Raw genomic sequence first — 112,707 nt, forward strand, 5'->3', positions numbered from 1 at the left:
TGGATGGCAAAACGGCAACAGATGATCCCATCCGACGCCCTGCCGCGCCCGGATGACCGGCTCAACCTCTTCGAGACCGCGCGCAAGCTGTTTGTCTGGGACAATTACGACGAGATCGGCATCGACCACTTCGCCACCAAGCAGGATGGTCTGTCCATCGCCGCCCGCAACGGCAAACTGCGGCGGAATTTTCAAGGCTATACCGATGACACGTCCGATGTGCTGGTCGGTCTTGGTGCCTCCTCGATCTCCAGGTTTCCGCAGGGCTATGCCCAGAACGCCCCCGCCACGTCGGCCTATACCAAGGCGATCCGCGCCCATGAGTTTTCGACAGTACGCGGCCACAGCTTTACCGAAGACGACAAGCTGCGTGCGCGGATGATCGAAATGCTCATGTGCGATTTCCGCATCGATACCGCCGAACTGGTACGTGACCACGACACGACCGAAGCAGAGGTGACCGCGATGTTCAGGCGCGCCAATGCGGAATTCGAGGACATGCTGGTCATCGACGAAAAAGGCCTGTTCGTCCCGCCTGATGCCCGTCCCTTGACGCGGATCATCGCGCGGAGCTTCGACGCCTATGACCTGTCCTCAGCGGGACACAGCTCGGCAATCTAACTCGCCAGATCGAACGCCGCCGCCATCAATGTCTTGGTATACTCCGTCTGCGGATTGGTGAACACGTCTGACGCCGACCCGTATTCCACCACATCCCCGGCCTTCATCACGATCACCTTGTGCGACATCGCCCGCACCACCTTGAGGTCGTGGCTGATGAAGAGATAGGCCAGATCGTATTTCCGTTGCAGGTCCCGCAGCAGGTTCACGATCTGCACCTGTACCGTCATGTCCAGCGCAGACGTAGGTTCGTCCAGCACCACCAGTTTCGGGCGCAGCACCATGGCCCGCGCAATCGCGATGCGCTGCCTCTGACCGCCGGAAAACTCGTGCGGGTAGCGGTGCATCGTCGCTGGATCTAGACCCACCTCGGTCATCACCTCGGTCACCAGTTCGCGGCTCGACCGGCCGTCCGGCGATCCGTGTACACCCAAACCCTCGGCGATGATCTGTTCGCAGGTCATGCGCGGACTGAGGCTTCCATAGGGGTCCTGGAACACGATCTGCATCTGGCTGCGCAACCGCCGCAATTCGCGGGTTGGCCAATCGCGCACGTTCTGCCCGCGATAGGTGATGCCGCCTTCCGACTGGATCAGCCGCATGATCGCCAGCGCCAGTGTCGTCTTGCCTGACCCGGATTCGCCCACGATACCCACGGTTTCACCCGCCCGGACGGCGATGGTCGCGTCATTGACCGCCTTCACATAGCCGACGGTGCGTTTCAGAAACCCTTTCTGGATCGGGAACCAGATCTTGAGGTTGTCTGTCCGCGCGATTTCTTCCGCACCTTCCTTGACCGGATCGGGTGACCCGGTGGATTCGGCACTCAGAAGCATCTGCGTATAGGGGTGCTGCGGGTTGGCGAAAATCTCGCGCGTCGGCCCGGTCTCGACGATCTCGCCATCCTTCATCACGCAGACCCGGTCCGCGATCTTGCGCACGATGGCAAGGTCATGAGTGATGAACAGCAGGCTCATGTCTTCGGCCTGTTTCAGGTCGGCCAACAATTTCAGGATCTGCGCCTGAATGGTGACGTCCAGTGCCGTCGTCGGCTCGTCCGCAATGAGCAGTTCCGGCCCGTTCGCCAGCGCCATCGCGATCATCACGCGCTGCCGTTGGCCGCCTGACAACTGGTGCGGATAGGCGCCCAGTCGGCTTTCAGGGTCACGAATACCCACCTTGTTGAGCAGTTCGATGATCCGGTCCCGCGCGGCGGAACCTGTCAGACCCTGGTGCAGCGCGATGGATTCCGCCAACTGCTTTTCCAGCGTGTGCAGCGGGTTGAGCGACGTCATCGGCTCCTGAAAGATAAAGCTGATGTCATTGCCCCGGATGCGCCGCAACTGCGCGTCGTCCGCGCCGACCATCTCTTCGCCATTGTAAAGCACCGACCCCGCAACCCGCGCGGAATCGCCCAACAGCGATACGGTGGACAGCGCAGTGACCGACTTGCCCGACCCGGATTCCCCCACCAATGCAACTGTCTCGCCGCGTTCGATGTGAAAGGACACGCCCCGCACCGCGGCCACGGTTTCACCGTCCTGCCGGAATCCGACACTCAGGTTGCTGACCTCGAGGATCTTGCTCATGTAAATGTCTTTCTCGGGTCAAACGCGTCGCGCACGCCTTCGAAGATGAACACCAGCAGCGACAGCATCAGCGCGAACACGAAGAACGCGGTAAAGCCCAGCCATGGTGCTTGCAGGTTCTGCTTGGCCTGAAGCGTCAACTCGCCCAGCGATGGCGCCGATGATGGCAGGCCGAAACCAAGGAAGTCCAGACCGGCCAAAGTTGAGATTGTCCCTGTCACGATGAAGGGCAACATGGTCAGCGTCGCCACCATCGCGTTGGGCAGCATGTGTCTGAACATGATCGTCGTATTGCTGACGCCCAGTGCCTTGGCGGCGCGGACATATTCAAGGTTCCGCGCCCGCAGGAATTCCGCCCGCACCACGCCCACCAAAGCGGTCCAGCCGAACAGCACTGTGAGAAACACAAGCAGCCAGAAACTGCGCCCCAATATCGCGAAGAGGATGATGATGATGTAAAGCGACGGGGTCGAGGACCAGATCTCTATGATCCGCTGGAAGATGAGATCCAGCCAGCCGCCGAAATAGCCTTGCAATGCACCCGCCACAACACCAACGACGCTGGCCAGCACGGTCACGATCAGGGTGAAAAAGATCGACAGACGGAACCCGTAGATCACCCGCGCCATCACATCGCGCTTGGTGTCGTCCGTGCCCAGCCAATTCTGCTCGCTCGGGGGCAAGGGAGCGGCACCTGGACGGTCTACCGGGGTCTGGAAGTCATACGGGATCACGGGCCAGATCGACCAGCCCTTGTAGAAATCCCCATCCAGAACCGTGCCCGCATCGACCTGTTCGATCAGACCTTCGGGATCGTCGAAACAGGCATCGAGCCCGCCGGTGCGGATCAGACATTTCACCTCTGGGTCGCGATACGCGGCCTCGGTTCTGAAATCGCCGCCGAAATCGGTCTCGGCGTAGAAGTTGAAGATCGGGGTGTAGAACTCGCCGCGATACTGCACGAGGATCGGTTTGTCGTTGGCGATGAACTCGGCAAAGAGCGACATGCCGAACAGCACGCAGAAAATGATCAGCGACCAGAACGCGCGGCGGTTCCGCTTGAAGTTGTTCCACCGTCGCTGGTTCAGGGGCGACAGGGTGAAGCGGCTGCGCACCGGCGCGACAGGCACAGCCGGGCTGGGTTCGGTCACGATATCGCGGTCACCCGGTTCGGGATTGGCGGCCATGCGTCAGCCCTCCCGCTTTTCGAAGTCGATGCGCGGATCGACCAGAACATACATCAGGTCCGACAGGATGCCGACCACCAGCCCGATCAGACCGAACACGAAGAGTGTGCCAAAGATCACCGGATAATCCCGCGCCACCGCTGCCTCAAAGCCAAGTCGGCCCAGACCGTCCAGCGAAAAGATCGTCTCGATGATGAGCGAGCCGGAAAAGAACACTCCGATGAACACCGCCGGAAAGCCTGCGATCACGATCAGCATCGCGTTGCGGAACACATGGCCATAAAGCACCTGGCGTTCCGCCAGCCCCTTGGCCCGTGCGGTGATCACGTACTGCTTCTTGATCTCGTCCAGAAAGCTGTTCTTGGTCAGCAGCGTCAGCGTTGCAAAGGCCGAGATGGTCGAGGCCAGAACCGGCAGGAAGATGTGCCAGAAATAATCCGCAATCTTGGCAAAGAACGGCAGCTGATCCCAATTGTCCGAGGTCAGCCCCCTGAGCGGGAATATCTGGAAATACGACCCGCCTGCAAAGAGCACCAGCAACAGGATCGCGAACAGGAAACCCGGGATCGCATAGGCCACGATGATGGCCGCGGACGTATAGGTGTCGAACGGTGTGCCGTCCTTGACCGCCTTGCGGATACCCAGCGGGATCGACACGATATAGGCGATGATCGTTGACCACAGGCCCAATGAGATCGACACCGGCATCTTTTCCAGCACCAGTTCCATCACGCCGATCGACCGGAAATAGCTTTCTCCGAAATCCAGCCGCAGATAGTTCCACATCATCATGCCAAAGCGTTCGACCGCGCCGATCGCCTCTTTCTCGCAGGCTGGATCATCCAGATTCGGCTCGCCGACATAGCCCTCCTCGCAGACGATCCGGGCAAAGCCGAACTCGATCTCCAGCGTTTCGATGAATTCCTTGGGCAGCCCGCGCGCGCCGATATAGTCGCTGTCGGAGCCGAATGTTTCCTCGACATTCTGGTTCCCACCGCCATCACCCGAGAACCCGGCGAACACGTCGCCCTCGCCCTGGATACGGGCCAGCGCCTGCTCGATCGGTCCACCGGGGACGAATTGCGTCAGGGCAAAATTGATGACCATGATCCCGAACAGGGTCGGAATGATCAGCAACAACCGTCGAAGAATATAAGCTCCCAAGGGTCAGTTACCTCAGCGCGCCAGCAGCCCGGAGGGCCTCGTATTTCTCTTCGTTGAACCACCAGAAATCCAGAACGCCCAAGCCCAGCAAGGGCAGGTCTTCGGGACGTTCGAACATGTCGAAATAGGCGATCCAGTATTCAGGCACGTACCCGGCATGGGCGACGATCCGTTCGTACCGAAGCGCGCGGTCCAGCGCTGTCAGCGCGGTGATTTCGTCCTCGCGCGTCTCCGCGTTAAGCGCGGCTTCGATGATCGCATCCACCACAGGGCTGCGCAGCGCCGACGGGTTCCAGGATGACACTTCCGCCGTCTCGGACCCGAAAAGCTGTTTCAGCCCTGTGCCGACGGTCGAGAAGGTCTGAACCGACGTCTGGATCATGTCATAATCCTTGTCGAGGAACCGCTGCTGCCCCTGTGCGGAATCCACCGCGTTTGCATTCACTTCGATGCCCCAGTTCCGCAGCGTGTTCACATAGGTCTCGATGGTGGCTTGCCGCGTGTCGTCCCATGTGGACAACACGAGGAAATCGAGCGTCATCTGCTGACCGTTGGCATCGACCATGCGGCCCTGATCGTCGACCGTCCAGCCTTCATCGGCAAGAATACGCATGGCCGCACGCTGGTTCCTGCGGTCGGACGGATCGTCCTTGTTCGAACTGTGCGGCATGACCGCCGGTTCGGTCAGCATGTCTTGCGGAACCACGTCGCCCAGCGACTGCAGGAACGCCAGTTCGGCCCCTTGCGGCACGCCTTTGGCTTCCCACTCCTGACCTTCGGCAAAGGAATTGCGCTGCGTGGTCAGGTCGAATTCCAGCGACTCGCGCGTCCATTCGAAATTGAAGGCCAGCGACAGCGCGTGGCGCACATTGCGGTTGTCGACCGGTGCGCGCAGCGTGTTGAAGACAACCCCGGAGTTGAGCGGCGCGGTCTTGTCGGGCAATTCCTCGCGGACGGCATGGCCTTCGTTGATCGCCGGGAAATCATAGCCCGTGGCCCAGCGTTTGCTCGATCCTTCGGACCGGAACGTATATTCGCCCGCCTTGAACGCCTCGAACTCAGCCGTGGCATCCGCGAAGTACTCGATGCGGATGCGGTCGAAATTGTGCCGGCCCACGTTCACCGGATGATCCCAGCCCCAGTAGTTGGGGTTGCGTTCGTAGACCACGTAGCGGTTGAACTCATAATCTCCGACCTGGTACGGCCCGGTCCCCATGGGCGACAGCACCGAGGGTTCATCCAGCCGCTCGCCGGTTTCCTGATACCAGTCCTCGGACAGCACGATCATGCCCCCCACCTGGCTGATCAGCGACCGGCGCGAGATGTCATCGACGAACTTGTACCGCAGCGTGAGGTCATCGATCACCTCGACGCCTTCGATCCGTTCGCTGACCGACCGCGAGAATGACCGGATGCCCTGTTCGAGGAACAGGTTGAACGTGAAGGCTGCATCCTGCGCGCGCACTGGCGCGCCGTTCCGGAACACCACGTCATCGCGCATGTGGAATACGCACCATTCCTTGGATTTCGGGTACTCGATCTCGCGCGCGATCAGGCAATACTGGTCGGTCAGCGAATCCGCCGGAACGGCCGTTCCGAACGCGTCACCCGCCAGAAGCGACTCTCCGACCACGTCCGAATTGGTCTGCGGATTGCCGCGCCAGGCCCAGCGGTTGAACCCGTCGAACGTGCCGCGTGCGCTCAGGGTGATCTGCCCGCCCTTGGGCGCATCGGGGTTCACGTAGTTGAAATGCGAGAAATCCGGCGGATAGAGCAGGTCACCAAAATAGGAATAGCCATGGGACCGGATGATCTCGTCATCCCCGCCATGACTTGCCGCGAAGGACAGAGTGCCCGAGGCACCCGCACCTGCCGCGACGGCGCTGCCACCCAGCAATTTCAGCGTTTGACGACGATTCATGTCTGCAAAGGAGGGCCGGACGCGTCTGTGGGGCATGTTCATGTCTCCGTGGCTCGAGTGTGCATCTCTGCATCCCTATGTAAGCTAAAGAACGAACTCGCCCACATTCAAGGTGAGAATGCGGGAGCCTCGGCCAAATGCCGAGGAAAAAACGTGATTGTGAAAAAGAAAGGCCGCCACCCGAGGGCAGCGGCCTGATCCGTCAGAGCATGATCCGTGGATCAGTCCGAGAATGTCGCGAGGTATGCGATGAGGTTTGCGCGATCTTCGGAGTCGGACAATCCGGCAAAGCCCATCGACGTGCCGGGGGCCCAGCCGCGCGGGTTCTCGATGAAGCGGTAGAGGTTTTCCACGGTCCACACGTCGGCCACTTCGCTCAGCGCCCCCGAGTAGTTGAAACCCTCTGCGATGCCGACGTCACGACCCACGACGTTATAGAGATACGGTCCGGCGCGGTTTTCGCCAGCTTCCAGCACGTGGCACGCGCGGCACTTGCCCCACTGGCGCTCGCCCGCCGATGCGTCTGCTGTTTCGAGAAGCGTGTCGAAGTTGACTTCGGCGACAGCCTCTTCGGTCTCGGCCTCGTCCTCACCCGTCTCGATCACATAGACCGCAACAGCTTCACCATGGTCGCCGCCGACGTGATAAAGAGTCTCGGCTGCCCATTTGCCCAGAAGGAAGATCAGAAGCGCGCCACATAAGCTGCCGACGATCTTGGTGAAGGTCATTGTATCCAACATTGTGTGCGTACCCGTCCGCTAGTGTTTCCTGCATGTCGCGCGGGTATCTATTGCTTCCCCTTCCGCAAGGCAAGGTGTAGAAGCCGCGACCAAACGCCCGGTGGGCCAGAATTGTCGGAGTCCGCATGACCAACGCCATCGCTTTCCAGGGGGAATTGGGTGCCTATTCCCACGAGGCCTGCCGCGACGCGCGCCCTGATATGACGCCTCTGCCCTGCCGCACCTTCGAGGACGTGATCGCTGCGGTTCAGACCGGCAAGGCCGATATGGCCATGCTCCCGGTTGAAAACACGATCTATGGCCGGGTCGCCGACATTCACCGCCTGTTGCCCAAAAGCGGGCTCAAGATCGTCGATGAAGCCTTCGTGCGCGTGCACATCAACCTGCTCGCCGTGCCGGGTGCCAGGCTTGAAGACGTGACCGAGGCGCATTCACATCTGGTGCTGCTGCCGCAATGCGCGACCTTCCTGACCAGGCATGGAATCCGTGGGCGGGTGAATGCCGACAACGCGCGTGCAGCCCGCGAAATCGCCGAACGCGGCGAGAAACACGCAGCCGCCCTTGCCAGCGAGCTGGCAGGAGAGATTTACGGCCTGAACGTGCTGGCCCGCCATATCGAGGACACCGACAGCAACACGACCCGTTTCCTGCTGATGGCCCGTGAGGGCGACACCACGCGGCGTGGCGATCACGGCATGATGACCACCTTCGTCTTCCAGGTCCGCAACATTCCGGCGGCGCTCTACAAGGCGATGGGCGGTTTCGCGACGAATGGCGTGAACATGACCAAGCTGGAGTCGTACATGGTTGACGGATCGTTTACCGCGACGCAGTTCTATGCCGATATCGAAGGCCACCCCGATGATCCTGCCGTGGATCGCGCGCTGGAAGAGCTGGATTACTTCACCGACATGCTGAACATCCTCGGCACCTATCCCCGCGACCCCCGCCGCGACTGAAGCGCGCGCCTCAACCTGCCTTCTGTCGCGCTTCCCGATGCCAGACATACAGGCCTGCCGAAGCGATCACGAGGCTGCCGACGATTGTCCAGAAATCCGGAATCTCGGAGAAAAAGATCACGCCCCAAAAGGCTGCAAACGCAAGCCCGGCATAGGAATACGGGGCCAGCATCGCGGCTTCGCCGATTGAAAACGCCCGTATCAGCGCAAGCTGACCTATGGTGCCTGCGACAGCCACGATCACCATCAGTGCAACATCCGTTGCATTTGGGGTCTGCCATTGAAACGGCACGAGAATGCTCAGCAACACGGTGCCAACGAACCCGGTGTAGAAGAGCGATGTCCAGACATCCTCATCCGCACCGACGCGACGGGTGAGCAAGGCATAGGCCGAATAGCAGACGGCAGCGCCAAGCGGGAAAAGCGCCGCCGCACTGAAAACGTCGCTGCCGGGCCGAATGATGATCAGAGCCCCGATCATCGCTGCGACAATGCCGGCAACCCGCCGCACCCCAAGTTTTTCGCCAAGAAACAGCGCAGCACCCAGAGTGACGAGCATGGGATTCGTGGACATCAAGGCGGCTGCATCCGACAGCGGGATCAAGCTCAGGCCGGTAAAGAAACATGCCGTTGCGCTCATCAGCAGAATGGAGCGCAGGAACTGGAAGCCCGGGTATTTCGTGCGCACCACGGTTGTGAGCCTTGGCAGCACCAGCACGAACACCAGAAGCATCTGCCCGGCATATCTCGCCCACAATGCGGGAAGCACCCCGACGTTCGGAGCCAGCGCCTTGACCGTCGCGTCCATGATCGAAAAGCAGAAGATCGCGGTGATCATGAGAAGGATGGCACGGTTTTGTTCTGTCATGCTGCGCTTCAATTTAATCCAATGCGAAGCATGTCACTCTGCGCCTGTCCGGATTGCCAAGGATCGTTTCGCTTAGCACATACAGGCTTGCACACAAGCTCGGGCGCGTGAAGCAGGTGATAACACTGCCCGTGGCTTCACCAATTCTTGACGGTTTGCAAACTTTGACGCGCCATTAACCGGGTTTGCAAAGTCAGGTCCGGATCGGACCTATTGTTTCGCCGCGAAACATTCAGATCAACAACCCAGCTGCCCCCTCGAGCCGCAGCAGCGCCACCTTGGTCTCGATCCCGCCATCGCCGGAATAGCCACCCAGCCCGTTTGACCCAAGCACCCGGTGGCAGGGGATCAGGATCGGGAGCGGGTTGCCCCCGCAGGCCTGCCCGATCGCCTGCGCCGTAACGCCCAGCACTGTTGCAAGATCGCCATAGGTCCGGGTCTCGCCAAACGGAATGGCCGACATCGCGGCGCAGACGGTGCGCTGAAAGTTGGAGCAGGTCAGCCGGATCGGCACCGTGAAATCCTGCCGCGTCCCGGCGAAATATTCCGACAGTTGCACCGCCGCCTGCCGCAGAACCGGCGTGCCATCCTGCCGCCCGTCCCGCCATTTCAGCGCAGTCACCCCCACAGCATCCGACACAAGCGTCAGCGGGCCGAAGGGCGAATGTACGGACTGTTCGAAGCGGCTCATGGCTTCAGGCCCAACCGGATCGGCCCCTTGGCCTCCACCGGGTCGACGGCGTTGCCTTTCTGCGTTGCCACCAACGGCAATGTCGCCGCGACGCGCCGCACCTCGGGCATCAAGGGGCGCCAGTCGTCAGACAGCCTGCGTGCGGCTTCAGAGGGGCAAAAGGTCTTGCCGACCCCGCGCTGATGCGCGAGGTCGAGCAGGACATCTGCGATGACGTTATCCGAGGGCGTCATCGCACCGCTGGCAGGTGCCGGGATGCTGGTGCGTGCCCACATCCGGCAGGATCTTCCAGCAGCGCTGGCACTTCTCGCCTTCGGCTTTTTCGAACACCACGCCAACACCCGCAACCTCGGGAAGGCGGAACGCCTCTGCCGGGGCCGGATCGCCGGTCAGGCTGATCGCGGAAGTGATGCAGAGATCGTCAAAACTGACCGATTTCAGCGCCTCCAGCATCTCGGCATCGTCGATATGCACCACCGGTGCCGCTTCGAGAGAGGCCCCGATCACCTTGTCGGTGCGCTGCACCTCCAAAGCCGCAGTCACCGCACGGCGAGCGCGGCGTACCTTGGCCCATTTCGCGGCCAGCGCCTCGTCTTTCCACGATGCGGGCGTTTCCGGGATGTCCTGCAGATGGATCGAGCTGTCCTCGCCGGGGAAGCGGTCGAGCCAGACATCCTCCATCGTGAAGACCAGCACCGGGGCCAGCCACGTGGTCAGGCGGTGGAACAGAAGGTCCATCACCGTCCGCGCGGCACGGCGGCGTGCTGTGTCGCCGTCACAATACAAAACGTCCTTGCGCACGTCGAAATAGAAGGCCGACAGCTCCACGGTGCAGAAGTTGAACAATTGCTGGAACACCCCCTGGAAGTCGTAGGCGGTGTAGCCGTCACGCACCATCTCGTCGAGTTCGGCCAGACGGTGCAGCACATACCGCTCCAACTCGGGCATGTCCGCAGGTTCAACCCGGTCCGATTCCTCGAAATGCGACAGTGCACCCAGCAGGAACCGCATCGTGTTGCGCAGGCGACGGTAGCTGTCGGCGACGCCCTTGAGGATCTCCGGCCCGATGCGGAGGTCGGCGGTGTAATCGGCCTGTGCCACCCAGAGGCGCAGGATGTCCGCGCCGTACTGCTTGGTCACGTCCTCGGGGGCGACGGTGTTGCCCAGCGATTTGGACATCTTGTTGCCCTTCTCGTCGAGCGTGAAGCCGTGGGTCAGCACGCCGCGATAGGGCGCACGGCCCTGCGTGCCGCAGGACTGCAGCATCGACGAATGGAACCAGCCCCGGTGCTGGTCGGTGCCCTCGAGATAAAGATCGGCCAGACCGTCTTCGGACCCGTCCTCGCGGTCGCGCAGCACGAAAGCGTGGGTCGAGCCTGAATCGAACCACACGTCGAGGATGTCGAACACCTGGTCCCATTCGCTGGGATCATAGTCGTTTCCAAGGAACCGCTCTTTCGCGCCGGGCTTGTACCACGCATCGGCGCCCTCGGCTTCGAACGCCTCCAGCACCCGCGCGTTCACGGTCTCATCCCGCAGCAGGTAATCGCTGTCCGTGGGCATGGCACCTTTCTTGACGAAACACGTCAAGGGCACACCCCATGCGCGCTGACGCGAGAGCACCCAGTCGGGCCGCGCTTCGATCATCGAATAGAGCCTGTTGCGTCCGGTCTGCGGCGTCCATGTCACCAGTTGGTCGATGGAGGTCAGCGCGCGCTGCCGGATCGTCGTGCCATAGGTGTCCTGCCCGTCGCCCACGGGCCGGTCGATGGCGGCGAACCATTGCGGTGTGTTGCGGTAGATCACCGGCGCCTTGGAGCGCCAGCTGTGCGGATAGCTGTGCTTGATCTTGCCGCGCGCCAGCAGGCCACCGGTCTCGATCAGCTTGTTGATCACGGCGGTGTTGGCGTTGCCCTCCTTGCCCTTGCGGTCAAGGATGTAGGTGCCGCCAAAGAAGGGCAGATCGGCGCGGAAGCCGCCATCGTCCATCACGTTATACGTGATGACCTGCTCCAGCATGCCGAGATCGCGGTAAAGCTCGTATTCCTCCATCCCGTGCGACGGCGCGCAATGGACAAAGCCGGTGCCTTCGTCTTCGGTCACGAAATCGGCGGCGCGGAAATCGCGCGGGTCGTCCCATTCGCCGTTCCCGCCGTCTGCACCGGCCAGCGGATGTGCCAGCGCCATCGCGGCAAGCTGATGCGAGGTCACGTCACACAGGCGGCGATACATGCCATCGTCCAGTCGCGCCCGGCGCATCACCTCGCCAGCCAGCTTGTCGGCAAGGATATAGCGGTCGCCAATGCGCGCCCAGCATTCCTCGGGGCGGCCAGTGATCTCGTAGAGGCCGTAGGAGATGTCATCACCGAACACGACCGCCTTGTTCGACGGGATGGTCCAGGGCGTTGTCGTCCAGATCACCACGTAGGCACCCATGAAGGTGCCGCGCATCTTTTCCAGCGTGCGGATCACGTCGGCGCCCGCGTCGACGTTTTCCTCTTCGCCGGCACGGTCCATGTCAGGCATGTCGAAATCGGTGACGCGGAACTTGACCCAGATCGTGTGGCTTTCCTTGTCGTGATACTCGACCTCGGCCTCGGCCAGCGCGGTCTTTTCCACGGGCGACCACATGACAGGCTTGGACCCCTGGTACAGCGTTCCGGTCATCAGGAATTTCTGGAACTCCTCCGCGATGATCCGCTCGGCGCGAAAGTCCATCGTCAGATAGGGTTTGTCCCATGTGCCGGTGATGCCAAGGCGCTTGAACTCGTCGCGCTGGATATCGATCCAGCCTTCGGCGAACTTGCGGCATTCCTGACGGAAATCGACAACATCGACCTCGTCCTTGTTCTTGCCCTTGGCGCGGTACTGTTCCTCGATCTTCCATTCGATGGGCAGGCCGTGGCAATCCCAGCCGGGGATGTAGCGCGCATCGCGCCCCATCATCTGCTGGGACCGGACCACCATGTCCTTGAGGATCTTGTTGAGCGCGTGACCGATATGCAGGTGGCCGTTGGCGTAGGGCGGGCCGTCATGGAGCGTAAACGGCTTGCGGCCCTCTGCCTTGTCGCGAAGCCGGTCGTAAACGCCCATCTTGGCCCATTTTTCCAGCCATGCCGGTTCGCGGGTGGGCAGGCCCGCGCGCATCGGGAAATCGGTTTCGGGCAGGTTCAGCGTGTCTTTGTAATCAGGTGTTTCGGCGCACATTTGGAGCGTCCTCGGGGTTCGGATCAGGGGGATGTGAGAGGAGCGGCGCGGGTGTCCATACGCCTTGTCCCGGCGGCTCGTATCGTTAGAGCGCCGGGCATGTAATTCGAAGGATGATCGCGATGCGGTGCGTCATGCGGCGCGTTATAGGAGCGACGGGCTGCGACGTCCAGAGGTCTGAACCATGGCAAAATTTCGCCCCGTGACAGATCGGGGTTCTGCAAGTTTCCGCCGGTTGGCACATTGTCCGGACAGAATGCAGGAACTTGCCGAAGCGACACCGCTCATCCGGCTGCATCATGCCAGAAAACCCAGTTTTCGCAACGCATCCGTGCGGTCGCGCATTTCTTCTGCATCATGCCATGGCGTCGGGACTTTGGTGTTTGCCGTGTCCGACTGTCCCGGCCCGCAAAAAAGAGGAGAAGACCATGATCTACGAAAGCACTGACTATCGCAATCCGAACGACCCCGCCCGCCGAGGTCATAAGCCGATGCCGGGCGACCCCCTTGACCCATTGGACATACCGGGCGGAGGTGGCTCTGCCAAAGGCCCTTTGATCGGTCTTGGTGTGATCCTTGCTGTCATCGTACTGATGGTTGCTCTTGCTTACGGGGCTGATCCGGAGGAGGCCGCGCCCGGTGTGGACAGTGGTACCACCCAATCCATTCCCAGTGATGGCACGTCCGGTGGCATCCCGGTCGAACCGGCACCTGCACCGCAGCTTGGTGAATGAGCGGGCAGATGATGCCTCTTGACCGGCTTGTGCACCCCGTTCCAGCCCCGGAGCGGGGTGCGATGGTTCACACGTTGAACAGCGTTCCCACGAAATACGCGATGGCGGCGGCGGTTCCGCCGATCAGCAGCGTTTCCAGACCGGATCGCCACCACGGTGCCAGTGACCAGCGCGATTTATACGCGCCGATGCCAAAGAACGTGGCCAGCGTCAGGATGGTCGAGATGCGGAACGCGTCCTCCAACCCCAAGAGGAAGGGCAAAAGCGGGATCATGCCTGCGGCAAGAAACGCCGCGAAGGTGGCCCATGCCGCCCGGAGCGGGTGCGGATCGACCGAGGCCAGACCGTATTCGCCCTCGAGCATCATCTGCACCCATTGTTCGCGGTTTTGCGAGATTTGATCGACCGCGCCGTCAAGCGCCTCGCCCGACAGGCCCTTGCGGCGCAGGATTTCGCGCAGCTCGCGCTTTTCGCCCTCGGGGTATTTGCGGATATGGCGCTCCTCGATCTGGCGGAGCCGGCTGGCGTCATCCAGTTCGGCCTTGGTCCCGGAATAGTTTCCGGCGGCCATGGAAAACCCGTCTGCCAGCACGTTTGCGATGCCAAGCGCGATGATGACCCAAGGCGACAGCCCCGCGCCCGCGACGCCAGCAACAATGGCGAAGGTCGTCACCGATCCGTCGATGGCCCCGTAGACGGTGTCGCGCAAATAACCGCGCCCGGCGGGGGCGTTGATGCGGGCTTCGACTTCAGCCTGGCTGTGGCCGTGATCGCCTGGGTGTTGGTCCATAATTGTCAGCATGTGGCACGCGGGGCCAAGCTGCAATGGGGTTGATCAAATTCTGGATCAGCGCGTCTTGGTGGCGAACAGTCCGGACAGCGCGGTCTTGACGATGGAACGGACCGACGGACGTTTGCCAGAGGCAAAGGGCAGTGGGCGGCAGACCTCGATCGCTGCGACACCTACGCGGGCGGTCAGCGCGCCATTGACGAGCCCCTCGCCAAAGCGCCGCGACAGCTTGCCGATGATGCTGCCACCAAGGATCGGCTCCAGCATGTCGTCGCCCACGGCAACGGCGCCGGTGGCCACCAGATGCGACAGCACAGCGCGGGTCAGACGCCAGCTTCCCAAGGTGCCGGAACGGCCGCCGTAGATCTCAGCAATGCGTCGGATCATGCGGATGTTCGCCCCAAGGGCCGCCACCACATCGGCCAGTGCAAGCGGCACAAGGGCGGTGACTGTCGCGACCTGCCGTGCGGCAGCCTCGACCTCGCGCCGTGCGGCGGCGTCCAGAGTGCCAAGCAGCTCGTGATCCGCCAGCGCGATCAGGGCGGAGGCGTCGAACATGTCCGCCTCGCGGTCCTTCAGGCGGTCACGTCCCCATTTCGTGTCATCGCGGGCCGCGTAGAGGTCGGTCAGATCCTTCACCACTCTGCGGGCGGCGGTAAGGTCCTCACCGGCAAGCGCTGCATCGGCGGCGTGCTGGATGCGGTCGATCCGGCCCAGACGGGCGAAGGCCGACAGCTCCTTGACCACGATCATCAGGACAACCAGCAGGAACGCCGCGAACAGCGCCGCAACCGCGTAGCCGAGGTAGAGATTCTGGCTCACCAGACCGGTCACGAAATTCCAGGCGGCGACAGAGGCGACCGTGGTGATCAACAGCACCAGCAACGACCAGAACCACCGCGCGAGCCGCGACACGGGGCGCGCGGCAAGGGCGGCTGCGGTCATCATCGCCTGTCCCTGCGGCGCCGGTTCCAGCGTATCGGGCACCGGGGGTGCCTCGGCCGGGGTGGGGGCGGGGGCGTCATCGTCCAGATCGAACAGGACCGGGCCTTTGGACTTGGTCATGGCTGTGTCCTTTGCCACTGGTAGCGGATGTCGGGCAGGCCTTCGTCATTGCCCGCGCCATCGGTGCGGTCCGTCTGGGCGAAGCCGTGCCGTTCGTAAAACGCTTGCGCGCGGGTGTTGGCCTGAAAGGTCCAGAGCGTCAGGTGATCGTGGTGCTGCATCGCATCGGCCAGAAGGCGCGTTCCGATGCCCTGACCACGCGCGTCGGGGGCGATGTAGAGTGCGTGAATGTCGTCCTTGTCGCGCGCCAGAAAGCCGGTGATTGTTTCGCACTCGGAAACAGTGACCCAGCCTCTCTGCACCATCATGTCGGCATGGGCGATGTCCTCGGCGCGGGTGTGAATGCGCGGCATCCACGGGGTCTCGTCGATCCACGCCGACAGGATCGCGCCGACGCGGCCCGCATCGAGCGGAGTGGCACGGCGCAACACGGTCACAACCGATCTCCGATCAGGAACTGTGCCGCGCGATCAAGCCGGATGTGCGGCGGGCCTTCACCGGGTTTCAGGCTGAGCTGCGCAGGAGCAAAGCGCATGATCTGGTAGTCCTGATCGAGCCATTTTTCCGCACCGTCGCGGGCTGGGCCAAGCAGATGTGTCGGGTCCTGCGGCAACTCTCCGGGATAGAACGCCGCTTGTTTGCCGCTGTCGAGAAGCGTGCCGCGCACGCAGGCCAATTCGCTGCCCTGATGCGGGCGCATCTCCTCGACCGTGGCGCGCAAGGATGCAATGGACATGGCGCTGGTCTTGGCCCCGGCAAATTGCGCGCGGTCGCGGGCCTCGCGGGTCAGCGATTCCATGATCGCGGTCAGGCGGGCGTGCTGCGTGTGGTGCAAATGGTCGGCCTTGGTGGCGGCAAAGAGGATCTTCTCGACCCGTTTGCCCAGCAGAAGCTGGCTCAGAAAGGCGTTCTGACCTGGGCGAAAGGCGCCCAGGATGTCCGACATCGCCTGCCGCATGTCCTCGACCGCCTGCGGGCCGGCATGGATCGCCCCCAGCGCATCGACCAGCACGACCTGGCGGTCGATCTTGGCAAAGTGGTCGCGGAAGAAGGGTTTGACGACTTGGGATTTGTAGGCCTCGAAGCGGCGCTCCATCTCGCGGACCAGCGATTTTCGCGGCGGATTTCCTGTCGGTGGAAGAGGCGCGAAGGTGAGGACCGGACTGCCCGCGAGATCGCCGGGCAAAAGGAATCGCCCGGGTGTGCAATCCGAAAACCCGGCCTGCCGGGCGGCGGTCAGATAGGCGGTAAAGCGTGCGGCAAGTTTCTGCGCGCGCGGCTCTTCGAGCTGTGCGGTCGCGTCTTCGGCGCGGGCGATCTGAAGGTAATCCTGCGCGGCCTCGCGGTTTTCGATCCGCTTAAGGGTTTCTTCAGACCATTGGGCATAGCTTTTGTCGAGCAAGCCAAGATCAAGCAACCACTCACCGGGATAATCAACGATGTCGAGATGTATGGTCCGCGGCCCCTGAAACCCCGACAAAAGCCCCGCCGGGCGCACCTTGAGCGAGAGGCGCAATTCGCTGATCGTGCGCGTGCTGTCGGGCCAGTGCGGAACGCGGGCGGTCAGGTCGCCCAGATGCGCTTCGTAGTCGAAACGCGGCAGCGTGTCGTCAGGCTGCGGCTGCAGATAGGCCGACAGAATGCGCCCTTCGCCCTGCGCCAGAAGGCCGGGCATGCGTCCGCGATCCATCAGGTTGGCCACCAGCGAGGTGATGAACACCGTCTTGCCGGACCGCGCCAGCCCCGTCACGCCAAGCCGGATCACGGGCTCAAAAAACGCGCCCGACAGGGTATGGGTGACGTTCTCGAAGCCACGGGTCAGAGTGTCGGCAATGGTGGAAATGACCAAGAGGGGCCTCGTTTCATTGTGTTGACCCCACAGATAAAGGCGGGGGGCCGCAGATACCAGTGCAGCGCAAGGGGGATTGTTCCACGCAAATCGTCAGGCTAAGCGGGGCGCATGCCCAGATATGCCCTCAAAGTCGAATACGATGGCGCGCCTTTTGCCGGTTGGCAAAGGCAGGCCGATCAGCCGTCGGTTCAGGGCGCGATCGAAGCAGCCTTGGCGCGGTTGGAACCGGGCGCGCATACGATTGCAGCTGCAGGACGCACGGATGCTGGCGTTCACGCGCGTGGGCAGGTCTGTCATTGCGACCTGAGCAAGGATTGGTCGCCGTTCCGGCTGTCCGAGGCGTTGAACTATCACCTGAAGCCCTTGCCTGTGGCAATCGTGGACGCGGCATTGGTCGCAGGCGACTGGCACGCGCGGTTTTCGGCGACCGAACGGCGGTACCTCTTCCGTCTGGTGTCACGCCGCGCGCCGTTGACGCTGGAGGCGGGGCAGGTCTGGCAGGTGAAGCACGATCTGGATCTGGCGCCGATGCAGGACGCGGCGCGGTATCTGATAGGGTTGCACGATTTCACCACGTTTCGGTCCACCATGTGTCAGGCGACCTCTCCGGTAAAGACCCTGGACGCGCTGGATATCACGCAGGTCGAGACCGATTGGGGCATGGAACATCAGTTCCGCCTGCGCGCGCGGTCCTTCCTGCACAACCAGGTGCGCAGTTTCGTCGGCACGCTGGAGCGGGTGGGAGCAGGTGCTTGGAACCCGGAAGATGTGCAAGATGCGCTTGAGGCGCGGGATCGGGCGGCGTGCGGGCCGGTCAGTCCGCCGCAGGGGTTGTACCTGACCGGTGTCGGTTATCCGGACGATCCGTTTGTGGCATGAGAGGGATTGCGCTGCGCGGGGCGCATCGCGGGTGCGCAGATTTTTGCAAAAATCTGCTTGGGGCTCTGCCCCAAACCCCGAGATATTTCCGAACCGGAGAAGAACAGGACTTGTTTTGACATCGGTTATGGCAGATGAAATCCGCATGACAAAGTTGATCGACATCCGACGAGACATCTGATCTTGCCTTTCCGCCCCCGGATTGTGGGCGATCCGTCACCTTTTGTCCGAATTCATCATCCTTTCCGTTGACTTGGCCCGCGCTGCTTGGCACGGCTTGGGCTTCCTGAAATGAGGTTTGCCATGATCCCCTCTGTCCTGCCCACCTATTCCCGCGCGCCGCTTCAATTCGTGAAGGGCGAAGGCACCTGGCTGATCGAGGCGGATGGGCGACGCTTTCTCGATCTGGGCGCAGGTATCGCGGTGAACGCGCTGGGCCATGCCCATCCGGCGCTGGTGCAGGCGCTGACCGATCAGGCGCAGAAGCTGTGGCACGTGTCGAACCTTTACGAGATCCCGCAGCAGCAGGCGCTGGCCGACAAGCTGGTCGCGGCGAGTTTCGCGGACACGGTGTTCTTTACCAATTCGGGGACTGAATCCTGCGAATTGGCGGTCAAGATGGCGCGCAAGTACTGGTACGACAAAGGTCATCCCGAGAAGACGACGATCCTGGCCTTCGAAGGCTCTTTCCATGGCCGGTCGTCGGCGGGAATCGCGGCTGCCGGATCGGAAAAGATGACCAAGGGCTTTGCGCCCCTTCTGCCGGGGTTCAGGCATGTCGGCTGGGGCGATCACGACGCGATGCATGCGGCGATCGACGACAGCGTCGGCGCGATTCTGATCGAACCGGTACAGGGAGAGGGCGGGATTCGACCGCTGCCCGACCAGTGCCTTAAGGGGCTGCGCGCGCTGTGCGACGAGAAAGGCATTCTGCTGATCCTCGACGAGGTGCAATGCGGCGTTGCGCGGACGGGGCGATTGTTTGCGCATGAATGGGCGGGAGTGACGCCCGACATCATGATGGTGGCCAAGGGCATCGGCGGGGGCTTTCCGCTGGGCGCGGTGCTCGCCACGGAAGAGGCGGCGTCTGGCATGACGGCGGGCACGCATGGGTCGACCTATGGCGGCAACCCGCTCGGCTGCGCTGTGGGCTGCGCGGTGATGGACATCGTCAGCGCGCCTGAGTTCCTTGAGACCGTGAACGCACGGGCCGGATTCCTGCGTCAAAAGCTCGAAGGTCTGGTCGCGTCGCACCCTGACGTGTTCGAAGGCGTGCGCGGGCTTGGGCTGATGCTTGGGTTGAAGTGCAAGCTGGCCCCGATCGATCTGGTCAAGGCTGGCTATGGCTGCGGCGTCATCACGGTGCCTGCGGCGGATAACGTCGTGCGCCTTCTGCCGCCATTGAACATCAGCGAAGACGAGATTTCCGAGGCGGTGAACCGGCTCGATTTCGCCGCGGACGCGGTTCTCGAGACGCAGGGCTGAGGCAGGACATGAAGCATTTTCTGGATATTCACAAAACCGACGCGGATGATCTGCGGGCGGTGATCGACCAGGGCATCGCCATGAAGGACGCGCGCAACGGGCGTCCCAAGGGCGCGCTGGATGACGAGCAGCCGCTGGCCGGGCGGATGGTGGCGCTGATCTTCGAAAAGCCGTCGACGCGGACGCGGGTGTCGTTTGACGTGGGTGTGCGCCAGATGGGCGGGCAGACCATGGTGCTGTCGGGGTCTGACATGCAACTGGGGCATGGGGAAACCATTGCCGACACCGCGCGGGTGATGAGCCGTTATGTCGACCTGATCTTGATCCGCACCTTCGACGAGGCGGTTCTGGAAGAGATGGCGGAAAACGCCACCGTTCCGGTGATCAACGGGCTGACCGACCGCTCCCATCCCTGCCAGATCATGGCGGACGTGATGACCTACGAGGAACATCGCGGGCCGATCCGGGGCAAGAAGGTTGTCTGGTGCGGGGACGGCAACAATGTCTGCGCGTCCTTCCTGCATGCCGCGGCGCAGTTCGGGTTCGATTTCACCTTCACCGGGCCGGTGCAGCTTGATCCCGAGATGGAGTTTGTGGGCCTTGCCCGGAACGCGGGCGTTTCCGTCGCCATCGAGCGCGATCCGTTCAAGGCGGTCGAGGGTGCTGACCTTGTTGTCGCGGACACCTGGGTGTCGATGCATGACGCGCAATCCGCCAAGGAGCGGCGGCACAACATGCTGCGGCCCTACCAGGTGAATGTCGACCTGATGCGCCAGGCCAAGCCAGACGCGCTGTTCATGCATTGCCTGCCTGCGCATCGCGGCGAAGAGGTGACGTCCGAGGTGATGGACGGCCCGCAATCGGTGATCTTTGACGAGGCGGAAAACCGGCTGCACGCGCAAAAGGCGATCATGCGCTATTGTCTCGGGGTGTGACCCGCGGCCATCAGGATTGGTGCGTGACTTGCGGGCAGCTTTGCCCGTAAGCATGTGCGTATGAAACACATCCCCAAAACAAACACCGACGATGCGCTGATCCAGGAGTACCTGAACAAGGGTGGCACCGTCAGCGTGGGCAAGACCAAGCCCCTGCCAAGCGCGTTGGGTCTGAGCAACAACCTGTGGAACAACAAGGCCACCAAGAAAGACAAGCCTGCCCCCGACAAGACCTGACCTTCGCGCTTGGTGGACAGTTTCGGCGTTGGCGGAACCGGAAAGAGGAGGCTGCGCTTTGGTGATTTATGGATTGAGCACCTGTTCGGAGTGCCGCAAGGCACAGAAAGCGCTGGCGGCTGAGGGTCGGACCGTCAGCCTGCGCGACATTCGGTCAGAGCCGCTGAGCGAGGCCGAATTGGCCGAGTTCATTGCGGAGTTCGGCGACCGTCTGGTGGATCGTTCGACCAATGATTACCGGGCTTTGAGCGATTGGCTGAAGGCCTCCGAGGTCGACGCGCAGATCGCGGCGCAGCCCAAGGTGATGGCCCGCCCGGTCATCCGGGATGGGGACAGGCTCTACTTGGGATGGGATGCTGCTGTTCAGGCTGCCGTATCGGAAGGCCCGGCGGGCTGACGTCAGTCCGGCACGTTATCCACGCCCGAGCTGCCCCAGGGGTGGCAGCGGCCGATGCGGCGCAGTGTGAGCCAGCCGCCCTTGATCCCGCCATGTTTGCGCAGCGCTTCGAGCGCGTAGGCAGAGCAGGTCGGGTGGTAGCGGCAATTGTTGCCGACCCAAGGGGAGAAGATCAGGCGGTAGGCGCGGACGGGCAGGGCGAGTGTCCAGGCAAGCAGCGTCATGTCTGTGCGTGGATCTTGCGCAGCGCGTAGATCAGATCGCTTTTGAGCGCCTGGAACTCGCGGTCAATGGTCGCGCCGGGGCGACCGATCAGCACGTAATCCCAACCGGGCTTGGCACCGGGCAAGAGCGCCTCGGCCACGACGGCACGCAGACGCCGTTTGGCACGGTTGCGTGCCACGGCATTGCCGATCTTCTTGGAGCAGGTATAGCCGACCCGGATCGTGGGATCGCCGTCATCGCGGTGCCGGGCTTGCAGCAGCATGCCATCGGTGCCCCGCCGCAGGGCGCGGGCAGCGCGCAGGAAATCGGCGCGGTGGCGCAGCACGGTCATCGGGGGACATGGCAACACCGCCGGATGCGTGTTTCCCCTTGTCTCCAAGGAGGACTCCGGCGGTGTCATGTCAGATTGCCTGCTGTGTCGCGGGCGCTTACGCGCTCAGCGACTTGCGGCCACGTGCGCGGCGCGCGTTGAGGATCTTGCGGCCTGCCTTGGTAGCCATGCGCGCACGGAAACCGTGGCGGCGCTTGCGAACGAGGTTCGAGGGTTGAAAGGTGCGTTTCATCGCGTCCTGCTCCGTCTTGTCGGTCCGGGGGCGCGGATTCGTCCGCCGGGGTTATTCGAAGCCCGTGCTATAGGCAGGTGACTTTGGGTTGTCAAACGCTGTGTCGGGGATTTCCGCGTTTTCCTGTCGCTTGCATGAAGTTGGCGGTGACGTGTTGCCGCTTCGGACGAATGCCTTGAGATATCTGGAGTCCGCAGGCATGCGGTTCCGGCCACACCCCGGCACGGTTTCCTGAAACAATGCCACACGGCGGCGTGTGGTGCTGTCACAGACTGCAATATTGCCCGTCGTCCGAGCGGTGAAATGTTTCAATCCATGCGCTCAGGGCATCGATTCTCACGCAAAGCCACGGTGTCGATCAAGCAGCCGTGAGCCGGGTGTTGCTGCGCGGCTGCAAGGGGCATCTTTCGCTCAAGCAAACCGCAACCTTTGAAGAGGCGGCCCACGCGGGCCTGTATGACATGAGCGATATGACAGACACCCAAGACACCTCCGCATGGAAGCGCCACGCGCCGTTGATCACCATTGTCGCTGTTGCCATCATCGGCGCCGTGACGTTGCGGGATTACCTGAGTTTCGAGACACTTGCGGCCAACCGCGAGTCGTTGGAAGCGTTCCGTGATGCCAACTACCTTGTGACGGCGGGGCTGTTCATGCTGGCCTACGTGGTGATCGTCGGATTTTCCCTGCCCGGTGCGACCATTGCCACGCTGACGGGCGGGTTCCTGTTCGGAGTGTTTCCCGGCGCGCTGTTCAACGTGCTGGCGGCCACCATCGGTGCAACCGTGATCTTTCTCGCGGCGCGCCACGGGCTGGGCGAAAAGCTGGCGGCCAAGATGGATACCAGCGAGGGGGCGGTCCGCAAGATCAAGGACGGGATCGACGAGAACCAGTGGTCGATGCTGTTCCTGATCCGGCTGGTGCCCGCGGTGCCGTTCTTCGTGGCCAACCTGGTGCCTGCGCTCGTGGGTGTGCCGCTGTACCGGTTCTTCGTCTCGACCTTCCTGGGCATCATTCCGGGTGGCGTGGTCTACACGTCCGTGGGTGCCGGTCTGGGCGAGGTCTTTGCCCGGGGCGAGACACCCAACCTCGGGATCATCTTCGAGCCGCATATCCTGCTGCCGATCCTCGGATTGTGCGTGCTGGCCATGCTGCCCGTCATCCTGAAGGCCGTGCGCGGCAAGAAGGGGCTCTGATCATGGAAAAGATCAAGACGGATGTTCTGGTGATCGGTGCCGGTTCGGGTGGGTTGTCGGTGGCTGCAGGGGCGTCGCAGATGGGGGCCAGCGTTGTCCTTCTTGAAGCGCACAAGATGGGGGGCGACTGCCTGAACTATGGCTGCGTGCCGTCAAAGGCGCTGATCGCGTCGGGCAAGGTGGCATATGCGATGTCCCATGCGGACCGCTACGGCATCGCGTCTGTCACCCCTCAGGTGGACTACGCCGCCGCCAAGGATCATGTGGCCGATGTCATCAGTCAGATCGAACCGATGGACAGCCAGGACCGGTTCGAAGGGATGGGCGTGCGGGTGATCCGTGAACACGGGCGTTTCGTGTCCCCGACCGAGGTGGAGGCCGGCGCGTATCGCATCACTGCGCGACGGGTGGTGATCGCCACTGGCTCGTCGCCCTTTGTGCCGCCGATCCCCGGTCTGGAAAAACTGCCCTACATCACCAACGAAACGCTTTGGGAGCTGCGCGAAAAGCCCGAGCATCTGCTGGTCATCGGCGGTGGCCCCATCGGCATGGAGATGGCGCAGGCGCATCTGCGGCTTGGCTCCAAGGTCACCGTGATCGAAGGCGCCGTTGCGCTGGGCAAGGACGACCCGGAAATGGCCGCGATCGTGATTGATGCACTGCGCGAAGAAGGGCTCGAGATCGCCGAAGGCTCGAACGCCAAGGAAGTGCGCGGAACGTCCGGTGCCATCGAGGTCGAGACCGAGGACGGGCGCGTGTTCAAAGGATCGCATATCCTTGTCGCGGTGGGGCGCAAGGCGAACACTGCTGGCCTTGATCTTGACACGGCGGGGATCAAGACGACCCGCTCCGGGATCGAAGTTGACGATACGCTTCGCACGTCGAACAAGCGCGTCTATGCGATTGGTGATGTCGCGGGTGGCCTGCAATTCACCCATGTCGCGGGCTATCATGCCGGTGTGATCATCCGGTCGATGCTGTTCGGCCTGCCGTCAAAGGCTACGACGCGGCACATTCCCTGGGCGACCTACACACAGCCGGAACTGGCGCAGGTCGGCCTGACCGAGGCGCAGGCGAAAAAGGAACACGGAACCAAGCTCGAAGTTGTGCGTTTCCACTTTCATCACAACGATCGTGCCATTGCAGAACGCAAGACTCGCGGTCTGATCAAGGTTATGGTGGTCAAGGGTCGTCCGGTGGGCGCATCCATTGCCGGCGAACAGGCGGGCGAATTGATCAACCTGTGGGCATTGGTGATCGCCAACAAGATGAAGATGAGCCAGATTGCCAACATGGTCGCGCCATACCCCACCATCGGAGAGCTTAACAAGCGGGCAGCGGGTGCTTACTTTTCGCCGCGACTGTTCGAGAGTGATACCGTTAAGAAAGTTGTCGGATTTGTTCAGAAGTGGCTGCCGTGACATGACGCATCCGGGAGAGCAGCCGTGCTGAATTCGCTGTCCGGCCGTTTCCTGATCCTGACCATCATCTTCGTGATGCTGGCGGAAGTGATGATCTTTGTGCCGTCGGTCGCACGGTACCGCGAGGACTTTCTACTCAACCGGCTGGAGCGGGCGCAGATCGCGTCGCTGGCACTTTTGGCGGATGACATGATCGACACCGAGCTCGAGGCAGAGCTGTTGCTGAACGCGGGTGTCTTCAACGTGGTGCTGCGCCGTGACGAGTTGCGGCAACTCGTGCTGTCCTCCCCCATGCCAAGTGAGGTGGCCCAGACCTTCGATCTGCGCGAGGCGACAGCGCTCACCCTGATCAAGGACGCGATGGCGCGGCTGATCAACCCCGAGGACGAGACGATCCGCGTGATCGGCAACCCGTTCCGCGACGGCGGTCTGCTGATCGAGATCACGCTGGATACCCGCGAGTTGCGCATGGCGATGATTGATTACGGCTTGCGCATCCTCGTGCTCTCGGCGGTGATCTCGATTGTGACCGCCAGCCTTCTGTTCCTTGCGGTCAGGGTCTTGCTGGTCAAGCCGATCAAGGGTGTCGTGGGGCATATGCAAAGCTATGCCAAGGCTCCCGAGGACGCGCGGCGGATCATCCAGCCCTCGGCCCGCGTGACCGAATTGCGCGATGCCGAAAAGGCGTTGCAATCGCTGCAGACCCAACTGACCCAGGCGCTCAAGCAAAAGGAACGGCTGGCGCAGTTGGGCGGCGCCGTGGCCCGTGTGAGCCACGATCTGCGCAACATCCTGACCTCGGCGCAGCTGTTCACAGATCGCATCGAGATGAGCGAAGACCCGGCGGTCAAGCGGATGGCCCCCAAGCTGGTCAACTCGATCACCCGTGCCGTTTCGCTTTGTGAAAGCACGCTGGCGTTCGGGCGCGCCGAAGAGCCCGCGCCGACGCTGACGCTGTTCAACCTCGCGCAACTGGTTTCGGACGTGCTGGACAGCGAACGTCTGGCCATCGGCGATTTCGACCTGAGCCTGAGCGTGGATGTGCCCGGCAACCTGATGGTGCGCGCCGATCCCGAACAGCTCTACCGCGTGGTATCGAACCTGGTGCGCAATGCCCGGCAGGCGATCACCGGCACCGGGCAACCGGGCGAGATCAATGTTGCAGCCAAGATCTGCGATGAAGCGTGGTGTATCGACATCACCGATACCGGGCCCGGTTTGCCCCCCAAAGCGGTCGAACACCTGTTCCAGCCGTTTCAGGGCGGCGCGCGCAAGGGTGGATCGGGGCTTGGGCTGGCCATCGCCGAGGAACTGGTGCGCGGCCATGGCGGAACCCTCACGCTGGTCAATACCGACGAGACAGGTACAGCGTTCCGCATCCGGCTGCCTATGGGTGGTCTGGGTTAGAGGGCCGGAGACAGGCCCGCCGACAAGGCGCGAAACTTTCTTGGAATTTGCGCTTGCATCGCCCCTGCGCTGGGTCTATCCCACGCCTCGTGGACCGATAGCTCAGCTGGATAGAGTACTTGACTACGAATCAAGGGGTCGGGGGTTCGAATCCTCCTCGGTCCGCCACTTCCCCCTCGAAATAGCGTTTCAAGGTTACGTCAAAGTTACACGGCACGCGCTTCGTGCCTGTGTCACTCGGTAACCGCAACGCCCCGCGCCGACGATCTGACCGCTATGGTCAGGCCGCGTTTCGGGGTTTGGCAAAGCTTGGGGACTGGACGATACCCGCGTCGAACAATTGCGCGATCTCTGTGCTGGAACAGCCCGCAACATTCGACAGGATCTCTTCGGTGTGCTGCCCCAAGGTCGGGGCCGGGCGTGCGTCAACGCGCTCTGCTGCTCCGAAAGATGCCGGATGGGACGGCACGCTGAAGCGTCCGATCCCCGGCTGCATGACCTCGGAGAAAATCGGGTTTTCGGTGCTCAGGTCCGGGTCCAGTTCAACCGCTTCACGCACGCTGCGGAACTCCGACCATGTGAGGCCTGCATCGTTGAACGCGGCCTCGAAATCGGGAACGCGGCGTTGGGCGAACCATGGCTTCAGGATCGCGGTGATGTCGTCGCGGAACCGCCAGCGGTTGCCTTCCTCGGCAAGTGACACGCCGAGTCGCTGTTCCAGCGCAGTCATCGCCTCGACCGTGCCTGTCGCCTTGCAGATGCCGCGCCATTGGCGGTCGGTCAGGCCGATCACCATCACGCGGCGGCCATCGGCGCAGACGAAATCCTGACCATAGGCACCGTAGAGCGCGTTGCCGGATTTGCCGCGATTCTCGGTGTTCAGGGTCACGTCGCCGATCATCCCAAGATGGCCCAGCGTGGCGGCGGCCACGTCCTTGAGGGCGATCTCGACCTCTTGCCCGCCATGCCCACGCAGCCGGTGACGTTCGGCAGCCAGAAGCGCCGACACACACATGTTTCCCGCGATCAGATCCCAGGCAGGAAGCGCATGCGCCACAGGTGCGTCGCTGTCCGCAGGGCCGGTCATGTGCGGGATGCCCAAAGCGGGATTGACCGTGTAATCCACCTGCGGTCGCCCGTGCCGGTCGCCAGTGAGCGTGACCATGACAAGATCCGGGCGATGCTGGCTGAGGGTTTCGTGATCCATCCAGCCGCGCACCCGCAGGTTCGTCAGGAAGAGACCTGCATCTTCGCCCGGCGCGGTGATGATCCGTGTGATCAATTCGCGCCCCTGCGGGGATTTCATGTCCAGGGCAATGGATTTCTTGCCCTTGTTCATGCCCGCCCAGAACAGGCTTTCGCCATTCGGCGCCAGCGGCCAGCGCCCGGCATCCAGCCCGCCGCCAAGACGGTCAAAGCGGATCACCTCGGCCCCCATCTGCGCCAGCGTCATGCCCGCAAGGGGTACGGCGACAAACGCCGAGCCTTCGACAACGCGCATTCCCTTGAGCACGCTCATCACGCGTCCGCCCAGATGGCCGTGGCCTGCATGCATTGATGCCCGTCCTGCCCGGTCCAGAGGCTCAGCACCGCATCCTCGGCGGCAAAGGCGATCTCGCAGGGCGCGCCCGCGAACATCGGATGAACGCCGCGGAAATCGAAATACTTGGGTGTCCGTCCGCGTTCGCGAACGGCGGCGCGCATCAGCAGCGTGGCCTGCAAAGGGCCGTGCACGACAAGGCCGGGATATTTCTCGACTTCCCTGGTATAGGGCAGGTCGTAATGGATGCGGTGCGCGTTGAAGGTCACGGCGGAATAGCGGAACAGCAGTGCCTCGGTCGTGTCGATCTGTTCCACCGCCTGCGCCGGCAGCGGCTTTTTGCTGGGCGGCGTGTAGGTTTTGGGGATTTCGAGATAGACGATGTCCTGCCGCTCTTCGATGGCCAGTCCTGCGGGACCGTAGATCGCGTGATCGACCGTCACGAACACCATGGGGCCGCTGGAGCCATCTTTCTCGGTCACCGACCGGATTGACGACCGGCGTTCAAGCGGGTCGCCGATCTTCAATGCGGGTCCGTAGAACTTGAGAGCACCGCCCGCCCACATGCGCCGATCCAGCCGAACCGGAGGCAAAAGATCGGTTTCGCGCGGGTGCCCGTCTTTGCCCAGCTTGTCGTTCGGGGTGGAGAGCGGGAAGGCGCACCAGTGCCAGAGCGGCGGCAGGGGATCGCCATGTCCGGGCATCTTGCCCAAGCCGACAGTGGCATGAAGCTGCCGAGCCAGTTCCGGTGTCACACACCCGACGTCACGGGTGACACGCCCGGTCCAGGCATCGAGATTGAGCATGTCCATGGTCTTCCTCCCCAGAGAGCATTTTTTCTGAATACCCAAAATCTCTAAAAAATCAAATGATTTTAAATACTTATGGGAATACCACGGTATACCGAACCGTGCCTTTCGCGGGTGCGGCATTTGACTGCAAAGGATATTCCGGGCTTTTCTGCACGTGCAGCGTATTGCAAAATTTCGTCGGTTAGCCCGCCTGACGACACCGACAGGGGCGGTTCGCCGCAGTACAACACCGCTTTATTGTTGCCCTCTGTCAGGATAACCTCGGTGAATGAACACAAGCCGGATCGTTGGAGACCCATCGCGCAGGCATCTTGCGAAGGCACCGACATGAGCGGTGAGGATGCAACCGAGTTTTCCCTAGAGCCTGCGGATGACGGTGGCACGGTTCATCTGTTTGGGGCGTTGACGGTCCGGACAGTGACTGCCGCGCGGGAGAAGTTGCAGGCGCTCGATCCGGAGACCGTCACATGTATCGACCTGTCATCTCTGACGCGGCTCGACACGGCAGGGGCCTGGGCGCTTGTCACGCTGAAACCCGGCGATGGGTCGGAGCGCGGTTTCGAGATCACCGGGGCGAGCGACAAGGCCCAAAGCCTGCTGCGCTCTGTCGAAAAGGCGCTGCCGGAACCGGAAACGCCGCCGCCCCAAGACACCTCGCTCGTTGCCTGGCTCGAACGGTTCGGGCGCAAGGTCCATGCCGGAGGGCTATTCCTTCAGGCTTTGACCGGGTTCCTCGGTATCTTCCTGCACCGGTTTGCGCGCTCGCTGCTGCATCCGAGCAAATTCCGCCTGACTTCGCTTGTGCATCACTGCGAAGAGGTCGGCTACAAGGCAGTGCCGATTGTCGCGCTCATGTCCTTCCTGATCGGCGTTGTCCTTGCCTTTCAGGGCGCGACGCAGCTGAGGCAGTTCGGGGCCGAGGTGTTTGTCGTCGACCTGATCGCCATTTCCATCCTGCGGGAACTGGGCATCCTGCTGACCGCGATCATCGTCGCGGGGCGCACGGCATCGGCCTTTACCGCCGCCATCGGGTCGATGAAGATGCGCGAGGAAATCGACGCGATGCGGACGCTCGGGCTCGATCCCGGGTTAAACCTGTTTGTGCCGCGCATCCTCGCGCTGCTGATCATGCTGCCCATTCTTGGATTGATCGCCAATGTCGCGGGCCTGTTCGGGGGGGCGCTGATGGCGTGGATCGACCTCGACATCTCGCCCGCGATGTTCATGACGCGTCTGATCGAGGGCACCTCGGTCGATCACGTCTTTGTCGGCCTCGTCAAGGCGCCGGTCTTTGCGCTGATCATCGGCGTCGTCGGCTGCCATGCCGGGATGCAGGTGCAGGGCAATGCAGAGTCGCTGGGGCGCATGACGTCGAACGCGGTGGTGACGGCGATATTCGCAGTGATCGTGGCGGATGCCGTGTTCTCGATCTTCTTTGCGCGGATCGGCATATGACAGACCGCGAAATCGTCATCCGGTTGCGCGGCATTCGCAACCAGTTCGGAAGCCAGGTGGTCCATGATGACCTGGACCTCGACGTGTATCGCGGCGAAATCCTCGGCGTCGTCGGCGGATCCGGCAGCGGCAAATCCGTCTTGCTGCGCACCATTGTCGGGTTGCAGACACCGAACGAAGGTTCGGTCGAGGTGCTGGACACCGACCTGCTGTCAGCAGACGACGACACACGCCAGACGCTGGAGAACCGCTGGGGCGTCATGTTCCAGGACGGTGCGCTCTTCTCGTCGCTGACCGTCCGAGAGAATGTCGAGGTGCCGATGCGCGGGATCAAGGGGCTCGACCCCCAGATCCGCCGCGATCTGGCCGACCTCAAGATCTCGATGGTCGGGTTGCAATACAGTGCAGGAGACAAGTATCCGTCCGAACTGTCCGGCGGGATGCGCAAACGGGCAGGTCTGGCACGGGCGCTGGCGCTTGACCCCGACATCGTGTTTCTGGATGAACCGACCGCCGGCCTTGATCCGATCGGAGCGACGGGTTTTGACGAGTTGATCCGCAACCTGAGCCAATCCATGGGCCTGACCGTGTTCCTCGTGACGCATGATCTGGACACGTTGCACGCGACCTGTGACAGAATCGCGGTTCTTGCGGAACGAAAAGTGCTGGTGACCGGTACCATGAAGGATATGCTTGAGGTCGATCATCCTTGGGTGCACGAGTATTTCCACGGGCCCCGCGCCCGCGCTGCTGCATCCGAAGGATCGGCCAAAGCCGACCGGAAAGGCGACTGACTTGGAAACCAAGGCGAAATTTGTCCTGATCGGCGCGTTCACCCTGGCGGGGCTGCTGGGCATCCTCGGGTTTTTCCTGTGGTTCGCGCAGGTCGAGCTGGACCGCCAGTTCGACTACTACGACATCCGTTTCTCGTCCGTGGCGGGTCTGGGTGACGCATCCGATGTGCGCTTCAGCGGTTTGCCGGTGGGGCAGGTCGTCGACGTCCGGCTGTCACCCGACCGCGACGGCTCCATACTTGTCCGTGTCGAGGTCGATGCGACAACGCCGGTGCGCACCGACAGTGTCGCCACGATCGAACCGCAGGGCGTGACCGGGGTGTCCTTCGTGAACATCGGTCCAGGAACACCGAGCGCCGACCTGCTGCAGTCAACCGCAGAGACTCAGGTGCCCGAGATCCCGGCGGGCCGTTCCACCCTCCAGAGCCTGACCGAAGACGCACCCCGCCTGTTGGAAGAGGCGCTGCAGCTTGTTTCCGATCTGGGCCAGCTCCTTGGGACGGAAAACCGCGAGCGGATCACCAGCATCATCGCCAATGTCGAAGCGGCCTCCGCCGATTTCACCGCGACGCTCGAAGGCTTCTCCAACGTGTCCGCCACGGTCGACGACTTTGCTGCACAGATCAACAGGTTCAACGAAACGCTGAACACTCTGACCGGCGATCTGACGAATGTGCTTCAAACCGCGGACACCACACTGGCTTCCATTGGGGAACTGTCGGAACAGGGCAAAACCGTTCTCGACAGCGGCACGCAGACCCTCGACAGCGCCCGATCCGCGATTGCACGGACCGAAGACTACGTGGCAACCGAACTCAGCCAGACCACCGCCGAATTGCGGGCCACGGCAACCGTCCTTCAGGACGAGGTCAGTACGCTGGCCAATGACGCCCGCGCGCTGATGGCGACCTTGAACACCACCGGCGAAACCGCAACCGCACGGCTGCAACAGGCGCAGTCGACGCTGGAGGCGACCGACGCGCTGATTGCGCAGCTTGACGGAACGGCCGTGGCGTTGGGCGAAACCGCCGGCACGATCGACACGCTGATCCGCGACGAAGGCACGCCTCTGTTGGCCGAGACCCGCGCGATGGTCGCCGAAGCCGATCAGGCCATCGCCTCCGTCGCCACCATCGCCAACGAGGATCTGCCGGTGATCATCGCCGACATCCGCCAGACCGCCGAGACCTTTCGCACGGTTGCGACCGAAGTGGGCGGCAACCTGACCGCGTCCAGCCAGTCCGCCGAAGCGGTGCTTGAAACCGCGCGCGTGACGCTCGAGGATGCGCGGGTGACCTTTTCAAACGCCAATGAAACCCTGAGCGCCATCAATGGCGCGCTGGACACCGGGGATCGCGCGCTGGGCGCGGCAGAGCGGGCTTTCACGGGCGCGGACCGCGTGATCAACGAGGATCTGGACGGGATCATCTCGGGGCTGGAGCAAACGCTGGCCAGCCTAGATGGCGCGATTGCGCAGGTGTCCGAGGATCTGCCCGGCATGTCGGATGATCTGCGCGCCGCCAGTCAGGCCGCCTCCGACACCTTCGCCGAGCTGCGCAGCCTGACCGATGCCGCAGCGCCCTCGATCCGCGAGTTTACAACCACCGCTTTGCCGCTCTATTCGCGGCTGGCACAGGAAAGCCGCGCGCTGATTGGCAACCTCGATCGTTTGACCGATCAGATCCAGCGCGACCCGACGCGGTTCTTCCTTGACCAAGAAACACCGGAGTTCAGACGATGATCACATGGCAGGCTTTGCGCAGGGCAATGGGGGCAACGGCTTTGGCGCTGCTGTCGGGTTGTGCCGCGATTTCGGCGGTGAGCGATGCCGCCACCCCGCTGGATGTGTTCGAACTGCGCGCACCGGGTAGCATCCCGGCTCTCGCCGGGCGGGCCAGGGCGCAGGACGTGATCGTCGAAATGCCCACCACCAGCGGGGCCTTGTCCACCGACCGGATCCTGATCCGCCCCAACCCCGTGCAGGCGCAATACCTGCCCGATGTGCGATGGAGCGAACCGACACCGCAGATGGTGCAGACCCTGATGCTCCGTTCCATCGAAGCGACGGGCGCGGTGCGCTATGTCGGGCGCACCCCTCTGGGTGCGAGTGGCGATTTTGCCATAGTGACCGAAGTGATCGACTTTCAGGCCGAGGTGACACCGGATGGCGAGACCGCAAATGTCCAGATCACGCTGCTGGTCCGGGTCGTGCGCGAACGCGACGCCAGCATCGTCGCCACCCGCAGCTTGACCGGCAGCGCGGTTGCGCCGTCGACGGAAACACTGACCGTGATCGACGCGTTCAACGCCGCCTCGGATCAGGTTTTTGCCGAGTTCGCGAGCTGGGTCCAAACCGCGCTCTAGCGCGGTCAGCTCAGCCGCTTGCCCGGTGACAGGAAATTGGGGTCGGCCTTCACCTCGATCAGCTTGACGCCCTGACGCGACCGCGCCTCTGCCAGTGCCGTGACAAAACTGTCACGGTCCGGTGCCTTGATCGCAATGGCGCCGAAGGATCGGGCGAAGTCGCAGAAATCGGGGTTGGTCAGCGTGGTGCCGGACACCCGGTCCGGGTACTCGCGCTCCTGGTGCGCGCGGATCGTGCCGTAGCGGGCATTGTCGATGATGATGACGGTCAGGTTCAGATCGTGATGTACGGCGGTGGCCATTTCCTGACAGGTCATCATGAAACATCCGTCACCGGCGATGGCAAAAATCTCGCGTTCAGGTTCACAGATCGCGGCACCGATGGCGGCGGGCAGGCCGTAGCCCATGGAGCCCGAAGTGGGCGCAAGCTGTGATCCCGGCGCGCGGTACTTGTAGAACCGGTGCAGCCAGCCTGCGTAATTGCCGGCACCATTGCACAGGATCGCGTCGTCCGGCAGCACTTCGGCCAGATGCGCGAAATAGGGGGCCAGCGGGTCGTCGGGGACGGATGCCGGGTCGCTGAACGAAACGTACGACTGGTGCAGGTCCTTGGTACGGTCGGCAAACCGGTCGGGCGCGATTGCCTCCCAGTCCGCGACGGCGGTGCAGAAGCTTTCGGTGTCGGAAACCAGCGCGATCTCGGGCTCGTACACGCGGCCGATCTCTTCGGGTTCGGGGAACACATGCACCAGCGATTGCTCGGGCACCGGAGGCGAAAGCAGCGTGTAGCCCGCAGTGGTCATTTCCCCCAGACGCGGGCCGACGGCGATCAGAAGATCGGTCTCTGCCATGATGTCCTTGAGGTAGGACGGTGTGCCGACACCGTAATGACCCACGTAATTCGGGTGGCGGTTGTCGATCAGGCTTTGGCAGCGAAGCGACACGGACACCGGCAGGCCTTGCGTTTCCGCAAAGCGCTGCAATGCCGCGATCCCGGTCTTTGTCCAGGTGCCGCCACCCGCCATGACCAGCGGACGATTTGCCTTGGCGATCCGGGCTTTCAGGGAGTCCATTGTTTTACCAGACGGTAAAAAACGCGGCGTCTCGATCCGGGCAGGAGCCGTGGGCTGCGCGATCTGGTCGTAAAGCATGTCTTCGGGCAGGGCGAGCACCACCGGGCCGGGGCGTCCGGACATCGCGGTGCGGAACGCGCGGCTGACATATTCCTGAAGCCGCGACGCATCGTCGATCTGCGCCACCCATTTGGCCATCTGGCCGAACATGCGCCGGTAATCGATTTCCTGGAACGCCTCGCGCTCGACCATGTCACGGGCGACCTGGCCCAGAAACAGGATCATCGGGGTCGAGTCCTGATAAGCGACGTGCACACCGGCACTCGCGTTGGTGGCACCGGGACCGCGCGTGGCAAAGCAGATGCCGGGGCGTCCGGTCAGCTTGCCATAGGCGTCGGCGGCCATCGCGGCACCACCCTCCTGACGGCAGGTGACGAAACGGATGTCGGCCTCGCGCCCATAGAACGCGTCCAGCACCGGCAGGTAGCTTTCACCGGGCACGCCAAAGGCCGCCTTTGTGCCTTGGGCGACCAGCAGATCGACAAGGTGATCGGCTGCGCGGATTTGGGTGTTGGAACGTTTCATGGGATGAAAGGCCTTTGGTTGGTTTGGCCAAACGCTAAAGCGGTTCGCGGGGCAGGGCAAACAGATGGTCGCTGGACGCCCGTTCAGTGTCGGACCTGATCCGCCACGGGTCGGGCAGCGCTGGCATTCTGCCTTGTATGGATATTCTGAAAAAAACCGCCGCGCTGTCGGAGACCGTGCTTGCGGCGCTGACCGATGTGCCCTTTCCGAGCATCGACGCGGATCGCCCCGTTGACCTTCTGACGCGCTGTCCCGCCAGCGGTGTTACGCCACTTCATGAAAGCTTTGCCCTCGCGCAGCGTGCCGGTGTCGGGCAGGTCCACATCAAGGATGAACGCCGCCGCATGGGGCTTGGCAGCTTCAAGGCGCTGGGCGCGGCCTATGTCATTGCGCGTGATGCCGAGGCGGGTCTGGCGCAGGGACGCACCTATGTTACCGCCAGCGCGGGCAATCACGGTCTGTCCGTCGCCGCTGGCGCGCTGGCCTTTGGGGCGCGCGCGGTGGTGTACCTTGCCGACACGGTGCCCGAGGGCTTTGCCGACCGGCTGCGCGGCTTCGGGGCCGAGGTTGTCCGGCAGGGTGCAATTTACGAAGAGGCGATGGCCGGGGCTGCGCAGGCTGCCAAGGACAACGATTGGGCTTTGCTGTCGGACAGTTCTTGGCCGGATTATTTCGACCGGCCCCACACCCTGATGGAGGGCTATCTGGTTCTGATGCAGGAAGCCGTGGCGCAGATGCCGGAAACGCCCACGCATATCTTCCTGCAAGCCGGGGTTGGCGGATTGGCCGCCGCCTGCGCCGCCCATGCGCGTCTGGCATGGGGGGATGCGACCCGGATCGTGGTGGTCGAGCCGGATGCGGCGCCTGCGCTTTTCGCGTCGATCAAGGCGGGAACCCCACAGGTCACGACAGGTCCGGAGTCTAAGATGGGGCGGCTCGATTGCAAGGAACCGTCGCTGATCGCCCTGAAAGGTCTGGCGCGGGATGCGGATGATTTCATGCTCATCAGCGAGGACGACGGGGCGACGGGAAGCGCGGCCTGTGCCGATGCGGGTTATCCGACGACGCCTTCGGGCGGGGCGGGGTTCGCCGGGCTGTTGGCGGCTCGGGCAGACCCGGACGTGCTGGGTCTGACGCCGGCATCGCGCGTGCTGGTGATCCTGAGCGAGCAGGCATCATGACACGCCCGCCGCGTGGTTTTCCTGTCGCGGAGTTCCGGCAACGGACACAGGCCGCGCAGGTGCTGATGGCAGAGCATGGTCTGGCTGCGCTGTTGCTGACGACAGAGCCGGAGATCCGCTATTACACAGGCTTCCTGACCCGGTTCTGGGAAAGCCCGACGCGGCCATGGTTCGTGATCGTCCCGGCCTCGGGTGATCCGGTCGCCGTGATCCCGTCCATCGGGGCGCACCTGATGGGGCAAAGCTGGATCAGCGATATCCGGACATGGGCCGCGCCGGATTACGCGGATGACGGGATCGGCCTGCTGGTCGACGCGTTGACGGGGATCGTGCCGAAAGACGGCCGGATCGCCATTGCCGACCAGATGGAAAGCCATGTCCGCGTGCCGCTGGCCGATCTGCGGCGGTTGGAAGCCGCCCTGTCGCCGCGCGCATTGTTCGGGGATGCAACGATCACGCGACGGCTGCGGCTGGTCAAATCCGAAAACGAGATCGCCAAAATCGGCTACGCCGCCGCGATTGCCAATCGCGCCTTTGACCGTGTGCCGGAGCATATGTCCAAGGGGATGCCCCTGTCCGACGTGTTTCGCCGGTTCCAGATGCTGTCTCTCGAAGAGGGTGCGGACTGGGTGCCCTATCTTGCAAGCGCGGCAGGGGCGTCCGGTTATGCCGACGTGATTTCCCCCGCGACAGACACCGCACTGGCCGAAGGCGATGTGCTTATGCTGGACACAGGGTTGGTCTGGGATGGCTATTTCTGCGATTTCGACCGGAACTACAGCGTCGGGCCCCCTGCACCCGAGGTCCGGTCCGCGCATGCGTGCCTGATCGACGCGACGCAGGCCGGGGCGGACATGGCGAGGCCGGGCCACACGATTGCCGATCTGTTTCACGCCATGAACCGCGTGGTGAACCCCTCTGGTGACGTGATGGAGGCCGGGCGGCTGGGGCACGGGTTGGGCATGCAGCTGACCGAATGGCCCTCGATCATTCCTCAGGATCACACGCCGCTCGTGCCGGGCATGGTTCTTACGCTGGAGCCGTCGGTCACGGTCCGCCCCGGCACCATCCTCGTGCATGAGGAAAACATCGTGATCCGTGAAACGGGCGTCGAATTCCTGTCGCAGCCACAATCGCGCGACATGCGGGTGATCTGATGGCGCTGCCTTATGTCATCGACACGCACCGCCCGACCCAGATCGGGTTGATCACCTTGCAGAGCGACGAAACCATCGAGCGCGATTTCCGGATGCTGTTGCCGCCGGATGTGGAATGCCTTGTGTCCCGTGTGCCGTCCGGGGCCAGTGTCACGCTGGACAGTCTGTGCGCCATGGAGGACAGCCTGACAGCATCGGCGCGCCTGTTTCCGGTGGGCGCAGATTTTGCGGCGGTTGGTTACGGCTGTACTTCGGCAAGTGCTGCGATTGGTCCGGTTCGTGTGGCGGAATTGATCAACGCAGGCATGCCCACACCGCATGTGTCGGACCCGCTCACCGCCTTGATCGCGGCGTGCAAGGCGGGCGGGATATCGCGGATCGGGCTGGTCAGCCCCTACGTGGCCTCGGTCAGCGAACGGTTGATCCACGGGCTGGAGGCCGCCGGGATTGCCGTCACATCCTTTGGCAGTTTCGATGAGCCGATCGAAGAACGCGTGGTGCGGATATCGCGGGCATCGGTCCGTGATGCGGCGGTGCATGTGGGCAACAGTGGCACATGTGACGCAGTGTTCCTGTCCTGCACCAACCTGCGCGCGCTTGAAGTGATCGAAGAGATCGAGACCGCCCTGGGACGCCCCGCCCTGTCCAGCAACCAGATCCTCGCCTGGCATCTGGGGGTGCTTTCCGGGTTTTCCAGGCGCTGCACCCGCATCGGTCGGGTGTTCGATTTTTGCTGACGAAAGGTGAGGGTCCGGGCAATTTCCGACACTGGATCCGCCTCGAACACTTGACGCCGCACCGGCCATATCATAGGTCCGGTATCGTTAAGCGGGCGTTGTGTAATGGTAAGACCTTAGCCTTCCAAGCTAATGACGCGGGTTCGATTCCCGCCGCCCGCTCCAAATCTTCCTCCGAAACCTCTGGCTTTCCCGAAATTTCCGCAGTTTTGGCGCGGCATATCGGTATTTCGCGCGCGTTCGGCTTGACCATTGCAGGCAGGCCAATGTTTAAGCGGTTGCAGTAAAAAACGGGATCCTGATGGCGGACGCGACACCTTTACCGGCAAAGAACGAAGACCGTGGAAAATCCAAGAAGATTGGATCGCTCGGAGCCCTCTGGCCATTTATCGCGCCCTACCGGCTCCTGATGGCGGCGGCGCTGTTCGCGCTGACAGCAACGGCATGCGTGTCGCTGATCCTGCCGATGGCGGTGCGCCGGGTGGTGGACAATTTCAATACCGCCGATGGCGCGCTGCTGGATCTCTATTTCGGGGCGGCGCTGGGCATTGCCGGTTTGCTGGCGATTGGCACCGCGCTGCGTTACGCGCTGGTCACACGGCTGGGTGAACGGGTTGTGGCCGATATCCGCAAGGCCGTGTTCGGCCGCGTCATCGGGCTGAGCCCGTCCTTCTTTGAGCGGGTGATGACAGGCGAAGTCCTGAGCCGCATCACCACCGACACCACGTTGATCCTCAGCGTGCTGGGTTCGTCCATATCCATCGCGCTGCGCAACGTGCTGCTGTTCTTTGGCGGCATCATCCTGATGCTGTTCACCTCGGCCAAGCTGACGGGAATGGTGCTGTTGATCGTGCCTGCCGTCGTGGTGCCGATCCTCGTGCTGGGCCGCAAGATGCGCAAGCTGAGCCGCGAAAATCAGGACTGGATCGCGGCCTCTTCGGGCAATGCCTCAGAGGCGCTGCTGTCGGTGCAGACGGTTCAGGCCTTCACGCACGAGGCCATTTCGCGCAATACCTTCGGCGACGTGACCGAGAAAAGCTTTGACGCCGCGCGCCGCCGGATCTGGACGCGGGCGCAGATGACCGCGATCGTGATTTTCCTTGTCTTTACCGGGATCGTCGGTGTGCTCTGGATCGGGGCCACCGATGTGCGCAGCGGCACGATGACGCCGGGTGAGCTGGTGCAGTTCGTGATCTACGCGGTCATGGTCGCAGGCTCCGTCGCGGCCCTGTCCGAGATTTTCGGTGAATTGCAGCGCGCGGCCGGGGCGACCGAACGGCTGGTCGAGTTGCTGCATGCCGAGGACACGGTGAACGACCCCGATATGCCGCTGTCGTTGCAAGAGCCGGTGAAGGGTGAGATCACCTTTGAAGACGTGCATTTCGCCTATCCCAGCCGTCCCGGCGTTGCAGCACTCGACGGGGTGAACCTGCGGATCGAACCGGGCGAAACGATTGCCGTGGTGGGTCCAAGCGGCGCGGGCAAGACGACGATCATCCAGTTGATCCAGCGGTTCTACGATCCCGATGCTGGGCATATCTGTCTTGACGGCATGCGGATCGACGCGCTGAACCGCGACGCGTTCCGCAAACACATCGCGCTGGTCCCGCAAGACCCGGTCATCTTTGCCGCCTCGGCGCGCGAGAACATCCGTTTCGGCCGACCCGATGCCACGGATGCAGAGATCGAAGCGGCGGCCAAGGCGGCGGCGGCGCATGAGTTCATCGTGGCCTTGCCGGACGGCTATGACAGCTGGCTGGGCGAACGCGGCGTGATGCTGTCGGGCGGGCAGAAACAGCGTATCGCGATTGCTCGGGCAATCCTGCGCGATGCGCCTGTGCTGCTGCTGGACGAGGCGACCAGCGCGCTGGATGCCGAAAGCGAACGCGCCGTGCAGCGCGCGGTCGACGAGCTGTCCGTGGGACGCACCACCATCATCGTCGCCCACCGCTTGGCGACCGTGAAAAAGGCCGACCGGATCATCGTTATGGAACAGGGGCGGATCGTGGCCATGGGCGCGCATGATGCGCTTGTGTCGGAAGACGGTCTTTATGCCCGGCTTGCCCGGTTGCAGTTCACCGACGGCATGGCTGCCGAATAGAAGCCGAATAGAAATTGTGCGCCGCAGATCGGCATGTGTCGGTTTTGACCATGACAGGTCGGTTCCGCCACAGGCACCCTGACGCCAAACGGCAACAGGGAGAACGCCATGCAGGTTGGATTTGTGGGATTGGGGGCCGTCGGGGCCAAGCTGGCCGGAACGCTGGCACGCAACGGGGTGGATCTGACCGTCTTTGATCTGGACCCGGCGCGCGCGCTGCTGCTGGTTGCCCAAGGTGCCAAGCTTGGTGCCGGTCCGGCAGAGATCATGCACGACTGTGACGTGGTGATCACGAGCCTGCCCAGCCCTGCGGCCTCGCAAGCGGTGCTGGATCAGCTACTGCCCGAGATCGGGCCGGGCAAGATCTGGATCGAGATGTCGACCACCGATCCCGAGGCGATCCGCGCGCAGGCCAAGGCGGTTCAGGCCAAGGGCGGGCAGGCGGCGGATTGTCCGGTCTCGGGCGGGTGTCACCGGGCTGCAACAGGCAATATTTCCATCTTCGCGGGATGTGATCGCCCGACCTTTGAAACCGTGTTGCCGCTCCTGACGCATATGGGCCGCCGTGTTCTGCATACCGGGGACGTGGGTAGCGCGTCGGTGCTCAAGGTGATGACCAACTATCTTGCCACTATCCACCTTGCCAGTCTCTGCGAGGCGATGACCACGATGGCGGCGCACGGGATCGACCTTGCCATCACCTACGAGGCGATCAAGGCATCGTCGGGCACGTCCTTTGTGCATGAAACCGAAAGCCAGTTGATCCTGTCGGGCAACCGCGACGTGGACTTCACGCTGGATCTGGTGCTCAAGGATATCGGATTGTTCCAGTCGCTGGCCGATGCGCGGAACGTGCCGCTTGAACTGTCGCCCCTGCTGATCGAGATCGTCAAGGACGGGCAGGCGCGTTACGGCGACCGGGCGCAATCGGATCGGTTGATCGAGCGGCTGGAAGAGGCGACAGGGCTGTCGATCACGGCACCGGGCTTTCCGACCGAACTGATCGACGACGAACCCGAGGAGCGCGGACAGGAGGTGTTCCGCGCGGTCTCGCCTTGATTGCGTGAATGCGCTATCGGCGTATTGCATCACAGGAGAGACACCATGCGCGATGACATCCTCGCCGAGGTCAACTGCCGCGGCCCCCGTCGCATCGTCGGCATCACGCTGCTGCTCACGCTGGGTGGGCTGGTGCTGTATCTCGCATTCCTGCAACCGCCGGCGAACCTGCTCTGGCAGGCGTTCCTGATCGGGATGGGGCTGATCTCGTTGTGGCTGGCGCAAAAGCTGCAGGTGGCGACGCGGCGAAAGCTGTTCCTGACCGAAACCGAACTGAGCGACAGCGAGGGCACCGTTCTGGCGCGGGTCGACGATATCGTCGCGGTGAACCGCGGGGCGTTTGCGTTGAAGCCATCCAACGGCTTTACGCTGACATTGAAAAACCCGGCGCCACGGGCGTGGCAGCCGGGTTTGTGGTGGCGTGTTGGACGCCGGGTTGCCGTGGGCGGGGTGACCCCCGGGGCTCAGGCCCGCCCGATGGCTGACATCATCGCCATCATGATCGCCCGGCGACAGGCCTAGGCATCACGAACTCTTCTTCTTCTTGCCCTTGCCGTTTGTCGGCTCTGTCGTGGTCGCAGTACAGCTCGGATCGCCGTCCCCGTCAGCGTTCTCTGCGTTGTTGTTGCAGAGCGATCCGCCCGGAGCGTCCTGATCACCATTGCCGTGGCCGTTGTTCTGCCAGTGCTTGCCGGACCCGTCATTGTACCCTTCCAGGATCACCTGCGACGCAAAGCGGGGGCGGGTGAATGAATAGGTCGTGATGTCGAAGCCGTCATTGGCCAGATGAACGAGGGGCTGATACCAATCTCTGCCTTCCACGAGGATCGTCTGGTCGCCAGCCGCAAGGATCGGAAGGCGCGGCGCATAGGTTGACATATCGGCCTGCGTCAACGCCGACCAGTCACCACGGGCCGTAGACCAGACGAGATCGTAGGAACCGCTTCCTTTGCCGTCGAACTGCACCACCGAAATCCGCAGATCGACATCGTCACCCTGGGCCTGCGCAAGGTGGAAAAACAGGTTCCGGGCATTGTCGATATAGGTGTCGTCAAGGATTTCGGTTTCACGCGAGATGATGTCACCGATCGTGTAGTTTGCCTTCTGGTTGATCGCCTGCTGACGCATGACGTCGAAATAGAGCCAGGAGATTGCAAAGATGACGATCAGGGCCGGAAGGATGATGATCGCTTCAAGCGAAGCATCGCCCTTGGTGTCGCGGATGAACCGCGACACGCTTTTCTGAATACGAGCGTTCATTAGTAAGGCTCCTGTACAAAGGCCGAGAAGGACACGATTGCCGCGTAACCTTCGGCGTCTTTAGGCATTGCCGCACCAACAGCACCGGCCGGTGTGATCGGCTTGTACTTGAAGCATGCGCGCAGCAGCATCAGTTCGTTGGGCTGGCCCGGATCGAACTGGCGCAACGGGCGAACGGGTTCTGCGGAGTCGTAGCAGTCTGCGTCCCGCGATGGTTCCGTCCAATCCCGCAGGCTGAGCGGGATCATTTCAAGGCGCAGCATGGTCTCGCACTCCGAGAGGATCGGCGCATTTTCACAGATCATGCCCTTGATCGTGTCGTGATCCATGTTCTCACCGGTTCCAAGACGGACCTCACGGACTGCAAGATCCAACCCGCGCTCAAGCTGCGTGTGGCGGATCGAAAGCGCACCGATTTCCATGCCGGCCACGATCAGGCCAAGGAAAACAGGCAGCCAGATGACGAATGGGATCGTGACAACCGAGCCATTTTCGTCCCGCAGGAAGCTGCGGATTTTGGGAAAAGCAAACCGCATCATTGTGTCAACCTCAGCTGGTTAATGGTTCTGGCAATCGCCTGGAACGCGTCGGAAATTTCCAGACCCTCGACCGGGAAGTAGTGGGACGGGGAGGACGCACAGTCGCGCATCGCGGCCTGGCCTTCGTCGGGCGCTTCGAAGCCGATGGCGAAAACCGTGATGTCGGCATCGCGGGCCTGGCTGCAGATCGTGGACAGACGATCATCGGCCTGAGCGCCGGAGACGATCGGCACGTAAGAGTAATACGCGTTGTAATACTGGTTATACGACACCCAGCCGTCATTGTACGGGCGACGGAAGAACTTGTTGCCGAAGGCGCGTGTGCCCCAGCGAGCAAAGACTTCCGCGTTGCTCATCCGACGGGCGCTGTTGCCGCCGTCAGGCGAGGTCCGGTAGCGGTCGTTCCAGCTGTTATTCTCAAAACGAGACCAGAAATACACGTCGTTGCTTGTTCCGCTTAAGTCGCGCACGCGATGCGAGAACCGATCGTTACTGGCGTTATTGTCACCGCGATCGTCGATCCAGATATCCGACATGCCGCCCTTGTACTCTGGCGCCAGATCGAACTGTGTTGTGTTCATGCCGTCGGTCATAACCACCGCGATCTTGAGAGCGTCAGGTGCGTCATAGGCAGCAGGTCGCCCTGCCGCTTCGGGCACGACATGACCATCCGCGATCAACCCGTCGACCACCGGACGTGCCGAAGGATCAAGCAGGGCGACGCCCCATTTCATCCCGAGGTCGATGGCGGTGTTGCCGCCAGCACTGAGGCTCTGGATATGGGCGACGAGCGCGTCACGATCAGAGCTGTGCGCAACGACCGATCCATAGGTGCCGGTCGGACACCAGGAATCCGGGGTCACCGTGGTGTTTTCATCAAGCGTATAGGGGTCGAAATGCGCCAGACGTTGCAGTGCTTCGGTCGGAGACACAGCCCGCGATGTGAATGCGCTATCCGGGAAGATCGCACAGTTCGACGTGGTGTGCTCGTTTGTCAGCGTGTAGTGCTGCGACACCGTTGGTCCAAGGCTGACCGTCGCGTTGTAGGGAACAATGCTGATCGTTGTCAGGCCGGCATCATCGTTGTTGATGACGGTTTCGACGAATTCAACAGCAGCCGTGCGCAGGTTTTCGATCTTGTCGTTCCAGCCCATCGACCCGGAAATATCGAGGATCAGCGAAATTTCGATATTTGAAATCCGCTCTTCCGCCGCCGCCAAACCAGTCGACTGGAGTGTGTCGAAGCCAAGAAGATGCAGGAAGTTCGAATCGAATGTCCGCTGGGCCTGTGCCGTCACCGTGCGGAAGTTCAGACCCGAATCGACCGTGATGTTCACGTTGGCCATCGCGTCTTCGAGATTCATCTTGGTCAGATAATCCTGAACCAGCAGGGTCGGATCGATCGTTTGCTCAAGATCGGCGGCCGCAAGAACAGCACGGTCCAACGTGTTCTGAAGACGCGTCCGCTCCACTTCGGAGTAGATCATGTCGATCCCGATCCCGCCATACACCAGCATGATGAAAGCACCGGCCATCCCGAAAATGCTCATGTTGCCATCGGTTCCCCGAGCGTAACGGATCACTGTCGAAGCCACGCTGGAGCGCAACAGGGACTTCTTCCGTTTCTCGGCTGGCACCCTTGGCAGAAGGTTGCGTAGTCCGATCATTGTTACCTCTTTCCCGCCCATTCAGAACGGTCTGACACCCCACTTAGATTTTGGAAGATCTGAAGGCGAAACAGGGCGGGAATACGGCTGGAAATATGGAGAAAAAAAGGAGTGTGTTGTTTTTTATGGATAATTCAGGATATACAGGCCTTATTGAAGCCATGTGTGAAACAGTGGGCCACATTTGGGCGTTCCGTTCTCTAAACGTTATCCAGGATAAAGCGTTATAAAGTTAACCAAGCTGTCATAGGCTGTTGAGATAAGACGCCAAATACCTGCAACATCGGGAGCGACAGATGAACACGATACCATCCAATGAGCCGACATTTCGGGAATCAGTTGACCTGATGTTCAATCGTGCAGTTGCACTGATGGACCTCTCGCCCGGCCTCGAAGAAAAGATCCGTGTTTGCAACGCGACCTATACGGTCCGGTTCGGTGTGCGCCTGCGCGGCCAGATCAAGACCTTCACCGGTTACCGTTCGGTGCATTCCGAACATATGGAGCCCGTAAAGGGCGGCATCCGTTACGCACCGAACGTCCATCAGGACGAGGTCGAAGCGCTTGCCGCGCTCATGACCTTCAAATGTGCCCTCGTCGAAGCCCCGTTCGGCGGATCCAAGGGCGGGCTGCGCATCGATCCGCGTGAATACGACGAATACGAGCTTGAGCAGATCACCCGGCGTTTTGCCTATGAGCTGATCAAGCGTGACCTGATCCACCCGGCGCAGAACGTCCCGGCACCGGATATGGGCACGGGTGAGCGCGAAATGTCGTGGATCGCGGACCAGTATGCCCGCATGAATACGACCGACATCAACGCACGCGCCTGCGTGACCGGCAAACCCATCAACAATGGCGGCATCGCCGGTCGTGTCGAAGCGACGGGTCGCGGCGTTCAATACGCGCTGCGGGAATTCTTCCGCCACCCCGAGGACATCAAGGCCGCAAACCTGTCCGGTACGCTCGATGGCAAGCGGGTCATCGTGCAGGGTCTTGGCAATGTCGGCTATCACGCGGCAAAGTTCCTGGGCAATGAGGACGGGTGCAAGATCATCGGCATCATCGAACGCGATGGTGCGCTGTTCAACGAGAACGGAATTGACGTCGGCGCGGTCAAGGATTGGATTTCCAAGCATGACGGTGTCAAAGGCTATCCCGATGCCCGCCACACGGCCGATGGTGCGTTGGTTCTTGAAGCCGATTGCGACATCCTGATCCCTGCAGCCTTGGAAGGGGTCATCAACCTCACCAATGCCGAGCGCATAAAGGCACCGCTGATCATCGAAGCGGCGAACGGTCCGATCACTGCCGGCGCGGACGACATCCTGCGGGAAAAGGGCACCGTCGTGATCCCGGACATGTATGCCAATGCCGGTGGCGTGACCGTGTCGTATTTCGAATGGGTCAAGAACCTCAGCCACATCCGCTTCGGACGCATGCAGCGCCGTCAGGAAGAATCGCGGCACCAGCTTGTCATCGACGAACTGCAGCGGCTTGACGAGATGCTCGGGGACAAATGGTCGATGACCCCGAACTTCAAGGAAAAATACCTGCGGGGCGCGGACGAGCTTGAACTGGTGCGTTCGGGTCTCGATGACACGATGCGAACGGCCTATCAGTCAATGCGCGAAGTGTGGCATTCCCGTGGTGATGTGCATGACCTGCGTACGGCGGCCTATATCGTGTCGATCGGCAAGGTGGCGGCCAGCTACCGCGCCAAGGGTCTCTGACGGATGACAACCGGGCCGGGCTGGGGTAGGTGTGAGCCGAACCCCGCCCGGCCCAACCCACGAGGACAGCCATGCTTCGCACATCGCTTGCCATTCTTGCCCTGACCGTCAGCCTGACGCTTCCAGCCATGGCCCAGGACAAGCAAGCCGAATGCCTCAAGATCGGCCAGATCGCGACCGACATCATGGCTGAACGCAAGAGCGGTGCCAATGACCGGCAGGCTGAACGGCGTGTCCTGCGCAACATCCCGAACATGTCCAAGAACGATGAGGTTCTGGCGGTGAATCTGGTCAGCTGGATTTATTCGCTGCCCGAAGACCAACTGACCCCGGAGGTCAGCAACACGCTCTATCAGACCTGTCTGTCCCAGTAGGCCGCATCACCCGGTTGCGCGTTTCGGTGCGTTGCACCACTGGACTCTGGGCCATCGAAACCCGATATTCGATCAATGAGCCTGCCACCCAATTTTCTGGACGAATTGCGGACCCGCATCAGCCTGACCCAGGTGGTCGGGCGCAAGGTGCTGTGGGACACGCGCAAGTCCAACCAGGGCAAGGGCGACATGTGGGCGCCGTGCCCGTTCCATCAGGAGAAATCGGCCAGTTTCCACGTCGATGACCGCAAGGGCTACTATTATTGTTTTGGCTGCCACGCCAAGGGCGACGCCATCTCCTTTGTGCGCGAAACCGAAAACGTCGGCTTCATGGAAGCGGTCGAGATTCTGGCAACCGAGGCCGGGATGCCGATGCCCGCCCGCGATCCCAAGGCGCAGGAAAAAGCCGACGAACGCACCCAGCTTGTCGAGATCATGGAAAAGGCGGTGCGCTTTTTCCGCCTGCAATTGCGCAGTGGCGCGGGGTCTGATGCGCGCGACTACCTGACGAGGCGTGGCTTGGACGAGGCCACGCAGGACCGGTTCGATATCGGTTTTGCCGCACCGGGCTGGCAGAACCTGTGGGACCATCTGACCGGGCAGGGGATCGCGCCGGACAAGATCATCGAAGGGGGTCTGGCCAAGCCGTCGCAAAAGGGTGGCAAGCCTTATGACACCTTCCGCAACCGCATCATGTTCCCGATCCGCGATGCGCGCGGCAGGGCGATCGCCTTCGGCGGGCGGGCGATGGATCCGGACGACGGTGCCAAGTATCTCAACAGCCCCGAAACGCCGCTCTTCGACAAGAGCCGGACGCTCTACAATCAGGGACCTGCGCGCGAAGCGGCGGGCAAGGGGCAGCCGCTCATTGTGGCCGAAGGTTACATGGACGTGATCGCGCTGGCCTCCGGCGGGTTCGAGGCTGCCGTGGCCCCCTTGGGCACCGCCATTACCGAAAGCCAGTTGCAGATGCTCTGGCGCATCTCGGACGAGCCGGTCATGGCGCTTGATGGTGACAAGGCCGGGCTGAACGCGGCCTACCGTGTGATCGACACGGCGTTGCCGCTGCTGGAGGCGGGAAAATCCCTGCGCTTCGTGCTGCTGCCCGAAGGCAAGGACCCGGATGACCTGATCCGGTCCGACGGACGCGACGCGATGCGGGCGCTGCTCGATACCGCGCAGCCCATGGTGCAACTGCTGTGGCGCCGCGAAACCGAGGGCCGCGTGTTCGACAGCCCAGAGCGCAAGGCTTCACTGGACAAGACGCTGCGGGAAAGGCTCCGCACGATCAAGGACCCGTCGCTGCGCAGCCATTACGGCGAAGACATCAGGCGCCTGCGCTGGGAGCTGTTTCGGGCACCGTCAAAGCCCGGTCGCGCTCCGTACCGTCGCTTCAACTCCAACGCGCCCGCAAAACCGTCAGAAGGCACGCGGGCGTCGATGCTTGTGGCGGGGGGCAAGGATGTCGAACTGCGTCTGCGCGAGGCGGTGATTCTCGCCGCGCTCATTGCGACGCCGGACCTGATCCCGGAGTTCGAATCGCAACTCGAGGACATGTCATGCGTCGAACCGGATCACGCGCTCATCAGGGCGTGCCTCTTGCGCCATGCGGGAGAACCGGGCGACGTAATTCAGGCGGCTGTGGATGCGCAACTTGGCGAACCGGCCCTTGAAAAGCTCTGCCGCGCACGCCATGTCGCCATTACGCCGTGTGTCCGCAACGCGGGTGACCGGGAATTGTCCCGCCTGACAATCGCCGAAGAGCTGGCAAAACTCGAAGCGGGCGTTGGACTTGATGCGGAAATTGCCGAAGCGGCCGAAGATTTGTATGGTTCCGCAGATGAAACGCTGACATGGCGCTTGAGTCAGGCAGCGGCAGCACAGCAAATCGCGCAAAAGGCGCAGTCCGAAGACAAGGCTGAATACGATCTTGGCCCGAACGGGGCCGCGATCAACCGAGAAGAACGCAGCGCATTTGCCGCTTTGATGGAAACCATTCGCTTCGACAAACCCCGGAGTTGACCGTGTTTTGCTAAGGAAAGCGTAAACGAAAAAAGGTAAACGGGTGTGCGAATCACTTATTCGCGCTATTGATTCGGGTCAATCGAATCGCCCCGCCTCGACAGGAGCATCCATGGCCGCCAAAGATAACGACGACGCCAAGACCGAAGACCGCGAGGACGATGTCAGCCTCGACATGAGCCAGGCCGCGGTCAAGAAGATGATCGCCGATGCGCGCGAGCGCGGCTACATCACCTATGACCAGCTGAACGAGGTGTTGCCCCCGGATCAGGTCAGTTCCGACCAGATCGAGGACGTCATGTCGATGCTGTCCGAGATGGGCATTCAGGTCACAGAGGATGACGAGGATTCCGACGAGGACGAGGACAAGGGCACAACCGACCTTGTCCAGACCGCGCGTCCCGGCGAAATCACCCTGTCCTCCGGCACGTCCGAAAAGCTGGACCGGACCGATGATCCCGTCCGCATGTACCTGCGCGAGATGGGCAGCGTCGAACTGCTGAGCCGTGAAGGCGAAATCGCGATTGCGAAACGGATCGAGGCCGGTCGCAACACGATGATCGCCGGGCTGTGCGAAAGCCCGCTGACCTTTCAGGCCATCACCATCTGGCGCGAGGAACTTCTCAGCGAAGACATTCTCCTGCGCGATGTGATCGACCTTGAGACGACCTTCGGCAACCAGATGGGTGATGACGAAGATGTCACGCCCGCTGTCGTGCCCGGAGCCGACGCCTCTTCGGAAAAAGAAAGCGGCGAGACCGAGGAATACGACGCCGACGGCAATCCGATCCGCAGCGAAGACGACGACGACGATGACGAACAGGCGAACATGTCGCTTGCCGCCATGGAAGCCGCGCTCAAGCCGCGCGTGCTCGAAACGCTGGACCGCATCGCCCAGGACTACGAAGAACTGGCCAGCATGCAGGACAACCGCATCTCGGCCACGTTGAACGAGGATGGATCGTTCAGCAAAGGTGACGAAGAGCGGTATCAGAAACTGCGTTCCGAAATCGTTGTGCTGGTGAACGAACTGCACCTGCACAACAACCGGATCGAAGCGCTGATCGACCAGCTTTACGGTATCAACAAGCGCATCATGTCCATCGACAGCGCGATGGTGAAACTGGCCGATCAGGCCCGTATCAACCGCCGCGAATTCGTCGACGCCTATCGGGGGCGCGAGCTTGATCCCAACTGGCTGGACGAGATGGCCGCGAAGGCGGGTCGTGGCTGGCAGATGTTCATCGAACGCTCGCTCGACAAGGCCGAGGAACTGCGCGCCGACATGGCGCAGGTCGGTCAGTATGTCGGTCTGGATATCTCTGAATTCCGTCGCATCGTCGCTCAGGTCCAGAAGGGCGAAAAAGAGGCGCGTCAGGCGAAAAAGGAAATGGTCGAGGCCAACCTGCGCCTCGTGATCTCGATCGCCAAAAAATACACCAACCGCGGATTGCAGTTCCTCGATCTCATTCAGGAAGGCAATATCGGCCTGATGAAGGCCGTCGACAAATTCGAATACCGCCGCGGCTACAAGTTCTCCACCTACGCGACATGGTGGATTCGTCAGGCGATCACGCGGAGTATTGCGGATCAGGCGCGCACCATCCGTATCCCGGTGCACATGATCGAAACGATCAACAAGCTGGTCCGCACCGGTCGTCAGATGCTGCACGAGATCGGTCGCGAACCGACGCCCGAGGAACTGGCCGAAAAGCTCCAGATGCCTCTGGAAAAGGTCCGCAAGGTGATGAAGATTGCCAAGGAACCGATTTCGCTCGAAACGCCCATCGGTGACGAAGAAGACAGCCAACTTGGCGATTTCATCGAGGACAAGAACGCGGTGCTGCCTTTGGACAGCGCCATTCAGGAAAACCTCAAGGAAACTACGACACGGGTCCTGTCATCGCTCACTCCGCGCGAGGAGCGTGTCCTGCGGATGCGTTTCGGCATTGGCATGAACACGGATCATACGCTCGAGGAAGTGGGCCAGCAGTTCAGCGTCACGCGCGAACGGATCCGCCAGATCGAAGCCAAGGCGCTGCGCAAGCTCAAGCACCCGAGCCGGTCGCGCAAGCTGCGGTCGTTCCTGGATCAGTAAGCGATGTCGTTTCTGAAAAAACTCTTCGGCGGAGGCGGCGGTGGGCAATCCACCCCGTCCGCCTCTGCCGAGGCGCATAATGGTTACACGATCCACCCCGATCCCATCAAGGACGGGTCGGTCTGGCGCATCGGCGCGCGGATCGAGAAAGAGATCGATGGCGAGGTGAAATCACATCGCATGGTGCGCGCTGACACGTTGCAGAGCCACGAGGAGGCCGCCAAGGCATCGCTCAACAAGGCGCGCATGCTGGTCGATCAGCAGGGTGATGCAATCTTTCGCTGACATCCGGGAAATACGCTGAACGAAAATCCGCCCTATCGCAGTGTTCCCCGCCCGGAGGCGGGGCACGTGTCAGGTCCGGTCGGCCTGATTGGGGTCGCTGGTCGTTCCGGGACCGGTCTTGGGGTCGGTGTTCTTCTGTTTCTCACCTGACGATTCTTCCGGCACATCCTTGTACTTGTCCCGACCGGGAAGCCCGGTTCGATCCGCCTGATTGGGATCACTGGTTGTGCCGGGTCCGGTTTTGGGGTCTTTGTCGGTCTCTGTCATGTTCGGGTTCCTTATTGCGTCGGCATCAGGAAAATCTCCTGAATATTGGCGCGGGGGTCAGACTGAAGCGCAAAGACAGCCGCCCGCGCGACATCTTCAGGCTGCAGCTTTTCGGGTTTGGAGTCGTCGAAGAACGGCGTGTTGACCATCCCCGGCGCGATCACGCTGCAGCGCCCGCCGAACTCGCGCATCTCTTCGGCGACATTGCCGGCGTAGCCGTGCACGAACCATTTGCTCGCCCCGTAGACCGATCCCTTGATGTGCCGCCGCCCCGCCGCAGAGCCCGTCATCAGAAGATGCCCCTTGGATTTCTTGAGATGAGGCATCGCGGCCTTGGTCGTCCAGAGCAGGCCCATGATGTTCAGTTGGATCATCTGCTGCCATTCCTCCGGATCGCCCTCATCAGTGCCTGCCGCATCCAACCCCCTGCCGGCATTGGCGAAAGCGGCCTCGACCGACCCGAAATGCTCGGCCAGCGTGTTGACCGCCTCGGTCTGGGTTTTGAAATCCGTGGCATCGCCCGGCAGCGCCAGACCGTGTTGACCGAATTCTTCGGAAAGTGCGTTCAGCTTGTCTTCGGATCGCGCGAAAAGGCCGACATGCCAGCCGTTTTCAACGGCAGCGCGCGCGGTTGCTTCACCGATGCCCGTTGATGCACCGGTGATGAAAAGGGTCTTGCGTGGCATGAAGTGTCCTTTGCGTTGATGGCAATCCTCAGACCACCAACGCAAAAGGGGCCTGACCGGGTTCCACCGGTCTGGCAATTCGGCTCAGTTCAGATGTTCGTTGAAGAACGCAATCGTGCGATCCCAGGCCAGTTCTGCCGCCGCTTCGTCGTAACGCGGCGTGCTGTCATTGTGGAACCCGTGGTTCACGCCCGGATAGATATGCGCTGTGTAGGTCTTGCCATGTTCCTGCAACGCGGCCTCGAAGGCGGGCCAGCCCTCGTTGATGCGTTCGTCCAGTTCGGCGTAGTGGATCAACAAGGGAGCCTGGATCTTTGGCACATCTTCGGCGCTGGCCTGACGGCCATAGAACGGCACGGACGCAGAGAGTTCCGGATACGCCACCGCCATCGCGTTGCACACGCCGCCACCATAGCAAAATCCGACGCAGCCGACCTTGCCGGTGGTGTCCGAGTGATCGGCAAGGAATTCGTATGCGGCGAAAAAGTCGTTCATCAGCTTTTCGCCATCGACCGATTGCTGCAATTCGCGCCCTTCGGCATCATTGCCGGGATAGCCGCCAACGCTGCTGAGCCCGTCCGGTGCCAGCGCGATAAAGCCCGCCTTGGCCACGCGACGCGCCACGTCTTCGATATAGGGGTTCAGCCCTCGGTTTTCGTGAACCACAACGACCGCCGCGGCCGTGCCGGTCAGATTGGCGGGTTTCACAAGGTAGCCACGCACCTCGCCATGGCCGTTGGGCGACGGGTAGGTGATGTATTCCGCGATGATGTCCGGATCGTTAAAGCTGACCTGCTCGGCCAGCGCGTAGTTCGGTGACATCATGTTCAGCAGCGCGGCGGCGGTCAGTCCGCCCACCGCGAATTTTCCGGCGCGGTCCAGAAACTCGCGCTTGGTGATCTTTCCATGTGCATAGAAATCGTAAAGCTCGAGCAGCTCCTGATCAAAGTCCTTGGCCGTCATGCGTTTTGTCGGTGTAATCTCGTTCATGTGAATGCTCCCTGTAAGTCCGCGGCCGGATCGTGCAGTGTCCGACTCGGATGATCGGAAGATAGGCCGAGACCACCCTTTGGGTATTGTTCTTTTGTGCAAACGGTTTTTCAGATTCACACGACCGGACCCGGTCTTTACGAGGTCACCTCTGAAGTGGCCGATTGGGTGCGGGGTTCCGGTTTGCTGACACTGTTCATTCAGCACACATCGGCCAGCCTTCTGATCCAGGAAAACGCCGATCCCGAAGTGCAAACCGATCTGACGGCGTTCTTTCACCGGCTTGTGCCGCCGACCACTGATCCCTCGATGTCCTATCTCACGCACACCTACGAAGGCCCCGACGACATGCCCGCCCATATCAAGGCCGCCCTGCTCCCGGTGAGCCTGTCGATCCCGGTCACGGACGGCCGAATGGCGCTCGGTGCCTGGCAGGGCATCTACCTCTTCGAGCACCGGAACGCCCCGCACACCCGGCGTGTCGTGGCGCATCTGGGCTGAACGGGCCCGGTTGTCAGGCCGGAACGCGCCTATCTGATGCAGTCAGACCACCAGTCCTTGCGGGGTGAAATCCGGGCTACCCAAAACTTCGCGGCTCACCTATAGTGGCTGTGGATAAGTGGGGCGAACCCACAGACTGAGGCAGAGACGATTAAGAGGGGAACGGCCGATGCGCTGCCCGTTTTGCGGAAATATCGACACCCAAGTGAAAGACAGCCGTCCCGCAGAGGACCATGTCGCCATACGGCGCAGGCGCTTTTGTCCGGCCTGCGGGGGCCGGTTCACGACCTATGAACGAGTGCAGTTGCGCGATCTCGTGGTGATCAAGTCAAGCGGCAGGCGCGAGGATTTCGACCGCGACAAGCTTGAACGCTCGATCCGCATGGCGATGCAGAAACGCCCCATTGATCCCGAACGGATCGACCAGATGATCTCGGGCATCGTGCGCCGCCTTGAAAGCCTTGGAGAAACCGACATCGCGTCCAAGCAGATCGGCGAGATCGTCATGGAGACACTCGCCCGGATCGACACCGTGGCCTATGTCCGGTTTGCCAGTGTCTACAAGAACTTTCAGGAAGCCGACGATTTCGACAAGTTCGTCAGCGAACTGCGCCCGAACGAAAAAGACAAACCAAAAACCGAAGAGTGATCCTGCCCCATGCGCCCGGATGATGCGCGCCATATGCTCCGGGCGTTGGAACTGGGCCGACGCGGGATGGGCAACACATGGCCCAATCCTGCGGTGGGCTGTGTCATCGTCAAGGAGGGCACCGTGCTTGGCGAAGGCTGGACCAAACCGGGTGGCCGCCCTCATGCCGAAACCGAAGCGCTGGCAGAGGCCGGGGTGCAGGCGCGAGGTGCGACCGCCTATGTCACGCTGGAACCTTGCGCGCATCACGGCCTGACACCGCCCTGCACCGATGCCCTGATCGCCGCCGGGATCGTGCGCGTCGTTGCACCCTTCTCGGACATGGACCCGCGCGTATCCGGCCGGGGGTTTGACCGCCTTCGCACTGCGGGCATCGAGGTGGAAACCGGCCTCTGCGTCGACGAGGCCGAGGATGACCATGCAGGGTTTTTCTGCCGCGTCGCCAACGGTTGCCCTCTGCTGACACTGAAACTGGCGACAAGCCTCGATGGCCGCATCGCCACCGCCAGCGGTGACAGCCAATGGATCACTGGACCTGAAACGCGCGCCTATGTGCACCGCCTGCGGGCCATCCATGACGCGGTGATGGTCGGGGCAGGCACGGTGCGCGCAGATGATCCGCTGTTGACGGTCCGGGGCTTTGATGTTCCACGGCAGCCCGTCCGTATCGTCGTGTCGCGGCGGCTCGATCTGCCGCGCGACGGCAATCTGGCCCGCACGCTGGATCAGGCCCCTGTCTGGCTGTGCCACGGCGAGGACGCGCCCGAGGAAACCCTTCAGGCATGGCAGGCGCTTGGAGCCAAGCTGATCTGCGTGCCGCTGCACGGGCGACAGGTGGACATTGCGGCGTTGATGCAGGCGCTGGGGGCCGAAGGTCTGACCCGTGTGTTCTGCGAAGGCGGCGGAGAACTCGCGGCAAGCCTTCTGGCTGCTGACCTCGTGGAACGGCTCGATCTGCACATGGGCGGTGTCGTGATCGGTGCCGAAGGCCGCCCGGCGCTGGGAGCGCTTGGGCTGGATCGCCTGTCCGAAGCGCCTCGTTTTGCCCTGAAATCAGTCCGGCAAATCGGCGATGATGTGGTGCAAAGCTGGGCCCGTCAGCGCCGCCAGAGCCACGCGTAGCTGGCCATCACGCCCTGCGCCTTGGCCAGCACGCGCAGTCCAATGGCGCGCGTCACATGCCCTGCCGCCAACCGGTCAAGCGCCACCTCGATCGGGCAGGCCTGCCGCGTGACAGGATCGAAATACCGCGGGTAGTCGATCAGCGCGGCATGCACCAACATCTCGAGCGACACAACCTGACCGCGCCGCGCCGGGACCATGCACAGGTCCGTGGTCAACCCCCATCCGGCGTAGAACGGCAAGCCAAGCGTTGTCACCGGAACCTCGCGCAGCAGCGCTTCGAATCCGGTCAGCGACGTCATCGTCCAGACAGCATCGACCTGCGACAACAGGCTGGCCATCGGTGCGTCGGTGACGATCTGATCCGCCCATTCCGTCGCGTCCGGCACCAGACCGGGCCGTAGACCGGTCAACACATCGGGATGGGGTTTGTAGAGGATATACGCCTCGGCATTCGCATCCCGAACCCGTTTCAACAGGGCGGCGTTGGTCGTGACCTCGGGGCTGCCGATCACCACCGACGCGTCATCCTCGACCTGCCCCGGTACAAGCAGCACGGGGCGCGTGTCTGGGAGATCCAACGGCGCAAACTGCGCTCCTGTGGCGTATTTCGTCACCCGCTCCGCGATCACGCGCTGGATGATGCGCCTCGCACGGGCGCGCGCATGATCCGGCAGGTTGGGGCTTTTCGCGATGAGGCTTTCGAGCCGGGACGGGCGCGTCGGATCGAAATAGATGCCCGTGTCATCCAGAACCAGCGAGAGCGGCGGAACAAGCTCTGCCCCAAGCCCTTGAGACCGGATGAACCCGTCCTCGACGCACACCTCACCCTCCTTGGCGGTCCTGCCCCAGGCCATCACCCTGCCACCGCCGGTCAGGCGCGTCTCGCCGAACCGCATTGGTGTCTGGCGGCCGAACATCGCCTGCATATGCGGGCGTTTCCACAAGCGGATGTCGCGCCCGATCCATCCGTGCCGGTCCTCGATCCATGCGCGCTGCGTCGCTTCAAGCGTGCCGATCACGCGCTCCAGATCGCACAGCCGGTCGTGATAGGGATCGTACCATACCGGATAGCGCATCATCGCGCCCGCAAAAAGCTGCGCCCGCGTAAGCCTGCGCTGGCGTCGGATCAGCTGGTGCTCATCCTCGGTCAACCCCCACCCGGCATAGAACGGCGTGCCGAAAACGCGCGGCTTGTGACCGGCCAGAATGGCCTCGAACCCCATCTGCGACGACAGCGTGTAGACGGCGATGGCCCCCTCCAGCAGGTCCATCGGAGCAAACGCGCCGTCGACAAAGGAAATGCGCCCCTGCGCCTGATCCTTGGTGAAATGCCCCGACCGTTTGCCCGCGAGTGTTTCGGGATGTGACCGGATCAGGATGCGCGCGGCGGGATGCTCGGTCTGGGCATAGTACAGCATTTCGGCAAATCGCGCCCGCGCCATGTCGGGCCCCGGCACCGAAGCCAGCACCGAGGCATCGCCTTCGACCTGGTCGATCACCAGCACGTAGCCCGGCGCGGGCAGGGGCAGTTCGGGATCATAGGCGCTGTATTTTGACAGGCGCGCCCTGCAGAACCGCGCCATCAGATCGCGCGCCGTGTGCAATTGCGCCGCGTCGTCCAGCGGATCATCCAGCAGCAGGGTCTCGAGGTCCGACGGGCGGGAGGCGTCGAAATGCAGACCGGTCCGGTCCAGAACAAGACCCAGCGGTGGCTCCCGCTCCACACGGCCGGGGTGCAGGGACCGCAGAAACGCGTCCTCGACCCGCAGCACCGGCGCATCCCGGCCTTCTGCCACGGCAAGTCCGCGCTCTGCGCTGGGGGCAGCCCCCCAGACACCGACCCAGTCGTCGCCCGACTGACGGCCAATCGTCACTGACCACCCGGCGAGGTGCAGGATGCGCTTGATGCGGCCCTGCGTCAGAAAACCGGAATTGTAGACACACAAACGCCGGGAGGTCTCCCCCCCGGCGTTTGCGTGTGATGACGGAGGCTGCATCGCCCCGTTACTCTGTGACCACCCCGCCCGTGGCGACGCTGGTGAGGCTCTGCGCCCCGCCGAGCGTCCCGGTGATCGACGCGATGGTGCGGTTCCACTGAACGATGGGGGCTTCGGTCACGTAGATCGTGTCACGGTCGCGGATCAGGAAATCACGTGCCATGAACAGACCGTTGGGTTCGGTCAGGTCCATCACGTAGATCAACCGCTGCGCACCCACCAGATCGCTCCGGCCCAGAACCGCGTTTGCGATCTCTGCCGGTTCGTTGCGGAACACGAACACGCCGGTCGGGTCTGCGGTGGTGGCACTCAGACCACCCAGCTGGGCCAGCGCCTCGACCAGCGACAGGGTCTGTGTCTGGAAGGTCAAACGAGTCTGCGTGCCCGCCGCACCCAATGCGGTGAAGGACCGTTGATCCGCCTGGACCAGGATGCGGTCGCCATCCCGCAGCGCGATGTCCAGATCGGGACGGTCGTAGAGATCTTCGAACCAGATGGTCTCGCTGTGTCCCCCCCGCGTCAGTGTGATCTGAGCGATATCCGCGGCCTCGCCAACACCACCGGCACTGGCCAGCATTGCGGCCAGCGTGCGTGTCGGGCGGGTGATCGGGTAAACCCCCTGCACCCCGGCAGAGCCGAGGATCGACACGGTTGCCCCGTCACCGGCGGTCCGGCGCACTTCGACCTGAGGATCGGGCGTCTGTTCCTGCAACTTCTCGGTGATCAACCGGCGAATGGCCTCGGGCGTATTGCCCGCCGCCTTGATGCGACCCGCATAGGGCACGAAGATGAATCCGGACCCATCGACCTGAACGCTTTCAAGCGCGGTGGCGTTCGCCGTCGGACCGGCCAGCAGGCCGTCATCCACGTTTTCCCAGACCGTCAGGCCAAGCACGTCGCCCGGACGGATGATGTCGGCGCTTTGAACGCCGGCGTTCTTGAGCTGGTCGGAAAAACCCAGGGCGGGAACAACCGCCGTGGCACGTGTCACCCGGTCATTGACGGCAACCACAAAGGAGTCGCCTTCGCGCTGAACGGAGCCTGCGAAGATCTGGTTTTTCGTCGGGCCAACGCCCGGCAGGCCGCAAGACGCAACCATTGATGCCGACAGCACCACGGCAATGGGCCGAGCCCACCGTAATTTCGAACTGAACACTGCTCGGTCTCCTCGACCAGATATGACTGCCTCGGTTTATATTTTTGAGGTAAGTTACCGGAATACAGTGAGTTTGGCCAGTACTAGGGCTGGTGCGGATCAGCGAACGACACGCAACTGTTGCGCCTCGGTCTCGCGGGGCTCCAATCGCAGGGCATAGGGGTCATCGGGCGACAGCATCCTGTCGACCACCTGCCGCAAGAGTTGGGACCGCCCCTTGGTCGAATAAAACCCACCGGGCACCTGGCTCGTTTCCAGCAGGAATTGCCGGTAGATTGCATAAGCACCCGCATCCGGTGGCATCGGATCCGCAAAGAAATCCGGCAAGGCTTGCTGCGACACCAGTCCCGGCTTGTCGTAAACGCTGATGCCAAAGCTGCGTACCGGCAGTCCGCGCCACAGCGCCTGATGTGCCGAGGTGGAGTTTACCGTGACGGCCGACCGGGCCGCCTGCAGCAGGTAAGCCAGCTTGCCGCCGCGCACGAAATGCACGCGGTCCTGGACGCCATGGGTTCGGGCGCCCTCGCGGATCGTGCGCTCCAGTGGTGCACGGCCGTCCTCGAGCGGATGCGCCTTGAACACAAGCCGGTGATGGGGCGGCGCACCCTTGGCGAACCCGCGGATGGCCATGTCCACGAAATCGGTCTGCGAGGCGAAATCCGAATAAGCCCGGAAATTCGCGTCATGTTCCAACTGCAACAGCACGACGTGAAAGGGCCGCCCACCGGTCCGGATGCGGCGCGTGGTGATCCAGCGTTCGACCATGTGGCGCGGCCGTCGCAACAGCCGCAGAAGCTGCAGACGGAACTCTTCGGAAACGCTCTGATCGCGGTGGGGGCGGTAGTGTGGAAAACTGTGGTTTCGGAACAACACATGCCAATGATACAAGGCGCCATGCACCATGTGCATCCGCAAATCGCCCCATCGATCCGGGGGCAGGGCGGGGACATCCGCCGTCCGGCTCAGCGCGTTGGCCATCTGCTCCAGCGTGATCCGCATCAGCCTGGAATTGCCGTTCGATCCGTCCCGCTCGTAAGTGGCCCAATAGGGGCGCAGATAGCCTTCCTCAAAGATATGGATGGTCAATCCGGCGTCTTTTGCGATCCGGATGGCCTCGGCATGGTGGCGACGCACATCGCCGTAAAGCACCAGATCGGTCGCCGCGGTCTTTGCGATCCATTGGCGCAACTGGTCCGGCCACGCGTGAAGCGGTTCCCGGAACGCCAGAAGGGACGACCGATCCCGCCACCGCGACCCGTCGCCCGCATTGAACGCCACGCGAACGCAGTTGGCCCCGGTTTCGCGCAACCTGTTCGCCAATTCGCTGAAGAACGGGCCATGCGGACCCTGCAGGAACAGGAAACTGCGCTGCGGCGATGTCTGCGGCTTGCCCGTTGTGTTTGTCATGTCACCGCAGTATCCCTCGGACTGCCCTGAGACTAGCATATTGGGCAGCAATCTGAGAATCAAAATCCGCCAGATATGGCGCGGATGACGACAGTGAGGGCAAGATCATGTTCACCGGTATCGTGACCGACATTGGAGACATCCGCAGCCTCGAACGGCGCGGCGACCTGCGGGCCCGCATCGGCACGGGGTATGACACCCACGGCATCGACATCGGCGCGTCCATCGCCTGCAGCGGCGTTTGCCTGACCGTGGTGCAGCTGGGGTCGGATTGGTTCGACGTCGAGATCAGTGCCGAAACGCTGGACAAGACGAATGTCGGCGCTTGGGGTGTTGGTCAGAAGATCAACCTCGAACGCGCGCTCAAGGTCGGGGATGAACTGGGCGGTCATATCGTGTCCGGCCATATCGACGGTTTGGCCACGATCACCGAGATGCGTCCAGAGGGTGACAGCGTCCGCTACACGTTCGACGCCCCCCGCAACCTTGCCCGCTTCATCGCGCCCAAGGGATCAGTCGCGCTGGATGGCACGTCATTGACCGTGAACGAGGTCGAGGGCACGCGCTTTGGCGTCAACATCATCCCGCACACCCAGGAGGTCACGACCTGGGGCGCATCCAAAGTGGGCGACAAGGTCAATCTCGAGATCGACACGCTGGCCCGCTATGTCGCGCGTCTGGCCGAGATGCAGGGCTGACATCCGCGGTGACGCGTTCGCGGTTTCAGTCGACGGAAACACGCCGCCTGTTCATCGCAGCGACAGCCCGACCACCGATCAGCCAGCACACCAGAACACCGCCGCCATAGGCGATGATCAGAAACAGGAACGGCCCCACAAGCGGCGCGCCCTGATAAAGCGCGATCAACAGCGGCGTGCCTGTCAGGTTGCCAAGATTGCCCATCTGCGCCAGCGCCCCGTTCGCCAGGGCGCGCGACGGCGCATCCGCGTTGATCTGCGGAACCACGGCAAAGCCCGCGCTCTGGATCAGGGCCATGCTGGCGAACAGCATCACTACGCTGAGCACGGTGAACCCGGCGAAAAGGATCACCACCGCCACCGCTCCACAGAGCGCAAATCCCAGCGTCACGACAGGTTGCGCCGGATGGCGCGACAGGACCGCGACTCCCACACTCAGCGCAACGGCGATCGACACCAACGGTGCGATGGCCGCCAGCCAGACAGGTGCCGCGCCATCGCTCAAGAGCGGCAGCGCGGTCAGCACCGACACAAAGGTCAGCGTATAACACAGCCAGGCCAGCGCGGGCATGGCGATCCCCGGCGTCGCGTAAGCGGTCAGGTGGCGGCGCAGCACTGAAATTGTGGCCGGAGGCGCGGGTGTGATGACCGGATGGGGTAAAACCAAAAGAATCGCAACACAGGCCACCGCCATCCAGACGCCATGCCCGCCGATCAAAAGCGACAGCCCACCTTGCGCGATCACCCAAGGTGCAATGACGGCCGTCAGCGCAAAGGCCACCCCGAAGAACGTGCTCCAAAGCGTCAGAGCCGCAGGCCGGTAGCGGTCCGGCGTCGCCTCGGCGATCAGGGTGGGGGCTGCCACGACGATCAACAGATGTGACGCGCCCTCCAGCACCCGGCTGAACATCATCACGGGCAAGGCAGGCAGCGTCGCCTGCCAGAGTGACATGGCAGCCCCCAGAGCCAGCGCCGCCACCAACGCCCGACGTGCGCCGATTCGAGACACCACGATCCCGGCCACCAGCCCGAGGATCAGCCCGACAAGGCTGATCAGCGACACTGTCAGCCCAAGGATGGCTTCGCTCTCGCCGGAATAGACCTGCGTCAGGGCGACAAAACTCACCGCCAGTTTTGAGAACTGCCCAGCCGCGCCAAGCCCCGCCAGATAGAGCGTCAGGGTCAACAAAAGCGGATGAGGGGTGCGCATCGGATCAAGCCTTGGGGACATGTGCGGACCATCTGCCATCGGCCCACCACCCGCAATGCGCGATCGGCGTTTTTCTTTGCGCAGCGACGGCATATGTAGAGGGCATGACCGCTTTGCCCGCTTCCCTTCAGACATGGTTCGACACGCGCGGATGGGCCATCCATCTGCACCAGCAAGACATGCTGGACCGCGCCTCTGACCCCTGTCTCCTGCTCATCGCGCCCACCGGTGGCGGCAAGACGCTGGCCGGGTTCCTGCCGACTCTGGTGGATTTGGCCCAGAACCCACGCGACGGGTTGCACACGCTCTATGTCAGCCCCCTCAAGGCGCTGGCTGCCGACATCAAGCGCAACCTGCGCACGCCGATTGACGAGGCCGGGTTGCCGATCCGGGTCGAGGACCGCACCGGCGACACCTCGGCCCACATCAAGAAACGCCAACGCGCCGACCCGCCGCAGATCCTGCTGACAACACCTGAATCGCTCGCCTTGCTCACCAGCTATGAAGACGCGCCGCGCATGTTCAAGGGCGTGCAGCGCGTCGTGGTGGACGAAATTCATGCGCTGGCGGAATCCAAACGCGGCGACCAGTTGATGCTGGCGCTTGCACGGTTGCAGGCCATGTGTCCCGATCTGCGCCGTGTCGGGCTGTCGGCCACGGTGGATGACCCGGCGGCCATTGCGCGGCTTCTGGCGCGCCATCCCGATCCATGCGAGATCATCCTTGCCGATCCGGGGCCGGAGCCGGACATTTCCATGCTGGTGACGGAAGAGGCGCCCCCTTGGTCCGGGGGTGGGGCCAAATATGCGATCCCGGCGGTTCTGGAGCAGGTCAGGCAGCACAAGACAACGCTGATCTTTCACAACACCCGTGCCCAGGCCGAGATCTTCTTTCACAACCTCTGGCTTGCCAACGAGGACTCCTTGCCCATCGGCATCCATCACGGATCGCTCGACCGTCAGCAGCGCGAAAAGGTCGAAGCAGCGATGGTGCGGGGCGATCTGCGGGCGATTGTTTGTACCGGGAGCCTCGATCTCGGCATCGACTGGGGCGATGTGGATCTGGTCATCCAGATCGGCGCGCCGAAGAACGTCAAGCGTCTGGTGCAGCGAATCGGCCGCGCGAACCACCGTTACAACGCGCCGTCAAAGGCGCTTCTGGTGCCGGCCAACCGGTTCGAAGTGGTGGAGTGCGTCGCAGCTTTGGAAGCGGTCAAGGCGCATGATCTGGACGGCGAATGGCGCGGGCGGGGCCCGCGGGACGTGCTCTGCCAGCACATCCTGATCGCCGCCTGCTCCGGCCCGTTCGACGCCAATGCGCTTTTCGCCGAGATGACCGCTGCCGGGGCCTATGCCGATCTGAGCCGCGATGCCTTCGACGCCTGCCTGACTTTCTGCGCCACCGGTGGCTACGCCCTGCGCGCCTATGACCAGTGGCAGCGGCTCAAGCAACTGCCCGACGGTCGTTGGCAATTGCGCGATCCCAGATCCGCTCTGCGCATCCGGCAGAACATCGGCACGATCCAGGACACCGACACGCTCAAGGTGAAATGGCGGGGCCGGGGCGGCGCACCGCTGGGTGAGATCGAGGAAGGCTTTGCCGCGACCCTGACCAAGGGCGACACCTTCCTGATCGGTGGGCAGATCGTGCGCTACGAAGGGCTGCGCGAACTGACCGTCGAAGTGACCCGAGATCCGGGCCGCAAACCCAAGATCGCCACCTTCATGGGCACCAAGTTCGCCACCTCCACCCAGCTGTCGAACCGTATCCTCGGCATGTTCCAGCAGGACGATTGGCCCGACCTGCCGCGCCACACGCGCGACTGGCTGCACATGCAGCGCCGGATCAGCCGCCTGCCCGAACCGGGTCGGCTTCTGATCGAGAGCTTTCCGCATGACGGGCGCGAACAGCTTGTCGCCTACGGGTTTGCCGGGCGCAACGCGATGCAGACGCTGGGGCTCTTGCTGACCAAGCGGATGGAGGAAGAGGGGCTTGCCCCCATGGGGTTTGTCGCCACCGATTACGCGGTGCTGATCTGGGGGCTGGACGCGGTGATCGACCCCGCGCCGCTCTTCGATCTGGCGGCGTTGGAGGCGGGTCTCGAAGGCTGGCTGGCCGGCAACGCGGTGATGAAACGAACCTTCCGCGCATCCGCCACCATCGCGGGGCTGATCGAACGCAACCTGGGCGGCCAACGCAAGACCGGGCGGCAGGCGACCATGTCGTCGGACATCCTTTATGACACGCTCTTGAAATACGATCCCGACCACCTGCTGATGCAGATCACCCGCGAGGAGGCGATGCGCGGGCTGGTGGATTTTGCCCGCATCCGCGACATGGCCGAGCGTGTGGGTGACCGCATCGACCTGTTGCGCCTTGACCGGGTGACACCGCTTGCCGCGCCTCTGTTTCTTGAACCCGGTCGCGTGCCTGTTCGGGGTATGGCGGATGAGCGGCTGCTGGAGGAAGAGATCACGCGCCTGATGGAGGCCAGTGGTCTGGCGCAGGTCGAGGCGGCCCCCAGCAAACCCAAATGGCGCGTGCCCTATTGAGCACGGTGCGTGCAAGCACGTCACCCTACGTAGGCCGGGCTTCAGCCCGGCACCACGTCAGGTCACATCCCGATACGAGATTTCCTTGACGTCCTTGCCGGTCTTGCCGCGCCGCACGATCAGCCGGTTCAGCGCGTGGATATAGGCCTTGGCCGAGGCCACAACCGTATCCGTGTCCGCCGACTGGCCGGTGGCGATCATGCCGTCCTCTTCCAGACGCACGCTGACCGTGGCCTGTGCATCGGTGCCCTCGGTCACCGCGTGCACTTGGTACAGCTGCAACCGCGCCTTGTTCGGGTGCAGCATGCGGATTGCCTTGAAGGTCGCATCGACAGGGCCGTCGCCTTCGCACACGGCCGACATATCCTCGCCGTCTATCTCCATTTCAAGCGTCGCCTCCGCCGGGCCGCCGGTGCCGCAGACCACCTTGAGGTTCACAAGCTGCAACGCATCGTCGCCTTCGGTCGTCGCGGTGACAAGCGCGAGGATATCGTCGTCGAACACCTCTTTCTTGCGGTCAGCCAGATCCTTGAAGCGGACAAAGATGTCCTTGAGCTGGTTGTCGCCCACCTCGGTGCCCAGTTCCCGCAGCTTGGCGCGCAGCGCGGCGCGTCCCGAATGCTTGCCCAAGGGCAGCGACGTACCAGAAAGGCCCACATCCTCGGGGCGCATGATCTCGAAGGTCTCTGCGTTCTTGAGCATCCCGTCCTGATGGATGCCGCTCTCGTGCGCAAAGGCGTTCTTGCCGACGATGGCCTTGTTGAATTGCACCGGAAAGCCCGACACGGTCGCGACGCGGCGCGAAATGTGCATGATCTTCTTGGTGTCGATGCCGGTCGTGTAGGGCATGATATCGCCCCGCACCTTGAGCGCCATCACCACCTCTTCCAGCGCGGTATTGCCCGCACGTTCGCCCAACCCGTTGATCGTGCATTCGATCTGGCGCGCACCGCCCTGCACCGCCGCCAGAGCATTGGCTGTCGCCATGCCAAGGTCGTTGTGGCAATGCGTGGCGAAAATCACCTCATCCGCATCGGGCACGGTCTCGATCAGACGGCGGATCAGATCGGCGCTTTCCACCGGCGCGGTATAGCCCACTGTGTCGGGAATGTTGATCGTGGTGGCCCCTGCCTTGATGGCGATCTCCACCACCCGGCACAGGTAATCCCATTCGGTGCGCGTGGCATCCATCGGGGACCATTGCACGTTGTCACACAGGTTGCGCGCGTGGGTCACGGTCTGCTCGATCCGGTCCGCCATCTCGTCCTGCGTGAGGTTCGGAATGGCGCGGTGCAGAGGCGAGGTGCCGATGAAGGTGTGGATACGCGGCTGTTTGGCGTGTTTGACCGCCTCCCAGCAGCGGTCGATATCGGGCAGCTGCGCGCGAGCCAGCCCGCAGATCACCGCCGACTTTGAGCGCTGCGCGATCTCGCTCACCGCGCGGAAATCGCCTTCGGAGGCAATCGGGAACCCGGCCTCGATGATGTCGACACCCATGTCGTCCAGAAGCTCGGCGATCTCGAGCTTTTCGTCATGGGTCATGGTTGCGCCGGGGGATTGTTCGCCGTCGCGCAAGGTGGTGTCGAAGATGACCACTCGGTCTTTATCTGTCGTCGTCATTGTTCTGATCTTTCTGTCTTGTCCAAATCCGTCGGCGCGAAACGATCATCCTCTGAGCGGTCGCGCCGGGTGCGCCGCGCTCAGAGGCGGATTAGGAGAAGACGGGTGGCCAGCGCAAGAGGCGCGCAAAAGCGCGGCAGGGTTGCGGTATGGGCCAGACGTGTCATGGGCGCGACTATACGTGGCAAATTTCGAAAGAAAAGCCGCTTGAGAAAAAAAGACGCCCCCGGCATCGGGAGCGTCCTGTTCTTCTTAGGTTTGAAAATACCTCGGGGGTTTGGGGGCTGGCCCCCAAGAGTTTCCGTTAACGGCAACTCCACGATGCGTCGCCGCATCGTGCGCCAGGTTCAAAGGTCGGGATAGATCGGAAAGCGCGCGCACATCTCGGCGACTTCGCTGCGCACCTTCTCCTCGACCGCGGCATTGCCATCTTCGCCATTGGCGGCCAGGCCATCGGTCACCTCGATGATCCAGTCCGCGATCTGGCGGAATTCGGCCTCGCCAAAGCCGCGTGTTGTCCCCGCGGGCGTGCCAAGGCGAATGCCCGAGGTCACCATCGGCTTTTCCGGATCGAACGGCACACCGTTCTTGTTGCAGGTGATATGCGCGCGGCCGAGTGCCTTTTCCGTCGCGTTGCCCTTCACACCCTTGGGACGCAGATCGACCAACACAACATGGGTGTCGGTGCCATGGGTCACGGTGTCCAGACCACCCTTGATCAGCTGATCCGACAGCGCCTGCGCGTTGCGGATCACGTTTTGCTGGTAGATCTTGAACTCGGGGCGCAGCGCCTCGCCGAAGGCCACGGCCTTGGCCGCGATCACATGCATCAGCGGGCCGCCCTGGATGCCGGGGAAGATGGCCGAGTTGAACTTCTTCGCCAGCGCCTCGTCATTGGTGAGAATCATGCCGCCGCGCGGACCGCGCAGGGTCTTGTGCGTGGTCGTGGTGGCGACATGCGCATGCGGGAATGGGCTGGGGTGTTCGCCCGCCGCCACCAGACCGGCGAAGTGCGCCATGTCGACATGCAGCCATGCGCCCACGGAATCCGCGATCTCACGCATGCGGGCAAAGTCGATCTGACGCGGAATGGCAGAGCCTCCGGCGATGATCAGCTTGGGCTGGTGCTCGGTCGCCAGTGCCTGAACCTGATCGTAATCCAGCAGGTTGTCCTCTTTGCGGACGCCGTACTGGATCGCGTTGAACCATTTGCCCGACTGGTTGGGCGCAGCACCATGCGTCAGGTGCCCCCCCGCATCGAGGCTCATCCCGAGGATCGTGTCACCCGGCTGCAACAGCGCCGTAAACACACCCTGGTTCGCCTGGCTGCCGGAATTCGGCTGCACATTGGCAAAACCGCAATCGAATAGCTGGCAAGCGCGTTCTATGGCAAGGTTCTCGGCCACGTCGACGAACTGACAGCCGCCGTAATAGCGCCGACCCGGATAGCCTTCGGCGTATTTGTTGGTCATCACCGATCCCTGCGCCTCCATCACGGCGCGGCTGACGATGTTTTCCGAGGCGATCAGCTCGATCTCGTCGCGCTGGCGGCCCAGCTCATCGGTGATCGACTGGAACAGGTCCGGATCGCTGTCGGCCAGCGATTTGGTGAAAAAACCAGAGTCACGGTGCGGGGCGTTCATGGGCAGGCCTCCTTGAAGCGGATGTGGAATAGGCGGTTACGTATAGGAATGGCGGCAAAAGGCAAAGGCGGGAAAGCGACCAGACGCAACAAAGCTGCGCCATGGCTGGCGCTATTGGGGCGATTGTGCTTGTTTCGGGGCCAGACGACCTGGATAGGAACATGCCCCTCATGTCATTGCGCATCGCCTTCGCCGCCAGTTCAGCGCCGATCGCCCAATCGGCCAAGGCGGGGCTGACCCGCCGTTATGGCGATCATGCCGAAGACGGAGCGGACGTGATCGTGGCTTTGGGGGGCGACGGCTTCATGCTGGCGACGCTGCACCGCACGCAGGATCTGGCCGCACCGGTCTACGGGATGAACCGGGGCACGGTCGGGTTCCTCATGAACGAATATTCCGAACACGATCTTGAGGCGCGGCTGCAACAGGCGCAGGAAGAGGTCATCAACCCGCTGTCGATGACCGCCACCACCAAGGACGGATCGACCCAGCGCGCGCTTGCGATCAACGAGGTATCGCTCCTGCGCGCGGGCCCACAGGCAGCGCGGCTGCGGATCAGCGTCGATGGCAAGATGCGGATGCCCGAACTGGTCTGCGACGGCGCACTGCTGGCGACACCGGCAGGGTCCACCGCCTACAATTATTCCGCCCACGGTCCGATCCTGCCCATCGGATCGGATGTGCTGGCGCTGACCGCGATGGCCGCGTTTCGCCCCCGGCGCTGGCGCGGCGCGCTGTTGCCCAAGACCGCCGACGTCACGTTCGAGGTGCTGGACCCCGACAAGCGCCCCGTCATGGCCGAAGCCGATGCCCGCGCGGTGCGCGACGTGGTGCGCGTCGACATCCGGTCCGAACCGGCCATTGCGCACAGGGTGCTGTTCGATCCCGGCCACGGGCTCGAAGAACGGTTGATCCGCGAACAATTCGTCTGACGCCTCGGAAGGCGCGGCCCGGTATCGTCGCAAACCTGCCCCGCTTGTGCCATCTCATCCGCCTAACCTCCCTTCGTGGTTTACGGTAAAGGGACAGGGTTCGATGCGCATCTTGCAGGTATGTCTTCTCGTGGTTTTGACTCTCATCCCCGGTCTGACCGCAGCACAGGAACGCGACCGCCTGGATCATCGTGGCGAAGTTCTGGGCTGGGAGGGCGTCGGGCGGCTGGACACGTCTGCGGGCACCTGCACCGGTACGCTCATCGCGCGCGATCTCGTCCTGACAGCCGCGCATTGCGTGGTCGATGCCGCAACGCAGACCGTCCTGCCGCAACAGGCCATGCGGTTCCATGCAGGGCTGGCGCATGATTTCATCGCCGCCACCCGTGGCATCACGCGCATCGTTCTTGCAGACGGATATCTTGGGGCCACCAATGCCTCGCTGACCGATCAGGTCCGCACCGATCTTGCGCTGCTGCGGCTGGACAGCCCGATCTTCAGTTCCGAGGCCGAACCGTTCAAGCTTCATGACCGCGACATGGCCGTCGGATCGGTGACGCTCGTGTCCTACGGCAGGGGGCGGAACACGTCCCTGCAGCGCGAATCCGGCTGTCGGCTCAAGCAGACCTATCGCGGCGGGCTGATGACCTTTGATTGCGATGTCACCTTCGGATCGTCCGGCGCGCCGGTCTTTGTCAGCGATCAGGGGCGGTTGCGGATCCTGTCCGTGGTCTCGATGATGTCAACCGCGCCCGATGCCGACAAGGAGGCGATCGGCATGTCGCTGCCTGCCGCCGTCACTGCGATGATGCAGGACATGCGCAACGATGCCGCCCGCGCGCCGGTCACCGCCGGGGCGCGCCGCGTGACCGTGGGCGAACGCGCCGGTGGAGCGCGGTTCGTGAAGGTCGATTGATCACCGCGGCAAGGGCAGGGCGGTGTCGTCCTTGACCTGATCCATGACGATCTGGCTGTGCACCCGGCCGATGGAATCATGCGGCAACAGCACGTCCTGCACCAGCCGATTGAGCGCCGCGAGATCGGTGCAATAGACCCGGAAGATGTAATCCGCCTCGCCGGTCAGAGTCCAAGCCGCGACGATCTCTGGCGTGGTCGAGACCAGCCGTTTGATCGACTGGTGCGTGCCGTTGCTCTGTGCCCGTGTCTCGACCTGGATGAAGGCCTGCACGTTCAGACCCAGCCGCGCGGGGTTCAGTCGGCAGGGCGTGCCGGTGATGTAGCCTTCGGATTCGAGCCTCTGGCGGCGGCGGCTGATCTGGGAGGCGGACATGCCAAGCTGATCCGCCAGATCCTGCGCCGGGGTCTGACCATTGCGTTGCAGCAGCGCGAGCAGCTTGATGTCTTTGGGGTCGAGCGGTGCCATGCGGGCATTGTGCAGGTTTTCTTCAATTCATGCAAGTTTCACGCATGTTTGACGCCGATGCCCAACGAGATCGGTCACACCCTGCAGACACTTGGGCCTATTCTGATGCCAATCAAGGAGGATCTCATGGGACCATTTCCGCACGACGCACCGAAAGCCACGATTTCAATCGACAACCCCGCCGGGACCGACGGGTTCGAATTCGTCGAATTCGCGCATCCTGACCCGGACCAGCTGCGCGACCTGTTCACCAAGATGGGCTACACCCACACCGCCACGCACAAGACCAAGCAGGTCGAGCTTTGGCAGCAGGGGGACATCACCTACATTCTGAACAACGAGCCCGGCAGCCACGCCATGCGCTTTGTCGACGAACACGGCCCCTGCGCCCCGTCGATGGGCTGGCGCGTGGTGGATGCCAAACACGCCTATGACCGCGCATTGATGCTCGGAGCCACACCCTATGACGCGCCGGACAAGGTGATGGACGTACCTGCGATTGTCGGCATTGGCGGTTCGCTGATCTATTTCATCGACAGCTATTATCGGCAGAACCCCTATAACGCCGAATTCGATTGGGTGGCGACCGCCAATCCCGAAGGTGTCGGCTTCCATTACCTCGATCACCTGACCCACAACGTGCACCAAGGGAACATGGACACGTGGTTTGACTTCTACGGCAAGATCTTCGGCTTCAAGGAAATCCGGTTCTTCGACATCGAAGGCAAGCATTCGGGGCTGCGCAGCCGCGCGCTGACCTCGCCCTGCGGACGCATCCGCATTCCGATCAACGAAGATCGGGGCGAGACCGGGCAGATCGTCGAGTACCTCAAGCGCTACAAGGGCGAAGGCATCCAGCACATCGCGGTTGGTGCACGCGACATTTATGACGCAGTGGACGAGATCGCGTCACGCGGTCTGAAATTCATGCCCGCGCCGCCCGAGGCCTATTACGAGCTGAGCAAGGATCGTGTGACCGGCCATGAAGAGCCGATCGACCGCATGAAGAAACACGGCATCCTGATCGACGGCGAAGGCGTGGTCGGCGGGGGCGAGACCCGCATCCTGCTCCAGATCTTCTCGAAAACGGTGATCGGGCCGATCTTCTTTGAATTCATCCAGCGCAAGGGGGATGACGGGTTCGGCGAGGGCAATTTCAAGGCGCTCTTCGAGTCCATCGAAGCAGACCAGATCGAACGCGGCGTGCTCAAGGCCAGCTGACCTGCGCGGCGCGGCCCTCAGCTTGGGTCGCGCCAGCGGTTCACGATGGGATAGCGCCGGTCCAGCCAGAAGGCGCGTTTCGACAGGCGCGCACCGGGGGCGGACTGGAAGCGTTTGTATTCGCTGATGTAGAGCAGATGCTCGATCCGCTTGGCATCGGCGCGGTCATACCCCGCCGCCACGCAATCCGCGATGGATCCGTCCTCGTCGACGAGGATCTGCAAGATACCGTCCAGCACCGGGTAATCGGGCAGCGAGTCGCTGTCCTTCTGATCCGCCCGCAATTCGGCGGACGGGGGCTTGGTGATGATCGCCTCGGGGATCACGTCGCCCTCTGGCCCCTTCATCCAGTCGCGGTGATTGGCGTTGCGCCAGCGGCAGGCATCGAAGACGCGGGTCTTGTACATGTCCTTGATCGGATTGTAGCCCCCCGCCATGTCGCCATAGATCGTTGCATAGCCCACCGCGACCTCGGACTTGTTGCCGGTGGTCAGCAGCATCTCTCCGAACTTGTTGGACAGCGCCATGAGCAGCAGGCCGCGAATGCGCGACTGCACGTTTTCCTCGGTCAGGTCTGGTTTTGTGCCTTCGAACAAAGGTGCCAGCGTTTCGGTCACCGCGTCACGGGTTTTCCCGATCGGGACAAAATCGTACCGGCAACCAAGGTTTTCCGCGACCGCCTTGGCATCGTCCAGCGATCCCTGCGAGGTGTATTCCGACGGCAGCATCACGCAGCGGACATTCGCGGCCCCCAGAGCATCCACCGCGATGGTCGCCACGATGGCAGAGTCGATCCCCCCGGAGAGGCCCAGCAGCACCTGCTTGAACCCGGTCTTGGCCATGTAATCCCGCAGCGCGGTGACCATGACGCGGTAATCCTGTTCCATGGAGTCCGGGTGCCGGGCAAAATCACCGTCCAGCGCGCGCCAACCCGCATCGGAGCGTTCCAGATCGACATGGCTGATCACCTCGTCGAAGGTCGGCAGTTGCACCGCAGGCACACCGCCGGGGTTGAGCACGAACGATCCGCCATCAAAGACCTGGTCGTCCTGACCGCCCACCATGTTGAGGTAAATCAGCGGCAATCCGCTTTCCACCACGCGGGCGACCATGTGGTTCAGCCGTGTCTCGAACTTGTCGCGGAAATAGGGCGATCCGTTGGGCACGAGGATGAACTCCGCGCCACTTTCCTCAAGCGCCTCGACCACGTCGGGATACCATGCATCCTCGCAGATCGGCATGCCGATGCGGACGCCGTTGATGGCCACCGGCCCCTGCATCATGTCGCGCGAGAAATGGCGCACCTCATCGAAGACGTTGTAATTGGGCAGGAAATACTTGTGCACCACCGACGCGATCCGGCCACCCTGAAGCGTGAAGTAGCTGTTGTGCAGCTTGAGATCCTCGCCCACGGACGGGCCGCCGATACACAGCGCGGGACCATCGGCGCAGGCGGCGGCAAGGGCTGCGATTTCGGCCTGCACAGCCGCCACGAAGGCGGGCTTCATGATCAGGTCCTGCGCCTGGTAGCCGGTGATGAACATCTCGGGCAGCGCCACGACGTCGGCCCCGGCAATCCTGGCCGCGTCCCATGCCGCGCGCGCCTTGGCGGCGTTGCCCGCAAGGTCACCGACTGTTGGGTTCAACTGCGCCAGAGTGATGCGGAACCGGTCCGACATGGGCCATCTCCCTTTCCCGATATCGCCGGTGACATAGCAGAACCCCGCGTAAGGGAAAGTCACTTGTCGGTGGCAGGCCGGATAAGAGATTGTCTGACCCCGCCGCCTCGCTTAGGTTTCGGGCAGGACGTCTTGGCAACGGACATGAGTGGGATAGCAGACAGATGAGACCGGGCAGCAAAGTCATTCTGGGTGCGGCCATAGCACTGTCGCTCGCGCTGGGCGCGCAGGCGCAGGATGGCGAGGTTCAGACCAAGCAATACGACGATGGCGGTGTCTACGAGGGCACGTTCCTCAACGGGTTGCAGCATGGCACCGGCACCTACCGGCTGCCCAACGGCTACGAATATACCGGCGACTGGGTCGAGGGCGAGATTCGCGGTGATGGGATCGCGCGGTTCCCGAACGGATCGGTCTATGAAGGCCAGTTCGTCAAGGGCAAGCCCGAGGGGATCGGCAAGATCGTGTTTGCAGATGGCTCGACCTACCAGGGCTCGTGGCTCGACGGGAAGATCACCGGGCAGGGCGTGGCGCTCTATGCCAACGGCGTGCGCTACGAAGGGTCGTTCCGCAACGCGCTGCACCACGGGCGCGGCACGATGCAAAGCCCCGGTGGCTATGTCTACGAGGGCGATTGGGTCAACGGCGTCAAGGAAGGCAACGGCACCATCAGCTATCCAGACGGGTCGGTCTACGAGGGCCGCGTGGCAGATGGCGACCGCGAGGGGCAGGGCAAGCTGACCATGCCGGACGGCCTGACCTATGTCGGCATGTGGAAAGACGGCCAGATTGACGGCACCGGCACGCTGACGCAGTCCAACGGCGATGTCTACGAAGGCGAATTGGTCGCCGGGCGTCGCAATGGTCAGGGCACTGTGCGCTATGCCAATGGCGATGCCTATGAGGGCGAGTTCAAGGACGATCTGCGCCACGGACAGGGGACGTTCATCGGCACCGACGGCTACCGCTACGAAGGAGCGTGGGTCGCCGGACAGATCGAGGGCCTGGGCAAGGTCACCTATCCGGACGGATCGATCTACGAGGGCCAGTTCCGGGGCGATCTGGCGAACGGTGAGGGCAAGATCACCTATCCAGACGGGTCCACCTATGAAGGCGCCTGGGTCGATGGCGTGATCGAAGGCGAGGGTCGCGCGGTCTACGCCAATGGACTGGTCTACGAGGGCGAATTCAAGAACGCCCGCAACCACGGCTTTGGCGTGATGACCTATCCCGATGGCTACAAGTACGAGGGTGAATGGCTTGACGGCCAGCGCCACGGTCAGGGCACCGCGACCTATACCGATGGTACCGTCTATGTCGGCCAGTTCGCGGAGGGGCAGCGTCACGGTCAGGGCGAGATCACCATGGCAGATGGGTTCAGCTATGTCGGAGACTGGCAGAACGGCGAGATCAGCGGTCAGGGGACCGCGACCTATGCCAATGGCGATGTATACGAGGGCACGTTCCTCGATGGCAAGCGGCAGGGCACCGGCACCATGCGCTACGCGTCGGGCGAAGAGGCGACCGGCGAATGGGTCAACGGGGCGTTGACGGACGGGTAGGACAAAGTTTGCAAACTCGGCGCGCGGGTTTGCAAACTACTCCCACCAGCGATCCACCTCGGCAATCTCGTCGTCAGACCAGCCAAAGTGATGCGCGATTTCATGCACCACGATATGGGTCACCAGATCCTGAAGCGTGACAGAATTTCGGTCGCGCCATTCGGCAAGGATCGGTTCGGCGTACAGCCAGACCCGATCCGGAAAGGGTGACGGGTCACCCGCGGATTTCTCGGTCAGGGGAATCCCGTCATAAAGCCCGGTGAGTTCCAGCGGATCGTCGATCTCGAGATCTTCGAGGATATCCTGCGGGGGCCAGTCCGTGACCTCCAAGAGCACATCCTGACACAGATCCCGAAACGGCAAAGGCAGCCCGGTCAGGGCTGCCTCGGCGTAGCGTGTGATGTCGTCGATATCATCTTGCGCGGTCATGCGGGTATCAGCACCGCGCAGGGTGACCGCGTCAAGATGCGATCAGAGCAACAGCTGGTAGCTGTGCGGCACGTAGTGGAAGCCGTCACCGCGCGTTTCGACATAGCCCACACCCGGGAAGGGCATGTGGTAGCCGATGAACGGGACGGAGTCCGCAGCCAGCATGCCCAGCACGCTGCGGCGCGACGCGGCGGCGGCGGCCTTGTCCATGTCGAAGCGCACTTCCCAATCCGGGTGCGCCAGCGACCAGACATAATGGTTGGCCAGGTCCGCGAGGATCAGCAATTGCTGGTCGTTGCTGTCGAGCATGTAGGTCATGTGACCCGGCGTGTGGCCGAAGGCGGCCTTTGCGCTGATGCCGGACGTGACGCTGTCGCCATCGCCAAGGAACGACATTTTCTCGGCCAGCGGTTTGACGTTGTTGGCAAAGCCTTCGTTGTCGGTCCCGGACCAATGGTCGAATTCGGCCTGCCCGGTGATGTAGGCGGCATTGGCGAAGGTCTCGGCGCCATTGGTCATCAGGCCGCCAATGTGATCGCCGTGCATGTGGGTCAGCACGACATGCGTCACGGCGTCGGCGGAATAGCCCGCCATCTCGACCGCCTGTGTGGTGGCCGCGCCATCAAGGCCGGTGTCGAAGAGGATCAGCTCGGCGCCAGTGTTGACGAGCGTGGGCGTGAAGAAGAACTGCGCCTTGTCGACGGGAATGCGCGCTTCGGCGGAAACGGCCGCGAATTCGTCGGCACCGACATTCATGCCGAAAATGGTCTGCGGTTCTTCGACGGTGCGGCTGCCGACCAGCATCGTGGTGACTTCGAAATCGCCAACGCCAAAACGGTTGACGCGGGGAATCTGCGGTCCCTGTGCGTGACCTGCGGCGTTCGCCTTGGTGAAGCCAAGACCAGCGGCCATCGGGATGGTGGCTGCGCCGGCAAGAAGCGCACGGCGTGACATGGAATGTTCGGACATATTGGTCTCTCCCCTGTTTCAATGAGCGAAGTGTAGCGGTCCTTTGCAACAAGAAGAGTGCCTTCACGCCAACGTGATTGTGCATTCGCGCAGCCTGTTGGTGCGGGGGTTTCTGGACAAAAGCACGCTGTTATGGGAAAGCGCGACCCAACAGGAGTCTCATCCCATGATCACCACCCGTTTCGCGCCGTCGCCCACCGGTTACATCCATGTCGGCAACCTGCGCACCGCCTTGTTCAACCACCTGATCGCCCGAAAGTCCGGCGGCACGTTCATCCTGCGGATCGACGACACCGATCCCGAGCGCTCGAAAGAGATCTATGTCGATGCGCTCAAGCAGGATCTGGAATGGCTGGGCCTGACATGGGACCGGGTCGAACGGCAGTCGGAACGGCTGGACCGCTACCGCGACGCGGCCGACAGGCTGCGCGAGATGGGGCGGTTCTACGAGGCGTTCGAGACCCCGACCGAACTGGACCTCAAGCGCAAGAAGCAGCTGAACATGGGCAAACCGCCGGTCTATGACCGCGCGGCGCTGGCGCTGTCGGACGACGACAAGGCCAAGCTGCGGGCAGAGCGGGGGGATGGCGTCTGGCGCTTCAAGCTGGATCAGGAACGGATCGAGTGGACCGACGGCATCCTTGGCGACATTTCCATCGACGCGGCCAGCGTCAGCGATCCGGTGCTGATCCGGGCGGATGGTCAGATCCTCTATACGCTGGCGTCGGTCGTGGATGACACCGAGATGGGCGTGACCCATGTGGTGCGCGGATCGGACCATGTGACCAACACCGCGACGCAGATCCAGATCATCCGCGCGCTGGGCGGCACTGTGCCGTCCTTTGCGCACCATTCGCTGCTGACCGGCCCGCAGGGCGAGTCGCTGTCGAAGCGTCTTGGCACGCTGGCGTTGCGCGACTTGCGCGAGCAGGGAGTGGAACCAGAGGCGCTGCTGAGCCTGATGGCGCGGCTGGGATCGTCGCAGCCGGTGGAGTTGCGGCTGACGCTGGACGAGATCGCGGACGGCTTCGATCTGGGCCAATTCGGCTCGGCCCCGACCAAGTTCGATTTCGAAGACCTGTTTCCGCTCACCGCGCGCAAGCTGCACGCGCTGGACTACGGCGTGATGAAGGACGATCTGACCGCGCTGGGCGTGCCCGAGGACAAGGCCGAGGCGTTCTGGACCGTCGCGCGTGAAAACATCACCACCCGGCATGACATCGCCGCGTGGTGGACCCTATGCGCCAACGGGGCCGAACCGCTGGTCGCGGACGAGGATGCCGAGTTCATCGCCGAAGCCATGGCGCTGTTGCCCGAGGGGCCGCTTGGACCGGATGCATGGGGCAGCTGGACCAACGCGGTGAAAGAAGCGACGGGCCGCAAGGGCAAGGGTCTGTTCATGCCGCTGCGCAAGGCGTTGACCGGACAGGAGCGGGGGCCGGAAATGGCCGATCTGCTGCCGCTCTTGCAGACCATTCCGGCGCGGAAGCTGGCGAAATCCTAAGCGCCGTTGGCCTTTTCCTTTAGCATTGCGAGGTGCTCCGGGTCGTCGATCCTGCGTTCGATGATCCGAAGCGCGCTTGCGCGGGTGGACTCGGCGGAATGTGCAAGATCGCGCCAATCGCTCTTGCTCAGCCGGTTGGCCGCCTTGAGCATTTGCGCCATCACGTCAAAGCGGTTGCCGCCGTCCTCCATCAGGCTGTCATAGCCATCGTGCAACAGGTCCCCGGCCGTGACGGTTCCGATGATCACCCGGTCATATAACGGGGTGGTGTCGCGGTCTTCGGCGCACATCTCCGTGCCAAGCTGCCACAGGATGCGTTCGATCCGGTGGATCACGTCGATCGCGGTGCCGGGATCGTTGACGCCGGGCGACAGGGCGCGCGACGCCACTTCTGACAAGATGACAAGGCCAAAGCGGGCATCCTGTTCGACGGTGCGTTCATCCCCCAGGGTGAAATTCTCGAGCAGCGTGTCAAGGTCGCAGTCGCCGTGAACATATCCAAGCGGTGTGCCTTTCAGAACCCAGCTGCCAGGCGGGGTGGTCACCCACAGGGTTGCATCACCATCAGCAAGCTGTCCGTTCAATTCGCCAAGGCTGATATATTGCACAAAGCCCGTCACGGGCGACATCAGCACGCTGGCATCATCGGGCGCGGGGGGCGCATTTTTCGCCGGACGCGCCCCAAGGTTGGGTGTCTTCGCCAGGCTTTCGAGCGGTTGCCGGGCAGCAGTCTCGACCGCGGTCAGCGTGTGGTGCAGGCTGCCCAACTGGCTGAGATGCGCGATCCAGCGCAGGATCGCCACGACGATCATCACGATGCAGACCATCGTCATTGCGAACACGATGACGGCTGCTGATTCGCCGTACAGCTTTGCCCGGAACATCACGATCGAGGCCAGCGAGAACAGAAAGGCTCCGACGAAGACCGACATCACGTTCAGCGTCGTCATGTCCTGCATGAGGATGCGGTAGACCCGTGGGGTGGCCTGACCGGCGGCTGACCTGAAGGCCTGCACCATGATGCCCAGCGAAAAGGTGGTGACCGCCAGCATCGACGAGGCGAGGATGTTCAGGATCGGCAACACCGCATCGCGCGAGAACCTTTCGACCATCCATTCCGGAAGCGACTGGTCCAGCAACGGCGCGATCAGCGCAACCAGAAGCGCCGCAGCCCCGAACGCTGAAATCCGGATGCCGGGACGGCGCCAGAGCCTGCTGAGCCAAAGAAGGACCCGTTCGCGCATCAGGTCGAAACCTTGGCGCGCACGGTCAAGAGCATGTCGTCGACAAAGCCTTGCTCGGTCGCGGTGAGGCGCTGCGCCCGCGGATAGATCGGCGCGTCGCGGTCATTGAGCACAGGCGTGTTCCAGCCTTCGGTGCTGGCGCAGAACCGCGCGGCGCCGGCTTGACCGAATTCGCGCAGGTACCCTTGCAGCACCGCGTCGACATAGCTGAGCAGGATCGGGTGATCGGCGTCCGGCGGCGCCGAATCGTGCGGCGGGATCGCGTAGATCGAGATATCGCGCACATCGTTTGCTGCGTGCTCCACCGCATCGGTCACCGCCAGCCGCGCATAGGAAAACTCGCGCGCATCCAGCGCCACCCAATCATCGTTGGGAACCGGCGCGATGACCCCGTCGATCGTGCTGTCGCTGTCGGCAATCACCGACAGGAACGCGGCGGGGCGGTTCGGGGCCCGTTGCCAGATGCGTCGCCACCCGGTGATCCGGGAGGCGTGGATCGGGGTGAACGCATGGGTGTTGCGGTTCACCAGCGATCCGTAGCCGAAAAAATGGGGATGCTTCACGAGGCGGTCTGCTTTGGTGCGGTTGATGTATGTCAAAGACAGCTTTGCACGAATGGCTAGGTTTGGCCAACCGATCTGAAAGGATGAGTGTCGTGCGCGTCACCAAACGGACCAATATCGCGATGCGCGTGCTCATGTTCTGCGCGGCCAATACGGGACGTCTTGTCACCAAGGCGGAGATCGCGAGGTGCTGCAACGCGTCGGAAAACCACCTCGCGCAGGTGATCAACCAACTGGGTCAGCTTGGCTTTCTGCACACTCAGAGGGGCCGCAATGGCGGGCTGGAACTGGGTCGCCCGGCGGACGAGATCAAGATCGGCGACGTGTTTCGCGTGCTTGAAGCGCCGGTGCCTCTGGCCGAGTGTTTTGCCGATGTCGACAACACCTGCCCTCTCAAGGATGCCTGTCGCCTGCGCACCGCGCTGACCGAGGCCGTCGAGGCGTTCTACCGGTCGCTTGACCCGATCACGCTGGATGAATTGGTCTGCAGCAATGTCGATCTGCTGGACATCCTGAACCCCGAACGGGCCTGCGCCGCGCGCGAGGCCGCATTGGCGGTTTGACCCTTGAGGCCGGGATGAATTCGGTCTACCACTCGCTGCATCCACGATGGGAGAACCGGTTCGACCGGTGCCGAAGGAGCAACCGCCCCCGGAAACTCTCAGGCAGACGGACCGTCGCGGACATAGACTCTGGAGAGATTTCGGGCCTGACCCGGAACGCCGAAGGGATAACGATCTCAGGCGAAAGGACAGAGGGGGCATAGGACGACCGCGTTTCTGCGCGGATTGTAATATGCCGGTTGTCGTTCACATGCACCCGGTCGAACAGGAAGGGATGCCGCGTGAGCGATCTGAAACGCACACCGCTCTACGATCTGCACATCGCGCTGGGCGCCAAGATGGTGCCGTTTGCAGGCTACGAAATGCCCGTGCAATACCCGATGGGTGTGATGAAGGAACACCTTCAGTGCCGTGCGGCTGCCGGGCTGTTCGACGTGAGCCATATGGGGCAGGTGGTGCTGCGCGCCGCTGACCCCGAGCGGGCCAAGGCCGCGCTGGAGCGGCTCATTCCGCAGGATGTGCTGGGTCTGGGCGAGGGGCGACAGCGCTACGGGTTTTTCACCAACGACGCGGGCGGAATCGAGGATGATCTGATGTTCGCCAATCGGGGCGATCACCTGTTTGTCGTGGTCAATGCCGCCTGCAAGGACGCGGATGTGGCGCGGCTGCGCGCGGCACTTGAGCCGGAGGTGACGGTCAAGCTGCTGGAAAACCGGGCATTGCTGGCGGTGCAGGGGCCGAAAGCCGAGGCGGTGCTGGCAGAACATCACCCGATGGTGGCCGAGATGCGGTTCATGGATGTGGCGACGGTGCCGATTGCGGGCGCGGAATGCTGGGTCTCGCGGTCCGGCTACACCGGCGAGGACGGATACGAGATATCCGTGCCTTTGGCGGCCGCCAAAGATGTCGCGCAGGCGCTTCTGGCGCACGAGGATGTGGAACCCATCGGCCTTGGCGCGCGGGATTCGCTGCGTCTGGAGGCCGGGCTGTGCCTCTACGGGCATGACATCGACGCCACCACCTCGCCGGTCGAGGCAGGGCTGACATGGGCCATCCACACCGTGCGCCGCGTCGGTGGCGACCGCGAAGGCGGGTTTCCCGGTGCGGGGCGTGTCCTGCCCGAGATCACCGAGGGCGCGGCGCGCAAGCGTGTTGGTCTCTTGCCCGAGGGCCGCGCACCCATGCGCGACGGGACGGTGCTTTTTGCCAGCGCAGAGGCAGATACGCCCGTAGGCACGGTCACATCCGGCGGATTTGGCCCGACCTTGGGCGCGCCGGTTGCGATGGGATATGTCGACGCTGCCCATGCCGGGGTCGGCACCGCACTTTTTGGCGAGGTGCGGGGCAAACGTCTTCCTGTTTCTGTTGCCAAACTGCCCTTCGTGGCGGCAGGATTCAAACGATAATCACTCCAAGAGGAACCATATGAAATTCACCGAAGAACATGAATGGCTGCGCGTCGAAGGTGACGAAGTCGTGGTGGGAATCACGGCGCATGCGGCGGAGCAATTGGGCGATGTTGTGTTTATCGAACTGCCCGAAGAAGGCACGATGGTCAGCAAGGATGACGAGATCGTCGTGATCGAGTCGGTCAAGGCGGCGTCCGACATCCTTGCGCCGCTGGATGGCGAGATCACGGAAGTGAACGAGGTGCTGGTCGACGAGCCCGGCAAGGTGAACGACGACCCCGAGGGCGAGGCATGGTTCTTCAAGATGAAGATCGAGGACATGTCGGCGCTGGACGACATGATGGATGAGGCCGCCTACAAGAAATACATCGGCTGATCCGGCCGGGCGGGTCTTTGGGCCTGCCCGTCCTTTGCCCAACGGAGCGCCGGTCGGAGCCGTTGCGTGGGCATATTTGGAAAAAGAAGAAGCAGGGGACGGTGCGCCGTTCCCGACTGCAAGGAGAGCGACATGGGTTATGATGCCATCGACTATCTGCCATATGATTTTGCCAATCGGCGTCACATTGGCCCATCGCCTGCGGAGATGGCCAAGATGCTGGCTGTGGTGGGCGTGTCGACGCTTGACGATCTGATCGCGCAGACGGTTCCCGAAAACATCCGGCAGGAGGAACCTCTGGATTTCGGCAAGGCGCTGTCGGAGCGGGAATTGCTGCATCACATGCGCGAGACAGCGTCGCAGAACGAGGTTCTGACCTCGCTGATCGGCATGGGCTATCACGGCACGGTCACGCCGCCCGCGATCCAGCGCAACATCTTCGAGAACCCGGCCTGGTACACGGCCTATACGCCGTACCAGCCGGAGATCAGCCAAGGGCGTCTCGAGGCGCTCTTGAACTACCAGACCATGGTCAGCGACCTGACGGGACTGGAGATCGCCAACGCATCTCTGCTGGACGAGGCGACGGCCTGTGCCGAGGCGATGACGATGGCGCAGCGGGTGGCGAAATCGAAGGCCACCGCGTTCTTTGTCGATGAGAATTGTCATCCGCAGAACATCTCGGTGATGAAAACCCGCGCGGCACCCCTGGGGATCGAGGTGATCGTCGGCGATGTGGCCGATCTGGACCCCGACGCGGTGTTTGGCGCCATTTTCCAGTATCCCGGCACCTACGGGCATCTGCGGGATTTCACGGATGATATCGCGCGTCTGCACGATGCCAAGGCGATTGCGGTCATGTCCGCCGATCCGATGGCGCTGTGTCTGCTCAAGGAGCCGGGCGCGATGGGGGCTGATATTGCCGTTGGATCGACCCAGCGCTTTGGCATTCCGCTGGGCTATGGTGGGCCGCATGCCGCTTACATGGCGACGCGCGATGACTACAAGCGCGCGATGCCGGGGCGGATCGTGGGCATCTCCATCGACAGTCATGGCAACAAGGCCTACCGCCTTGCGCTGCAGACGCGCGAACAACACATCCGCCGCGAGAAGGCGACATCGAACGTGTGTACGGCGCAGGCGCTTCTGGCAGTGATGGCCGGGTTTTACGCGGTGTTCCACGGCCCCAAAGGATTGCGCGCGATTGCGCAGCGCATCCATCGCAAGACCGTGAGGTTGGCCAAAGGGCTGGAGGCGGCGGGCTTCAACGTGGAGCCAGAGGCCTATTTCGACACGATCACCGTGGATGTGGGCCTGTTGCAGCGCGGTGTCTTGCAGGCGGCGGTGCGCGAAGGGTTGAACCTGCGGGCCGTCGGAAAGACGAAGATCGGGATCACGCTGGACGAACGGGCGCGCCCTGCGACCATCGAAGCTGTGTGGCGGGCCTTTGGATTGGTGAAGGCGGATGATGACCTGACGCCGGAATACCGCTTGCCGGACGGGTTGATCCGGACCTCGGATTATCTGCAGCACGACGTGTTCCACATGAACCGCGCCGAGACCGAGATGATGCGGTATATGCGCCGTCTGGCGGATCGCGATCTGGCCTTGGACCGCGCGATGATCCCGCTTGGGTCGTGTACGATGAAGCTCAACTCTGCGGCCGAGATGATGCCGGTAAGCTGGCGCGAGTTCGCGGACATTCACCCGTATGTGCCAGACGACCAGGTGCGCGGATATCACGCGCTGATCGGTGATCTGAACGCGAAACTGTGCACGATCACGGGGTATGATGCAATTTCCATGCAGCCCAACTCGGGCGCGCAGGGGGAATATGCAGGGCTGTTGGCGATTGCCGGGTATCACAAGGCCAACGGGCAGGGGCATCGCAACATCTGTCTGATCCCGGTGAACGCGCACGGAACGAACCCGGCTTCTGCGCAGATGGTCGGCTGGAAAGTCGTGCCGGTGAAGTGCGACGACAATGGCTCCATCGACCTGGATGATTTCCGCGCCAAGGCCGAACAGCATTCCGAGAACCTTGCCGGGACGATGATCACCTACCCGTCCACCCATGGCGTGTTCGAAGGCACGGTCAAGGATGTGTGCGCGATCACTCATGAGCACGGTGGGCAGGTCTATATCGACGGTGCGAACATGAACGCGATGGTCGGACTGTCGCGCCCCGGCGATCTGGGCGGCGATGTGAGCCACCTGAACCTGCACAAGACGTTCTGCATCCCGCATGGCGGTGGTGGGCCGGGCATGGGGCCGATTGGCGTCAAGGCGCATCTCATCCCGCATCTGCCGGGCGATCCGGTGTCGGGCGACGGTGCGGTGTCTGCGGCCCCGTTCGGGTCGCCGTCCTTGCTTCCGATCTCGTGGGCCTATTGCCTGATGATGGGCGGCGAGGGCCTGACGCAGGCGACGCGGGTGGCGATCCTGAACGCCAACTACATCGCGACGCGGCTCGAAGGGGCGTTTGACGTGCTCTATCGCGGAGAAAAGGGACGTGTGGCGCATGAGTGCATCCTCGACGTGCGACCTTTCGAAAAGACCGCCGGTGTCACGGTCGAGGACATTGCCAAGCGGCTGGTGGATGCCGGGTTCCACGCACCCACGATGAGCTGGCCGGTGGCTGGCACGCTGATGGTGGAGCCGACGGAATCCGAGACCCAGGCCGAACTGGACCGCTTCTGCGATGCGATGCTGGCGATCCGCGAGGAAATCCGCGCGATTGAAACGGGCGAGATGGACCGCGAGGCAAACCCGCTCAAGCTGGCGCCGCACACGATGGAAGACCTCGTGCGGGATTGGGATCGGCCCTACAGCCGCGAGCAGGGGTGTTTCCCTCCGGGCGCGTTCCGGGTCGACAAGTACTGGCCGCCGGTCAACCGGGTCGACAATGCCTACGGAGACCGGCACCTAGTCTGCACCTGCCCGCCGATGGAGGACTACGCGGAGGCGGCGGAATAAGCGTGCCCGCTGTGGAACTGCCGCGCAAAGGCGGGAAAAAACCGAATGTGCTGTTGCAACACGTGGCGCAGCACTAGGTTAGTTAGGTATGAGACACATTTTTCGGAAATTGAAGAAACGGCTGGGCGGCGGGCGGGCCAAGACACTGACCGCCGAACAGAAGGTGGTCCCGGTTGTGACCGTGTCCGAGTATCGGGGCAATCTGGCGCTGAAAGATGACCTTGCGCAGCATCGCCGGTATACGGCGCATTTCGAGGACCTTCAGAATTGACCAAGCCGATCCTGATCATGGGGGCCACCTCTGGCATCGGACGCTGCGCGCTGGACGAGGCGGTGCGTCGGAACCTGCGGGTGCGGGCCTTTGCCCGCAGCGCTGACAGTCTCGCACCGTCGGGCCTTGTGGAACCGTTCAAGGGCGATGCGACCTCTGCCGAGGATGTGACGCGGGCGCTGGCGGGTGTTCTGGCTGTGATCTATGCGCTGGGCATCACCGAGCGTCTGGCGATGCTATGGCAAGAGGAAACGCTGTTTTCCGAAACCACGCGCACCCTGCTGGACCAGATGGCGCAATCGGATGTGTCGCGGCTTGTTGCGGTCACGGGCTTTGGCGCGGGGCGCAGCAAATCCGCGATGAGCTGGATCGAACGCATGGGGCATCGCGCCATTCTGGGCAAGCCCTATGCCGACAAGGACCGGCAGGAGGAGATGATCGTCGGGTCTTCGCTGGAATGGACGATTGTCCGCCCTGTGATCCTGACAAAAGGCGCGCGAAGCACGGAGTATCGCGTCCTGCGCGACCCGAAGACTTGGCGTAACGGGTTGATCTCGCGGGCCAGCGTGGCGCATTACCTTGTCGACGCGGTCGAGCAGCGGCTGGATGTCAAGGCTGACGTGGTTCTGGCGCGATAGCGGCGGCTCAGTCGGCGTCGAGCAGGAACGACATCGCGTCCCGCACCCGGCCCCATGTCGCGGCATCAGAGGCAGCGAGCAGGTATCCCTCGCGCATCTGGGCGCGGTATTCCGACCCGTCAAGACAGGCGACATGGCCACCGGCACGCTGAACGATCAAAGCGCCTGCGGCATGATCCCAGGGTGTCAGGCTTGCACAGAGCACGAAATCCACATGCCCCTGCGCCACCATGCGGAATTCGTGCGCCGAACAGCGCAGCATGTAGAGTTGACGGAAGCGGGTCATGAGACCGGCCATCTGCGGGCGCTTGGCTTGGGGCAGGTTGTAGAAGGACGAAAACCCGCTGAGATCTTCGACTGGCCCGCCTTTGGACACCGACACGTTGCGGGTCGGGCGGCGGGGTGCGGTGATCTGCGCGGGGCCGCTTTCGTCTGCGATCAGAAGTTCATCGGTGATCGGATCATAGATCAGCCCGAACACCGGAATGCCGAAGCGGGTCATCGACAGGATCACGCCAAATGTGGCCAAGCCGTGCGCGAAATTCCATGTGCCATCCACCGGGTCGATGGTGAACGCCATCTCGGCGTCAGCCAGTGCCGCGACCTTTTCATCGGTCACGGTTTCTTCGCCGACCATCAGCGCGTTGGGGAACATCGCCAGCAATCCGCGCACGATCATCTTTTCCGCGTCCCGGTCTGCAGCGGTCACCACATCCATCGGGCCGGATTTCTGGTCGATGTCGGTGTGCGCAAGTGTCCGGAAGCGCGGCAGGATCTCGGCCCGCGCGGTGCGGCGGACAAGGTTGATGATCTGGGTGCGCTGGGCCGGGGTCAGCGGGGCGGGGATCGTCATGGGAAGGCTGTCGGACATGGGGCGACTCGGCTCCTTGTGGCGGTTAGCCGGGGGATGCCAAGGGAATGGCCTCAGGGCAAGGTGGTATATTGCCGTGTGAGGCGCCTTTTGGCGTTCGCCAGCGGGGTCATTCCCGCGCCCTGAGCACCTGCGCCGGGCGCGCCGCCAACGGACGCCATGCAAAGATCAATCCCGCGAGAAGCGTTGCCAGCACGCCACCCACCACGATGCCAAGCGCCGAAGGCCAGACGACGGCAAAGCTGCTGTCCATGATGAAGGTCGTCACCGCCCAACTGCCAAGAATGCCCGCGCCCAAGGCGACGATGCCAGCGCCGCCCCCCAGTAATGCAGAGCGCAGCGCAAAGCTTTGCAGGATGCGGGCGCGGCTGGCCCCGAGGGTTTTGAGCACCGCTGCCTCGTAGGTGCGCGCGCCTTCACCGGCGGCTGCCGCCCCGATCAGTACCAGAAACCCGGTCAGAAGGGTTGCGGCAGCGCCCCAGCGCACGGCGGCGCTGATCCCTTCGAGCAGCACGCTCACCCGGTCGATTGCATCGCGTACCGAGATCGCGGTGATGTTCGGAAAAGCGGTCGCCAGTTCGCGCAGGATGCGGGCCTCGTCCTCGGAGGAGGCATAGACGGTCGAGATGAACGTGTGCGGCGCGCCTTGCAGGGCGTTGGGCGTCATGGTCAGGACAAAGCCCATCCCGGCAGTCGAGAAATCCACATCCCTAAAGCTTGTGATCGTGGCGTTGATGTCGCGTCCCAGCACGTTGACGGTGAGCCTGTCGCCCAGTTCGAGGCCCATTTCCTCGGCCTCTTCGATGGCAAAGCTCACTTCTGCGGGTCCGTCATGATCGGGCTGCCACCATTCACCGGCGACAACTCGCGTGTTCGCATCGGGCTGTGCGGCATAGGTGATGCCCCGGTCGCCGGTGACGACCCAGTGATCGCCCGCGACTTCGCGCGCCGGACGGTCGTTGATTTCGGTGATCACGCCGCGCAGCATCGGTGCGGTGTCGATGCGGGCGACGGCGGGATCGTTTTCCAGCATCTCGACATAGAGCGGCATCTGGTCGGGTTGGATGTCGACGAAGAAATAGGCGGGTGCCACCTCGGGCACGTCGCGGTCGATGGCGGTGCGGAGGTTCCCGTCGATCTGGCCGACGGCGGCCAGCACTGACAGGCCAAGGCCCAGAGACAGCACGACGGGGGCCGCCGCATCGCGCGGACCACCGATCGAGGCAAGCGCCCAACGCCAGACGGGATGGCCGCGTGTCGCCTTGGTCGAGCGTTTGGCGATCCAGCGGATGGCGATGGCTGCGATGACCAGAACGATCAGCGATCCGATCAGGCCACCGGCGGTCCAGAGAGTCAGGAACGGGCTGCCCGAAAAGAACCCCGCCACACCCACCAGCAGGCCCAGCAGCACCAGCGTCGCAATCACATAGCGCCAAGCGGGCAGAGTCTTGCCGCCGTCCAGCGCATCGCGGAACAGCATCGCGGGACGGATGTCTTCGGTGCGGGCCAGCGGCCATAGGGTGAAGACCAGCGCTGTCAGGATGCCGTAGAGTGCAGCCTCGATCAGCGGGGCGGGGTGGATGGTGAAGATTGCGGGCACCGGCAACGAGGCGCTGATGACGGGACCAAAGAGGATCGGCACCATGGCACCCAGCCCAAGGCCAAGAACGATCCCCAGAAGGCTGAGCGCGCCGATCTGCAGGAAGTAGGTCTGGAAGATCGTGGCACGGGTCGCGCCAAGGGTACGCAGCGTGGCGATGACACTGGTCTTGCTGGCGAGATAGGCGCGAACGGCGGCAGAAACACCGATGCCGCCCACTGCAAGGCCCGACAGGCCGACGAGGATCAGGAAGGCACCCAGCCGCTCCACGAATTGTGCCACACCGGGTGCGCCATTGCGGGCATCGCGCCAGCGCAGGCCACTGCTGGGAAAGGCCGCTTCGGTCGCGGTTTCAAGCGTGTCCAGATCGCTGTCGGGGGGCAAAAGCAGACGGTACTCGGTTTCATAAAGCGTGCCCGGCTGCAGCAAGCCCGCGTCACGCAGCGCGTTCGTGGTGACCATCGTGCGGGGCCCAAGCGAAAAGCCGGAGGCGGAGCTGTCGGGTTCCGTCACGAGGATCGCGGAGAGGGTGAAATCCTGCGTGCCAAGGCGGAAACTGTCGCCGGGGTTGAGGCCCAGACGATCCGCCAAGAGCGGTGCCATCACCGCGCCGGGTTGGGTGCCCTCACCTGCCAAAGCCTCTGCGAGGGGCATCGGCGGATCAAGCACCACCTCGCCGGTCAGGGGATAGGCGCCGTCCACCGACTTGACCTGCGTGAGCGCGCGTTCGGCTTCGCCCTCGGGGTCTCGGACGACCATCGACCGGAAATCGGTGATCTCGGAAATGCCGGTCGATATCCCTTCGAGATAGGCGCGTTCTTCGGGGTCGGCAAAGCGGTAGGTGAATTCGACCGACGCGTCGCCGCCCAGAAGGATCGAGCCTTGCGCCTCAAGTCCCGACTGGATTGCTGACCGGACCGATCCAACACCGGCGATGGCCGCCACGCCCAGTGCGAGACAGGCGAGGAAGATGCGAAACCCCTTGAGGCCGCCCCGCAATTCCCGGCGGGCGAAACGGGCCGCTGTCCGGAGCGCCATTATTCAGCCGCCTTGAGCGCTTCGTCGGAGATGTGTCCATCGGTCAGCCGCACGACGCGCGAACATTTCGCCGCCAATTCGCGGCTGTGGGTCACAAGCACCAGCGTGGCGCCGTGCCGGTCGCGCAGACCGAAGAGCAGGTCGATGATGGCCTGACCGTTGACGCCATCGAGGTTGCCGGTGGGTTCATCCGCGAGCAGGATTTCCGGACGGGTGACCGACGCGCGGGCCAATGCGACGCGCTGCTGTTCGCCGCCGGACATCTGTGCGGGGTAATGATCGGCGCGATGGGCGAGGCCCACCGCCTCAAGCTCGGCCTCGGCGCGCGCATAGGCGTCTTTCGCACCGGCAAGCTCCAGCGGGGTGGCGACGTTTTCCAGCGCGGTCATCGTGGGGATCAGGTGGAAGGACTGGAACACGATGCCCATGTGATCGCGCCGGAACCGGGCCATCTTGTCCTCGTCCATCGCGGTCAGATCCTGACCCAATGCGACGACGCTGCCGGAACTGGCGTTTTCCAGTCCGCCCATCACCATCAGCAGCGAGGACTTGCCGGACCCCGACGGGCCTATCAGCCCCAAAGTCTCGCCCTTGTGAACGGAAAGCGTTATCCCGTGCAGGATCTCGACCATTCCGGCATTGCCTCTGAGGCTGAGCGTGACATCTTTGAGATTGAGAACTGGCTGGGTCATTGGGTACGGAGCTTTATCATGTTTCACTCCTTCACATATGGGGCATCACTTGTGCTGAGCAAGATGCGCATGGCGGCTGTGTGCCTATGCACAGTGACAGCAGCTCAGGCCGACCCGGTTGAAGTGCTTGCCTTGGGCGACAGTCTGACCGCCGGTTACGGTCTGATTGATCAGAACGGGTTTGTGCCCAAGATGCGCGTCTGGCTCGAGGAGCAGGGGCTTGACGTGCGCCTCGTGAACGCGGGCGTGTCTGGCGATACGACGGCAGGCGGTCTGTCGCGGGTCGAGTGGTCGCTGACCCCGGCGACAGAGGCGGTGATCGTGGCATTGGGGGGCAATGACCTGTTGCGGGGCATTGATCCGGCGGTGTCGCGGGCCAATCTCGAAGGCATCCTGAAGATTGCACGGGACAAGGGGCTGGATGTGCTCATCGTGGGCATGGAAGCGCCGGGAAATTACGGCCCCGACTACAAGGCCGAGTTTGACGCCATGTATCCCGAACTGGCGGAAACGTACGACGCGCTTTATTTTCCGCGGTTTTTTGAAGGGCTGTACACGGTCGGTGACACACCGGCCGACTTGCGTGACGTGATGCAGCTGGACGGGATTCACCCCAATGCCGAAGGCGTCGATCTGATCGTGGAAGCGATGGGGCCTGCCGTCGCAGATTTGGTCAGACGCGCCTCGGAGTGAGCGCACCTAGACATCTGGCCTGTCAACATTTGCGAAAAAAAAGTGTCTCACGGGCGACGCGCAAGCCGCCCGTTCGCGATATCTTCCTTGGTCAGGTGGCAGCCGAAAATGCACCGGAACCAAGGTATTGGGCTGGAAACAGCCCCAATCAGGGTCAAGCGAGCGAGATGTTCACCGCCGCTTCGCGACCATCCCGACCTGATTCGAGGTCGAAGGTCACTTTCTGATTGTCGGCGAGCCCTGTCAGCCCGGACCGTTCCACGGCCGAGATGTGGACAAAGACGTCCTTGCCGCCGTTATCGGGCGCAATGAAGCCGTAGCCTTTGGTGGTGTTGAACCATTTGACGGTGCCAGTGGCCATCCGTTCTACTCCTGTCTGTCCTATCTTCCGCCGGGCAAGACGGCCCGACGGGCGCGGTCAGTCAAAATCGCTTAACTGAGCCGTGTCGGAGCAGTGGTCGATATTGGTAACTTCGCCCTCTAAGTCTTCCCGTGATTCCAAAAGGGACGCAAGAAAAAAGCCATGCTTTCCCCTTCCTGTGAAAGAGTCTTGCCTTGCGCGGTCAGCGCACCATCGTTAGGAAGTCTTGGATTTTAGGGAGAGTGAGTATGTCAGGCATGGATCAACGGATGGCCGCGAAAACAGACCAAGAAGCGTTGAACAAGCGCTATGCCGAAGCCCGCGCATCGATCGAGCGCAACCGTTTGATTGAAAGCGGACAATCCGGCGCACTTTTGTTTGCCGCGATGGCCTATGGCGATGCTCTGGAAGGAAATTCGCTGTTCCGTTCGGCGTCGCACGCAGCCAAACTGTTCTGCATCGCTGCAGCCTTCATCATCCCGAATCTTCTCGTGATTTACATGCTTTTGTAACACGGCGCGGTATCGGCAGAAATTTGCACACGGCCCCCAGTTGGGGGTCGTTTTGCATTTAGGGTCTGAGTTCAGGACGGATCGGGCTGCTGCAGAGCCGCAGCAAAGAGCGTGATCGCCGAAAAGCCCAAGGTTGTGACAACGAACACCAGAACTGCGGTCGATGCGAACGCACCCGCAACCAGCGCCAGCGCGGCGGCTACCCAGCCAAGAAGGCTACCTGCGATGAGTGTGACTGCTGCCATGATCAACCTCTTTATGAGCAAGATGCGCGAGATACCTTAACGACCGGTAAATGGCCGCGGAAAACGCGCGATTTATGGCAGTGAAGCGGCAAACCGGAGACGGGTGCAGAAAGCGTCCCCGGTTTGCAAACCTGGCTTAGAGAACCGTGACAACCGTGCCGATCGGCACCCGGTCATACAGGTCCTGCACGTGTTCGTTCAGCATGCGGATGCAGCCGTTCGACACGGATCGCCCGATCGACTCGGGCGCAGTTGTGCCATGGATGCGGAAAAACGTGTCACGCCCTCCTTGGAACAGGTAGAGCGCGCGGGCTCCGAGTGGATTGTCCGGCCCACCCGGCTGCACAAAGTCATTGTCGACGAATTTGGAATAGGTGTCAGGCTCGCGGGCGATCATCTCGTCGGTCGGACGCCAGGTCGGCCATTCCTTCTTTACCGCGATTTCGGCGGTCCCTGTGAATTCAAGCCCGGCGCGACCGACACCGACGCCATAGCGGCGGGCGACGCCCGGCTGGGTCACGTGGTACAGGAAATGCGCACGCGGCAGGATCAGGATCTGTCCCGGTGCCACATCGCTTTTGATGCGGACATTCTGCGGACGGTAGATCGGGGCGATCTGGAAGCCTTGCGCAGAAGCAAGGCTTGGCGCAGCCAGTGCAACGGCGGTGGCTGCGACGAAACGGCGTCTGGTGATCATGGGAAACGCTGGTCCTTTTTTATCTGTAACTCATTAACGCATCAACTGCCTCGGATGTTGCCAACGCGTTGCGCAAAAACAAGCCATTTCGCGCAGGCAACTCACAGCACAGCTGGGGCATTGCGACACAATGGCCACAAGTCTCCGGAACGCAGCGGCCTTTGCAGAGATCGTCCAAGGACCCCTCGGCCAAAAAAAAACCGCCCGGAGCGCGTGGCCCCGGGCGGTTTGCATCGGCAATCGCGGTGGCTTATGCCAGCGACAGGTTGATCGCGCTCTCGCGGCCGTCACGGCCGGATTCGATGTCGAAGGTCACCTTCTGATCGTCGCTGAGACCTGTGAGACCCGAACGCTCGACAGCGGAGATGTGGACAAAAACGTCCTTGGAGCCGCCATCGGGAGCGATGAAGCCGTAACCTTTGGTGGTGTTAAACCATTTCACTGTGCCAGTGGCCATGTGAAGTATCCTTTTGAGTTCCGTTGCCCGCTTTATGCGGCAACCCGGCAAAGTCACGTCTGGATCGAAAGCTGCGTGCCGGTGTCGGAAAACAGAAGGTCGAGTAGAAGATCGTTAGCAACCTCTTTATCTCAGTTTGGTGCGTTTTTGACAAGGGGATTCTCTTGGATCGCCTTCCGCACGCTGGGACTTGTCGAACGATTTCGGGTACATATATCATGATTCGAATGTCTCGGAGGGGATTCATGTCCGTCAAGAAACTGACCTGTCTCGACTGCGGCCAGATCAACCGCGTTCCCGTTGATCGGCTGGATGCAGGCCCCAAATGCGGCACCTGTGGCGCGGATCTGATGCCCGGCAAGGCGGTCGAGCTCGATTGGACCACGCTGCAAAAGGCGGCGCGCAATGACGAGGTGCCGTTGGTGGTCGATTTCTGGGCACCGTGGTGCGGCCCCTGCAAGATGATGGGGCCGGAGTTTTCGAAGGCGGCGGGCACGCTCAGGACCCGCGCGCGCCTGGTCAAGCTCAACACCGAGGATTTCCCAAAATCTGGCCAGACCTATGGAATCCGGGGCATCCCCACGATGATCCGCTTTGTTGGCGGTCGCGAAGCAGCCCGCCAATCGGGTGCGATGCGCGCAGATCAGATCATCGGATGGGTGGGCTGAGTTAACCCGGTCTTTACCCTGTCGGGGTCATAATGGCGCATGTCCGTCTACCTGCGCCCCCGGCTTCCCGGTCTTCCCGTGTTCTTTACCGTCTGTCTTGCTCAGCGGGGTGAACGGCTGTTGATCGACGAGATCGACATCCTGCGCGAGGCGGTGCGAACCTGAATTTTCCGACATGATGGCAGGGCGAAATTACGGAAAAACGATGTAGGCCGGGCTTCAGCCCGGCCTACATTTTTGCTTCGAATTACCTCGAGAACTTCTTGAACTTAACCCGCTTCGGCTCGAGGGCATCTGCTCCCAGCCGCCGCTTCTTGTCCTCTTCGTAATCGGCAAAGTTGCCTTCGAACCACTCGACATGGGCATCGCCCTCAAACGCCAGAATGTGGGTACACAGGCGGTCTAGGAAGAAACGGTCGTGGCTGATGACCACGGCGCAACCCGCGAAGTCTTCGATGGCGTCTTCCAAAGCGCGCAGCGTTTCGACGTCCAGATCGTTTGTCGGTTCGTCGAGCAACAGAACGTTGCCGCCCTCCTTGAGCAGGCGCGCCATGTGCACACGGTTGCGTTCACCACCTGACAACAAGCCAACCTTTTTCTGCTGGTCGCCCCCCTTGAAGTTGAACGACCCGCAATAGGCGCGGGAATTGACCTCGGCATCCCCTAGCTTGATGATCTCGGCCCCGCCGGAAATCGCTTCCCAGACGGTCTCGCCCGCGTTCAGATCGTCGCGCGACTGGTCGACATAGGCCAACTGCACCGTGTCACCAAAGGACACCGCGCCCGCGTCCGGCTGTTCCTGCCCGGTGAGCATCTTGAACAGCGTCGATTTACCCGCGCCGTTGGGGCCGATCACGCCGACAATGCCACCCGGCGGCAGGCTGAACGACAGGTCCTCGATCAGGAGCTTGTCGCCCATCGCCTTTTTCAAGCCGTCGACTTCAATGACCTTTGACCCAAGCCGTGGACCATTGGGGATAATGATCTGCGCCCGCCCGACGCGTTCGCGTTCGGACTGACCCGCCATCTCTTCATAGGCCTGAATACGGGCCTTCGACTTGGCCTGCCGGGCCTTCTGACCCTGACGCATCCATTCCAGTTCGCGCTCCAGCGTCTTCTGCTTGGCCTTGTCTTCGCGCGATTCCTGTTGAAGACGCTTGGCTTTCTGGTCCAGCCAGCTCGAATAATTACCCTCGTAGGGAATGCCGCGGCCCCGGTCGAGTTCGAGAATCCACCCTGTGATGCTGTCGAGGAAATAGCGGTCGTGGGTGACGATCAGGATCGTGCCCTTGTATTCGATCAGGTGGTTCTGCAGCCATGCGATGGTTTCGGCATCGAGGTGGTTGGTCGGTTCGTCCAGCAGCAGCATGTCCGGCGCTTCGAGCAGCAGCTTGCACAGCGCGACGCGGCGCTTTTCGCCGCCCGACAGCGTGGTGACATCGGCCTCATCCGGCGGACAGCGCAGGGCTTCCATCGCCACGTCGATCTGGCTGTCCAGATCCCAGAGGTTGTTGGCGTCGATCTCGTCCTGCAGGGCGGCCATTTCATCAGCGGTTTCATCGCTGTAGTTCATCGCAAGCTCGTTGAACCGGTCCAGCTTGCCTTTCTTTTCGGCAACCCCCAGCATGACGTTTTCGCGCACGTTGAGCGACGACTCGAGCTGCGGTTCCTGCGGCAGGTAGCCGACCTTGGCGCCTGCGGCGCACCACGCCTCGCCGGTAAAGTCTTTGTCCATCCCCGCCATGATCTTGAGCAGGGTGGATTTACCCGCACCGTTGACGCCGACGACGCCGATCTTGACGCCGGGCAGGAAGTTCAGGTGGATGTTTTCGAACGTTTTCTTGCCGCCGGGATACGTCTTGGAGACCCCGCTCATGTGATAGACATACTGGTAGGCTGCCATGGCTGCGTTCCTTTGAATTTCGATTTTGCCGAGGGATACACGCGCAGGCGGACCCGTGCAATCACGCGTGTTGGTCTCTGGTCGGGTGGACCGAGGGCGCTTTGCGGATTACTTGCGGCGTACCGAGGGCACGCGCGACCGGGTCAGCTTGTAGGTGGCTTCGGGATGGGGCGGGTGGCCTTCGGTGCTGGCCCAGAACCGCGGGCCGCCGAGCCGCAGCCAGAGCGGAATGGTCAGTGCCAGACCGATCACAAACCCGCCGACATGCGCCCAGTAGGCAACGCCGCCTTCATCCGCAGCCGTGCCGAATCCGCCGAAGATCTGCATGGCGAACCACAGACCCAGCATGATGAAGGCCGGGATCGGGATGATCCGGAAAATGATCACGATGATGATCAGGATATCGACCTTGGCCTTGGGAAAGAGCAGCAGGTACCCCCCCATCACGCCAGCAATCGCGCCGGACGCACCCACCGTGGGCACGGGTGATCCGGGCGCGCTGATGTAGTGGATGAACCCGGCACCAAGACCTGCGGCAAGGTAGAACAGGCTGAACCCGACATGCCCCATCTCGTCTTCGATATTGTCGCCGAAGATGAACAGGAACAGCATGTTGCCGATCAGGTGCATCCAGCCACCATGCAGGAACATGGAGGTCAAGAACCCGCCGAACCCCTGTCCTTCGCTCACAAGTGCCGGGATCAGCGCGTAGTCGAAATAGAAGCGCATGATCTGCTGATCGTTCTGCATCAGCGGCAGATAGCTCAGGAAGATGCCGACATTCGCGATGATCAGCGCGTATGTGACAAAGGGCGTGCGGCCGGACGGGTTATGATCGCGGATCGGGAACATGCCGCGACAGTTGTGGCAAAGCGGCGGCGCGTCAAGCCGCGCCGCTCAGAAGCTGTGCGTTTCCGCCCGAAGCCGTGGTGTCGACGCAGACATGGCGTTCGAGGCAGGCATGTCCGGTGTCCGGCATTCCGGTGATCAGGGGCAGGATCGGGCCGGTCCGGGTGGCAAGCGCCATGCGCAGCGCCTGTGCGGTGTCGGCATCGCCCCACCAGATCGCGCCTTCGGCGGACAGGTCGGCCAACCACGCGGGGTCGATGCTGCCCTCCGCCTTGACCGCCACGCCGCCCAATGCCTCGACCGCCTTGGCCTGTGTCCTTGCAGCCTCGGTGCCGGGCCCAAGGCACAGGATCGGGCCGCGCGGCTTTGCGGTCAGAACGTTGGATTCGCCTGTCGGGCCGGGCAGGGTGGTCTTGGACACGGCGCCTTTCGACCCAGCAGCCTTGAGCGCCTTGGTCAGGCGATCCTTGATGTCCTGCGAAGTCCAGGTGCCCGCGTCCTCGGTCGCGGGATGTTTGCGGAACCGGGTGAGGTAGTTCGGACCACCGGCCTTGGGGCCAGTGCCCGAAAGCCCCTCGCCGCCGAAAGGCTGGCTGCCGACGATGGCGCCGATCTGGTTGCGGTTGACGTAGATATTTCCCGCCTCGATCCGTTCCGAGACATGCTGCACGCGGTCGTCGATTCGGGTCTGCAGCCCGAAGGTCAGACCGTAGCCCGTGGTGTTGATCGCGTCGATGACACTGTCGATGTCCTTGGACTTGAACGTGGCGATATGCAGGACGGGACCGAAAATCTCGCGCTCCATCTCCGCGATGCCTGTGACCTTGATGAGGGTAGGGGGCACGAAGGTGCCTCCGCCGGGGATCGTCAGGCGGTGCAGCACGCGCCCCTCACCCTCGGCGGTGTCGATATAAGAGATGATCCCGTCGCGCGCCTCTGCGTCGATCGCAGGGCCGACATCGGTGCCGTAGACCCATGGATCGCTGATCACGAGCGCGTCCATCGCGCCGGTGAGCATCTCGGTTAAGGTCTCCGCGATGTCTTCCTGCACGTAGAGGCAGCGCAGGGCGGAACAGCGCTGACCGGCAGATTGGAAGGCGGATTCGACGATCGCCTGCACGGCCTGTTCCGGCAGCGCGGTGCTGTCCACGATCATCGCGTTCAGACCGCCGGTTTCCGCGATGAACGGCGTGCCGGGATCAAGATGTTCCGCGATGCTGCGGTGGATGATCTGCGCGGTGTCGGTCGATCCGGTGAAGGCCACGCCCTTGACGGCAGGGTTCGATGTGAGTGCTGCACCCACATCCCCCGCGCCGGGCAGAAGTTGCAGCGCGCTTTGCGGCACCCCTGCCTCGTGCAGCAATTGCGCGGCGCGATAGGCGACCAGCGGTGTCTGCTCGGCGGGTTTTGCCAGCACGGCGTTGCCGGTTGCCAGAGCGGCAGCGATTTGCCCGGTGAAGATCGCAAGCGGGAAATTCCAAGGGCTGATGCAGGCAAAGACGCCCTGCGGGGCCGGGCCATCGGCACGGGCGGCGTAGTAGCGCAGGAAATCGACCGCTTCGCGCAGTTCGGCCACCGCATCGGGCAGCGATTTGCCGGCCTCGCGGGCCAGAACGGCAAAAAGCTCGCCGTAATGCGCCTCGTACAGATCGGCAGCTGCGTTCAGAACCTTGGCGCGCTCCTCGGGGGATACCGTCCAGGGCTGGGCCGCAGCGCAGGCGCCTGCAACGGTTTGTGCGGTGGCCCAGGTCACTTCGCCAACGGTGTCGCCGGGACGGGCGGGGTTGCTGACCGGGTCAGTTGCCCCGGTCTCTGCCTCCGTTGCAACCAACGGTGCGGCGGACCACTGTGACGCTGCAAAAGGTGCACGCGCCGATTCAATGGCGGCACGGGTCGGGCGATGCGTCAGATCCCAGCCCACGGAATTGGGACGTTCCGGCGCAAAGATCTCCGGACCGGTTGGAAGGTCCGGTGTGATATCCGCGTCGAACGGATCCGCGGCCACCTCGGACGGGGGCACATCTGTGTCTACGATCTGGTTCACGAAGGAACTGTTCGCGCCGTTCTCCAGCAGGCGACGGACAAGATAGGCCAGCAGGTCGCGATGCGCGCCGACGGGCGCATAGATCCGGCAGCGCGTGCCCTCGGACTGTTTGATGATGTCGTGCAGCGCCTCGCCCATGCCGTGCAGGCGCTGGAACTCGAACGATGTGCGATCCTCTGCCATGTGCAGGATTGCCGCAACAGTATGCGCATTGTGTGTGGCGAATTGCGGGTAAATGCGGTCGGTCATGCCCAGCAGCTTGCGGGCATTGGACACATAGCTGATGTCGGTGTGATGCTTGGCGGTGAACACCGGGAAGGCAGGAAGGCCCGCGACCTGCGCGCGCTTGATCTCGGTGTCCCAATAGGCACCCTTGACCAGACGGACCATGATCTTTCGATCCAGCCGTTCGGCAAGGTTGTACAGCCAGTCGATGACGTGGCTTGCGCGTTGGCCGTACGCCTGCACAACCACGCCGAACCCGTCCCAGCCCTTGAGCGATGGCTCGGACAGCACGGTCTCGATCACGTCGAGCGAGATTGACAGGCGGTCCGCCTCTTCGGCGTCGATGTTCAGACCGATGCCCGCAGAGCGCGCCAGTTGGGCCAGCGTGCGCAGACGCGGCACGACCTCGTTCATCACGGTGTCGCGCTGGGCTTCTTCGTAGCGCGGGTGCAGCGCCGACAGCTTGACAGAGATGCCGGGGTTGTCGCGGATGTCCTTGGATTTCGCGGCTTCGGCAATCGCGCTGATGGCGCGGGAATAGGACAGGTGATAGCGGCGCGCGTCGGTTTCGGTCCGTGCGGCCTCGCCCAGCATGTCGTAGGAATAAGTGTAGCCCTTGGCCTCCATTTTGGCAGCGCGGGTCATGGCGGACTGGATGGTCTCGCCCAGAACGAATTGCGCGCCCATTTCCCGCATGGCGCGGCCGACCGCCCGGCGGATCACCGGCTCGCCCAATCGCTTGATGGCCCCGCGCAGGTGCCCCACCGGGCCGGGCTGTTCGTCCTTGAGCACCTTGCCCGTCAGCATGAGCGCCCATGTCGATGCGTTCACCAGCGGAGAGGTGCTTTCACCCAGATGGCTGGCCCAGTTCGAGGGCGCGATCTTGTCTTCGATCAGTGCGTCGATGGTGGCGGCATCCGGCACGCGCAGCAGCGCTTCGGCAAGGCACATCAGCGCGATGCCTTCTTCGGTCGACAGACCGTATTCGCTCAGGAATACTTCCATCAGGCCGGGGCGCGAATCTTCGCGGATCGCCTTGACCAGATTGGTCGCGTCGGCCCTCATCTGGTCACGGTCCGATTGCGCCAGGTCGGCGGCGCTGCGCAGGCGGTGCACCACCCGGGCCTCTTCGGCATAGGTATTGTCGTCGATCAGGGGGCGCAGGTTGGGCAGCTCATCACGGGGCATGGCGATCTCCAGTCATATGCCCTACAGTACTGTTTATAGAGCAGGGCAAGTGCCGGTTTATTGGACTTCGGCACGTCAAACGAACTGATTTTGACAGGGAAGGCAGGCGAATTGAATATTGCGGAACTGGACAGATTCGACCGCGCGATCCTGCAGGAAATGGCATGCGATGGGCGGGTGTCGATCACCGAACTGTCGCGGCGGATCGGCTTGTCGAAATCCCCGACACAGGCCCGGCTGCGGCGGCTCGAAGAGATGGGCGCCATCCAAGGCTACCGTGCGCTGCTTGATCCCATCCGGCTCGGGCTGGATCACATCGCCTTTGTCGAAGTGAAGATGACCCAGACCCGCGAGGCCGCGCTGGCCGCGTTCAACGAGGCGGTGGTCAAGATCCCGGAAATCGAGCAAGCGCATCTGATCGCGGGGAATTTCGACTACCTTCTCAAGGTGCGCACCGCGAACATGCGCAGCTATCGAAAGGTTCTGGCCGAGAAGATCTCGACCCTTCCGCATGTCGCGGCCACCTCGACTTACGTCGCGATGCAGGCAGTCAAGGAAGAGACCTTCGGGAACGTGACTTGACCGATGGATCGCGGCGCGGCCTAATGCAGATATGCGAAACCTGATGATAGCCCTTGCCGTGGCTGCGGCACAAAGTGCTGCGGCGGATGGATGTCCGGTCACCCCCGATCACACGACTGCCCTTGATGGCCTTTATGCCGAGGTGCAGCGCGCGCCGAACGAGATGATCGCGCGGAATTTCTCGAGCCAGATGTGGGAGTTGTGGCTCGAAGCGCCGGATGAGCCCTCGCAGATGATGCTGGACGAGGCGCTTCGGGCGATGCGCGTCAGCGATTATCTGCGGGCCGAAGACCGGCTGAACACGCTTGTGTCCTACTGTCCGTTCTATCCCGAAGGGTATAACCAGCGGGCGTTCGTCAATTATCTGCGCGGCGATTACGCGGCCGCTTTGCCGGACCTTGATCAGGCCATCGCGCTCAACCCGCGCCATACCGGTGCGCTGACCGGCAAGGCGTTGACCCTGATCGCGCTTGGCCGCGAGGACGAGGCGCAACCGGTCCTGAAGGATGCAGTTGCCTTGAACCCCTGGCTGGGCGAACGCGTCCTCATCACGGAGCCCGAGGGCGAACCGCTCTGACGGCTGTGCCAATTGCTTGGGATTTGCCGGGTTTCGATGATCCAACCCATTGTTTTTGCCCGACCCCCCGGCTAGGGATAACGCGCTGCGGGCGTGATGGAATGGTAGACATATCGGACTTAAAATCCGAAGGCCTTTGTGCCGTGTGGGTTCGAGTCCCACCGCCCGTACCAGATTTGGCGTGAGACGGAGCGATACGCGGCCCTGCAAATCGCATACATTCAGCCCTGCGCACTGCGAATAGGATTCTGCAGGCAGCCGGGCATTTTTCCTGTTTGCCACTCAGAGGGTTATCAGGTCTGATGCGGGAGTTCTCCAACATCGGGAGCCCGAGTCTTCATGCCCATCCGAAACCGTTTTGCCGAACTGCACCCTGAAATCACCGCATGGCGGCGCGATCTGCACGAATATCCGGAATTGCAGTATGACCTGCCGCGCACCGCCGGGATCGTCGCGGACAAGCTGCGCGCCTTCGGCTGTGACAGCGTGATCGAAGGGATCGGGCGCACGGGGGTTGTTGCCTTGATCGAAGGCAAGACCAATCGTTCCGGCAGGACCATCGCCTTTCGCGCCGATATGGATGCGCTCCCGATCTTTGAGGCGACGGGCGCGGAGCATGCCTCCAAGACTGCCGGCAAGATGCACGCATGCGGCCATGACGGGCATACCGCGATGCTGCTCGGCGCGGCGCAATACCTTGCGGAGACGCGCAATTTCGACGGCACCGTGGCGATCGTCTTTCAGCCCGCCGAAGAGGGCGGCGCCGGGGCCGAGGCGATGGTGCAAGACGGATTGATCGAAAAGTTCGGGATTGCTGAAATTTACGGCCTGCACAATTCGCCGCTCCTGCCGTTGGGCCAGTTCGCGATCCGGCCCGGCGCGTTCTATGCGGCTGTGGACAGCTTTCATATCAACGTGCGCGGCAAGGGCGGGCATGCGGCGCGTCCGAACAACACCGTGGACACGACGCTTGCCGCTTCGGCCATCGTGATGGCGCTGCAATCGGTGGTGTCGCGCAACACCGATCCGCAACAGCCTCTGGTCGTGTCGGTCACATCGTTCCGCACCGAATCCGAAGCGTTCAACGTGATCCCGGAACACGCGACCCTGCGCGGCACCGTCCGCAGCTTCGACATGGAGGTGCGCGCCAGGACGCTTGAGCGGATCAGGACCATCGCCACCCTGACCGCGCAAAGCTACGGTGCCGAGGCGGAATTCGGCTTTGACGAAGAACCCTATCCCGTCATGGAAAACCACGAGGTCGAAACGGGCCATTGCATCAGTGCTGCCAACGAGGTGGCGGGCGGGTGCATCACCGACGCGCCGCGCACCACGGGCGGAGAGGATTTCGCCTACATGCTCCAAGCCTGTCCGGGCGCCTATATCCAGCTCGGGATCGGGCAGGGACCGGGGCTGCATCACCCCGAATACGATTTCAATGATGATGTCATCCCGACCGGCTGTTCCTATTGGGTCACGCTGGCAGAACAAAGGCTTCCCGCATGATCATCCAAGCCGGTCCAGAGACCTGTCACTGGGGTTATTTCGATGCAACTCTCGATCCTGTGGCAACCGTGCCCAGCGGGGCAGAGGTGACGATGAACTCTGTTTCGGGCGGGCCAGAGGTGTTGCCGGACGACAGTTTTCACATCCCGCCCGAGCTTTTGGCCATCCACGAGACCGGCGTTCCCAAGGTGCCGGGGCATATCCTGACCGGACCCGTGGCTGTCGAAGGCGCCGTGCCGGGCGATGTGCTGCAGGTCGATATCCTGGATGTCCGGCTGCGGCAGGATTGGGGCTTTACGTTCATCCGGCCCTTGTCGGGCACGCTGCCGCTGGATTTCTCGGAACGGCAGGGAATGACCCTGCGGCTTGATGCCGACGCGAACGAGGCGCACCTGCCCTGGGGTCGCAAACTGCCGCTGGCGCCGTTTTTCGGGGTCATGGCCGTTGCCCCGCCGCGTGGCTGGGGCCGGATTTCCACCATTGAGCCGCGCGCGCATGGCGGCAACCTCGACAACAAGGAACTGGTGGCGGGCACCACGCTATACCTTCCGGTCCATGCCGAAGGGGCGCTGTTCTCCTGCGGTGACGGACACGGGGCGCAGGGCGATGGCGAAGTGTGCGTGACGGCGATCGAAACCGCGTTGCAGGGCCGGTTCCGCCTGACCCTGCGCCGTGATCTGGACATGACCTATCCCGAGGCCGAAACCCCAACGCATTACATCACCATGGGGATGCATCCCGATCTGGACACCTGTGTCGAGATGGCGCTGCGGCGCATGATGGTCGTTGTCTCGGCCAAGTTGGGGATCAGCCGGGCCGAGGCCTATATGCTCTGCTCGCTTGCGGGGGATTTGCGGATCACGCAGACGGTCAACCGCGAAAAAGGCGTGCATATGATGATGGCGAAATCCTGTCTTGAGTAGGACCAACAGGGCCAAGGAGCACACCGCGTGGACAGGCCCGCTGTGCGTCCTGCGCGAAATGGGCTGACCGACGCACTCTGTCGAGGGTCAGCCCTGTATGTTTCAGACACCAACGAACACTGGCTCATCGCGGCTCGTGATGTTTTTGCCACAAACCGGCGGTACGCGGTACGGCCCGGTCCGGGCGAGGGTCTGTGCATCGGGCGGCGCGTCGGTGTCAGGATACAGCGTGTCGAACCCATGTCGGGCGGGATTGCCCGCGACAAAGTTCAACGCGATCAGCCGTGTGGCAGTGGCCGCAGCCGCGCTTGTGCCGATGATCCGCGCGCCCGATCCGGAAAGCACCCCGATCGAGGGAAGGCCGGGACGGAACCAGCCCTGATCCGCAGTGGCCGTGGTTGCGGGCAGGTTGGCATCTACAAACGCTGTGCCGTCCGCATCCACACCAATCGACGCGCTGCCGCTGTAGACCGAGGGGTTCAGCGTCGACTGCATGTACCCGGCGACCCGGAACACCGAAGGCGCGGTGCCGATGCCGTTCAAACACCCATAGCCACGCACGGGTGTCAGCGCGGTTGGTGCGAATGGCCTTGGCGGCTTCGGATGCGCCAGATCGACAAGGTGGCTTTGCTGGCCGCCGGTCCCAAGCTGTATCGGATCGTCGTCGCGCTGGACCCAAACGTCAATATACTCACCCGCGCAAAGCGGATCGCTTCCGGTGTCAACTCGGATCGTCCACAAACCAACCGGTGTCCGGCGACCTTGACCAAGATTGCCGGCCGTTGGGATCATCGCCAGCATGACGCGCCAGCGGTTCCCCAGATGCTTGTCGGCGGACAGCTGGCCGATGTTCTTGCCGCCGGTCTCCAGTTCGACAAAGCGGCGCGGGTCGCCATCCTTCAGCAAGGGATCCGACTTGACCGGGATGCTCCGGCCCAGGTCTGGCGGGCTTCCGACAGGGGGTGTCACGGTCACCGTCCAACCGTTCGGTTCACGGCCCGGCGGGAGCCAGACCTCGAGATAGCTCGACGTGCCATCGTCGGGTTTGAGCTGCCAGCCGAAACTGACCGCGCCATCCTTCAGGTCGACCGTCGAGAACCGGGCGTGCATGTCATTGGCGAAATTGTTGCCCGTCGGCATCACCAGTTCGGTGCAGGGCTGCACCCTGCGCCGATCCGAGATCAACGCCTCGACGGCACGTTCAAAGCTGGATTGCCCGTCATGGCGATTGGCGCTCCAGCCATAGCTGAAGTTGATCACCAGCGGCAGTTCGGGGCTGTCAAAGGCCTCGGCGATCATGCGGGCGCGGTTGAAGATGTATTCAATCGCGCTGAGCATCATCATTTCCTTGCCAAAGCCCGACGTGTCCCAGGCGATGGTGTTGGGCAATTGCACGGCGATGATTGCCGCGTCGTCGGGCAGGTCGGACGCACCCACGAAAGGGTCGTTCCCGGCGGCGATCCCTGCGATATGTGCGCCGTGGGTGACGTGGTGCCTGAGCACGGCACCCACCTCGGGCAGATCGGGGTCGATGGCGTGGGCGGCCTGATAGACGCGCAGTTCATGTTCACCGTATTGTGCGCGCAGCTGGTCGGTGCGGCCGCCTGTGATTTCGCACCCGAAGGGAACGGCGGCGGACATGTCGGCACGCGCGGCCTGCAACCAACACAGGCTGATGCGGCTGTCGCCGGTGGCACCGCGAAAGGCGCGGTGCAGAAACGGAATGCCGTCATCGATCACACCGATGATCACGCGCGGTTTCACCTTGGGGCGGTGCCAGCCTTCGGGTGTTGCATATCGGTCATAGGTGGCAGGCCAGGTGACCGGATCAATCGGCATGTTGAGCCGGTACCGGCTGCCTTTGAGCGCATGCAGGCACCGGGCAAGGTCGGCGTCTTCGCTTTTGGGATCGGCCTCGGGGGTCACCGACTTGTTCCGCATCACAAAGGGCGTGACCTCGGGATTGTCCTTCCAGAGCGGCGGCACACGGACCTCCACGTCCTCGGTGCTTGCAGGCATGCCCTTGCCTTCCATCAGCGCGGTCACATGCGTCGAGGGGCCTTTTCGGATGGCGGGAAAGGCAAAGGGGCGACCGAGGTTTTCGGAGAACACCCAGCGTTCGTAGGGCCCGGTGTATTTGTCGATCCGTTCATCGTCATGACGGTGGGGAAACATCGCTCAGGCCTTTTGCGTTTCGGCCACGGCACCGGACCAGAGCCACGAGAACGCAGGCTTGGCGTCGAGCGTCACCATATTGCCGGTGATCGTCAATCCCTTCGACGGGGCGATGGCCGGATCGCGTTGGTCTTCGTCGAAGAAGTCGTGGTCACCCGGCGCATAGGCCAGCGCACCCACGCATGCCCCTGCACCTGAGCGGGCCAGCACGACCTGACCGACGATCCGGCCCAGTGCAGCGCCTGCCCAGCTGTCGATTGGATAGTGCACACCTGCCACGGTTCGGTTGACCGTGATGCGTTCCGCCAGCCCGCGCAACGCCTTCTTGCGCTGTTCCATGTGGCCAAGGCTGTCCCACGCGGTCATCAGCGCTTCGAGCACCGTCAGAACGGCGTAGGCCTCGGTTGCGTGGGCGGATGGGAAACTGCCATGTCCCGGCGTCGGAATCATCGGCATCAGCCGAGGGTCAAGTTGATCGGGGCGACGGATGGCAAGATGCTGTTTGACGATCATCGCGGTGTGCGCTGCGGCAACCTGCGTTGCAGTGATCAGCTCGAACGTCTTTTTGTTCTGGGCACTGTGCAGGCCAAGGATCATCGCGAAATAGGGCGTCGGAAAGCCCAGTTGTGACGTGATCTCGGCGCTGCGTTCCGCGCGCAAGGTGGCGTAGTCGGAGACGAACCTGCATTGGGACTGCAAGAGGGCGAGGGCAGGGCGATCCATCGTCAGGCAGGTACCGCCGTCGAAAGACAGCGCGACACGGTCGGGCGCACCGCCGGTGCCGACCATCGCGTCCGAGCCGATGCCAGCGAGGAATTCGCTGACATAGAGCGATCCGCGCACCCAGGTGGCCAGACCGCCGAGATTGGCGGGATCGGAAAAGCCAAGCTCCTTGTCGGTCGGTGTCGTGCCTTCCTCGGTCAGGTGCCGCAGACCTTCTGCCGTGGTTTGCAGACCGTAGGTTGTCACGGGGTCATAGCCGCCGGGATCCTCTACCCCAAGAAACCCGCCAAGCCCGGTGAAGTTGGTGCTGCCAAGGCCTCCCAGTCCACCTAGACCACCCAAGCCGCCGAGTCCGCCCAGCCCCCCAAGGCCACCCAAACCACCGTACTGAGACATGTGTTCAATTCCTTATGCAATGCTTCATGAAATACCTGCGGCTGACAGTGCATCAACCATCAGTTTGCCGATTTTGCGATCAGCGGAAGGATGTGTTTTCCGGTAATCTTCAAGGCTGAAATAGGGAAAGCGCCGCAACAGGTCTTGCGCCGCGATCCGGGCCTCGTCGCCACGGTCCAAAGCGTGCAAGGCCGCGATCCGTGTGCGCAACGTGGAAATATGCCGGTCATTCGCGGCAAAGGACTTGTCTGCAAGCTCGAGCGCCTTTTCATACTCGCCACCGGCCAGATGCGCCGAGCTTGCCAGGCTGTCGAAATAATAGCCGAAGGGGTCGATGGGCGAGAGGTCACGCGCCATCGTCGTGGCCCTGATGGCCGATTGACCCTCGTCCGAAAACGCCATCAGCGATCCCCGCAGCAGCCACGCCAGGCTTTCGCTGGGGTTGATCTCTTGCGCGGCGGAATAGCGTTGTTCGGCGATGTCCATGTTCTTGAGGATGTTGCCGTTCACGAACCCGTCGATGGTCAACCCGAAGCTGGAGTGTGGATCAAGATCAAGCGCCCGCGCTGTACAATCCAGCGCCCTTTGCGTGTCTTTCTGCCGGTCCGTGCTGTAATATTTGAAGATGCTGAGCACGTACCATTTGCCCAGCCATGCAAAGACATGCGCGTTGTTGGGGGCACGCGCGGCGGCCTCGTCTAGAAACTGACGGGCGCGCAGGAAATCCCCGAGTTTCGGCAGGTGCATCGCCGTGGCACCCGCAATGAGCAGTTGGTGATCGGGCAATTCCGGCAGGGGCGTCTGGCGTCCGGCATGCAGGGTCGTTTCGGCAATCGACCGCCCGACCGACTGCACGACATTGATCAGCCATGCGCTGGCCTCGTCGGCGAACTGCGTGAAAGGGCAGGACAGGTGCCGGTTCCACAGCAATGTGCCGCTGCGCACATCGGTGAAATCCAGATCCGCGATCAGCGTATCGCCTTGCCGTCGCATCGACCCGGTCAGCAGGTAGTCCACATCCAGCGTGTCGCGCACGTTCACGATGTCGATGAACCGCTGCGACATGGCGCGTCCCGAAAGGTGCGAGATCACCGAGAGCAGGCTCGAGCGCGACATCATGCGGCTGGTCTCTTCGGCGATCCAGTCGCCCGCGATGGCCAGATCGGTGTCCCCCGGCGGCACGGTCAGGGGCAGCGCGCAGACGCGCGGCCTGATCCGGGTCGGACCTCGGTTGTTCGACATGAAGCACAGCGCCTTGACTGCGCTGGGATCAGCCCGGATGCTGTCGCGCCATGCCAAGAACGATGGTTCTCGCACGTTGAGATCGTCCAGGAACGGACCGTCGGATGGGTGCCCGATCACCTTGACCCGGCCCATGTCGATCTCGATTTCCTTGTTGGTGACGGTCAGGATTTTGTCGAAATCAACGCCCAGGATCTTGCGCAGGTCAGACAATGCGCGGCGCAGGTTCTGGTGACCGCTTTCGTAATCGGCAAATCCCCAAAGCGTTTCCTGCAGAAATCCGCGGGAGCGGCGATTCAGAGGTGCCGTGACAAGCAACGCGAACAAGCCCCGGTGCTTTGCGCCGGTGATTTCCATTGCTGGCGTCTCTGCACGTCGCAGCACGCAAGACCCGAACAAGGAAATTTCAAGCCCTGCGGCCACGTTAGCATCCCCCTTTACCTTGCGTGATGCTAGCCGCGGTTCACGCCGGAACCAAGCCGTTCACACTTATTTCACAGTAGGCCGCAAAGCTGATTTGCTAACCTGCCGGAACGGTAGAGGAAAAAGGTCCGGCCCATGTCCGAAAAGCACGCTCCGACAGCGATCACAGACGCGGTGGATTTCTACGAGCAGTGGCCGAAGCTGCGATCACGGATGGAACGGATGGCAGACAGGTATCCGCTGGCCGAGGACGATGCAGAGGTGCTGTCGTGGATGATCAAGATGGTGGATATGGTCGGCCCCAAGGACATAACCCGCGAGAAATGATCCTAGACGGGCGGGCACAAAAAAACCGGCCATTTGGCCGGTTTTCCTGTTTTGCAGGCTGAGGGTCCTTACAGGCCCCATTTTGCAGCGGTTGTCTCGAAGAAACCCTGCGCTTCTTTCAGTTCGATCCAGCTGTTGACGTAGTTGATCCAGACCTGGTCGTCCTGCGGCAGCAGCATCGCGATCGGCGACGGCGCACGCGGGCCATCTGTTTCGATCTGGCGCAGGTTCGGGAATTTCGACAGCAGGGTCGCGCCTTCGATGTTCGAGGTCACGAACACGTCAGACCGGCCGGACAGCACTTCCTGAAAACCACGCGCCGGGGCTTCGACGACGGTGATTTCCGAATCAGGGAACCATTCGCGCACCATGCCTTCAAAGCTGGTGCCGAGTGTCGTTGCGACCTTGACGTCAGCGGCATTGATCGAGTCCCAACCCGAGAAACGATCGACCTTGTCCTCGGTGGTGAACGGGAAAATCTCGACCGCGATATAGCTGTCCGAGAACCCTGCCGCCTTCATCCGCGCGGGACTGATCGATGCAGAGCCCGTCATGTGGTAATTCCCGGCCACGACGCCGTTCACGAGGGTCTTCCAGTCGGTCGGTACGAATTCGAGCTCGACACCGAGATCGGCAGCCAGTTCGGTCATGACGTCGATGTCATAGCCGACAAAGGTGTTGGTCGCGGGGTCACGAACGGTCATCGGGTTCCAGTCGCCGGTTGTCCCGACCTTGAGAACGCCGCCACTCAGGATGTCCTGAAGCGCGGATTGGGCCGACGCGGGCGCGCCGAGGACAGACACGGCAACCGCCGCCGCAAGTCCGAGTGATTTCAGAAAACGCATGGTATTTCCTTTTCGTGTGTGTGTTGATGAGGCTAAATAGGTCAAAAGCTCCGACGGCCATCGCGACGCGCGGTTTTTTCTGCGCGCGCGCTATAATGTGAGCAGCAAGGTTGGATCGGAGTGTGGCATGAACGCCGAGCGCGTCATAGAGATCAGTTCGCTGAACAAGTCTTTCGGAGACTTCAAGGCCCTGAAAAATGTCGATCTGGATGTCAGTCTGGGCGAACGTATCGTCATCTGCGGACCTTCGGGATCGGGCAAATCCACCTTAATCAGATGCGTCAACGGATTGGAACACTATGATTCCGGCAGCATCACCGTTGACGGCATCGCGCTTTCGGCACCGCGCGGCGTCGAACGTGTGCGCGCCGAGGTCGGGATGGTGTTCCAGCAGTTCAACCTGTTCCCGCATCTGAGCGTCATCGAGAACCTGACGCTGGGCCCGATGAAGGCGCGGGGCCTGTCGCGCAAGGACGCCGAGGCACTGGCTATGACCTATCTCGAGCGCGTGCGCATTCCCGAACAGGCGCTCAAACGGCCGCGCGATCTGTCCGGTGGGCAGCAACAGCGCGTGGCGATTGCGCGGTCCCTGTGCATGAAGCCCAAGATCATGCTGTTCGACGAACCGACCTCGGCGCTTGATCCCGAAATGATTTCCGAAGTGCTCGACGTGATGGTCGAACTGGCACAAGAGGGCATGACGATGCTGGTGGTCACGCATGAAATGGGGTTCGCCCGCAAGGTCGCGGACCGGATGGTGTTCATGGATGGGGGCGAGATCGTCGAGACCGGAACGCCCTCAACTGTGTTCGAGGCTCCGAAATCGCAGCGGTTCAAGACCTTCCTCGACAAGATCCTGCAACATTGAGGCACCCCGGATGACACGGTCAATCAAGCTTTGGGCGCTGCTGGGTGCCCTTCTGTTCGTTGCGGGATGCTCGGGGACGGGCAATTGGGGATGGTATGTGATCGACCCCTCCACGCCACAGGGGCAATCCAACGTACGGTTCCTGATCGGGGGGTTCTGGGCGACGATCCAGCTTTCGCTGATCGCGGCGGCCCTGTCGATGACGATCGGGCTGTTGGTGGCGCTGCCGGGCATGTCGACCAACCGCTGGATCAGGCTGCCATCGCGCATCTACATCGAATTCGTACGTGCCATTCCGTTGTTGCCGATGCTGTTCTGGGTGTTCTACGGCTTGCCTGTGGTGATGCGATCCATGGGCATGCCCATCACCATCGACGCCTTCTGGGGCGCGATCATCACGCTGGCGATTTCCGACAGCGCGTTCACGGCCGAGATCTATCGTTCGGGAATCCAGTCGATCCCCAAGGGCCAGACCGAGGCGGCGCGCACGGTCGGGCTGACCTATAACCAGACCATGCGCTACGTGGTCCTGCCGCAGGCGATCCGGCGCATCCTGCCACCCTTGGCCAACCAGTTCATCTACATCGTCAAGATGTCGGCATTTGCGTCGGTCATCGGCATGCAGGAACTGACGCGGCGGGCGAATGAACTTGTGGTCACCGAGTACAGACCGCTTGAAATCTACACGCTCCTGATCCTCGAATACCTGGTTCTTGTTCTCATCATCAGCTTTTTCGTGCGGTGGCTGGAGCGCAAGATGGGTTCGGACGAGAGCCGGTAACAGGAGAAACCGATGAGCTGGTCAGACTTGATCAAGGACACCGTGACACGTCTGGACGCGTTGCAGGCGCAAACGCCCGAGACCTTTGCCGGGTTCAACCAGATGGGCCGCGCTGCCAAGACGACTGGCGCTTTGGACGAAAAGACCAAGGAGCTGATCGCGCTGGGCATCGCCATTGCAACGCGGTGCGACAGTTGCATCGCGTTTCATGTCAAATCGCTGGTGCGACTCAAGACAAGCCGCGAGGAGTTTTGCGAGGCGCTGGCGATGATCGCCTATATGGGTGGCGGACCGTCGATGGCCTTCAGCGCAAAGGCGCTCGAAGCCTATGACGAATTCTGTGGTGGTCCTGCGGGCACATCGGTCTGAGCAGGGCAAGTGCGTTGGAACGCGCTTGTCACGTCACCGCCTTGCGAACCATGTCCCAGTAGATGGCTTCGACCTCGGGCAGGGACAGGCGGCCCCCGCTGCGGTACCACGTATTGACCCCGTTCAGCATCGCGATGATCGCAAGTGTCGTGATCTTGGTGTCGGCGACGTGAAAGGCGCCGATGTCCCGCCCGTCGCGCAGGATCGTTTCAAGCTCACCTTCGTAGCGCCGCCGCAGGTCTTCGATCACCGCGAAATTGCGGGGCGTCAGGTTCCGCAATTCCATGTAGGAAATGAACACCGCCTGTGGGCGTTCAAGGTGAAACCGGATGTGAAAGCGGCTGAATGCCTCAAGCCGGGCCAATGCCGAAGTGCAAACCGGCTCTTGTGACCGGGCATTCAGCAAGTCGTCCATATGGCCCTGCATCAGGTCAAAGAGCAGCGATTGCTTGTCCGGAGTGTAATTGTAAAGCGCCCCGGCCTGAACCCCGACCTCCTGCGCGATCCGGCGCATCGAGACGGCCGCATAGCCATGCTGCGCAAACAAGGCGAGCGCCGCCTCGCGCACCCTTGGCCCCGTGATATCTGAATGTGAGCCAGCCGTACGTGCCATGGCGGTATGATTATCTGAACACCTGTTCAGATCAAGCCCATGGTTGCGCGCCCGCCCGCGCTGCGGCATGACAGGCGAGGCAAAAGGAGCAAGTCTGATGTGGCGGGTGTGGATCATCCTCGGATTTCTGGTGACCGCCTGCGCGGAGTTTCCCGATGTCGATGCGGCCCTGGCTGCGGATGGACCGCCTTCGGCCTACCCCGACCTGCTGCCTTTCGAACACCTGCTTTCCGCACCAGAGCCGCGCCTTGCCGACGCCGATGCAGACGCTTTGATCGCCCGCGCTTCGGATCTGCGCAACCGTGCCAACGACCTGCGCGGACCGGTGATCGAGCCTGACGCGCGTGACCGGATGGACGACGGTGTCGCGCAACCCTGATCAGGGCCGTTGCAGCGCAGAACGCAAGGCGCTATTGCGGAAAAAATCACGCCAGACTGCAAAAGGATTGCCCGAATGACTGAACCTCTGCGCCTTGGAATTGCGGGTCTGGGCACTGTCGGTGCGGGCGTCGTGAAGATCGTCCGTCAGAAAGCCGCGCTGCTCGAAGCGCGGGGCGGGCGTCCGATCACCATTTCCGCGGTCTCCGCGCGCAACCGCCTCAAGGAGCGGGGCGTGCCGCTGGACGATTATGTCTGGGAAGACGACCCCGTAGCACTGGCCAAACGTGACGACGTGGACGTGTTCGTCGAACTCGTTGGCGGCAGCGATGGCCCGGCAAAGGCCGCAACCGAAGCGGCATTGCGTGCGGGCAAGGACGTGGTCACGGCGAACAAGGCCCTGCTTGCCCATCACGGTCAGGATCTGGCCGAGTTGGCCGAAAAGGCCGGATCGGTGCTGCGCTTCGAAGCGGCTGTCGCGGGTGGAATCCCTGTGGTCAAGGCACTGACAGAGGGTCTTGCCGGCAACGACATCAAGCGGGTCATGGGTGTTATGAACGGCACTTGCAACTACATCCTGACGCGGATGGAATCGGCTGGTCTGACTTACGATCAGGCCTTCGCCGAAGCCGATGGTCTTGGTTATCTCGAAGCCGATCCAGACCTCGACGTGGGCGGGATCGACGCGGGTCACAAGCTGTCGCTGCTGGCGTCCATCGCCTTTGGCACGCAAGTGGCTTTTGACG

108 protein-coding genes, 3 tRNA genes and 2 riboswitches (2 of these 113 cut by a window edge) are annotated in these 112,707 nt (G+C 62.5%); of the genes, 59 read left to right on the forward strand and 52 right to left on the reverse strand.

The window, feature by feature from the left end; all coding sequences use genetic code 11:
- Positions 1 to 621, forward strand: the 3' end of a protein-coding gene (gene hemN / locus IEV82_RS11690; protein ID WP_188482217.1) for an oxygen-independent coproporphyrinogen III oxidase. Its footprint begins 735 nt before the window's first position; 621 of the gene's 1,356 nt are visible here — the last part of the coding sequence; its start codon lies off the left edge, out of view; it ends in the stop codon at positions 619 to 621.
- Here the strand turns inward: hemN and IEV82_RS11695 are convergent.
- From IEV82_RS11695 to IEV82_RS11715, 5 genes are all read right to left on the reverse strand, one after another.
- Entirely contained in the window at positions 618 to 2,210 is a 1,593-nt protein-coding gene (locus IEV82_RS11695) for an ABC transporter ATP-binding protein (protein ID WP_188482218.1), read from the reverse strand. The two genes, hemN and IEV82_RS11695, sit on opposite strands and share 4 nt — an antisense overlap.
- Positions 2,207 to 3,397, reverse strand: coding sequence for an ABC transporter permease (locus IEV82_RS11700; protein ID WP_188482219.1), 1,191 nt, complete (start codon positions 3,395 to 3,397; stop codon positions 2,207 to 2,209). The genes IEV82_RS11695 and IEV82_RS11700 overlap by 4 nt, the downstream gene beginning before the upstream one ends.
- 3 nt (positions 3,398 to 3,400) lie before the next feature.
- Positions 3,401 to 4,561 carry a microcin C ABC transporter permease YejB gene (locus IEV82_RS11705; RefSeq protein ID WP_188482220.1) on the reverse strand — a complete coding sequence of 387 codons (1,161 nt, stop codon included), beginning with the start codon at positions 4,559 to 4,561 and terminating at the stop codon, positions 3,401 to 3,403.
- A 7-nt stretch (positions 4,562 to 4,568) separates the two neighbouring features.
- The gene (locus tag IEV82_RS11710) at positions 4,569 to 6,518 is read right to left on the reverse strand and encodes an extracellular solute-binding protein (protein ID WP_229747767.1); all 1,950 of its coding nucleotides are present in this window, start codon (positions 6,516 to 6,518) and stop codon (positions 4,569 to 4,571) included.
- A gap of 185 nt (positions 6,519 to 6,703) precedes the next feature.
- On the reverse strand, positions 6,704 to 7,222 hold the full coding sequence (locus IEV82_RS11715; RefSeq protein ID WP_188482221.1) for a c-type cytochrome: 519 nt from the start codon (positions 7,220 to 7,222) through the stop codon (positions 6,704 to 6,706).
- 125 nt (positions 7,223 to 7,347) lie between these two features.
- Here IEV82_RS11715 and IEV82_RS11720 point away from each other — a divergent pair, with 125 nt between their 5' ends.
- Positions 7,348 to 8,181 carry a prephenate dehydratase gene (locus IEV82_RS11720; RefSeq protein ID WP_188482222.1) on the forward strand — a complete coding sequence of 278 codons (834 nt, stop codon included), beginning with the start codon at positions 7,348 to 7,350 and terminating at the stop codon, positions 8,179 to 8,181.
- A 10-nt stretch (positions 8,182 to 8,191) separates the two neighbouring features.
- On the opposite strand, the gene IEV82_RS11725 is transcribed toward IEV82_RS11720, so the two are convergent.
- The 4 genes from IEV82_RS11725 to ileS form a co-directional block, all read right to left on the reverse strand.
- Positions 8,192 to 9,049: a DMT family transporter gene (locus IEV82_RS11725; RefSeq protein WP_188482223.1), complete on the reverse strand. Its 858-nt coding sequence runs from the start codon at positions 9,047 to 9,049 to the stop codon at positions 8,192 to 8,194.
- A 232-nt stretch (positions 9,050 to 9,281) separates the two neighbouring features.
- Positions 9,282 to 9,740, reverse strand: coding sequence for a methylated-DNA--[protein]-cysteine S-methyltransferase (locus tag IEV82_RS11730; RefSeq protein WP_188482224.1), 459 nt, complete (start codon positions 9,738 to 9,740; stop codon positions 9,282 to 9,284).
- Complete coding sequence (locus tag IEV82_RS11735) at positions 9,737 to 9,973, reverse strand: DUF3253 domain-containing protein (protein WP_188482225.1); 237 nt, start codon at positions 9,971 to 9,973, stop codon at positions 9,737 to 9,739. Before IEV82_RS11735 ends, IEV82_RS11730 begins: the two co-directional genes overlap by 4 nt.
- A complete protein-coding gene (ileS, locus tag IEV82_RS11740; protein ID WP_188482226.1) occupies positions 9,957 to 12,947 on the reverse strand; it encodes an isoleucine--tRNA ligase in 2,991 nt (996 codons plus the stop codon). Before ileS ends, IEV82_RS11735 begins: the two co-directional genes overlap by 17 nt.
- 428 nt (positions 12,948 to 13,375) lie before the next feature.
- On the opposite strand from ileS, the gene IEV82_RS11745 reads away from it, so the two are divergent.
- A complete protein-coding gene (locus tag IEV82_RS11745; RefSeq protein WP_188482227.1) occupies positions 13,376 to 13,681 on the forward strand; it encodes a hypothetical protein in 306 nt (101 codons plus the stop codon).
- 67 nt (positions 13,682 to 13,748) lie between these two features.
- On the opposite strand, the gene IEV82_RS11750 is transcribed toward IEV82_RS11745, so the two are convergent.
- The 4 genes from IEV82_RS11750 to IEV82_RS11765 are packed head-to-tail and all read right to left on the reverse strand — an operon-like array spanning position 13,749 to position 17,385.
- A complete protein-coding gene (locus IEV82_RS11750; RefSeq protein ID WP_188482228.1) occupies positions 13,749 to 14,471 on the reverse strand; it encodes a VIT1/CCC1 transporter family protein in 723 nt (240 codons plus the stop codon).
- Positions 14,472 to 14,528: 57 nt separating this feature from the next.
- Positions 14,529 to 15,536 carry a YcjF family protein gene (locus IEV82_RS11755; protein ID WP_188482229.1) on the reverse strand — a complete coding sequence of 336 codons (1,008 nt, stop codon included), beginning with the start codon at positions 15,534 to 15,536 and terminating at the stop codon, positions 14,529 to 14,531.
- Positions 15,533 to 15,973: a GNAT family N-acetyltransferase gene (locus tag IEV82_RS11760; protein WP_229747768.1), complete on the reverse strand. Its 441-nt coding sequence runs from the start codon at positions 15,971 to 15,973 to the stop codon at positions 15,533 to 15,535. The genes IEV82_RS11755 and IEV82_RS11760 overlap by 4 nt, the downstream gene beginning before the upstream one ends.
- The gene (locus IEV82_RS11765; protein WP_188482230.1) at positions 15,970 to 17,385 is read right to left on the reverse strand and encodes a YcjX family GTP-binding protein; all 1,416 of its coding nucleotides are present in this window, start codon (positions 17,383 to 17,385) and stop codon (positions 15,970 to 15,972) included. Before IEV82_RS11765 ends, IEV82_RS11760 begins: the two co-directional genes overlap by 4 nt.
- A gap of 111 nt (positions 17,386 to 17,496) precedes the next feature.
- Here IEV82_RS11765 and truA point away from each other — a divergent pair, with 111 nt between their 5' ends.
- From truA to IEV82_RS11790, 5 genes are all read left to right on the forward strand, one after another.
- On the forward strand, positions 17,497 to 18,267 hold the full coding sequence (gene truA, locus IEV82_RS11770) for a tRNA pseudouridine(38-40) synthase TruA (protein WP_188482231.1): 771 nt from the start codon (positions 17,497 to 17,499) through the stop codon (positions 18,265 to 18,267).
- A 303-nt stretch (positions 18,268 to 18,570) separates the two neighbouring features.
- Entirely contained in the window at positions 18,571 to 19,752 is a 1,182-nt protein-coding gene (locus tag IEV82_RS11775) for an aspartate aminotransferase family protein (protein ID WP_188482232.1), read from the forward strand.
- Between the two features lie 8 nt (positions 19,753 to 19,760).
- Positions 19,761 to 20,687, forward strand: a complete 927-nt coding sequence (gene argF, locus IEV82_RS11780) for an ornithine carbamoyltransferase (protein ID WP_188482233.1) — start codon at positions 19,761 to 19,763, stop codon at positions 20,685 to 20,687.
- A gap of 60 nt (positions 20,688 to 20,747) precedes the next feature.
- Positions 20,748 to 20,924 (forward strand): hypothetical protein, encoded by a 177-nt coding sequence (locus IEV82_RS11785; RefSeq protein WP_188482234.1) that lies wholly within the window; start codon positions 20,748 to 20,750, stop codon positions 20,922 to 20,924.
- A gap of 58 nt (positions 20,925 to 20,982) precedes the next feature.
- Entirely contained in the window at positions 20,983 to 21,321 is a 339-nt protein-coding gene (locus IEV82_RS11790) for an arsenate reductase family protein (RefSeq protein WP_188482235.1), read from the forward strand.
- 2 nt (positions 21,322 to 21,323) lie between these two features.
- On the opposite strand, the gene yidD is transcribed toward IEV82_RS11790, so the two are convergent.
- The 3 genes from yidD to rpmH are packed head-to-tail and all read right to left on the reverse strand — an operon-like array spanning position 21,324 to position 22,109.
- A complete protein-coding gene (gene yidD, locus IEV82_RS11795) occupies positions 21,324 to 21,545 on the reverse strand; it encodes a membrane protein insertion efficiency factor YidD (RefSeq protein WP_188482236.1) in 222 nt (73 codons plus the stop codon).
- Positions 21,542 to 21,946 carry a ribonuclease P protein component gene (gene rnpA, locus IEV82_RS11800; protein ID WP_188482237.1) on the reverse strand — a complete coding sequence of 135 codons (405 nt, stop codon included), beginning with the start codon at positions 21,944 to 21,946 and terminating at the stop codon, positions 21,542 to 21,544. Before rnpA ends, yidD begins: the two co-directional genes overlap by 4 nt.
- A gap of 28 nt (positions 21,947 to 21,974) precedes the next feature.
- Positions 21,975 to 22,109, reverse strand: a complete 135-nt coding sequence (gene rpmH, locus IEV82_RS11805; protein WP_012177012.1) for a 50S ribosomal protein L34 — start codon at positions 22,107 to 22,109, stop codon at positions 21,975 to 21,977.
- Between the two features lie 461 nt (positions 22,110 to 22,570).
- Here rpmH and IEV82_RS11810 point away from each other — a divergent pair, with 461 nt between their 5' ends.
- The 4 genes from IEV82_RS11810 to IEV82_RS11825 all read left to right on the forward strand — a co-directional run bounded on the left by IEV82_RS11810 (position 22,571) and on the right by IEV82_RS11825 (position 26,301).
- Positions 22,571 to 23,305 (forward strand): TVP38/TMEM64 family protein, encoded by a 735-nt coding sequence (locus IEV82_RS11810; protein ID WP_188482367.1) that lies wholly within the window; start codon positions 22,571 to 22,573, stop codon positions 23,303 to 23,305.
- Positions 23,306 to 23,307: 2 nt separating this feature from the next.
- Positions 23,308 to 24,726, forward strand: coding sequence for a dihydrolipoyl dehydrogenase family protein (locus IEV82_RS11815; protein WP_188482238.1), 1,419 nt, complete (start codon positions 23,308 to 23,310; stop codon positions 24,724 to 24,726).
- A gap of 24 nt (positions 24,727 to 24,750) precedes the next feature.
- Entirely contained in the window at positions 24,751 to 26,133 is a 1,383-nt protein-coding gene (locus IEV82_RS11820) for a sensor histidine kinase (RefSeq protein ID WP_188482239.1), read from the forward strand.
- A gap of 91 nt (positions 26,134 to 26,224) precedes the next feature.
- Positions 26,225 to 26,301 (forward strand) — tRNA-Arg (locus tag IEV82_RS11825).
- 112 nt (positions 26,302 to 26,413) lie between these two features.
- Here the strand turns inward: IEV82_RS11825 and IEV82_RS11830 are convergent.
- Positions 26,414 to 27,688, reverse strand: coding sequence for a CoA transferase (locus tag IEV82_RS11830; protein WP_229747769.1), 1,275 nt, complete (start codon positions 27,686 to 27,688; stop codon positions 26,414 to 26,416).
- On the reverse strand, positions 27,652 to 28,485 hold the full coding sequence (locus tag IEV82_RS11835; RefSeq protein WP_229747770.1) for an HTD2 family dehydratase: 834 nt from the start codon (positions 28,483 to 28,485) through the stop codon (positions 27,652 to 27,654). The genes IEV82_RS11830 and IEV82_RS11835 overlap by 37 nt, the downstream gene beginning before the upstream one ends.
- Before the next feature lie 327 nt (positions 28,486 to 28,812).
- Here IEV82_RS11835 and IEV82_RS11840 point away from each other — a divergent pair, with 327 nt between their 5' ends.
- The 4 genes from IEV82_RS11840 to IEV82_RS11855 are packed head-to-tail and all read left to right on the forward strand — an operon-like array spanning position 28,813 to position 33,098.
- Positions 28,813 to 29,940, forward strand: a complete 1,128-nt coding sequence (locus IEV82_RS11840) for an ABC transporter permease (protein WP_188482370.1) — start codon at positions 28,813 to 28,815, stop codon at positions 29,938 to 29,940.
- Positions 29,937 to 30,734, forward strand: a complete 798-nt coding sequence (locus tag IEV82_RS11845; protein WP_188482240.1) for an ABC transporter ATP-binding protein — start codon at positions 29,937 to 29,939, stop codon at positions 30,732 to 30,734. The genes IEV82_RS11840 and IEV82_RS11845 overlap by 4 nt, the downstream gene beginning before the upstream one ends.
- A 1-nt stretch (position 30,735) precedes the next feature.
- Positions 30,736 to 32,475, forward strand: a complete 1,740-nt coding sequence (locus IEV82_RS11850; protein WP_188482241.1) for an MlaD family protein — start codon at positions 30,736 to 30,738, stop codon at positions 32,473 to 32,475.
- On the forward strand, positions 32,472 to 33,098 hold the full coding sequence (locus tag IEV82_RS11855; RefSeq protein WP_188482242.1) for an ABC-type transport auxiliary lipoprotein family protein: 627 nt from the start codon (positions 32,472 to 32,474) through the stop codon (positions 33,096 to 33,098). The genes IEV82_RS11850 and IEV82_RS11855 overlap by 4 nt, the downstream gene beginning before the upstream one ends.
- A 5-nt stretch (positions 33,099 to 33,103) precedes the next feature.
- On the opposite strand, the gene IEV82_RS11860 is transcribed toward IEV82_RS11855, so the two are convergent.
- Positions 33,104 to 34,756, reverse strand: coding sequence for a thiamine pyrophosphate-binding protein (locus IEV82_RS11860; protein ID WP_188482243.1), 1,653 nt, complete (start codon positions 34,754 to 34,756; stop codon positions 33,104 to 33,106).
- 137 nt (positions 34,757 to 34,893) lie between these two features.
- Between IEV82_RS11860 and IEV82_RS11865 the strand changes: the two genes are divergently transcribed.
- The 7 genes from IEV82_RS11865 to IEV82_RS11895 all read left to right on the forward strand — a co-directional run bounded on the left by IEV82_RS11865 (position 34,894) and on the right by IEV82_RS11895 (position 41,513).
- Positions 34,894 to 35,937, forward strand: coding sequence for a pyridoxal-phosphate dependent enzyme (locus IEV82_RS11865; RefSeq protein WP_188482371.1), 1,044 nt, complete (start codon positions 34,894 to 34,896; stop codon positions 35,935 to 35,937).
- Positions 35,934 to 37,094 carry a M24 family metallopeptidase gene (locus tag IEV82_RS11870; RefSeq protein WP_188482244.1) on the forward strand — a complete coding sequence of 387 codons (1,161 nt, stop codon included), beginning with the start codon at positions 35,934 to 35,936 and terminating at the stop codon, positions 37,092 to 37,094. The genes IEV82_RS11865 and IEV82_RS11870 overlap by 4 nt, the downstream gene beginning before the upstream one ends.
- Complete coding sequence (locus IEV82_RS11875) at positions 37,094 to 37,831, forward strand: maleate cis-trans isomerase family protein (protein WP_188482245.1); 738 nt, start codon at positions 37,094 to 37,096, stop codon at positions 37,829 to 37,831. The genes IEV82_RS11870 and IEV82_RS11875 overlap by 1 nt, the downstream gene beginning before the upstream one ends.
- Before the next feature lie 91 nt (positions 37,832 to 37,922).
- Positions 37,923 to 37,996, forward strand: a tRNA-Gly gene (locus IEV82_RS11880).
- Positions 37,997 to 38,132: 136 nt separating this feature from the next.
- Positions 38,133 to 39,932 carry an ABC transporter transmembrane domain-containing protein gene (locus IEV82_RS11885; RefSeq protein WP_188482246.1) on the forward strand — a complete coding sequence of 600 codons (1,800 nt, stop codon included), beginning with the start codon at positions 38,133 to 38,135 and terminating at the stop codon, positions 39,930 to 39,932.
- 108 nt (positions 39,933 to 40,040) lie between these two features.
- A complete protein-coding gene (locus IEV82_RS11890; protein WP_188482247.1) occupies positions 40,041 to 40,991 on the forward strand; it encodes an NAD(P)-dependent oxidoreductase in 951 nt (316 codons plus the stop codon).
- Between the two features lie 45 nt (positions 40,992 to 41,036).
- Positions 41,037 to 41,513 carry a hypothetical protein gene (locus IEV82_RS11895; RefSeq protein WP_188482248.1) on the forward strand — a complete coding sequence of 159 codons (477 nt, stop codon included), beginning with the start codon at positions 41,037 to 41,039 and terminating at the stop codon, positions 41,511 to 41,513.
- A 3-nt stretch (positions 41,514 to 41,516) separates the two neighbouring features.
- Here the strand turns inward: IEV82_RS11895 and IEV82_RS11900 are convergent, their stop codons facing one another.
- Genes IEV82_RS11900 through IEV82_RS11910 form a run of 3 tightly spaced genes read right to left on the reverse strand, consistent with a single transcriptional unit; the run spans position 41,517 to position 44,457 of the window.
- A complete protein-coding gene (locus IEV82_RS11900) occupies positions 41,517 to 42,251 on the reverse strand; it encodes a TadE/TadG family type IV pilus assembly protein (RefSeq protein ID WP_188482249.1) in 735 nt (244 codons plus the stop codon).
- On the reverse strand, positions 42,251 to 42,790 hold the full coding sequence (locus IEV82_RS11905) for a TadE/TadG family type IV pilus assembly protein (protein WP_188482250.1): 540 nt from the start codon (positions 42,788 to 42,790) through the stop codon (positions 42,251 to 42,253). The genes IEV82_RS11900 and IEV82_RS11905 overlap by 1 nt, the downstream gene beginning before the upstream one ends.
- The gene (locus IEV82_RS11910) at positions 42,787 to 44,457 is read right to left on the reverse strand and encodes a Tad domain-containing protein (protein ID WP_188482251.1); all 1,671 of its coding nucleotides are present in this window, start codon (positions 44,455 to 44,457) and stop codon (positions 42,787 to 42,789) included. The genes IEV82_RS11905 and IEV82_RS11910 overlap by 4 nt, the downstream gene beginning before the upstream one ends.
- A 296-nt stretch (positions 44,458 to 44,753) precedes the next feature.
- Between IEV82_RS11910 and IEV82_RS11915 the strand changes: the two genes are divergently transcribed.
- The 5 genes from IEV82_RS11915 (at position 44,754) to IEV82_RS11935 (ending at position 50,969) form a co-directional block, all read left to right on the forward strand.
- On the forward strand, positions 44,754 to 46,190 hold the full coding sequence (locus tag IEV82_RS11915) for a Glu/Leu/Phe/Val family dehydrogenase (protein ID WP_188482252.1): 1,437 nt from the start codon (positions 44,754 to 44,756) through the stop codon (positions 46,188 to 46,190).
- A 71-nt stretch (positions 46,191 to 46,261) separates the two neighbouring features.
- Entirely contained in the window at positions 46,262 to 46,564 is a 303-nt protein-coding gene (locus IEV82_RS11920; RefSeq protein WP_188482253.1) for a hypothetical protein, read from the forward strand.
- Between the two features lie 75 nt (positions 46,565 to 46,639).
- Positions 46,640 to 48,586: a DNA primase gene (gene dnaG, locus IEV82_RS11925; RefSeq protein WP_188482254.1), complete on the forward strand. Its 1,947-nt coding sequence runs from the start codon at positions 46,640 to 46,642 to the stop codon at positions 48,584 to 48,586.
- Positions 48,587 to 48,698: 112 nt separating this feature from the next.
- Complete coding sequence (gene rpoD, locus IEV82_RS11930) at positions 48,699 to 50,684, forward strand: RNA polymerase sigma factor RpoD (protein WP_188482255.1); 1,986 nt, start codon at positions 48,699 to 48,701, stop codon at positions 50,682 to 50,684.
- Positions 50,685 to 50,687: 3 nt separating this feature from the next.
- On the forward strand, positions 50,688 to 50,969 hold the full coding sequence (locus IEV82_RS11935; protein ID WP_188482256.1) for an HlyU family transcriptional regulator: 282 nt from the start codon (positions 50,688 to 50,690) through the stop codon (positions 50,967 to 50,969).
- Between the two features lie 69 nt (positions 50,970 to 51,038).
- On the opposite strand, the gene IEV82_RS11940 is transcribed toward IEV82_RS11935, so the two are convergent.
- The 3 genes from IEV82_RS11940 to yghX all read right to left on the reverse strand — a co-directional run bounded on the left by IEV82_RS11940 (position 51,039) and on the right by yghX (position 52,912).
- On the reverse strand, positions 51,039 to 51,236 hold the full coding sequence (locus tag IEV82_RS11940) for a hypothetical protein (protein ID WP_188482257.1): 198 nt from the start codon (positions 51,234 to 51,236) through the stop codon (positions 51,039 to 51,041).
- Between the two features lie 11 nt (positions 51,237 to 51,247).
- A complete protein-coding gene (locus IEV82_RS11945) occupies positions 51,248 to 51,922 on the reverse strand; it encodes an SDR family oxidoreductase (protein WP_188482258.1) in 675 nt (224 codons plus the stop codon).
- 84 nt (positions 51,923 to 52,006) lie between these two features.
- On the reverse strand, positions 52,007 to 52,912 hold the full coding sequence (yghX, locus tag IEV82_RS11950) for a YghX family hydrolase (protein WP_188482259.1): 906 nt from the start codon (positions 52,910 to 52,912) through the stop codon (positions 52,007 to 52,009).
- A 96-nt stretch (positions 52,913 to 53,008) separates the two neighbouring features.
- On the opposite strand from yghX, the gene IEV82_RS11955 reads away from it, so the two are divergent.
- From IEV82_RS11955 to ribD, 3 genes are all read left to right on the forward strand, one after another.
- On the forward strand, positions 53,009 to 53,413 hold the full coding sequence (locus IEV82_RS11955; protein WP_188482260.1) for a secondary thiamine-phosphate synthase enzyme YjbQ: 405 nt from the start codon (positions 53,009 to 53,011) through the stop codon (positions 53,411 to 53,413).
- Positions 53,414 to 53,582: 169 nt separating this feature from the next.
- Positions 53,583 to 54,062, forward strand: a complete 480-nt coding sequence (nrdR, locus tag IEV82_RS11960; protein WP_188482261.1) for a transcriptional regulator NrdR — start codon at positions 53,583 to 53,585, stop codon at positions 54,060 to 54,062.
- 9 nt (positions 54,063 to 54,071) lie between these two features.
- A complete protein-coding gene (gene ribD, locus IEV82_RS11965) occupies positions 54,072 to 55,184 on the forward strand; it encodes a bifunctional diaminohydroxyphosphoribosylaminopyrimidine deaminase/5-amino-6-(5-phosphoribosylamino)uracil reductase RibD (RefSeq protein ID WP_188482262.1) in 1,113 nt (370 codons plus the stop codon).
- On the opposite strand, the gene IEV82_RS11970 is transcribed toward ribD, so the two are convergent.
- From IEV82_RS11970 to IEV82_RS11980, 3 genes are all read right to left on the reverse strand, one after another.
- The gene (locus IEV82_RS11970; protein WP_188482263.1) at positions 55,160 to 57,184 is read right to left on the reverse strand and encodes a capsule polysaccharide biogenesis protein; all 2,025 of its coding nucleotides are present in this window, start codon (positions 57,182 to 57,184) and stop codon (positions 55,160 to 55,162) included. The genes ribD and IEV82_RS11970 overlap by 25 nt on opposite strands.
- A gap of 7 nt (positions 57,185 to 57,191) precedes the next feature.
- Positions 57,192 to 58,283, reverse strand: coding sequence for a polysaccharide biosynthesis/export family protein (locus IEV82_RS11975; protein WP_188482264.1), 1,092 nt, complete (start codon positions 58,281 to 58,283; stop codon positions 57,192 to 57,194).
- A gap of 156 nt (positions 58,284 to 58,439) precedes the next feature.
- Positions 58,440 to 59,747, reverse strand: a complete 1,308-nt coding sequence (locus IEV82_RS11980) for a capsule polysaccharide biogenesis protein (protein WP_188482265.1) — start codon at positions 59,745 to 59,747, stop codon at positions 58,440 to 58,442.
- Between the two features lie 107 nt (positions 59,748 to 59,854).
- On the opposite strand from IEV82_RS11980, the gene IEV82_RS11985 reads away from it, so the two are divergent.
- On the forward strand, positions 59,855 to 60,445 hold the full coding sequence (locus tag IEV82_RS11985; protein WP_188482266.1) for a riboflavin synthase: 591 nt from the start codon (positions 59,855 to 59,857) through the stop codon (positions 60,443 to 60,445).
- A 25-nt stretch (positions 60,446 to 60,470) separates the two neighbouring features.
- Here IEV82_RS11985 and IEV82_RS11990 read toward each other — a convergent pair whose 3' ends face one another.
- Positions 60,471 to 61,694, reverse strand: coding sequence for an MFS transporter (locus IEV82_RS11990; RefSeq protein ID WP_188482267.1), 1,224 nt, complete (start codon positions 61,692 to 61,694; stop codon positions 60,471 to 60,473).
- A 65-nt stretch (positions 61,695 to 61,759) separates the two neighbouring features.
- Here IEV82_RS11990 and IEV82_RS11995 point away from each other — a divergent pair, with 65 nt between their 5' ends.
- On the forward strand, positions 61,760 to 64,207 hold the full coding sequence (locus IEV82_RS11995) for a ligase-associated DNA damage response DEXH box helicase (protein WP_188482268.1): 2,448 nt from the start codon (positions 61,760 to 61,762) through the stop codon (positions 64,205 to 64,207).
- Between the two features lie 57 nt (positions 64,208 to 64,264).
- Here the strand turns inward: IEV82_RS11995 and IEV82_RS12000 are convergent, their stop codons facing one another.
- Together IEV82_RS12000 and glyA are read right to left on the reverse strand one after the other, a co-directional pair.
- The gene (locus IEV82_RS12000; RefSeq protein WP_188482269.1) at positions 64,265 to 65,827 is read right to left on the reverse strand and encodes a 2-isopropylmalate synthase; all 1,563 of its coding nucleotides are present in this window, start codon (positions 65,825 to 65,827) and stop codon (positions 64,265 to 64,267) included.
- Positions 65,828 to 66,174: 347 nt separating this feature from the next.
- Entirely contained in the window at positions 66,175 to 67,470 is a 1,296-nt protein-coding gene (glyA, locus tag IEV82_RS12005) for a serine hydroxymethyltransferase (protein ID WP_188482270.1), read from the reverse strand.
- A 170-nt stretch (positions 67,471 to 67,640) separates the two neighbouring features.
- Between glyA and IEV82_RS12010 the strand changes: the two genes are divergently transcribed.
- Together IEV82_RS12010 and IEV82_RS12015 are read left to right on the forward strand one after the other, a co-directional pair.
- Complete coding sequence (locus IEV82_RS12010) at positions 67,641 to 68,402, forward strand: NAD kinase (protein ID WP_188482372.1); 762 nt, start codon at positions 67,641 to 67,643, stop codon at positions 68,400 to 68,402.
- 130 nt (positions 68,403 to 68,532) lie between these two features.
- On the forward strand, positions 68,533 to 69,318 hold the full coding sequence (locus tag IEV82_RS12015) for a trypsin-like serine peptidase (protein ID WP_229747771.1): 786 nt from the start codon (positions 68,533 to 68,535) through the stop codon (positions 69,316 to 69,318).
- Here the strand turns inward: IEV82_RS12015 and IEV82_RS12020 are convergent, their stop codons facing one another.
- Positions 69,319 to 69,786, reverse strand: a complete 468-nt coding sequence (locus tag IEV82_RS12020; protein ID WP_188482272.1) for an Lrp/AsnC family transcriptional regulator — start codon at positions 69,784 to 69,786, stop codon at positions 69,319 to 69,321. It abuts the gene before it with no gap.
- A 126-nt stretch (positions 69,787 to 69,912) separates the two neighbouring features.
- Between IEV82_RS12020 and hppD the strand changes: the two genes are divergently transcribed.
- Complete coding sequence (gene hppD / locus IEV82_RS12025; protein WP_188482273.1) at positions 69,913 to 71,007, forward strand: 4-hydroxyphenylpyruvate dioxygenase; 1,095 nt, start codon at positions 69,913 to 69,915, stop codon at positions 71,005 to 71,007.
- Positions 71,008 to 71,024: 17 nt separating this feature from the next.
- Here hppD and IEV82_RS12030 read toward each other — a convergent pair whose 3' ends face one another.
- Entirely contained in the window at positions 71,025 to 72,686 is a 1,662-nt protein-coding gene (locus IEV82_RS12030) for an NAD+ synthase (protein WP_188482274.1), read from the reverse strand.
- A 164-nt stretch (positions 72,687 to 72,850) separates the two neighbouring features.
- Between IEV82_RS12030 and IEV82_RS12035 the strand changes: the two genes are divergently transcribed.
- Positions 72,851 to 74,248, forward strand: coding sequence for an MORN repeat-containing protein (locus tag IEV82_RS12035; protein WP_188482275.1), 1,398 nt, complete (start codon positions 72,851 to 72,853; stop codon positions 74,246 to 74,248).
- Positions 74,249 to 74,284: 36 nt separating this feature from the next.
- Here IEV82_RS12035 and IEV82_RS12040 read toward each other — a convergent pair whose 3' ends face one another.
- On the reverse strand, positions 74,285 to 74,677 hold the full coding sequence (locus tag IEV82_RS12040) for a metallopeptidase family protein (protein WP_188482276.1): 393 nt from the start codon (positions 74,675 to 74,677) through the stop codon (positions 74,285 to 74,287).
- A 42-nt stretch (positions 74,678 to 74,719) separates the two neighbouring features.
- Positions 74,720 to 75,646: an MBL fold metallo-hydrolase gene (locus IEV82_RS12045; protein WP_188482277.1), complete on the reverse strand. Its 927-nt coding sequence runs from the start codon at positions 75,644 to 75,646 to the stop codon at positions 74,720 to 74,722.
- 166 nt (positions 75,647 to 75,812) lie between these two features.
- Here IEV82_RS12045 and gltX point away from each other — a divergent pair, with 166 nt between their 5' ends.
- Positions 75,813 to 77,150, forward strand: a complete 1,338-nt coding sequence (gltX, locus tag IEV82_RS12050; protein WP_188482278.1) for a glutamate--tRNA ligase — start codon at positions 75,813 to 75,815, stop codon at positions 77,148 to 77,150.
- On the opposite strand, the gene IEV82_RS12055 is transcribed toward gltX, so the two are convergent.
- Positions 77,147 to 78,394 carry a DUF2254 domain-containing protein gene (locus IEV82_RS12055; protein ID WP_188482279.1) on the reverse strand — a complete coding sequence of 416 codons (1,248 nt, stop codon included), beginning with the start codon at positions 78,392 to 78,394 and terminating at the stop codon, positions 77,147 to 77,149. The two genes, gltX and IEV82_RS12055, sit on opposite strands and share 4 nt — an antisense overlap.
- Positions 78,394 to 78,957 (reverse strand): gamma-glutamylcyclotransferase family protein, encoded by a 564-nt coding sequence (locus IEV82_RS12060; protein WP_188482280.1) that lies wholly within the window; start codon positions 78,955 to 78,957, stop codon positions 78,394 to 78,396. The genes IEV82_RS12055 and IEV82_RS12060 overlap by 1 nt, the downstream gene beginning before the upstream one ends.
- 92 nt (positions 78,958 to 79,049) lie before the next feature.
- Here IEV82_RS12060 and IEV82_RS12065 point away from each other — a divergent pair, with 92 nt between their 5' ends.
- The 6 genes from IEV82_RS12065 to IEV82_RS12090 all read left to right on the forward strand — a co-directional run bounded on the left by IEV82_RS12065 (position 79,050) and on the right by IEV82_RS12090 (position 85,190).
- Positions 79,050 to 79,520: an RrF2 family transcriptional regulator gene (locus tag IEV82_RS12065; RefSeq protein WP_188482281.1), complete on the forward strand. Its 471-nt coding sequence runs from the start codon at positions 79,050 to 79,052 to the stop codon at positions 79,518 to 79,520.
- Positions 79,521 to 79,557: 37 nt separating this feature from the next.
- A riboswitch (glycine riboswitch) is annotated at positions 79,558 to 79,644 on the forward strand.
- A 3-nt stretch (positions 79,645 to 79,647) separates the two neighbouring features.
- Positions 79,648 to 79,714, forward strand: a riboswitch (glycine riboswitch).
- Between the two features lie 87 nt (positions 79,715 to 79,801).
- Positions 79,802 to 80,926, forward strand: coding sequence for a glycine cleavage system aminomethyltransferase GcvT (gene gcvT / locus IEV82_RS12070; RefSeq protein WP_188482282.1), 1,125 nt, complete (start codon positions 79,802 to 79,804; stop codon positions 80,924 to 80,926).
- Between the two features lie 19 nt (positions 80,927 to 80,945).
- Positions 80,946 to 81,305 carry a glycine cleavage system protein GcvH gene (gene gcvH / locus IEV82_RS12075; RefSeq protein WP_188482283.1) on the forward strand — a complete coding sequence of 120 codons (360 nt, stop codon included), beginning with the start codon at positions 80,946 to 80,948 and terminating at the stop codon, positions 81,303 to 81,305.
- A 132-nt stretch (positions 81,306 to 81,437) separates the two neighbouring features.
- Complete coding sequence (gene gcvP, locus IEV82_RS12080) at positions 81,438 to 84,281, forward strand: aminomethyl-transferring glycine dehydrogenase (protein ID WP_188482284.1); 2,844 nt, start codon at positions 81,438 to 81,440, stop codon at positions 84,279 to 84,281.
- 88 nt (positions 84,282 to 84,369) lie between these two features.
- Positions 84,370 to 84,552 carry a hypothetical protein gene (locus tag IEV82_RS12085; protein WP_188482285.1) on the forward strand — a complete coding sequence of 61 codons (183 nt, stop codon included), beginning with the start codon at positions 84,370 to 84,372 and terminating at the stop codon, positions 84,550 to 84,552.
- Entirely contained in the window at positions 84,549 to 85,190 is a 642-nt protein-coding gene (locus tag IEV82_RS12090) for an NAD(P)-dependent oxidoreductase (RefSeq protein WP_229747772.1), read from the forward strand. Before IEV82_RS12085 ends, IEV82_RS12090 begins: the two co-directional genes overlap by 4 nt.
- A gap of 7 nt (positions 85,191 to 85,197) precedes the next feature.
- On the opposite strand, the gene IEV82_RS12095 is transcribed toward IEV82_RS12090, so the two are convergent.
- The 3 genes from IEV82_RS12095 to IEV82_RS12105 all read right to left on the reverse strand — a co-directional run bounded on the left by IEV82_RS12095 (position 85,198) and on the right by IEV82_RS12105 (position 89,391).
- Positions 85,198 to 86,061: an inositol monophosphatase family protein gene (locus IEV82_RS12095; protein ID WP_188482286.1), complete on the reverse strand. Its 864-nt coding sequence runs from the start codon at positions 86,059 to 86,061 to the stop codon at positions 85,198 to 85,200.
- 109 nt (positions 86,062 to 86,170) lie between these two features.
- Positions 86,171 to 88,699, reverse strand: coding sequence for an ABC transporter permease (locus tag IEV82_RS12100; RefSeq protein ID WP_188482287.1), 2,529 nt, complete (start codon positions 88,697 to 88,699; stop codon positions 86,171 to 86,173).
- On the reverse strand, positions 88,699 to 89,391 hold the full coding sequence (locus tag IEV82_RS12105) for an ABC transporter ATP-binding protein (RefSeq protein WP_188482288.1): 693 nt from the start codon (positions 89,389 to 89,391) through the stop codon (positions 88,699 to 88,701). Before IEV82_RS12105 ends, IEV82_RS12100 begins: the two co-directional genes overlap by 1 nt.
- Before the next feature lie 18 nt (positions 89,392 to 89,409).
- Here IEV82_RS12105 and IEV82_RS12110 point away from each other — a divergent pair, with 18 nt between their 5' ends.
- The gene (locus IEV82_RS12110; RefSeq protein WP_188482289.1) at positions 89,410 to 90,084 is read left to right on the forward strand and encodes an arylesterase; all 675 of its coding nucleotides are present in this window, start codon (positions 89,410 to 89,412) and stop codon (positions 90,082 to 90,084) included.
- A gap of 154 nt (positions 90,085 to 90,238) precedes the next feature.
- On the opposite strand, the gene IEV82_RS12115 is transcribed toward IEV82_RS12110, so the two are convergent.
- The gene (locus IEV82_RS12115; RefSeq protein ID WP_085628237.1) at positions 90,239 to 90,445 is read right to left on the reverse strand and encodes a cold-shock protein; all 207 of its coding nucleotides are present in this window, start codon (positions 90,443 to 90,445) and stop codon (positions 90,239 to 90,241) included.
- A 248-nt stretch (positions 90,446 to 90,693) separates the two neighbouring features.
- Between IEV82_RS12115 and IEV82_RS12120 the strand changes: the two genes are divergently transcribed.
- A complete protein-coding gene (locus IEV82_RS12120; RefSeq protein ID WP_188482290.1) occupies positions 90,694 to 90,957 on the forward strand; it encodes a hypothetical protein in 264 nt (87 codons plus the stop codon).
- Between the two features lie 71 nt (positions 90,958 to 91,028).
- Here the strand turns inward: IEV82_RS12120 and IEV82_RS12125 are convergent, their stop codons facing one another.
- The 3 genes from IEV82_RS12125 to IEV82_RS12135 all read right to left on the reverse strand — a co-directional run bounded on the left by IEV82_RS12125 (position 91,029) and on the right by IEV82_RS12135 (position 92,356).
- Positions 91,029 to 91,202, reverse strand: a complete 174-nt coding sequence (locus tag IEV82_RS12125; RefSeq protein WP_188482291.1) for a hypothetical protein — start codon at positions 91,200 to 91,202, stop codon at positions 91,029 to 91,031.
- 136 nt (positions 91,203 to 91,338) lie between these two features.
- Positions 91,339 to 91,899, reverse strand: a complete 561-nt coding sequence (locus tag IEV82_RS12130) for a L,D-transpeptidase (protein WP_188482292.1) — start codon at positions 91,897 to 91,899, stop codon at positions 91,339 to 91,341.
- 250 nt (positions 91,900 to 92,149) lie between these two features.
- A complete protein-coding gene (locus IEV82_RS12135) occupies positions 92,150 to 92,356 on the reverse strand; it encodes a cold-shock protein (protein WP_188482293.1) in 207 nt (68 codons plus the stop codon).
- A gap of 245 nt (positions 92,357 to 92,601) precedes the next feature.
- Between IEV82_RS12135 and IEV82_RS12140 the strand changes: the two genes are divergently transcribed.
- Complete coding sequence (locus IEV82_RS12140) at positions 92,602 to 93,024, forward strand: thioredoxin family protein (RefSeq protein WP_188482294.1); 423 nt, start codon at positions 92,602 to 92,604, stop codon at positions 93,022 to 93,024.
- A 39-nt stretch (positions 93,025 to 93,063) separates the two neighbouring features.
- Positions 93,064 to 93,189: a hypothetical protein gene (locus tag IEV82_RS23910; RefSeq protein ID WP_268236116.1), complete on the forward strand. Its 126-nt coding sequence runs from the start codon at positions 93,064 to 93,066 to the stop codon at positions 93,187 to 93,189.
- An 82-nt stretch (positions 93,190 to 93,271) separates the two neighbouring features.
- On the opposite strand, the gene ettA is transcribed toward IEV82_RS23910, so the two are convergent.
- From ettA to putA, 3 genes are all read right to left on the reverse strand, one after another.
- Positions 93,272 to 94,927, reverse strand: a complete 1,656-nt coding sequence (ettA, locus tag IEV82_RS12145; protein ID WP_188482295.1) for an energy-dependent translational throttle protein EttA — start codon at positions 94,925 to 94,927, stop codon at positions 93,272 to 93,274.
- Between the two features lie 108 nt (positions 94,928 to 95,035).
- The gene (locus IEV82_RS12150; protein ID WP_188482296.1) at positions 95,036 to 95,779 is read right to left on the reverse strand and encodes a rhomboid family intramembrane serine protease; all 744 of its coding nucleotides are present in this window, start codon (positions 95,777 to 95,779) and stop codon (positions 95,036 to 95,038) included.
- 31 nt (positions 95,780 to 95,810) lie between these two features.
- On the reverse strand, positions 95,811 to 99,233 hold the full coding sequence (gene putA, locus IEV82_RS12155) for a bifunctional proline dehydrogenase/L-glutamate gamma-semialdehyde dehydrogenase PutA (RefSeq protein ID WP_188482297.1): 3,423 nt from the start codon (positions 99,231 to 99,233) through the stop codon (positions 95,811 to 95,813).
- A 111-nt stretch (positions 99,234 to 99,344) separates the two neighbouring features.
- Between putA and IEV82_RS12160 the strand changes: the two genes are divergently transcribed.
- From IEV82_RS12160 to IEV82_RS12180, 5 genes are all read left to right on the forward strand, one after another.
- A complete protein-coding gene (locus tag IEV82_RS12160) occupies positions 99,345 to 99,815 on the forward strand; it encodes an Lrp/AsnC family transcriptional regulator (RefSeq protein ID WP_268236117.1) in 471 nt (156 codons plus the stop codon).
- Between the two features lie 43 nt (positions 99,816 to 99,858).
- Positions 99,859 to 100,392, forward strand: a complete 534-nt coding sequence (locus tag IEV82_RS12165; RefSeq protein ID WP_229747773.1) for a tetratricopeptide repeat protein — start codon at positions 99,859 to 99,861, stop codon at positions 100,390 to 100,392.
- 87 nt (positions 100,393 to 100,479) lie between these two features.
- A tRNA-Leu gene (locus IEV82_RS12170) sits at positions 100,480 to 100,565 on the forward strand.
- A gap of 166 nt (positions 100,566 to 100,731) precedes the next feature.
- Positions 100,732 to 101,898 (forward strand): M20 aminoacylase family protein, encoded by a 1,167-nt coding sequence (locus IEV82_RS12175; protein WP_188482299.1) that lies wholly within the window; start codon positions 100,732 to 100,734, stop codon positions 101,896 to 101,898.
- Positions 101,895 to 102,821, forward strand: coding sequence for an acetamidase/formamidase family protein (locus IEV82_RS12180; RefSeq protein WP_188482300.1), 927 nt, complete (start codon positions 101,895 to 101,897; stop codon positions 102,819 to 102,821). The genes IEV82_RS12175 and IEV82_RS12180 overlap by 4 nt, the downstream gene beginning before the upstream one ends.
- Before the next feature lie 102 nt (positions 102,822 to 102,923).
- On the opposite strand, the gene IEV82_RS12185 is transcribed toward IEV82_RS12180, so the two are convergent.
- Genes IEV82_RS12185 through IEV82_RS12195 form a run of 3 tightly spaced genes read right to left on the reverse strand, consistent with a single transcriptional unit; the run spans position 102,924 to position 107,714 of the window.
- Positions 102,924 to 104,996, reverse strand: a complete 2,073-nt coding sequence (locus IEV82_RS12185) for a S8 family serine peptidase (protein ID WP_188482301.1) — start codon at positions 104,994 to 104,996, stop codon at positions 102,924 to 102,926.
- 3 nt (positions 104,997 to 104,999) lie between these two features.
- Positions 105,000 to 106,115, reverse strand: coding sequence for a phosphatase PAP2 family protein (locus IEV82_RS12190; protein ID WP_188482302.1), 1,116 nt, complete (start codon positions 106,113 to 106,115; stop codon positions 105,000 to 105,002).
- 24 nt (positions 106,116 to 106,139) lie between these two features.
- Positions 106,140 to 107,714, reverse strand: a complete 1,575-nt coding sequence (locus IEV82_RS12195) for a hypothetical protein (RefSeq protein ID WP_188482303.1) — start codon at positions 107,712 to 107,714, stop codon at positions 106,140 to 106,142.
- A 201-nt stretch (positions 107,715 to 107,915) separates the two neighbouring features.
- Here IEV82_RS12195 and IEV82_RS12200 point away from each other — a divergent pair, with 201 nt between their 5' ends.
- A complete protein-coding gene (locus tag IEV82_RS12200; RefSeq protein ID WP_188482304.1) occupies positions 107,916 to 108,107 on the forward strand; it encodes a hypothetical protein in 192 nt (63 codons plus the stop codon).
- Between the two features lie 68 nt (positions 108,108 to 108,175).
- On the opposite strand, the gene IEV82_RS12205 is transcribed toward IEV82_RS12200, so the two are convergent.
- Positions 108,176 to 108,952, reverse strand: a complete 777-nt coding sequence (locus tag IEV82_RS12205) for a transporter substrate-binding domain-containing protein (RefSeq protein WP_188482305.1) — start codon at positions 108,950 to 108,952, stop codon at positions 108,176 to 108,178.
- A gap of 127 nt (positions 108,953 to 109,079) precedes the next feature.
- On the opposite strand from IEV82_RS12205, the gene IEV82_RS12210 reads away from it, so the two are divergent.
- Genes IEV82_RS12210 through IEV82_RS12220 form a run of 3 tightly spaced genes read left to right on the forward strand, consistent with a single transcriptional unit; the run spans position 109,080 to position 110,970 of the window.
- Complete coding sequence (locus tag IEV82_RS12210; RefSeq protein WP_188482306.1) at positions 109,080 to 109,820, forward strand: amino acid ABC transporter ATP-binding protein; 741 nt, start codon at positions 109,080 to 109,082, stop codon at positions 109,818 to 109,820.
- 10 nt (positions 109,821 to 109,830) lie between these two features.
- The gene (locus IEV82_RS12215) at positions 109,831 to 110,601 is read left to right on the forward strand and encodes an amino acid ABC transporter permease (protein WP_188482307.1); all 771 of its coding nucleotides are present in this window, start codon (positions 109,831 to 109,833) and stop codon (positions 110,599 to 110,601) included.
- 12 nt (positions 110,602 to 110,613) lie between these two features.
- Complete coding sequence (locus IEV82_RS12220) at positions 110,614 to 110,970, forward strand: carboxymuconolactone decarboxylase family protein (RefSeq protein WP_188482308.1); 357 nt, start codon at positions 110,614 to 110,616, stop codon at positions 110,968 to 110,970.
- Between the two features lie 28 nt (positions 110,971 to 110,998).
- Here IEV82_RS12220 and IEV82_RS12225 read toward each other — a convergent pair whose 3' ends face one another.
- Positions 110,999 to 111,583, reverse strand: coding sequence for a TetR/AcrR family transcriptional regulator (locus IEV82_RS12225; RefSeq protein WP_188482309.1), 585 nt, complete (start codon positions 111,581 to 111,583; stop codon positions 110,999 to 111,001).
- A 97-nt stretch (positions 111,584 to 111,680) separates the two neighbouring features.
- Here IEV82_RS12225 and IEV82_RS12230 point away from each other — a divergent pair, with 97 nt between their 5' ends.
- Positions 111,681 to 111,962 carry a hypothetical protein gene (locus IEV82_RS12230; RefSeq protein WP_188482310.1) on the forward strand — a complete coding sequence of 94 codons (282 nt, stop codon included), beginning with the start codon at positions 111,681 to 111,683 and terminating at the stop codon, positions 111,960 to 111,962.
- 75 nt (positions 111,963 to 112,037) lie between these two features.
- Positions 112,038 to 112,707, forward strand: the 5' portion of a protein-coding gene (locus IEV82_RS12235; protein ID WP_188482311.1) for a homoserine dehydrogenase. The gene runs 617 nt beyond the window's last position; only the first 670 of its 1,287 coding nucleotides appear in the window; it begins with the start codon at positions 112,038 to 112,040; the stop codon falls past the right edge of the window.

The sequence above is a fragment of the Marivita lacus genome, from assembly GCF_014637725.1.
Classification (GTDB): Bacteria; Pseudomonadota; Alphaproteobacteria; order Rhodobacterales; family Rhodobacteraceae; genus Marivita; species Marivita lacus.

Coding starts and splice junctions, on each gene's coding strand:
- IEV82_RS11695 (WP_188482218.1), bottom strand. CDS start 2,210: ATGAGCAAGATCCTCGAGGTCAGCAACCTGAGTGTCGGATTCCGGCAG.
- IEV82_RS11700 (WP_188482219.1), bottom strand. CDS start 3,397: ATGGCCGCCAATCCCGAACCGGGTGACCGCGATATCGTGACCGAACCC.
- IEV82_RS11710 (WP_229747767.1), bottom strand. CDS start 6,518: ATGCCCCACAGACGCGTCCGGCCCTCCTTTGCAGACATGAATCGTCGT.
- IEV82_RS11715 (WP_188482221.1), bottom strand. CDS start 7,222: ATGTTGGATACAATGACCTTCACCAAGATCGTCGGCAGCTTATGTGGC.
- IEV82_RS11720 (WP_188482222.1), top strand. CDS start 7,348: ATGACCAACGCCATCGCTTTCCAGGGGGAATTGGGTGCCTATTCCCAC.
- IEV82_RS11725 (WP_188482223.1), bottom strand. CDS start 9,049: ATGACAGAACAAAACCGTGCCATCCTTCTCATGATCACCGCGATCTTC.
- IEV82_RS11730 (WP_188482224.1), bottom strand. CDS start 9,740: ATGAGCCGCTTCGAACAGTCCGTACATTCGCCCTTCGGCCCGCTGACG.
- IEV82_RS11735 (WP_188482225.1), bottom strand. CDS start 9,973: ATGACGCCCTCGGATAACGTCATCGCAGATGTCCTGCTCGACCTCGCG.
- ileS (WP_188482226.1), bottom strand. CDS start 12,947: ATGTGCGCCGAAACACCTGATTACAAAGACACGCTGAACCTGCCCGAA.
- IEV82_RS11745 (WP_188482227.1), top strand. CDS start 13,376: ATGATCTACGAAAGCACTGACTATCGCAATCCGAACGACCCCGCCCGC.
- IEV82_RS11750 (WP_188482228.1), bottom strand. CDS start 14,471: ATGGACCAACACCCAGGCGATCACGGCCACAGCCAGGCTGAAGTCGAA.
- IEV82_RS11755 (WP_188482229.1), bottom strand. CDS start 15,536: ATGACCAAGTCCAAAGGCCCGGTCCTGTTCGATCTGGACGATGACGCC.
- truA (WP_188482231.1), top strand. CDS start 17,497: ATGCCCAGATATGCCCTCAAAGTCGAATACGATGGCGCGCCTTTTGCC.
- IEV82_RS11775 (WP_188482232.1), top strand. CDS start 18,571: ATGATCCCCTCTGTCCTGCCCACCTATTCCCGCGCGCCGCTTCAATTC.
- argF (WP_188482233.1), top strand. CDS start 19,761: ATGAAGCATTTTCTGGATATTCACAAAACCGACGCGGATGATCTGCGG.
- IEV82_RS11785 (WP_188482234.1), top strand. CDS start 20,748: ATGAAACACATCCCCAAAACAAACACCGACGATGCGCTGATCCAGGAG.
- yidD (WP_188482236.1), bottom strand. CDS start 21,545: ATGACGCTGCTTGCCTGGACACTCGCCCTGCCCGTCCGCGCCTACCGC.
- rnpA (WP_188482237.1), bottom strand. CDS start 21,946: ATGACACCGCCGGAGTCCTCCTTGGAGACAAGGGGAAACACGCATCCG.
- rpmH (WP_012177012.1), bottom strand. CDS start 22,109: ATGAAACGCACCTTTCAACCCTCGAACCTCGTTCGCAAGCGCCGCCAC.
- IEV82_RS11810 (WP_188482367.1), top strand. CDS start 22,571: ATGAGCGATATGACAGACACCCAAGACACCTCCGCATGGAAGCGCCAC.
- IEV82_RS11815 (WP_188482238.1), top strand. CDS start 23,308: ATGGAAAAGATCAAGACGGATGTTCTGGTGATCGGTGCCGGTTCGGGT.
- IEV82_RS11830 (WP_229747769.1), bottom strand. CDS start 27,688: ATGCATGCAGGCCACGGCCATCTGGGCGGACGCGTGATGAGCGTGCTC.
- IEV82_RS11835 (WP_229747770.1), bottom strand. CDS start 28,485: ATGGACATGCTCAATCTCGATGCCTGGACCGGGCGTGTCACCCGTGAC.
- IEV82_RS11840 (WP_188482370.1), top strand. CDS start 28,813: ATGAGCGGTGAGGATGCAACCGAGTTTTCCCTAGAGCCTGCGGATGAC.
- IEV82_RS11845 (WP_188482240.1), top strand. CDS start 29,937: ATGACAGACCGCGAAATCGTCATCCGGTTGCGCGGCATTCGCAACCAG.
- IEV82_RS11855 (WP_188482242.1), top strand. CDS start 32,472: ATGATCACATGGCAGGCTTTGCGCAGGGCAATGGGGGCAACGGCTTTG.
- IEV82_RS11860 (WP_188482243.1), bottom strand. CDS start 34,756: ATGAAACGTTCCAACACCCAAATCCGCGCAGCCGATCACCTTGTCGAT.
- IEV82_RS11865 (WP_188482371.1), top strand. CDS start 34,894: ATGGATATTCTGAAAAAAACCGCCGCGCTGTCGGAGACCGTGCTTGCG.
- IEV82_RS11870 (WP_188482244.1), top strand. CDS start 35,934: ATGACACGCCCGCCGCGTGGTTTTCCTGTCGCGGAGTTCCGGCAACGG.
- IEV82_RS11875 (WP_188482245.1), top strand. CDS start 37,094: ATGGCGCTGCCTTATGTCATCGACACGCACCGCCCGACCCAGATCGGG.
- IEV82_RS11885 (WP_188482246.1), top strand. CDS start 38,133: ATGGCGGACGCGACACCTTTACCGGCAAAGAACGAAGACCGTGGAAAA.
- IEV82_RS11890 (WP_188482247.1), top strand. CDS start 40,041: ATGCAGGTTGGATTTGTGGGATTGGGGGCCGTCGGGGCCAAGCTGGCC.
- IEV82_RS11895 (WP_188482248.1), top strand. CDS start 41,037: ATGCGCGATGACATCCTCGCCGAGGTCAACTGCCGCGGCCCCCGTCGC.
- IEV82_RS11900 (WP_188482249.1), bottom strand. CDS start 42,251: ATGAACGCTCGTATTCAGAAAAGCGTGTCGCGGTTCATCCGCGACACC.
- IEV82_RS11905 (WP_188482250.1), bottom strand. CDS start 42,790: ATGATGCGGTTTGCTTTTCCCAAAATCCGCAGCTTCCTGCGGGACGAA.
- IEV82_RS11910 (WP_188482251.1), bottom strand. CDS start 44,457: ATGATCGGACTACGCAACCTTCTGCCAAGGGTGCCAGCCGAGAAACGG.
- IEV82_RS11915 (WP_188482252.1), top strand. CDS start 44,754: ATGAACACGATACCATCCAATGAGCCGACATTTCGGGAATCAGTTGAC.
- IEV82_RS11920 (WP_188482253.1), top strand. CDS start 46,262: ATGCTTCGCACATCGCTTGCCATTCTTGCCCTGACCGTCAGCCTGACG.
- dnaG (WP_188482254.1), top strand. CDS start 46,640: ATGAGCCTGCCACCCAATTTTCTGGACGAATTGCGGACCCGCATCAGC.
- rpoD (WP_188482255.1), top strand. CDS start 48,699: ATGGCCGCCAAAGATAACGACGACGCCAAGACCGAAGACCGCGAGGAC.
- IEV82_RS11935 (WP_188482256.1), top strand. CDS start 50,688: ATGTCGTTTCTGAAAAAACTCTTCGGCGGAGGCGGCGGTGGGCAATCC.
- IEV82_RS11940 (WP_188482257.1), bottom strand. CDS start 51,236: ATGACAGAGACCGACAAAGACCCCAAAACCGGACCCGGCACAACCAGT.
- IEV82_RS11945 (WP_188482258.1), bottom strand. CDS start 51,922: ATGCCACGCAAGACCCTTTTCATCACCGGTGCATCAACGGGCATCGGT.
- yghX (WP_188482259.1), bottom strand. CDS start 52,912: ATGAACGAGATTACACCGACAAAACGCATGACGGCCAAGGACTTTGAT.
- nrdR (WP_188482261.1), top strand. CDS start 53,583: ATGCGCTGCCCGTTTTGCGGAAATATCGACACCCAAGTGAAAGACAGC.
- ribD (WP_188482262.1), top strand. CDS start 54,072: ATGCGCCCGGATGATGCGCGCCATATGCTCCGGGCGTTGGAACTGGGC.
- IEV82_RS11970 (WP_188482263.1), bottom strand. CDS start 57,184: ATGCAGCCTCCGTCATCACACGCAAACGCCGGGGGGGAGACCTCCCGG.
- IEV82_RS11975 (WP_188482264.1), bottom strand. CDS start 58,283: ATGGTTGCGTCTTGCGGCCTGCCGGGCGTTGGCCCGACGAAAAACCAG.
- IEV82_RS11980 (WP_188482265.1), bottom strand. CDS start 59,747: ATGACAAACACAACGGGCAAGCCGCAGACATCGCCGCAGCGCAGTTTC.
- IEV82_RS11985 (WP_188482266.1), top strand. CDS start 59,855: ATGTTCACCGGTATCGTGACCGACATTGGAGACATCCGCAGCCTCGAA.
- IEV82_RS11990 (WP_188482267.1), bottom strand. CDS start 61,694: ATGGCAGATGGTCCGCACATGTCCCCAAGGCTTGATCCGATGCGCACC.
- IEV82_RS11995 (WP_188482268.1), top strand. CDS start 61,760: ATGACCGCTTTGCCCGCTTCCCTTCAGACATGGTTCGACACGCGCGGA.
- IEV82_RS12000 (WP_188482269.1), bottom strand. CDS start 65,827: ATGACGACGACAGATAAAGACCGAGTGGTCATCTTCGACACCACCTTG.
- glyA (WP_188482270.1), bottom strand. CDS start 67,470: ATGAACGCCCCGCACCGTGACTCTGGTTTTTTCACCAAATCGCTGGCC.
- IEV82_RS12010 (WP_188482372.1), top strand. CDS start 67,641: ATGTCATTGCGCATCGCCTTCGCCGCCAGTTCAGCGCCGATCGCCCAA.
- IEV82_RS12020 (WP_188482272.1), bottom strand. CDS start 69,786: ATGGCACCGCTCGACCCCAAAGACATCAAGCTGCTCGCGCTGCTGCAA.
- hppD (WP_188482273.1), top strand. CDS start 69,913: ATGGGACCATTTCCGCACGACGCACCGAAAGCCACGATTTCAATCGAC.
- IEV82_RS12030 (WP_188482274.1), bottom strand. CDS start 72,686: ATGTCGGACCGGTTCCGCATCACTCTGGCGCAGTTGAACCCAACAGTC.
- IEV82_RS12035 (WP_188482275.1), top strand. CDS start 72,851: ATGAGACCGGGCAGCAAAGTCATTCTGGGTGCGGCCATAGCACTGTCG.
- IEV82_RS12040 (WP_188482276.1), bottom strand. CDS start 74,677: ATGACCGCGCAAGATGATATCGACGACATCACACGCTACGCCGAGGCA.
- IEV82_RS12045 (WP_188482277.1), bottom strand. CDS start 75,646: ATGTCCGAACATTCCATGTCACGCCGTGCGCTTCTTGCCGGCGCAGCC.
- gltX (WP_188482278.1), top strand. CDS start 75,813: ATGATCACCACCCGTTTCGCGCCGTCGCCCACCGGTTACATCCATGTC.
- IEV82_RS12055 (WP_188482279.1), bottom strand. CDS start 78,394: ATGCGCGAACGGGTCCTTCTTTGGCTCAGCAGGCTCTGGCGCCGTCCC.
- gcvH (WP_188482283.1), top strand. CDS start 80,946: ATGAAATTCACCGAAGAACATGAATGGCTGCGCGTCGAAGGTGACGAA.
- gcvP (WP_188482284.1), top strand. CDS start 81,438: ATGGGTTATGATGCCATCGACTATCTGCCATATGATTTTGCCAATCGG.
- IEV82_RS12085 (WP_188482285.1), top strand. CDS start 84,370: ATGAGACACATTTTTCGGAAATTGAAGAAACGGCTGGGCGGCGGGCGG.
- IEV82_RS12095 (WP_188482286.1), bottom strand. CDS start 86,061: ATGTCCGACAGCCTTCCCATGACGATCCCCGCCCCGCTGACCCCGGCC.
- IEV82_RS12100 (WP_188482287.1), bottom strand. CDS start 88,699: ATGGCGCTCCGGACAGCGGCCCGTTTCGCCCGCCGGGAATTGCGGGGC.
- IEV82_RS12105 (WP_188482288.1), bottom strand. CDS start 89,391: ATGACCCAGCCAGTTCTCAATCTCAAAGATGTCACGCTCAGCCTCAGA.
- IEV82_RS12110 (WP_188482289.1), top strand. CDS start 89,410: ATGTTTCACTCCTTCACATATGGGGCATCACTTGTGCTGAGCAAGATG.
- IEV82_RS12115 (WP_085628237.1), bottom strand. CDS start 90,445: ATGGCCACTGGCACCGTCAAATGGTTCAACACCACCAAAGGCTACGGC.
- IEV82_RS12120 (WP_188482290.1), top strand. CDS start 90,694: ATGTCAGGCATGGATCAACGGATGGCCGCGAAAACAGACCAAGAAGCG.
- IEV82_RS12125 (WP_188482291.1), bottom strand. CDS start 91,202: ATGGCAGCAGTCACACTCATCGCAGGTAGCCTTCTTGGCTGGGTAGCC.
- IEV82_RS12130 (WP_188482292.1), bottom strand. CDS start 91,899: ATGATCACCAGACGCCGTTTCGTCGCAGCCACCGCCGTTGCACTGGCT.
- IEV82_RS12135 (WP_188482293.1), bottom strand. CDS start 92,356: ATGGCCACTGGCACAGTGAAATGGTTTAACACCACCAAAGGTTACGGC.
- IEV82_RS12140 (WP_188482294.1), top strand. CDS start 92,602: ATGTCCGTCAAGAAACTGACCTGTCTCGACTGCGGCCAGATCAACCGC.
- IEV82_RS23910 (WP_268236116.1), top strand. CDS start 93,064: ATGTCCGTCTACCTGCGCCCCCGGCTTCCCGGTCTTCCCGTGTTCTTT.
- ettA (WP_188482295.1), bottom strand. CDS start 94,927: ATGGCAGCCTACCAGTATGTCTATCACATGAGCGGGGTCTCCAAGACG.
- IEV82_RS12150 (WP_188482296.1), bottom strand. CDS start 95,779: ATGTTCCCGATCCGCGATCATAACCCGTCCGGCCGCACGCCCTTTGTC.
- putA (WP_188482297.1), bottom strand. CDS start 99,233: ATGCCCCGTGATGAGCTGCCCAACCTGCGCCCCCTGATCGACGACAAT.
- IEV82_RS12165 (WP_229747773.1), top strand. CDS start 99,859: ATGATAGCCCTTGCCGTGGCTGCGGCACAAAGTGCTGCGGCGGATGGA.
- IEV82_RS12175 (WP_188482299.1), top strand. CDS start 100,732: ATGCCCATCCGAAACCGTTTTGCCGAACTGCACCCTGAAATCACCGCA.
- IEV82_RS12180 (WP_188482300.1), top strand. CDS start 101,895: ATGATCATCCAAGCCGGTCCAGAGACCTGTCACTGGGGTTATTTCGAT.
- IEV82_RS12185 (WP_188482301.1), bottom strand. CDS start 104,996: ATGTTTCCCCACCGTCATGACGATGAACGGATCGACAAATACACCGGG.
- IEV82_RS12190 (WP_188482302.1), bottom strand. CDS start 106,115: ATGTCTCAGTACGGTGGTTTGGGTGGCCTTGGGGGGCTGGGCGGACTC.
- IEV82_RS12195 (WP_188482303.1), bottom strand. CDS start 107,714: ATGGAAATCACCGGCGCAAAGCACCGGGGCTTGTTCGCGTTGCTTGTC.
- IEV82_RS12200 (WP_188482304.1), top strand. CDS start 107,916: ATGTCCGAAAAGCACGCTCCGACAGCGATCACAGACGCGGTGGATTTC.
- IEV82_RS12205 (WP_188482305.1), bottom strand. CDS start 108,952: ATGCGTTTTCTGAAATCACTCGGACTTGCGGCGGCGGTTGCCGTGTCT.
- IEV82_RS12210 (WP_188482306.1), top strand. CDS start 109,080: ATGAACGCCGAGCGCGTCATAGAGATCAGTTCGCTGAACAAGTCTTTC.
- IEV82_RS12215 (WP_188482307.1), top strand. CDS start 109,831: ATGACACGGTCAATCAAGCTTTGGGCGCTGCTGGGTGCCCTTCTGTTC.
- IEV82_RS12220 (WP_188482308.1), top strand. CDS start 110,614: ATGAGCTGGTCAGACTTGATCAAGGACACCGTGACACGTCTGGACGCG.
- IEV82_RS12225 (WP_188482309.1), bottom strand. CDS start 111,583: ATGGCACGTACGGCTGGCTCACATTCAGATATCACGGGGCCAAGGGTG.
- IEV82_RS12230 (WP_188482310.1), top strand. CDS start 111,681: ATGTGGCGGGTGTGGATCATCCTCGGATTTCTGGTGACCGCCTGCGCG.